Annotated in this window: 94 protein-coding genes and 5 pseudogenes (2 of these 99 running past the window's edge); 72 read left to right on the top strand and 27 right to left on the bottom strand. The window is 74.2% G+C overall.

What is annotated here, in order from left to right:
• The 3 genes from ACLFMI_RS01260 to ACLFMI_RS01270 form a co-directional block, all read left to right on the top strand.
• Positions 1 to 624, top strand: the 3' portion of a protein-coding gene (locus tag ACLFMI_RS01260; RefSeq protein WP_410945815.1) for an AzlC family ABC transporter permease. It extends 129 nt beyond the left edge of the window; the window shows 624 of its 753 coding nt (coding positions 130-753); its start codon lies beyond the left edge, outside the window; its stop codon occupies positions 622 to 624.
• Positions 621 to 929 (top strand): AzlD domain-containing protein, encoded by a 309-nt coding sequence (locus tag ACLFMI_RS01265; RefSeq protein WP_410945816.1) that lies wholly within the window; start codon positions 621 to 623, stop codon positions 927 to 929. Before ACLFMI_RS01260 ends, ACLFMI_RS01265 begins: the two co-directional genes overlap by 4 nt.
• An 81-nt stretch (positions 930 to 1,010) precedes the next feature.
• The gene (locus ACLFMI_RS01270; RefSeq protein WP_410945817.1) at positions 1,011 to 2,477 is read left to right on the top strand and encodes a DUF2867 domain-containing protein; all 1,467 of its coding nucleotides are present in this window, start codon (positions 1,011 to 1,013) and stop codon (positions 2,475 to 2,477) included.
• A gap of 4 nt (positions 2,478 to 2,481) precedes the next feature.
• Here the strand turns inward: ACLFMI_RS01270 and ACLFMI_RS01275 are convergent, their stop codons facing one another.
• The 4 genes from ACLFMI_RS01275 to ACLFMI_RS01290 form a co-directional block, all read right to left on the bottom strand.
• A complete protein-coding gene (locus ACLFMI_RS01275) occupies positions 2,482 to 3,717 on the bottom strand; it encodes an ABC transporter ATP-binding protein (RefSeq protein WP_410945818.1) in 1,236 nt (411 codons plus the stop codon).
• Between the two features lie 66 nt (positions 3,718 to 3,783).
• Complete coding sequence (locus tag ACLFMI_RS01280; protein WP_410945819.1) at positions 3,784 to 4,617, bottom strand: carbohydrate ABC transporter permease; 834 nt, start codon at positions 4,615 to 4,617, stop codon at positions 3,784 to 3,786.
• The gene (locus ACLFMI_RS01285; RefSeq protein WP_410945820.1) at positions 4,617 to 5,585 is read right to left on the bottom strand and encodes a carbohydrate ABC transporter permease; all 969 of its coding nucleotides are present in this window, start codon (positions 5,583 to 5,585) and stop codon (positions 4,617 to 4,619) included. Before ACLFMI_RS01285 ends, ACLFMI_RS01280 begins: the two co-directional genes overlap by 1 nt.
• On the bottom strand, positions 5,582 to 6,850 hold the full coding sequence (locus tag ACLFMI_RS01290; RefSeq protein WP_410945821.1) for an extracellular solute-binding protein: 1,269 nt from the start codon (positions 6,848 to 6,850) through the stop codon (positions 5,582 to 5,584). The genes ACLFMI_RS01285 and ACLFMI_RS01290 overlap by 4 nt, the downstream gene beginning before the upstream one ends.
• 271 nt (positions 6,851 to 7,121) lie before the next feature.
• On the opposite strand from ACLFMI_RS01290, the gene ACLFMI_RS01295 reads away from it, so the two are divergent.
• A complete protein-coding gene (locus tag ACLFMI_RS01295) occupies positions 7,122 to 8,156 on the top strand; it encodes a LacI family DNA-binding transcriptional regulator (protein ID WP_410945822.1) in 1,035 nt (344 codons plus the stop codon).
• A gap of 96 nt (positions 8,157 to 8,252) precedes the next feature.
• A complete protein-coding gene (locus ACLFMI_RS01300; RefSeq protein ID WP_410945823.1) occupies positions 8,253 to 9,518 on the top strand; it encodes a DUF4032 domain-containing protein in 1,266 nt (421 codons plus the stop codon).
• Between the two features lie 7 nt (positions 9,519 to 9,525).
• Here the strand turns inward: ACLFMI_RS01300 and ACLFMI_RS01305 are convergent, their stop codons facing one another.
• Entirely contained in the window at positions 9,526 to 11,559 is a 2,034-nt protein-coding gene (locus ACLFMI_RS01305) for an elongation factor G (protein ID WP_410945824.1), read from the bottom strand.
• 181 nt (positions 11,560 to 11,740) lie between these two features.
• Between ACLFMI_RS01305 and ACLFMI_RS01310 the strand changes: the two genes are divergently transcribed.
• The 9 genes from ACLFMI_RS01310 to ACLFMI_RS01350 all read left to right on the top strand — a co-directional run bounded on the left by ACLFMI_RS01310 (position 11,741) and on the right by ACLFMI_RS01350 (position 22,684).
• Complete coding sequence (locus ACLFMI_RS01310; RefSeq protein ID WP_410945825.1) at positions 11,741 to 13,147, top strand: NAD-dependent malic enzyme; 1,407 nt, start codon at positions 11,741 to 11,743, stop codon at positions 13,145 to 13,147.
• Between the two features lie 85 nt (positions 13,148 to 13,232).
• Positions 13,233 to 13,847: a pyridoxal 5'-phosphate synthase glutaminase subunit PdxT gene (pdxT, locus tag ACLFMI_RS01315; RefSeq protein WP_410945826.1), complete on the top strand. Its 615-nt coding sequence runs from the start codon at positions 13,233 to 13,235 to the stop codon at positions 13,845 to 13,847.
• Positions 13,848 to 13,937: 90 nt separating this feature from the next.
• Positions 13,938 to 14,261: a hypothetical protein gene (locus ACLFMI_RS01320; protein WP_410945827.1), complete on the top strand. Its 324-nt coding sequence runs from the start codon at positions 13,938 to 13,940 to the stop codon at positions 14,259 to 14,261.
• A 156-nt stretch (positions 14,262 to 14,417) separates the two neighbouring features.
• Positions 14,418 to 15,626, top strand: a complete 1,209-nt coding sequence (locus ACLFMI_RS01325; RefSeq protein ID WP_410945828.1) for a glycine cleavage T C-terminal barrel domain-containing protein — start codon at positions 14,418 to 14,420, stop codon at positions 15,624 to 15,626.
• A gap of 5 nt (positions 15,627 to 15,631) precedes the next feature.
• Complete coding sequence (locus ACLFMI_RS01330) at positions 15,632 to 16,504, top strand: methylenetetrahydrofolate reductase (RefSeq protein WP_410945829.1); 873 nt, start codon at positions 15,632 to 15,634, stop codon at positions 16,502 to 16,504.
• Positions 16,505 to 16,548: 44 nt separating this feature from the next.
• Positions 16,549 to 18,243: a formate--tetrahydrofolate ligase gene (locus ACLFMI_RS01335; RefSeq protein ID WP_410945830.1), complete on the top strand. Its 1,695-nt coding sequence runs from the start codon at positions 16,549 to 16,551 to the stop codon at positions 18,241 to 18,243.
• Between the two features lie 25 nt (positions 18,244 to 18,268).
• A complete protein-coding gene (locus ACLFMI_RS01340; protein WP_410945831.1) occupies positions 18,269 to 20,785 on the top strand; it encodes a GcvT family protein in 2,517 nt (838 codons plus the stop codon).
• A 7-nt stretch (positions 20,786 to 20,792) separates the two neighbouring features.
• Positions 20,793 to 21,608, top strand: coding sequence for an electron transfer flavoprotein subunit beta/FixA family protein (locus ACLFMI_RS01345; RefSeq protein WP_410945832.1), 816 nt, complete (start codon positions 20,793 to 20,795; stop codon positions 21,606 to 21,608).
• A 2-nt stretch (positions 21,609 to 21,610) separates the two neighbouring features.
• Positions 21,611 to 22,684 (top strand): electron transfer flavoprotein subunit alpha/FixB family protein, encoded by a 1,074-nt coding sequence (locus ACLFMI_RS01350; RefSeq protein WP_410945833.1) that lies wholly within the window; start codon positions 21,611 to 21,613, stop codon positions 22,682 to 22,684.
• A 231-nt stretch (positions 22,685 to 22,915) separates the two neighbouring features.
• On the opposite strand, the gene ACLFMI_RS01355 is transcribed toward ACLFMI_RS01350, so the two are convergent.
• Positions 22,916 to 24,967 (bottom strand): HNH endonuclease signature motif containing protein, encoded by a 2,052-nt coding sequence (locus tag ACLFMI_RS01355; protein ID WP_410945834.1) that lies wholly within the window; start codon positions 24,965 to 24,967, stop codon positions 22,916 to 22,918.
• 165 nt (positions 24,968 to 25,132) lie between these two features.
• The gene (locus ACLFMI_RS01360; RefSeq protein WP_410945835.1) at positions 25,133 to 26,275 is read right to left on the bottom strand and encodes a ribosomal eL19 family protein; all 1,143 of its coding nucleotides are present in this window, start codon (positions 26,273 to 26,275) and stop codon (positions 25,133 to 25,135) included.
• An 869-nt stretch (positions 26,276 to 27,144) separates the two neighbouring features.
• Between ACLFMI_RS01360 and ACLFMI_RS01365 the strand changes: the two genes are divergently transcribed.
• From ACLFMI_RS01365 to ACLFMI_RS01375, 3 genes are all read left to right on the top strand, one after another.
• Positions 27,145 to 28,476: a DUF1996 domain-containing protein gene (locus ACLFMI_RS01365; RefSeq protein ID WP_410945836.1), complete on the top strand. Its 1,332-nt coding sequence runs from the start codon at positions 27,145 to 27,147 to the stop codon at positions 28,474 to 28,476.
• A gap of 168 nt (positions 28,477 to 28,644) precedes the next feature.
• Positions 28,645 to 29,400 (top strand): carboxylesterase family protein, encoded by a 756-nt coding sequence (locus ACLFMI_RS01370; protein ID WP_410945837.1) that lies wholly within the window; start codon positions 28,645 to 28,647, stop codon positions 29,398 to 29,400.
• Positions 29,382 to 30,152, top strand: coding sequence for a carboxylesterase/lipase family protein (locus tag ACLFMI_RS01375; protein ID WP_410945838.1), 771 nt, complete (start codon positions 29,382 to 29,384; stop codon positions 30,150 to 30,152). The genes ACLFMI_RS01370 and ACLFMI_RS01375 overlap by 19 nt, the downstream gene beginning before the upstream one ends.
• A gap of 23 nt (positions 30,153 to 30,175) precedes the next feature.
• On the opposite strand, the gene ACLFMI_RS01380 is transcribed toward ACLFMI_RS01375, so the two are convergent.
• A complete protein-coding gene (locus ACLFMI_RS01380) occupies positions 30,176 to 30,709 on the bottom strand; it encodes a MarR family winged helix-turn-helix transcriptional regulator (RefSeq protein WP_410945839.1) in 534 nt (177 codons plus the stop codon).
• Between the two features lie 69 nt (positions 30,710 to 30,778).
• Here ACLFMI_RS01380 and ACLFMI_RS01385 point away from each other — a divergent pair, with 69 nt between their 5' ends.
• On the top strand, positions 30,779 to 31,297 hold the full coding sequence (locus ACLFMI_RS01385; RefSeq protein WP_410945840.1) for a nitroreductase family deazaflavin-dependent oxidoreductase: 519 nt from the start codon (positions 30,779 to 30,781) through the stop codon (positions 31,295 to 31,297).
• 110 nt (positions 31,298 to 31,407) lie between these two features.
• Entirely contained in the window at positions 31,408 to 31,743 is a 336-nt protein-coding gene (locus ACLFMI_RS01390) for a cupin domain-containing protein (protein ID WP_410945841.1), read from the top strand.
• Between the two features lie 61 nt (positions 31,744 to 31,804).
• Here ACLFMI_RS01390 and ACLFMI_RS01395 read toward each other — a convergent pair whose 3' ends face one another.
• A complete protein-coding gene (locus tag ACLFMI_RS01395; protein WP_410945842.1) occupies positions 31,805 to 32,032 on the bottom strand; it encodes a hypothetical protein in 228 nt (75 codons plus the stop codon).
• Positions 32,033 to 32,605: 573 nt separating this feature from the next.
• On the opposite strand from ACLFMI_RS01395, the gene ACLFMI_RS01400 reads away from it, so the two are divergent.
• The 3 genes from ACLFMI_RS01400 to ACLFMI_RS01410 all read left to right on the top strand — a co-directional run bounded on the left by ACLFMI_RS01400 (position 32,606) and on the right by ACLFMI_RS01410 (position 37,972).
• Positions 32,606 to 33,355 carry a YebC/PmpR family DNA-binding transcriptional regulator gene (locus ACLFMI_RS01400; RefSeq protein WP_410945843.1) on the top strand — a complete coding sequence of 250 codons (750 nt, stop codon included), beginning with the start codon at positions 32,606 to 32,608 and terminating at the stop codon, positions 33,353 to 33,355.
• Between the two features lie 203 nt (positions 33,356 to 33,558).
• The gene (gene polA / locus ACLFMI_RS01405) at positions 33,559 to 36,378 is read left to right on the top strand and encodes a DNA polymerase I (RefSeq protein WP_410945844.1); all 2,820 of its coding nucleotides are present in this window, start codon (positions 33,559 to 33,561) and stop codon (positions 36,376 to 36,378) included.
• A 124-nt stretch (positions 36,379 to 36,502) separates the two neighbouring features.
• Positions 36,503 to 37,972, top strand: a complete 1,470-nt coding sequence (locus ACLFMI_RS01410) for an Nramp family divalent metal transporter (RefSeq protein WP_410945845.1) — start codon at positions 36,503 to 36,505, stop codon at positions 37,970 to 37,972.
• Between the two features lie 185 nt (positions 37,973 to 38,157).
• Here the strand turns inward: ACLFMI_RS01410 and ACLFMI_RS01415 are convergent, their stop codons facing one another.
• Positions 38,158 to 38,292 (bottom strand): hypothetical protein, encoded by a 135-nt coding sequence (locus ACLFMI_RS01415; protein WP_410945846.1) that lies wholly within the window; start codon positions 38,290 to 38,292, stop codon positions 38,158 to 38,160.
• A 79-nt stretch (positions 38,293 to 38,371) separates the two neighbouring features.
• On the opposite strand from ACLFMI_RS01415, the pseudogene ruvC reads away from it, so the two are divergent.
• The 8 genes and pseudogenes from ruvC to ACLFMI_RS01455 form a co-directional block, all read left to right on the top strand.
• Positions 38,372 to 39,007: pseudogene (gene ruvC / locus ACLFMI_RS01420) on the top strand (crossover junction endodeoxyribonuclease RuvC); the annotation flags it as partial.
• Between the two features lie 143 nt (positions 39,008 to 39,150).
• Complete coding sequence (ruvA, locus tag ACLFMI_RS01425; RefSeq protein ID WP_410945847.1) at positions 39,151 to 39,768, top strand: Holliday junction branch migration protein RuvA; 618 nt, start codon at positions 39,151 to 39,153, stop codon at positions 39,766 to 39,768.
• An 86-nt stretch (positions 39,769 to 39,854) separates the two neighbouring features.
• Positions 39,855 to 40,877: a Holliday junction branch migration DNA helicase RuvB gene (ruvB, locus tag ACLFMI_RS01430; RefSeq protein WP_410945939.1), complete on the top strand. Its 1,023-nt coding sequence runs from the start codon at positions 39,855 to 39,857 to the stop codon at positions 40,875 to 40,877.
• A gap of 374 nt (positions 40,878 to 41,251) precedes the next feature.
• Entirely contained in the window at positions 41,252 to 41,665 is a 414-nt protein-coding gene (gene yajC, locus ACLFMI_RS01435) for a preprotein translocase subunit YajC (protein ID WP_410945848.1), read from the top strand.
• Positions 41,666 to 41,740: 75 nt separating this feature from the next.
• Positions 41,741 to 43,507: a protein translocase subunit SecD gene (gene secD / locus ACLFMI_RS01440; RefSeq protein WP_410945849.1), complete on the top strand. Its 1,767-nt coding sequence runs from the start codon at positions 41,741 to 41,743 to the stop codon at positions 43,505 to 43,507.
• Positions 43,504 to 44,682 carry a protein translocase subunit SecF gene (gene secF / locus ACLFMI_RS01445; protein ID WP_410945850.1) on the top strand — a complete coding sequence of 393 codons (1,179 nt, stop codon included), beginning with the start codon at positions 43,504 to 43,506 and terminating at the stop codon, positions 44,680 to 44,682. The genes secD and secF overlap by 4 nt, the downstream gene beginning before the upstream one ends.
• A gap of 11 nt (positions 44,683 to 44,693) precedes the next feature.
• On the top strand, positions 44,694 to 45,254 hold the full coding sequence (locus tag ACLFMI_RS01450) for an adenine phosphoribosyltransferase (protein WP_458788570.1): 561 nt from the start codon (positions 44,694 to 44,696) through the stop codon (positions 45,252 to 45,254).
• 203 nt (positions 45,255 to 45,457) lie between these two features.
• On the top strand, positions 45,458 to 47,746 hold the full coding sequence (locus tag ACLFMI_RS01455) for a RelA/SpoT family protein (RefSeq protein ID WP_410945941.1): 2,289 nt from the start codon (positions 45,458 to 45,460) through the stop codon (positions 47,744 to 47,746).
• A 19-nt stretch (positions 47,747 to 47,765) separates the two neighbouring features.
• Here ACLFMI_RS01455 and ACLFMI_RS01460 read toward each other — a convergent pair whose 3' ends face one another.
• A complete protein-coding gene (locus tag ACLFMI_RS01460; protein WP_410945851.1) occupies positions 47,766 to 48,023 on the bottom strand; it encodes a hypothetical protein in 258 nt (85 codons plus the stop codon).
• Between the two features lie 224 nt (positions 48,024 to 48,247).
• A complete protein-coding gene (locus ACLFMI_RS01465; protein WP_410945852.1) occupies positions 48,248 to 49,090 on the bottom strand; it encodes a peptidylprolyl isomerase in 843 nt (280 codons plus the stop codon).
• 125 nt (positions 49,091 to 49,215) lie between these two features.
• Here ACLFMI_RS01465 and hisS point away from each other — a divergent pair, with 125 nt between their 5' ends.
• Both hisS and ACLFMI_RS01475 read left to right on the top strand, forming a co-directional pair.
• On the top strand, positions 49,216 to 50,523 hold the full coding sequence (gene hisS / locus ACLFMI_RS01470; protein WP_410945853.1) for a histidine--tRNA ligase: 1,308 nt from the start codon (positions 49,216 to 49,218) through the stop codon (positions 50,521 to 50,523).
• Between the two features lie 5 nt (positions 50,524 to 50,528).
• Positions 50,529 to 51,068 (top strand): class I SAM-dependent methyltransferase, encoded by a 540-nt coding sequence (locus ACLFMI_RS01475; RefSeq protein WP_410945854.1) that lies wholly within the window; start codon positions 50,529 to 50,531, stop codon positions 51,066 to 51,068.
• Between the two features lie 18 nt (positions 51,069 to 51,086).
• On the opposite strand, the pseudogene ACLFMI_RS01480 reads toward ACLFMI_RS01475, so the two are convergent.
• Positions 51,087 to 51,521: pseudogene (locus tag ACLFMI_RS01480) on the bottom strand (amidohydrolase family protein); the annotation flags it as partial.
• Positions 51,522 to 51,700: 179 nt separating this feature from the next.
• Here ACLFMI_RS01480 and ACLFMI_RS01485 point away from each other — a divergent pair.
• Positions 51,701 to 52,033 carry a TfoX/Sxy family protein gene (locus ACLFMI_RS01485; RefSeq protein WP_410945855.1) on the top strand — a complete coding sequence of 111 codons (333 nt, stop codon included), beginning with the start codon at positions 51,701 to 51,703 and terminating at the stop codon, positions 52,031 to 52,033.
• Between the two features lie 9 nt (positions 52,034 to 52,042).
• Here ACLFMI_RS01485 and ACLFMI_RS01490 read toward each other — a convergent pair whose 3' ends face one another.
• A complete protein-coding gene (locus ACLFMI_RS01490) occupies positions 52,043 to 53,902 on the bottom strand; it encodes a YibE/F family protein (RefSeq protein ID WP_410945856.1) in 1,860 nt (619 codons plus the stop codon).
• A gap of 109 nt (positions 53,903 to 54,011) precedes the next feature.
• Between ACLFMI_RS01490 and ACLFMI_RS01495 the strand changes: the two genes are divergently transcribed.
• From ACLFMI_RS01495 to ACLFMI_RS01505, 3 genes are all read left to right on the top strand, one after another.
• Positions 54,012 to 56,024: an intein-containing Rv2578c family radical SAM protein gene (locus ACLFMI_RS01495; RefSeq protein ID WP_410945857.1), complete on the top strand. Its 2,013-nt coding sequence runs from the start codon at positions 54,012 to 54,014 to the stop codon at positions 56,022 to 56,024.
• Positions 56,025 to 56,091: 67 nt separating this feature from the next.
• Positions 56,092 to 57,936: an aspartate--tRNA ligase gene (aspS, locus tag ACLFMI_RS01500; RefSeq protein ID WP_410945858.1), complete on the top strand. Its 1,845-nt coding sequence runs from the start codon at positions 56,092 to 56,094 to the stop codon at positions 57,934 to 57,936.
• A 147-nt stretch (positions 57,937 to 58,083) separates the two neighbouring features.
• Entirely contained in the window at positions 58,084 to 59,265 is a 1,182-nt protein-coding gene (locus ACLFMI_RS01505) for a hypothetical protein (protein ID WP_410945859.1), read from the top strand.
• Between the two features lie 36 nt (positions 59,266 to 59,301).
• On the opposite strand, the gene ACLFMI_RS01510 is transcribed toward ACLFMI_RS01505, so the two are convergent.
• Together ACLFMI_RS01510 and ACLFMI_RS01515 are read right to left on the bottom strand one after the other, a co-directional pair.
• Positions 59,302 to 60,456 carry an aminotransferase class I/II-fold pyridoxal phosphate-dependent enzyme gene (locus tag ACLFMI_RS01510; RefSeq protein ID WP_410945860.1) on the bottom strand — a complete coding sequence of 385 codons (1,155 nt, stop codon included), beginning with the start codon at positions 60,454 to 60,456 and terminating at the stop codon, positions 59,302 to 59,304.
• A 10-nt stretch (positions 60,457 to 60,466) separates the two neighbouring features.
• Positions 60,467 to 60,982 carry an Lrp/AsnC family transcriptional regulator gene (locus ACLFMI_RS01515; protein WP_410945861.1) on the bottom strand — a complete coding sequence of 172 codons (516 nt, stop codon included), beginning with the start codon at positions 60,980 to 60,982 and terminating at the stop codon, positions 60,467 to 60,469.
• Between the two features lie 118 nt (positions 60,983 to 61,100).
• Here ACLFMI_RS01515 and ACLFMI_RS01520 point away from each other — a divergent pair, with 118 nt between their 5' ends.
• Positions 61,101 to 61,655 carry a DUF4282 domain-containing protein gene (locus ACLFMI_RS01520; protein WP_410945862.1) on the top strand — a complete coding sequence of 185 codons (555 nt, stop codon included), beginning with the start codon at positions 61,101 to 61,103 and terminating at the stop codon, positions 61,653 to 61,655.
• A gap of 70 nt (positions 61,656 to 61,725) precedes the next feature.
• Complete coding sequence (locus ACLFMI_RS01525) at positions 61,726 to 63,159, top strand: replication-associated recombination protein A (protein WP_410945863.1); 1,434 nt, start codon at positions 61,726 to 61,728, stop codon at positions 63,157 to 63,159.
• A gap of 27 nt (positions 63,160 to 63,186) precedes the next feature.
• Here ACLFMI_RS01525 and ACLFMI_RS01530 read toward each other — a convergent pair whose 3' ends face one another.
• The gene (locus tag ACLFMI_RS01530; RefSeq protein WP_410945864.1) at positions 63,187 to 64,380 is read right to left on the bottom strand and encodes a trypsin-like serine protease; all 1,194 of its coding nucleotides are present in this window, start codon (positions 64,378 to 64,380) and stop codon (positions 63,187 to 63,189) included.
• 481 nt (positions 64,381 to 64,861) lie between these two features.
• Here ACLFMI_RS01530 and shbA point away from each other — a divergent pair.
• The 5 genes and pseudogenes from shbA to ACLFMI_RS01555 all read left to right on the top strand — a co-directional run.
• A pseudogene (shbA, locus tag ACLFMI_RS01535) lies at positions 64,862 to 65,398 on the top strand (RNA polymerase sigma factor ShbA); the annotation flags it as partial.
• A 566-nt stretch (positions 65,399 to 65,964) separates the two neighbouring features.
• Positions 65,965 to 68,625 carry an alanine--tRNA ligase gene (alaS, locus tag ACLFMI_RS01540; protein ID WP_410945865.1) on the top strand — a complete coding sequence of 887 codons (2,661 nt, stop codon included), beginning with the start codon at positions 65,965 to 65,967 and terminating at the stop codon, positions 68,623 to 68,625.
• Positions 68,626 to 68,638: 13 nt separating this feature from the next.
• Positions 68,639 to 69,067 (top strand): Holliday junction resolvase RuvX, encoded by a 429-nt coding sequence (gene ruvX / locus ACLFMI_RS01545; RefSeq protein WP_410945866.1) that lies wholly within the window; start codon positions 68,639 to 68,641, stop codon positions 69,065 to 69,067.
• 222 nt (positions 69,068 to 69,289) lie between these two features.
• Positions 69,290 to 70,432, top strand: a complete 1,143-nt coding sequence (locus tag ACLFMI_RS01550) for an endolytic transglycosylase MltG (RefSeq protein WP_410945867.1) — start codon at positions 69,290 to 69,292, stop codon at positions 70,430 to 70,432.
• An 89-nt stretch (positions 70,433 to 70,521) separates the two neighbouring features.
• Positions 70,522 to 71,571: a 2,3-butanediol dehydrogenase gene (locus tag ACLFMI_RS01555; protein ID WP_410945868.1), complete on the top strand. Its 1,050-nt coding sequence runs from the start codon at positions 70,522 to 70,524 to the stop codon at positions 71,569 to 71,571.
• Between the two features lie 15 nt (positions 71,572 to 71,586).
• On the opposite strand, the gene ACLFMI_RS01560 is transcribed toward ACLFMI_RS01555, so the two are convergent.
• Positions 71,587 to 72,459 carry a spermidine synthase gene (locus tag ACLFMI_RS01560; RefSeq protein ID WP_410945869.1) on the bottom strand — a complete coding sequence of 291 codons (873 nt, stop codon included), beginning with the start codon at positions 72,457 to 72,459 and terminating at the stop codon, positions 71,587 to 71,589.
• Positions 72,460 to 72,653: 194 nt separating this feature from the next.
• Here ACLFMI_RS01560 and ACLFMI_RS01565 point away from each other — a divergent pair, with 194 nt between their 5' ends.
• The 5 genes from ACLFMI_RS01565 to ACLFMI_RS01585 are packed head-to-tail and all read left to right on the top strand — an operon-like array spanning position 72,654 to position 77,459.
• Positions 72,654 to 73,421 carry a prepilin peptidase gene (locus tag ACLFMI_RS01565; RefSeq protein ID WP_410945870.1) on the top strand — a complete coding sequence of 256 codons (768 nt, stop codon included), beginning with the start codon at positions 72,654 to 72,656 and terminating at the stop codon, positions 73,419 to 73,421.
• 37 nt (positions 73,422 to 73,458) lie between these two features.
• A complete protein-coding gene (gene aroC, locus ACLFMI_RS01570; RefSeq protein WP_410945942.1) occupies positions 73,459 to 74,664 on the top strand; it encodes a chorismate synthase in 1,206 nt (401 codons plus the stop codon).
• A complete protein-coding gene (locus tag ACLFMI_RS01575) occupies positions 74,661 to 75,362 on the top strand; it encodes a shikimate kinase (RefSeq protein WP_410945871.1) in 702 nt (233 codons plus the stop codon). Before aroC ends, ACLFMI_RS01575 begins: the two co-directional genes overlap by 4 nt.
• The gene (aroB, locus tag ACLFMI_RS01580) at positions 75,359 to 76,453 is read left to right on the top strand and encodes a 3-dehydroquinate synthase (RefSeq protein ID WP_410945872.1); all 1,095 of its coding nucleotides are present in this window, start codon (positions 75,359 to 75,361) and stop codon (positions 76,451 to 76,453) included. The genes ACLFMI_RS01575 and aroB overlap by 4 nt, the downstream gene beginning before the upstream one ends.
• A gap of 55 nt (positions 76,454 to 76,508) precedes the next feature.
• Positions 76,509 to 77,459, top strand: a complete 951-nt coding sequence (locus ACLFMI_RS01585; protein ID WP_410945873.1) for a YihY/virulence factor BrkB family protein — start codon at positions 76,509 to 76,511, stop codon at positions 77,457 to 77,459.
• Here ACLFMI_RS01585 and ACLFMI_RS01590 read toward each other — a convergent pair.
• Positions 77,414 to 78,127, bottom strand: coding sequence for an MBL fold metallo-hydrolase (locus tag ACLFMI_RS01590; RefSeq protein ID WP_410945874.1), 714 nt, complete (start codon positions 78,125 to 78,127; stop codon positions 77,414 to 77,416). The two genes, ACLFMI_RS01585 and ACLFMI_RS01590, sit on opposite strands and share 46 nt — an antisense overlap.
• 180 nt (positions 78,128 to 78,307) lie before the next feature.
• On the opposite strand from ACLFMI_RS01590, the gene ACLFMI_RS01595 reads away from it, so the two are divergent.
• From ACLFMI_RS01595 to ACLFMI_RS01620, 6 genes are all read left to right on the top strand, one after another.
• Positions 78,308 to 79,315, top strand: a complete 1,008-nt coding sequence (locus ACLFMI_RS01595) for a zinc-dependent alcohol dehydrogenase (protein WP_410945875.1) — start codon at positions 78,308 to 78,310, stop codon at positions 79,313 to 79,315.
• Positions 79,312 to 80,190, top strand: a complete 879-nt coding sequence (locus ACLFMI_RS01600) for an SMP-30/gluconolactonase/LRE family protein (RefSeq protein ID WP_410945876.1) — start codon at positions 79,312 to 79,314, stop codon at positions 80,188 to 80,190. Before ACLFMI_RS01595 ends, ACLFMI_RS01600 begins: the two co-directional genes overlap by 4 nt.
• Positions 80,191 to 80,227: 37 nt before the next feature.
• A complete protein-coding gene (locus ACLFMI_RS01605; protein ID WP_410945877.1) occupies positions 80,228 to 81,274 on the top strand; it encodes a LacI family DNA-binding transcriptional regulator in 1,047 nt (348 codons plus the stop codon).
• A gap of 143 nt (positions 81,275 to 81,417) precedes the next feature.
• Positions 81,418 to 83,085, top strand: coding sequence for a sodium:solute symporter family protein (locus ACLFMI_RS01610; protein ID WP_410945878.1), 1,668 nt, complete (start codon positions 81,418 to 81,420; stop codon positions 83,083 to 83,085).
• A gap of 27 nt (positions 83,086 to 83,112) precedes the next feature.
• Positions 83,113 to 83,400: a hypothetical protein gene (locus tag ACLFMI_RS01615; protein ID WP_410945879.1), complete on the top strand. Its 288-nt coding sequence runs from the start codon at positions 83,113 to 83,115 to the stop codon at positions 83,398 to 83,400.
• Between the two features lie 26 nt (positions 83,401 to 83,426).
• Positions 83,427 to 84,512: a M24 family metallopeptidase gene (locus ACLFMI_RS01620; protein ID WP_410945880.1), complete on the top strand. Its 1,086-nt coding sequence runs from the start codon at positions 83,427 to 83,429 to the stop codon at positions 84,510 to 84,512.
• Between the two features lie 57 nt (positions 84,513 to 84,569).
• Here ACLFMI_RS01620 and ACLFMI_RS01625 read toward each other — a convergent pair whose 3' ends face one another.
• From ACLFMI_RS01625 to ACLFMI_RS01645, 5 genes are all read right to left on the bottom strand, one after another.
• On the bottom strand, positions 84,570 to 85,760 hold the full coding sequence (locus ACLFMI_RS01625; protein WP_410945881.1) for an ABC transporter permease: 1,191 nt from the start codon (positions 85,758 to 85,760) through the stop codon (positions 84,570 to 84,572).
• On the bottom strand, positions 85,760 to 86,647 hold the full coding sequence (locus tag ACLFMI_RS01630) for an ABC transporter ATP-binding protein (protein WP_410945882.1): 888 nt from the start codon (positions 86,645 to 86,647) through the stop codon (positions 85,760 to 85,762). The genes ACLFMI_RS01625 and ACLFMI_RS01630 overlap by 1 nt, the downstream gene beginning before the upstream one ends.
• A gap of 17 nt (positions 86,648 to 86,664) precedes the next feature.
• Entirely contained in the window at positions 86,665 to 87,330 is a 666-nt protein-coding gene (locus ACLFMI_RS01635) for a CPBP family intramembrane glutamic endopeptidase (protein ID WP_410945883.1), read from the bottom strand.
• A gap of 166 nt (positions 87,331 to 87,496) precedes the next feature.
• On the bottom strand, positions 87,497 to 89,608 hold the full coding sequence (locus ACLFMI_RS01640) for an ATP-binding protein (RefSeq protein WP_410945884.1): 2,112 nt from the start codon (positions 89,606 to 89,608) through the stop codon (positions 87,497 to 87,499).
• On the bottom strand, positions 89,577 to 90,269 hold the full coding sequence (locus ACLFMI_RS01645; protein ID WP_410945885.1) for a response regulator: 693 nt from the start codon (positions 90,267 to 90,269) through the stop codon (positions 89,577 to 89,579). Before ACLFMI_RS01645 ends, ACLFMI_RS01640 begins: the two co-directional genes overlap by 32 nt.
• A 192-nt stretch (positions 90,270 to 90,461) precedes the next feature.
• Between ACLFMI_RS01645 and efp the strand changes: the two genes are divergently transcribed.
• Both efp and nusB read left to right on the top strand, forming a co-directional pair.
• A complete protein-coding gene (efp, locus tag ACLFMI_RS01650) occupies positions 90,462 to 91,022 on the top strand; it encodes an elongation factor P (RefSeq protein ID WP_410945886.1) in 561 nt (186 codons plus the stop codon).
• 1 nt (position 91,023) lies between these two features.
• Positions 91,024 to 91,443: a transcription antitermination factor NusB gene (gene nusB, locus ACLFMI_RS01655; RefSeq protein WP_410945887.1), complete on the top strand. Its 420-nt coding sequence runs from the start codon at positions 91,024 to 91,026 to the stop codon at positions 91,441 to 91,443.
• 17 nt (positions 91,444 to 91,460) lie between these two features.
• Here the strand turns inward: nusB and ACLFMI_RS01660 are convergent, their stop codons facing one another.
• The 3 genes from ACLFMI_RS01660 to bldD form a co-directional block, all read right to left on the bottom strand.
• Positions 91,461 to 92,498 carry a glucose 1-dehydrogenase gene (locus ACLFMI_RS01660; RefSeq protein WP_410945888.1) on the bottom strand — a complete coding sequence of 346 codons (1,038 nt, stop codon included), beginning with the start codon at positions 92,496 to 92,498 and terminating at the stop codon, positions 91,461 to 91,463.
• Positions 92,495 to 94,348, bottom strand: a complete 1,854-nt coding sequence (locus ACLFMI_RS01665) for a glycoside hydrolase family 15 protein (protein WP_410945889.1) — start codon at positions 94,346 to 94,348, stop codon at positions 92,495 to 92,497. Before ACLFMI_RS01665 ends, ACLFMI_RS01660 begins: the two co-directional genes overlap by 4 nt.
• A gap of 83 nt (positions 94,349 to 94,431) precedes the next feature.
• Entirely contained in the window at positions 94,432 to 94,923 is a 492-nt protein-coding gene (gene bldD, locus ACLFMI_RS01670) for a transcriptional regulator BldD (RefSeq protein WP_410945890.1), read from the bottom strand.
• Positions 94,924 to 95,501: 578 nt separating this feature from the next.
• On the opposite strand from bldD, the gene pyrR reads away from it, so the two are divergent.
• The 16 genes and pseudogenes from pyrR to ACLFMI_RS01750 all read left to right on the top strand — a co-directional run.
• Positions 95,502 to 96,119 (top strand): bifunctional pyr operon transcriptional regulator/uracil phosphoribosyltransferase PyrR, encoded by a 618-nt coding sequence (pyrR, locus tag ACLFMI_RS01675; RefSeq protein WP_410945891.1) that lies wholly within the window; start codon positions 95,502 to 95,504, stop codon positions 96,117 to 96,119.
• Positions 96,116 to 97,117, top strand: a complete 1,002-nt coding sequence (locus ACLFMI_RS01680) for an aspartate carbamoyltransferase catalytic subunit (RefSeq protein WP_410945892.1) — start codon at positions 96,116 to 96,118, stop codon at positions 97,115 to 97,117. The genes pyrR and ACLFMI_RS01680 overlap by 4 nt, the downstream gene beginning before the upstream one ends.
• Before the next feature lie 26 nt (positions 97,118 to 97,143).
• On the top strand, positions 97,144 to 98,436 hold the full coding sequence (locus ACLFMI_RS01685) for a dihydroorotase (RefSeq protein WP_410945893.1): 1,293 nt from the start codon (positions 97,144 to 97,146) through the stop codon (positions 98,434 to 98,436).
• An 8-nt stretch (positions 98,437 to 98,444) separates the two neighbouring features.
• A pseudogene (carA, locus tag ACLFMI_RS01690) lies at positions 98,445 to 99,539 on the top strand (glutamine-hydrolyzing carbamoyl-phosphate synthase small subunit); the annotation flags it as partial.
• A 704-nt stretch (positions 99,540 to 100,243) separates the two neighbouring features.
• Positions 100,244 to 103,627 (top strand): carbamoyl-phosphate synthase large subunit, encoded by a 3,384-nt coding sequence (gene carB, locus ACLFMI_RS01695; protein WP_410945894.1) that lies wholly within the window; start codon positions 100,244 to 100,246, stop codon positions 103,625 to 103,627.
• On the top strand, positions 103,624 to 104,457 hold the full coding sequence (gene pyrF / locus ACLFMI_RS01700; protein ID WP_410945895.1) for an orotidine-5'-phosphate decarboxylase: 834 nt from the start codon (positions 103,624 to 103,626) through the stop codon (positions 104,455 to 104,457). Before carB ends, pyrF begins: the two co-directional genes overlap by 4 nt.
• A 550-nt stretch (positions 104,458 to 105,007) precedes the next feature.
• Positions 105,008 to 105,322 (top strand): integration host factor, actinobacterial type, encoded by a 315-nt coding sequence (gene mihF / locus ACLFMI_RS01705; protein ID WP_410945896.1) that lies wholly within the window; start codon positions 105,008 to 105,010, stop codon positions 105,320 to 105,322.
• A 34-nt stretch (positions 105,323 to 105,356) separates the two neighbouring features.
• On the top strand, positions 105,357 to 105,950 hold the full coding sequence (gene gmk, locus ACLFMI_RS01710; protein ID WP_410945897.1) for a guanylate kinase: 594 nt from the start codon (positions 105,357 to 105,359) through the stop codon (positions 105,948 to 105,950).
• 36 nt (positions 105,951 to 105,986) lie between these two features.
• Positions 105,987 to 106,253, top strand: coding sequence for a DNA-directed RNA polymerase subunit omega (gene rpoZ, locus ACLFMI_RS01715; RefSeq protein ID WP_085913899.1), 267 nt, complete (start codon positions 105,987 to 105,989; stop codon positions 106,251 to 106,253).
• An 11-nt stretch (positions 106,254 to 106,264) separates the two neighbouring features.
• Positions 106,265 to 107,494, top strand: a complete 1,230-nt coding sequence (gene coaBC / locus ACLFMI_RS01720; RefSeq protein WP_410945898.1) for a bifunctional phosphopantothenoylcysteine decarboxylase/phosphopantothenate--cysteine ligase CoaBC — start codon at positions 106,265 to 106,267, stop codon at positions 107,492 to 107,494.
• Positions 107,495 to 107,590: 96 nt separating this feature from the next.
• Positions 107,591 to 107,884: a hypothetical protein gene (locus tag ACLFMI_RS01725; protein ID WP_410945899.1), complete on the top strand. Its 294-nt coding sequence runs from the start codon at positions 107,591 to 107,593 to the stop codon at positions 107,882 to 107,884.
• Positions 107,885 to 108,492: 608 nt separating this feature from the next.
• A complete protein-coding gene (metK, locus tag ACLFMI_RS01730) occupies positions 108,493 to 109,695 on the top strand; it encodes a methionine adenosyltransferase (protein ID WP_410945900.1) in 1,203 nt (400 codons plus the stop codon).
• 252 nt (positions 109,696 to 109,947) lie between these two features.
• Entirely contained in the window at positions 109,948 to 112,077 is a 2,130-nt protein-coding gene (locus ACLFMI_RS01735) for a primosomal protein N' (RefSeq protein ID WP_410945901.1), read from the top strand.
• A 128-nt stretch (positions 112,078 to 112,205) separates the two neighbouring features.
• Positions 112,206 to 112,754: a peptide deformylase gene (gene def, locus ACLFMI_RS01740; protein WP_410945902.1), complete on the top strand. Its 549-nt coding sequence runs from the start codon at positions 112,206 to 112,208 to the stop codon at positions 112,752 to 112,754.
• Positions 112,751 to 113,683: a methionyl-tRNA formyltransferase gene (locus ACLFMI_RS01745; RefSeq protein ID WP_410945903.1), complete on the top strand. Its 933-nt coding sequence runs from the start codon at positions 112,751 to 112,753 to the stop codon at positions 113,681 to 113,683. Before def ends, ACLFMI_RS01745 begins: the two co-directional genes overlap by 4 nt.
• Positions 113,684 to 114,164: 481 nt before the next feature.
• Positions 114,165 to 115,343 (top strand): annotated as a pseudogene (locus tag ACLFMI_RS01750) (RsmB/NOP family class I SAM-dependent RNA methyltransferase); its annotated part runs 273 nt beyond the window's last position; the annotation flags it as partial.

Here is a 115,343-nt window from a genome sequence, read left to right on the forward strand (position 1 = left end):
GTCACCGGCGTACTCGCGGCCGGTGGCGGGATCTGGGCCGCCGTCGCCGCCGGCCTCGTGCTGAACCTGCGGCACCTGCCGTTCGGCCTGGCTCTGGCCCGACACATCGGTGGTGGCTGGTCGCGGATCCCGGGGGCGCACGTGATCACCGACGAGTCGACGGCGTTCGTGCTGGCCCGCACCGAAGGGACGGAAGGTCGTGCGCGGCGGGCCTTCTGGAGCCTCGGATTGATCAAGTATGTCTGCTGGCAGCTCGGCACCGCCGGTGGCCTGCTGCTCGGCGCGGCCGTGCCGGACCCGTCGGCGTTCGGGCTCGACGCGGCGTTCCCCGCCGCGCTGCTGGCGATGCTGGTCCCGATGCTCAGCCGGGCCGATGCGCGCCGGGTCGGTGGGGGAGCGGCCGCGGTCTCGCTCGTCTGCGCCCCGTTCCTGCCGGCAGGCATCCCGGTGCTGGCCGGGCTGCTCGGCGTCGGTGCGGCCGTACGGCGGGGCCGGGCCGGCCGTGGCGATCCGGCTCCCGGTCCGGCTCTCGACGAAGGCGCGGACGGCTGTCGCGAGTCCGTGCGAGGCGCGCCGGACCCCGATGCGACCGGGTACGAACAGCGCGCGGGAGAGGCCTCGTGACGATCATCGCCCTCGTCGTGCTGGCTACGGGGACCTACCTGATGCGTCTCGTGCCGCTGCTGCTGCACGACAGGCTCGACCTCTCCGCGCGCACGATCCGCTTCGTCGAGCTCGGCGCGGTCGCCCTGCTCGTCGCGCTCGTCGCGACCGGGACCTGGTTCGAGGGCCAGGAGTTCGCCGGCTGGGCCCGTCCCGCCGGGGTGGCGGTCGCCGCCGTCGGGGTCTGGCGGCGGATGCCGTTCGTGTTGATCGTGGTACTCGCGGCGGTGACGACCGCGCTGCTGCGGCTGGCCGGCGTGCCCTGACACATGGCAGTGACGTGACGTCGGCCGGAATCCCCGCGCCCCACCGAGCGCGGTGACGGCCCGGCGGCGAGGATCGGTCGCATGCAGGTCCTCGTCGCCGGCGCCACCGGATACCTCGGATCGCGACTCGTTCCCCGCCTGCTGGGCGACGGGCACGACGTCCGCGTCCTGGTCCGCACGCCGTCCAAGGTCGTGGGGCAGCCGTGGACGGACGCGGTCGAGGTCGTCACCGGCGACGCCCGGGACGACGACGCGGTCGCGGCGGCGTGTGCCGGCGTCGACGCCGTCGCGTACCTGGTGCATGCCATGGACGGCCCCGGCTTCGCCGAGCGGGACCGGGACGCGGCACGTGCCCTGGCCGACGGTGCGGCCGCCGCGGGCGTGCGGCGGATCGTGTACCTGGGCGGCCTGCAGCCGGACGCCGAGGAGGGTCGGGTCTCGCCGCACCTGCGCTCCCGGCGCGAGGTCGGAGAGATCCTGCTCGAGGGGCCGGTTCCCACCGTCGTGCTGCGGGCCGGGATCGTCGTCGGCACCGGCTCGGCGAGCTTCGAGATGATCCGCCACCTCGCCGAGACGGCGATGGGAGGCCCGCCGGTGCTCCCGTTCCCGGACCGGGTGTGGAACCGGATCCAGCCGGTCGCGGTGGACGACGTCCTGCACGCCGTGGCCGGCTGCGTGGCGCTGGCGGACGGGGAGAACCGGGCGGTCGACATCGGCGGGCCCGAGGTGCTGACCTACCGCGGCCTGATGAACGGCTACGCCGAGGAGGCCGGGCTGCGACGCCCGTGGCCGGTGCCGGTGCCGGTGTCCGCGCCCCGCCTGACCGCCCGCGCGGTCGCCGCGCTCACCCCCGTCCGGCGAGACCTGGCCGAGCCGCTGGTCGAGTCGATGCGGCACGAGCTGGTGTGCGATCCGGACGACCTGGCCGAGCTCGACGCGCTCGTCGGCGCACCGCCCGGCGGGCGCACCCCGTACCGGACCGCCGTCCGACGGGCCCTCGACGGCGTCGGCGCGGCAGGGCCGGGGCCCTCCGACCCGCCCGGCACCGGGCCCGCCGAGTGGTCCACGACCGACGCCACCGGCGTCGACGCCCCGGCCCACGCGGTGTGGTCGGTGATCGAGACCCTGGGCGGGGAGCACGGCTGGTACACCGTCCCCGGGACGGCGACGATCACCGGGCTGGTCGACGTGCTGGCCGGAGGGCCGGGCGCGATCCCGACCTCCCGCACGCCCACGGCCCCGCCCCGGCTGATCGCCGGTGAGGAGCTGGACCGGTGGCGGATCGAGGCCGTCGAGCCGGGGGTCCGGCTGTTGCTGCGCGCGGAGTCGACGCTGCCCGGTGTGGCGCAACTGGAGCTGCGGGTCCGCCCGACCGGCCGCCTGACCAGCCTGTACTCCCAGACCCTGCGGTTCCGGCCGCGCGGGATGGCCGGCCGGCTGGCCTGGCTGGCCGCCTACCCGACCCAGCGCTTCGTGTTCGCGGTGATGGCGAGGACGCTCACCGGGGTGGCCGAGACCCGGTACCGGGCGCAGCTGCGCGGGGCGTGAGCGGCTACTCCCCGCGGGCCTGCGCGACCTGCTCGGCGCGGTCCTCGGAGGCCATCCGGGTCAGCTCGGCCCCGGCCTCGGCGTCCCGGGTGAGGTTGTCGCCGCTCTCCGGGTCGAACACGTGGATCTTCCTCGCGTCCAGCCAGAACTCCGCCTCGCGCCCCTCACGGATCCGGCTGGTCGAGTCGATCGACACGATCGCCTGGGTCCGCAGCTGGTCCGAGTCGAGCTCCCGGGACAGCTCCTTGAGCTGGGTGGCGACCTCCGGTGGGGCCTCGTAGGGGATGTAGGCGTACTGCGAGTCGCCCAGCCACTCGGTGACGTCGACCCTGGCGGTGAAGGTGGAGCCGACCGACTTCTTGGTTTCGTCCACCATGGACGCGTCCTCGAAGTACTCCGGGCGGATGCCGACCAGCACCAGCTCGCGATCCTTCACCTGCTCGGCGCGGGTCGCGTCGAGCTCGATCGGGCCGAACGGGGTGTTCAGGGTGGCGCCGGAGACGGACGCGGGCAGGAAGTTCATCGGCGGCGAGCCGATGAACCCGGCGACGAACAGGTTGACCGGCTGCTCGTAGAGCTCGCGCGGCGAGGCGACCTGCTGGATCACGCCCTTGCGGAGCACGCAGACCCGGTCGCCGAGGGTCATCGCCTCGGTCTGGTCGTGCGTGACGTAGACCGTGGTGATACCCAGCCGGCGCTGCAGCCGGGCGATCTCGGTGCGCATCTGCCCGCGGAGCTTGGCGTCGAGGTTGGACAGCGGCTCGTCGAAGAGGAACGCGTCGGCGTCCCGGACGATCGCGCGGCCCATCGCCACCCGCTGGCGCTGACCGCCGGAGAGGTTGGCCGGCTTGCGCTGCAGGTGCTCGTGCAGCTCCAGCACGCCCGCCGCGTCGTCCACCTTCTTCTGCACCTCGTCCTCGGGGGCCTTGGCCAGGCGCAGCGGGAACGCGATGTTCTCGTAGACCGACAGGTGCGGGTAGAGCGCGTAGTTCTGGAACACCATCGACAGGTTCCGGTCGCGCGGGGCCTTGTCGTTCATCCGGTTGCCGCCGATGACCATGTCGCCGGAGGTGATGTCCTCCAGACCGACGATCATCCGCAGCAGGGTGGACTTCCCGCAGCCGGACGGGCCGACGAGGATCATGAACTCGCCGTCGGCGATGTCCATGCTCACGTCGTTCACGGCCGGGAAGCCGTCCCCGTACCTCTTGACGATGTTGTGCATCTCGATCGACGCCATGGCCGGTCGCTTCCTTTCAGGTTCGGGCGGAGGGGGCTGTGCCGATGTTCGCTCCGCAAGCTCCGCTCAGCCCTTGACGGCGCCGTTGGTCAGGCCCGCGACGATGCGGCGCTGGAACAGCAGCACCAGCACGACGACGGGGATGGTCACGATCACCGCGGCGGCCGCGATCGGGCCGTTCGGGGACTCGAACTGGGACGCTCCGGAGAACAGGCCCAGCGCCGCCGGGACCGGCCGGGACGCTCCGGTCGAGGTCAGCGAGATGCCGTAGGCGAAGTCGTTCCAGGCGATGAAGAAGGCCAGGATCGCGGTGGTGAACACGCCTGGCGTGGCCAGCGGGACGATCACCTTGCGGAACGCCTGCCAGGTCGTCGCGCCGTCGACCTGGGCGGCCTGCTCCATCTCCCACGGGATCTCGCGGAAGAACGCCGAGAGCGTCCAGATCGACAGCGGCAGGGTCAGCGACAGGTAGGGGATGATCAGCCCGGGCCAGGTGTCGTAGAGCCCGATCTGGCGCCAGAGGTTGAACAGCGGCGTGACGATCGAGATCACCGGGAAGATCGCCACCGCCAGCGCCGTGGACAGGATCAGTTTCTTGCCCCAGAAGTCGAGCCGGGCGATCGCGTAGGCCGCGAACATCGCCAGTACGCAGGCGATGGCCGTCGCGATCAGCACGATGCCGAACGAGTTCCGCAACGCCGGCAGGAACAGCCCCGCGGCGTCACCGACCAGGATCGAGGAGTAGTTCTCCCAGGACAACGCGGTGGGCAGGAACTGCCCGTTGGCGATGTCCGACGACGACTTGAACGACAGCGACACGATCCAGCCGACCGGGAACAGCGCGTAGACGACGATCGCGACACCGGCGACGATCCAGAGGCCCTTCTCGCGGGTGCTCATCACTTCTCCCCTCGGGCCTGGGACAGGTCGACCCGGAAGCCCTTGATGAATCCGACGCTGATGATGACGACCGACAGGAACAGCAGCACCGACACCGCGGAGCCGAGGCCGATCTCGACCCGGGCGATGGTCTGCCGGTAGGCCAGGAACGACACCGTCTCGGTGTTGTTGGCCCCGGCCGTCATCACGAACACGCTGTCGAAGACCCGGAACGCGTCCAGCGTGCGGAAGAGCAGGGCCACCATGATCGCGGCCTTCATGTTCGGGATGGTGACCTTCCACATCCGCTGCCACCAGGTCGCGCCGTCGACCCGGGCGGCCTCTCCCAGCACGTCCGGCACCTGGGCCAGACCGGCGAGCAGCAGCAGCGAGATGAACGGCGTGGTCTTCCAGATCTCGGCCAGGCAGATCACGAACAGCGACGACCAGGTCCCGCCGAACCAGTCCGTGGTCGCCGTGATGCCGGGGAGCCAGTCGAACCAGGAGTTCACGAACCCGGAGTCCAGCGAGAACGCGAACTGCCAGGCGAACGCGGAGACGACCGTGATGACGGCGTAGGGGATCAGGATGACCGCCCGCAGGATCGGCCGGATCGCCTGGAGCGCGTTCATCATCACCAGTGCGAGCGCGAAGCCGAGCACCAGCTCGACGGCCACCGTGACGACGGTGATGAAGGTCGTGACACCGAACGAGGTCCACCAGATCTGGTCGGTGAGGATCACCAGGTAGTTGTTGAGTCCGACGAACTCGCGGTTGGCCGGGTCGGTCAGCCGGTAGTCGAACAGCGAGTAGTAGAACGCCTGGATGATCGGGTAGGCGGTGACCAGCAGCATCACCACGAACGCCGGACCGGCCAGCATCCAGCCCAGCCGCTGCTCGCCCCGTGCCCGGTCGCTGTGGCCCTCACCGCGGCCTGGCTCGGCGGTCGTCCCGCCGCCGGTGCCCGGCTGCACCGTCGTGGTACTCACAGCAGTTCCTCCTTGGCCATGACCGCGCGGATCAGCTCCGCGGTCGCCGGCCCGACGGTGCGCGGGTCGATGTCGCCGGGCGGGTGGTAGGTGCGCTGGACCGATTCGGAGACCTCGCTGTAGTACGGGGTCTGCGGGCGCGGCTTGGCCTGCTGCAGCGACTGCTCGATCACCGGCGCCATCGGGAACTCGCGTAGCACCTCGGGGTCGGAGAAGACCGCCTCCTTGGCCGCCGGGTTGCCGTTGGTGAGGAAGTACTGCTTCTGGTTCTCCTCGGAGACGATGCACTCGGTGGCCCGGTAGGCCAGCTCCGGGTTCGCGCTGAACGCGCCGACGCCGAGGTTGATCCCGCCGTAGGGCGGCGCGGACGGGCGGGCCGGGTCGGTCCGCGGGTAGAGCGCCCAGCCGTAGTCGGCCGGGGTGGAGGCGGGGACGGTGCCGTCCTCGACGGCGCTGTTGACCTTGCCCCAGATGAACGGCCAGATCGGCGAGAACATCGCCTCGCCGCTCTGGAAGGCCTCGGAGTTCTCGTCCTCGCTCGCGGTGGAGAACCCGGGCCCGGCGACGGCGGCGGTGGCCTTCAGGATCTCGGCCGCCTTCTCCGCGGCCGGGGTGTCCAGCCCGAGGCCGATCGCCTCCGGGGCGTCCGGCGACGGGTCGGTGACGATCTGGCCGCCACCCGACTCGATCAGCGCGTTCAGCCAGACGGTCAGCGACTCGGCCCGGATGCCCTGGGCGGCGATCTGCGCGTCCTTGGACTGCGCGGCGGCGATGATCTGGTCCCAGGTGACCGGCTTGGACAGGTCCAGCCCGGTGCCCTCGACCAGCGACTTGCGGTACCAGAGCAGCTGGGTGTTGGCCCAGAACGGCACCGTGACGAGCTCGCCACGCCAGCTGGCGCCCTCGAGGGCGGAGTTCACCACGCCGGCGGTGGTGCGGGCCGCGACGTCCTCGGGCACCGGCGCGAGGAAGCCCGCCTCGGCGAACTCCGGGATGTAGGGCGGGTCGATCGACATGATGTCGATCGAGGAGTCGCTCGCCGCGAGCCGGCGGATCAGCTGCTGGCGCTGCTCCGACGACTGGCGGGGGAGCTGGGACACCGCGATCTGGTACTCCCCGTTCGACGCCGCGGAGCAGGCCTCGGCGATCTCGGCCTGCCCGCCGTCGTCCGGGTTGATGTACCAGTTCAGGACGGGCGGGCCTGCGGGGGCGCCCCCGCAGCCGGCCAGGCCCAGGAACGCGGCTGCGGCCACGCCGGCCGCCACCGCCCTCCTCCACCGTGCGCGACGCATGCTGGTCACCTTCGAACTCCCCTGTTCGACGCTGCCGGTAGTGCGGGCCGCGGGACGGCGGGCCCATCTCCAGCCATCTGGAAGCGTTTGCAGCGGCGACTCTGGGTCCTGGACACGTTCGTGTCAAGGCTCACAGCGGCGCCGGCTGTGACGCCCGAGCATCACTGATCGTTCGGGGCGGGTCCAGCACGGGACGGCAACACAGGGGTTGCAATCGCTTGCAGAAGTACGGGATACATGTCGGGTGTCCGGACCGGTTAACCTGGCCGACGTGGCCCGGCGGGCCGGGGTCTCGCCGGCCACCGCCTCGCGCGCGCTCGGCGACCACCCGCATGTCGCCGTCCGCACCCGGGAGCGGGTCTGGCGGGCGGCGCGCGAGCTGGAGTACGTCGTCTCGCCGGAGGCCTCGGGACTGGCCCGCGGGACGACGGGACGGATCGCGGTCGTCGTCCCGCACCTGTCCCGCTGGTGGTTCGGTGCCGCGCTGGAGGGGCTGGCCGACGTGCTGCGCGCGGCCGGGATGGACCTGCTGGTCTACCGGCTGGGTGACCCCGCGGCCCGGCGGGCGTTCTTCGACGACCTGCCCGCCCGGCGGCGGGCGGACGCCGTCGTGCTGCTCGGGTTCGGGGTCGACGGGCACGAGCGACGGCGGCTGGAGCGGATTGGCGTCGGGATCGTCTCGGCCGGGGTGCGGACCGCGGCCTACCCGTCGGTCTGCATCGACGAGCGGGGCGCCGCCCGCCAGGCCGTCGACCACCTGCTGCACCTGGGACACCGGCGGATCGGGATGATCGTGACCCTGGATCCGGAGCTGGACCCCGAGCAGCCGGAGCAGCGTTCGGCCGCCTACACCGATGCGTTGCTCCGGGCCGGGTACGAGGTGGATCCGGCGCTGGTCGTCGAGGTGGCCTGGGGAGCCGATGGCGGCGCCGGCGCGATGGGCCAGCTGCTCGGCCTGGCCGACCCGCCGACGGCGGTGTTCGCGCACTCCGACGAGGTCGCCCTCGGCGCGGTCGGCACGCTGCGCCGGGCCGGGCTGCGGGTCCCCGGCGACGTCTCGGTGATCGGCATCGACGACCACCCGCTGGCGGCGCCGGCCGACCTCTCCACGGTCGCCCAGCAGGCGCACGAGCAGGGCGCGCTGGCCGGTCGCAGCGTCCTCGCCGAGCTGGCCGGGGACCCGGTGGAGCGGGTGGTCACGGTTCCCACCCGGCTGGTCATCCGGAGCAGCACAGCACCGCCGCGTGCCGGCCGCGCCGAACTCCCGGGGGCCGGATGATCCGCGGAAGCAGCGCCGGGTGAGGCCGGGGCGGGCGCGCCGGACGGCGCCGCGAGCACGGAACGGCGGGACGGGACCACGAAGACGGAGCGCAGCATGGCACTGCCGGAGCTGAGGCTGCGCGCCCCCTGCCCGGGGCTGCTGTCGCTGCCCTGGGAACGGCCGCTCGCCGAGTGGCAGGCCACCGAGGTCCCGCTGCGCGACGTGGCCGTCGGCCCGAGCCGGCACCTGGTCCGGTTCGTCGAGGCCGACGGGGAGCTGTGGGCGCTCAAGGACCTGCCCGAACGCATCGCCCGCCGCGAGTACGGCGTGCTGCGGCACTTGGAGGACGAGTGCCTGCCTGCGGTCCGCCCGGCCGGACTGGTGCTCCAGCCCGCGCACGACACGGCCGTGCTGGTGACCCGGTACCTGTCCGGCTCGTGGCAGTACCGCCGGCTGATCATGCGGCTGCCGCCGAACCAGCCGCGCCAGCGCGCCCGGCTGTTCGACGGGATGATCTCGCTGCTGGTCGAGCTGCACCGGCACGGGGTGTTCTGGGGGGACTGCTCGCTGGCCAACACGCTGTTCATGCGGGACGGTCAGGTGCTGCAGGCCTACCTGGTCGACGCCGAGACCTCCGAGATCCACGCGCAGCTCTCGGACGGCCAGCGCGAGCACGACCTGACCATCCTGGTGGAGAACGTGGCCGCCGGCATGATCGACCTGGCGACCCGCCTGGAGCGTCCGCCGGAGATCGTGCCGCAGCTGATCGACGAGGTCACCGCGCTGCCGGACCGCTACCGCGCGCTGTGGGACGCGCTGCACGCGACGCCGGTGTTCGCCTACGACGACCGGTACCGGGTCGAGGGGGCGGTCCGGGAGCTCAACGAGCTCGGCTTCGCCGTCGACGAGGTCGCGCTGCAGCCGGTCGATCGCGGTCGCGCCCGGCTGCAGGTGACGGTCGGGGACCGGAACTTCCACCGTGCCCGGCTCGCCCGGCTGACCGGGCTCGAAGTGGGGGAGGGGCAGGCGAAGATCCTGCTCGGGGACCTGCGGGCGCACCAGGAGTGGATGCGCCGGCGTACCGGCACCGAGGTCCCCGAGCGGGTCGCCGCCCGCAGCTGGGTCGACACCTGCCTGACCCCGGGCGCCGCGGCGGCGCACGAGGCGCTCGGCGGTGTCGGCTCGGAGATCCAGGCCTACTGCGACCTGCTGGAGGTGCGCTGGCTGCTGTCCGAGCGGGCCGGCGCGGACGTGGGCTCCGATGCCGCGCGGGCCGCCCTCGGCGGGCGGGCACCGACCGACTCGGCCGCGAAGACGGCCGTCGCCGACGCCCCCACGGGCGAGGGCGGCCCGGACGAGGACGCCGGCGACGAGGCGTGACCCGTGCTCAGCCCGCTCGCCCGGCCCAGCGGGCGAACGTCCGGGTGGCCAGCGCCGAGCCCGCGGTCAGCGACCGCAGGTCGACCGCGTGCCGCAGCAGCTCGGTCCGCGGCACCTCGGCCCGCACGTCGGTGTGTCCGGCCGTGTCCGGTTCGGTGGCCAGCACCTTCCCGCGGCGCGCGGACAGGTCGCCCAGGACCGCACCCAGGTGCTCGTCCCGGACCCGGATCAGCACCTCGTCCACCGGTTCGAGCAGGCGAAGCCCGCACACCTCCGCGGCCGCGCGCACGGCCAGCGCACCGGCGGTCTGGAACGCCGCGTCCGACGAGTCGACGCTGTGCGCCTTGCCGTCGACCAGCCGCGCGACGACGTCCACCACCGGATGGGCGTCGCCGTCCTCGACCGCGGGCAGGCCCCGGTCGAGCTGCGCGCGGATCCCCTTCTCGACGCTCGGCACGTACTGGGTGGGCACGGCACCGCCGACCACCCCGGAGCTGAAGGCCAGTCCGGACCCGGGCTCGCCCGGCGCGAACTCGACGTGGCAGACGGCGAACTGACCGTGCCCGCCGGACTGCTTCACGTGCCGGCCGGTGGCCCGGCCCGGACCGGCCAGGGTGAGCCGGAGCGGGACCCGGACCTCCTCCAGATCGACCTCGGCGCCGACGTCCCGGAGCCGGCCGAGCGCGACGTCGGCGTGTGCCTCGCCCGCGCACCACAACACGGTCTGCCGGGTCTCCGGGTCGCGCTCGAGCCGCAGCGCGGGATCGGTCGCGACCAGCCGGGCCAGTCCGCGCGCGACGGCGTCCTCGTCGGCCCGGTCGTGGGCGGCGACCGCGATCGGGAACAGCGGCTCGGGGTGGGACCAGGTGCTCAGGTGGACCGGATCCGCCGGGTCGGACAGGACGTCCCCGACGGCCGCCTCCAGCCGCGGCACGGCGCACAGGTCCCCGGCCACGCACTCGGTCGTCTCGCGCAGCACCGCGCCGAGCGGGGAGTGCAGGCGACCGATCTTCTCGTCGGTGTCGTGCACGTCCTCCACACTGGTGCGCGGTGCGGGTACCGGGCCACCGATGTGCACCCGGCTGTCCGGCCGCAACGTCCCGGAGTGCACCCGGAGCAGGCAGATCCGGCCGACGTAGGGGTCGGCGCCGGTGTGCACCACCTCGGCGACCAGCGGACCATCCGGGTCGGCGGACAGTAGCCCGCGGCCGGGATCGGACGGGGCAGGCGGCGTCCCGCCGGTCGGGGCGGGGAACGTCGTCGTGAGCAGCTCCAGCACCTCGTCCGCCCCGGGGCCGCCCGCGGTGCACACCGGGACCAGCGGGTGGAACGGACCACGGGCCAGCGCGGCCCGCATGCTCGCGGCCAGGGTCGCCGGGTCCAGCTCGTCGCCCGCGAGGTAGCGGTCCAGCAGCTCCGCGTCCTCGGACTGCTCGATGACCTGCTCGATCAGCGCCGACCGGGCGTCCGCGGCCTCCGGCGGTCCCGCGCCCGGGTCCCCGGCACGCAGGTCGTGCAGCCCGGTCAGGTCCCCGCCGCCGTCCCGGACCGGGAGGTGGATCGGCACGACACCGCGGCCGAACGCGTCCCGGCAGGCCGCCACCGTCGCCTCGACGTCGGCCTGCGCGCTGTCACAGCGGGTGAGCACGATCGCGCGCGGGATCCCGGCGCACTCCTCCCAGAGCGCCACCGTGGCCGCTTCCAGGGTGCCGGCTCGCCCCTCGGAGGACGGCAGCACGAACAGCACCGCGTCGGCCGCCCGGAGCCCGGCCAGCACGCCGCCCCGGAAGTCCCCGTAGCCGGGGGTGTCGAGCAGGTTGACGGTCATCTCGTTCCAGCGCAGCGGGGCGAGCGCGAGCCCGACCGACCGGTGCTGGCGGACCGCGGCCGGGTCGTGGTCGCAGACCGTGCTGCCCTCGGTGACCGACCCGGCCCGCGGGATCGTCCCGACGTGGGCCAGCAGCGCCTCGACCAGCGACGTCTTCCCGGCCCCTGACGGACCCACCAGGGCCACGTTGCGCACCAGGGCCGGGTCGGTCACCGCCGTGTGGGCAGGCGTCCCGGCACGTGCACGATCGGCCTTGACCGCCACGAGGACCACCTCCAGGGGTTGTGCCCCGGATCACACACCCGGTGCCGGTGAGATCACAACCCCGGCGTGACGGTCGTCGTCACACCGGCGACCCGGTGATGGCGGCGCGCCCGGCGGTACCCTCCTCGCCGTGTCCATTCCCGGTCCCGGCTATGCCATCACCGCCCGCGTCGACAGCCCAGCCCGCCCCAGCACCGCCGGTGACCTGACCGCCGCCGTCGGGCAGGTGGGCGGCGTCGTCACCGCATTCGACGTCGTCGAGTCGCGCCCCGAGTCCCTGGTCGTCGACATCTCGGTCAACGCCCGCAACACCGAGCACGTCGAGGAGATCAAGGCCTCGATCGAGGCCCTGGAGGGCTTCTCCGTCCGCAAGGTCTCGGACCGGACCTTCCTGCTGCACCTCGGCGGCAAGATCGAGGTGCACTCCAAGGTCAACCTGCGCACCCGTGACGACCTGTCCCGTGCCTACACCCCGGGCGTCGCGCGGGTGTCGATGGCGATCGCGGAGAACCCGTCCGACGCCCGCCGGTTGACCATCAAGCGGAATACCGTCGCGGTGGTCACCGACGGCTCCGCGGTGCTCGGGCTGGGCAACATCGGCGCGGCGGCGGCGATGCCGGTGATGGAGGGCAAGGCGGCGCTGTTCAAGCAGTTCGCCAATGTGGACGCCTGGCCTGTTTGTCTGGACACACAGGACACCGAGGAGATCATCCGGACCGTCCAGCTGATCGCCCCCGGCTACGGGGGCATCAACCTGGAGGACATCGCCGCGCCGCGGTGTTTCGAGATCGAGTCGCGGCTGCGCGAGCTGCTCGACATCCCGGTCTTCCACGACGACCAGCACGGCACCGCGGTCGTCGTGCTCGGGGCACTGCGCAACGCGCTCCGCGTGGTGGGCAAGAAGTTCTCCGACGCCCGGGTCGTGGTCTGCGGGGTCGGTGCGGCGGGCTCGGCGATCATCCGGTTGCTCGGCTCGGAGCAGACCGCCGACGTCGTCGCGGTGGACGTGGACGGGATCGTCCACCCCGGACGCGAGGGGCTCGACGACAACCTGCGCTCGATCGCGGCGCAGACCAACCGCGAGGGCCGGACCGGAACCCTGGCCGACGCCCTGGTCGGTGCGGACGTGTTCGTCGGGGTCAGCGCGCCGAACCTGTTCGGTGCCGAGGAGCTGGCCACCATGAGCTCGGACGCGATCGTCTTCGCGCTGGCCAACCCGGACCCCGAGATCGACCCGACGGTCGCCATGCAGCACGCCGCGGTGGTCGCCACCGGGCGCTCGGACTACCCGAACCAGATCAACAACGTGCTGGCGTTCCCGGGCGTGTTCCGCGGCCTGCTCGACGCCCAGGCGCACGACATCACCGACGGGATGATGCTGGCCGCGGCGGAGGCGATCGCGGACGTCGTCGCCGAGCCGAACCCGTCGTTCATCGTGCCCAGCGTGTTCGACCAGACCGTCGCCCCGGCCGTCGCCGAGGCGCTGCGGTCGGCCGCGGCCAAGCAGGCCCGCCAGGGCCAGGTCGAAGCCGGCTGAGCCGGCACCACGTCGCCCGCCGTGGTGCCGGGGCTCACTCGCGGACGTCCGGTTACCGCAGGTCGCGCGGGGTTACCCTCGACCCATGAGGTCCCCGACCGTCGGTGTGCTGGCCCTGCAGGGCAACGTCCGCGAGCACCTCGCCGCGCTGACCGCGTCCGGCGCGACCGCGGTGCCGGTGCGCCGCGCGGCGGAGCTGGCCGCGGTCGACGGCCTGGTGCTGCCCGGCGGTGAGTCGACCACCATGTCGAAGCTGCTCGACGCCTTCGAGCTGCTGGAGCCGTTGCGGGCCAGGCTGCGCGCCGGGATGCCCGCCTACGGCTCGTGCGCCGGGATGATCCTCCTGGCCGACGAGATCCTGGACGGCCGGCCGGACCAGCACCAGCTGGGCAGCCTGGACGTCGTCGTGCGGCGCAACGCCTTCGGCCGCCAGGTCGACTCGTTCGAGACCGACCTGGAGTTCGACGGGCTGGCCGGTGGGCCGGTGCACGCGGTGTTCATCCGGGCCCCGTGGGTGGAGAAGACCGGCGGCGACGTCGAGGTGCTCGCCTCGGTGCCCCATGTGGACGTCGCGGGGGAGGCCGCGGGCCGGCCGGTCGCGGTCCGGCAGGGGCCGGTGCTGGCGACGTCGTTCCACCCGGAGATGACCGGGGACCGCCGGGTGCACGGGCTGTTCGTGGACATGGTGCGCACCTCCTGATCCGGGTGGGGCCGGCCCGAGTGCCGGTCGGGGGCGTGCCGTCTGGGGCGGGCGGCTGCCCTGGTCCGGCTGGCCGGTCCGGTCCCGCCGGTGGCGGGCGAGCTCGCCACCCGCGGCGGGGTCTACCTCGTCCTGGCGGTACTGGTGGTGGCCCTGCGGTCCGGGCGGGACGCCGTCCGCTGGACCGTCGTCGGGGTGCTCGGTGTGATCGGGATGCTGTCGCTGGTGGTCGAACCGGTGCGCGCGCTGCTGGACGGTGCGACCGTGGCCGGGTTCCTGGCGGCCGCATCCGGTCCGGATCTGGTCATCGCCGCCCTGCGGACCCTGCACGTGGGCGCGGTCCTGATGGCGCTCGCGCTGCTGTTCCATCCGGTCGCGCACAGGTTCTTCCGCCCGGTGCGCCCCCGAACCTGATCCCGCTGTGGGGCGTGCCGCGCACCGCGGGTGGGCCGCGAATCTTCTCTTGACGCGTCTTCTGATGCCCGCGCACACTTGTTGCGTTGCGGCGGACTTCATTGCACGATACGCAACACTCTGATTCCCCTCTGACCGGATGACGAGGCGATCCGCATGACGGACGTACTTGATCCCCAGACTCCATCGCGCGAGGTCCGGACCGTCGACGCGCCGGGCATCCTGCTCTACAGCCGGCTGCGGACGTCGCCGTACTTCTGGAAGTCACGCGCCCACGGCGTCGCGATGTACAGCGTCTACAACCACACCTACCACCCGCGCCACTACGGTGATCCGGTCGCGGAGTACCACGCGTTGCTCGAGGCCGTCACCCTGTGGGACGTCGGCGTGGAGCGGCAGCTGGAGATCTCCGGTCCGGCGGCGTTCGACTTCACCAACCATCTGGTACCGCGCGACCTGAACAAGTGCGCAGTGGGCCAGTGCAAGTACGTCTTCCTCACCGCCCCGGACGGCGGGATCGTCAACGACCCGGTGCTGCTCCGCCTGGAGGACAACCGGTTCTGGCTGTCCCTTGCGGACAGTGACGCCCGATTGTGGGCGATGGGGCTGGCGCACGCCGGCGGCTGGGACGTCACCATCCGCGAGGTCGACGTCGCGCCGGTCCAGGTCCAGGGGCCGCTCGCGAAGCCGGTGATGACCGACCTGTTCGGCGACGACGTGCTGGAGATCCCCTACTACGGGATGCGCCGGTACACGGTGGACGGAATGGACGTGGTCGTCAGCCGCACCGGCTACACCGGCGAGATCGGCTACGAGATCTACCTGTACGACGCGACCCGGAACGCGGCCGCGTTGTGGGACCGGGTCTGGGAGGCCGGCCGGCCGCACGGCATGCGCACGATCGGTCCGTGCCACATCCGCCGGATCGAGGGCGGGATGCTCGCCTACGGCTGCGACATCACCCTCGACACCAACCCGCTGGAGGTCGGCTACGACTACCGGTGGATGGTCGACCTGGATCAGGAGGCCGACTTCGTCGGCAAGCAGGCCCTAACCAGGATCAGGGCCGAGGGGGTGTCCCGGCAGCTGGCCGGCGTCGAGATCGACGGTGCCCGCCTCGGGTCGTTCAACGACGGTTCCATGATCGAGCCGTTCCCGGTCGAGCAGGACGGCAGCGTGGTGGGTCGGGTGACCAGCGCCTGCTGGTCGCCCCGGCTGGACCGCAACATCGGGCTCGCGATGCTGCCGGTGGAGCTGGTCGGTCTCGGTACCGAGCTGGACGTGCGCCTGCCGGACGGTCCGCGGCGCGCCGTCGTCGCGCCGAAGCCGTTCGTGGACCCGTCCAAGGAGACCCCGAAGGGCTGAGTGGCATGGGTGGACCGATTCCGGGCCGCCGCCGCGGCTCGGCCCAGCGCCGGGACGCCGCCGCGCGCCTGCTCGCCCGGTCCCGCTTCGAGCTGCTGCCGCTGCCCGGGACGCTCGACCGGGCGGCGGGGCTGCCGCCGGGCTCGACGGTGACGGTCACGTCGTCGCCGCGACGCGGTGTCGACGCCACGATCGAGCTGGCCGAGGGACTGTCCCGCAACGGGTTCCGTGCGGTGCCGCACCTGGCCGCCCGGCAGTTCGCGGACCGTGCCCAGCTCGCCAGGACGCTCGACCGGCTGGACGGCGCCGGCGTGCGGGACGTGTTCGTGGTCGCCGGTGACGCCCCGGAGCCGGTGGGCGAGTTCCCGGACGGGCTCGCGCTGCTGCGCGCGATGGCAGGACTGGGGCACCGGATGACCGCCGTCGGGATTCCGTCCTATCCGGATGGTCATCCGTCGGTGGCCGATGACGTCCTGTGGGATCTGTTGCGGGACAAGCAGCAGCACGCCACCTACACGGTCACCCAGATGTGCTTCGACGCCGATGTGGTCTGTGCGTTCGCGGCGCGGGCCCGGTCGCGCGGGATCACGCTGCCGGTGGTCGCCGGGGTCCCGGGGGTGGTGGACATCGCGCGGCTGCTCCGGATGAGCCTGCGGGTGGGTGTCGGTGACTCCGTGCGGTTCCTGCGCTCGCACCGCTCCATCGCGGGCGCGTTGTTGCGCCCGAACGGCTACCGGCCGGACGGGCTGGTGCGCCGGCTCGGCGCGCACGTCGCGGCGGGCCGCTGCGCGCTGGACGGCCTGCACGTCTACACGTTCAACCAGGTCGACGCCACGCTGCGCTGGCTGCAGCAGGCGCAGCGCCGCGCGGCCGCCTGACGCGCGCGGCCCGAGACCACAGCGACACCACAAGGGGGTGGGTCATGTCGTCCGATCTCGAACTCTCCCGGAACGCCACACTGCGGCCGTTGCCGGAGATCGCGGCCGAGGTGGGGCTCGGCCCGCACCGGCTGGAGCCCTACGGGCACGCGGTCGCGAAGGTCTCCCCGGGCGCCGCCGACGACCTCGCGGACCGGCCACCGGGCCGTTACGTGGTGGTCTCCGCGGTCACCCCGACGCCACTCGGTGAGGGCAAGACCACCACCACGATCGGGCTCGGGCAGGCGTTCCGGCACATCGGGCGGCGCGGCGTGATCGCCGTCCGGCAGCCGTCCATGGGGCCGACGCTCGGCATCAAGGGCGGCGCGGCAGGCGGCGGCCACTCGCAGATCGTGCCGATGGAGACGGTGAACCTGCACCTCACCGGTGACCTGCACGCCGTCACCGCTGCGCACAACCTGCTCTCGGCGATGATGGACAACCATCTGCACAAGGGCGCCGCGTCCGGCCTGGACCCGTCGTCGATCACCTGGCGCCGGGTGCTGGACCTCTGTGACCGCGACCTGCGCCGGATCGTCACCGGCCTCGGCGGGCGAGCCGACGGCATCCCGCGCGAGACCGGGTTCGACATCACCGCCGCCAGCGAGGTGATGGCGGTGCTCGCGCTGTGCACCTCGCTGCCGGACCTGCGCGCCCGGCTCGGCCGGATCGTCGTCGGCACCGACCGCGACGGCGCCCCGGTCACCGCCGAGCAGCTGAAGGCGGCCGGGGCGATGGCCGTGCTGCTGCGCGAGGCGATCAAGCCGAACCTGATGCAGACGATGGAGCACACTCCCGCATTCGTGCACTGTGGACCGTTCGGAAACATCGCGCACGGCAACTCATCGGTGGTCGCGGACCTGATCGGCATCCGGTGCGGGGACTACCTGGTCACCGAGGCCGGGTTCGGTGCGGACATGGGTGCCGAGCGGTTCTTCAACATCAAGTGCCGGGCGTCCGGGCTGGTCCCGGACGCCGCCGTCGTGGTCGCCACGGTGCGCGCGCTCAAGGCGCACTCCGGCCGGTACCGGGTCGTCGCCGGGCGGCCGCTGCCCGTCGAGATGACGGACGAGAACCCGGAGGACGTGCTGGCCGGCGCGGCGAACCTGCGCAAGCAGATCGCCAACATCCGCGCGCACGGCGTGACCCCGGTGGTGGCGGTGAACGCGTTCCCGTCCGACTTCGACAGCGAGCGCCGGGCGATCCTGGACGTCGCGGCGGAGGAGGGCGTCCGGGCCGCGGTGACCCACCACGTCGCCAAGGGCGGGATCGGCGCCGCCGACCTCGCCACGGCCGTCGAGGAGGCGTGCGCCGACGGCGGGGCGGCGTTCCGCCCGCTCTACGCCGACGACCTTCCGCTGCTGGACAAGATCGACACGGTGGCCCGGGAGATGTACGGCGCCGACGGCGTCGACCTCGCCCCGCTCGCGCGTCGCCAGCTGGCGGCCTACGAGCGGAGCGGGTTCGGCCGGCTGCCGGTGTGCATCGCCAAGACCCACCTGTCGCTGAGCGCCGACCCGTCGCTGCCCGGGGCGCCCACCGGCTGGCGCCTGCCGGTCCGCGAGGTCCGGGTCTCGGCCGGTGCCGGGTTCGTCTACCCGATCTGCGGCGACATGCGCACCATGCCGGGCCTGTCGTCGTCCCCGGCCGCCGAGCACATCGACATCGGGCCGGACGGCGAGATCGTCGGCCTGTCCTGACCGGATGCGTCCAAGGAGGACCGCCATGACCGCACCACCGGACCGTGCCGACGTCGTGGTGATCGGCGCCGGCATCGTCGGCAACTCGCTGGCGCACCATCTCGCCGAGCGGGGGCGACGGGGGATCGTGTTGCTGGACAAGGGGCCGCTGCCCGACCCGGGCGGCTCCACCGGGCACGCGTCGAACTTCATCTTCCCGGTCGACCACTCGCAGGAGATCACCGCGCTGACGCTGGACTCGATGCGCCAGTACGAGAAGTTCGGCACGCTGACCACCTGCGGCGGCATCGAGGTCGCCCGGACGCCGGAGCGGGTGGAGGAGCTGAACCGGCGGATGTCCTCGGCGACGGCATGGGGGGTGGCCGCCGAGCTGATCTCGCCGGAGGAGGTCGTGCGGCGGGTGCCGTTCCTGGACCCCTCGCTGGTACTGCGCGGGTTCTGGACGCCGTCGGTGGCGGTGGTGGACCCGCTGCGGACCGGGGCGCTGATGCGCGAGCGGGCCCAGGAGATCGGCGCGTTGACGGTGTGCGCGAACACCGAGGTGCTCGGCATCGACACCGAGGGCGGGCAGGTGGTCCGGGTGCGAACCGACGCCGGCGACGTCGAGACCGGCACCGTCGTCGTCGCGTGCGGGGTGTGGAGCCCGCGGATCGCCCGGATGGCGGGTGCGCACATCCCGCTCACCCCCGCGGTGCACCAGATGATCGACGTCGGGCCGATCCCGGAGCTGGAGGCGACCGGCAGCGAGATCGGCTACCCGATCGTGCGGGACATGGACACGCTGATGTACGAGCGCCAGTCCGGCCCCGACCTGGAGATCGGGTCCTACGCACACCGGCCGATCCTGCACGAGCCCGACGACATCCCCGGGCTCGCGGCCGCGGCGCTGTCGCCGACCCAGCTGCCCTTCACCGAGGAGGACTTCGACCCGCAGCTGGAGCAGGCCCTCCAGCTCTTCCCGGACATCCTCTCCCGGCCCGGCGCCGGGATCCGGCACGCGATCAACGGGCTGCTCTCGCTCACCCCGGACGGCGCGCCGGTGCTCGGTCCGGTGCCCGAAGTGGACGGCCTGTGGTCGGCCGCCGCGGTGTGGATCAAGGAGGGACCCGGGGTGGGCCGGATGCTCGCCGAGTGGATGACCGACGGCGTCGCCGAGATCGACCTGCACGGCGCCGACGTCGCCCGGTTCGGCCCGCACCAGCGCACGCCCGCACACGTTCGGGCCCGCGCGTACGAGGGATTCAACAAGACCTACGGGATCGTGCACCCGCGCGAGCAGTGGAGCGCCGACCGGGACCGGCGACTGTCGCCGTTCCACGCCGCCGAGATCGACCTCGGCGCGGTGTTCTTCGAGGTCGGCGGCTGGGAACGTCCACAGTGGTACGAGTCGAACCGGCCGCTGCTCGACGAGTTCGCCGACCGGGTCGGGTACCGCCCGCACGAGTGGGACGCCCGCTGGTGGTCCCCGATCATCGACGCCGAGCACCTGGCGATGCGCGAGCGGGTCGCGATGATCGACCTGTCGGCGTTCACCCAGTTCGAGGTGACCGGCCCGGGTGCCTGCGCGTACCTGCAAGGCCTCGTGGTGGCGAACGTCGACCGGCCCGCGGGGCGGATGATCTACACACCGGTGCTGGCGCCGAACGGCGGGTTCCGCTCCGACCTGACGATCGTGCGGCTCGCCGCCGACCGGTACCGGGTGATCACCGGCGCGGCCGACGGGCCGCGCGACCTGGCCTGGTTCACCGCGCACCTGCCCACCGACGGCACGGGCGCGCTGATCGAGGTGACCTCGGCGGTGTGCACCGTGGGGGTGTGGGGCCCGCGGGCGCGCGACCTGCTCGCCGCCGTCACCAGCGACGACGTCTCGGCCGACGGCTTCCCGTTCGGCCACGCGAAGTGGGTCACGATCGACGGGATCCCGGTGCTGGCGTTGCGCGTGTCCTACGTCGGTGACCTGGGCTGGGAGTTGCACGCGCCGTTCGAGCAGGGACGCCGGCTTTGGGACGTGCTGTGGGCGGCGGGGGGGCCGCTCGGCGTCGTCCCGGCCGGAATCGGCGTGTACGGCACGACCGCGCGGCTGGAGAAGGGCTACCGGCTGATGGGTGCCGAGCTCGACTCCGAGCACGACCCGGTGGAGGCCGGCCTCGCCCTGCCTCGGGTGAAGGCGCACGACTTCGTCGGGCGGGACGCGTACCTGCGTGCCCGGGAGCAGGCGCCGGCCGCGACGCTGTGCACCCTCGCCGTCGACGACCACACCGGTGCGGACGGGACCCGGCGCGTCCCGCAGGGCGGCGAGCCGGTGCTCACGCCGGACGGGACGCGGATCGTCGATCGCAAGGGCCGGCCGTCGGTGGTGACGACGGCCGGCGCGGCCCCGTCGCTGGGCCGGCACCTGCTGATGGCCTACCTGCCGCCGGAGCGCGCCGTCGAGGGCACCCGGCTGGCCGTGCGCTACATGGGACACGACCATCCGGTCACGGTCGCGCGGGTCGGCCGCACCCCGCTGTTCGACTCGGACGACACCCGGATGCGGGGGTGAGCCGGCGATGAGCACGACCGACGACCCGGGCCGCCGCGACGTGCTGGTCTGCGTGAAGCGCACCCCGGCGGTCGGCACGCAGATCTCGCTCACCGACGACCGGCTGGCCATCGACACCCACCACCTCGGGTTCACGATCGGCCCGCACGAGGAGTGCGCCGTCGAGGAGGCCGTCCGCATCGCCGAACGCCACCGCGGCGCGGGCGGCACCGCATGGGTCACCGTCCTGACCGTCGGCCCGCCGGATGCGGCCGAGCAGCTCCGGTACGCGATCTCCATGGGCGCCGACGAGGGCGTCCTGGTCGAGGTGCCGACCGAGGACCTCGATCCGGAACCCACGGCGGCGTCGATCCTCGCGGGTGTGCGTGCGGCCACGGGCATCGCCTACGAGCTGCTGCTGTTCGGCACCGACTCCGCGGTCGCCGGGAACGCCCAGACCGGGATCCGGGTCGCCTGCGCGCTCGGGTTGCCGATGGTCACCGGGATCAAGAGCCTCGACGATGAGGCCGACGGGGCAGACGGGGCAGGGCTCGTGCTCCGCCGCGAGACCCCCGACGGCGTCGAGGTCTACCGGGTCCCGCTGCCCGCCGCGGTCGCGGTGAAGGACCGCATCAACCTGCCGCGGTACCCGACGATCAAGGGCCGGATGCGGGCCCGCAAGGCTGCCCTGCGCACCGTCCCCGGTGAGACTGCGCCCGGCGGCCTGCGCACAGTGGCGTTGCGGCGGCCGCGCGAGGACCGGCCGAAGACCGTCGTGCTCGGTACCGGGGCAGCGGCCGCGCCGGCCGTGGTCGAGGTGCTTACCGAGCTGGGGGTGGTGTGACGATGCTGCTGGTACTGATCGACACCGATGCCGACGGGACGCCCGGGCCGGGCACCGAGGACCTGCTCGCTGTCGCCCGCGGCACCGGGCTGCCGGTCGAGGCCGTGACGACCGGAGCGGTGCCCGGGGGCCTCGGCGTGGAGCGGGTGCACCGGATCCGGCACGACCTGCTCGCCGACCACGCGCCCGAGGCGCTCGGCGCGAGCCTGGCCCAGCTGGTCGCTGCCGTGCGGCCGGACGGGCTGCTGGCCGCGGCGACCGAGCGGGGTGACGAGGCGCTGGCCCAGACCGCGGCACGGGCCGGGCTGCCGCTGGCGACCCGCTGCCTGGAGGTGCGCCCCGGCGAGCCGTGGTCGCTGACCCGCGTTCGCAGCGGCGGTGTCCTCCTGGAGGACGCCCAGCTGGCCGCCCCGATCCTGCTGGCGACAGTGGCACCGGGTGCGGCGTCGGGGGCGCGGCCGCCACCGGCTGGCGGGGACCCGGAGATCGTCGAGTTCGTGCCCGAGCTGGATCCCGGTCTGGCCCGCACCCGGGTGGTCGCACGGGAATCGCGCACCGGGGGTGTCTCGCTGGCCACCGCCCCGGTCGTCGTCTCCGGCGGACGCGGGGTCGGCAGCGCCGAGGGCTACGACGTCCTGGAAGAGCTGGCCGGCCTGCTCGGTGGTGCGGTGGGCTGCTCGCGGGTGGCCACCAACAACGGCTGGCGCTCGCACAGCGACCAGGTCGGCCTGACCGGTACGCAGATCGCGCCCGACCTGTACATCGCGTGCGGCATCAGCGGCGCGACCCAGCACTGGGTCGGCTGCATGAACGCCCGCACCATCCTCGCGATCAACACCGACCCCGAGGCGCCGATGGTCACCCGCTCGACCTACGCGGTGATCGGTGACCTGCACGAGGTGCTGCCGGCGGTGATCGACGCGCTGCGGGCGCGTTCGTGCGCGGCTGCGCCGAACGAGTCGGTACCGGAGGTGGCGCCGGAAGCCGGCCATACACCGCCTGATGAAGGTGGCGGGGACGAGCACACGAGGGACGTGGTGGCGCCCGGTGCGCGGATGTCGGCCGGAAGCCCGTGATCCGCGGTGTCCCGCGCGTCCGGCGATGACCCACCGTATCCCGCGGTGATCCACTGTGACACGCGGTGACGCGGCGTGACGCGGCGTGACACGCGGGATGGCCGTCGGGGTTGCGCCTCCTGCGGGCGCGCCGGTACCGGGCACCCAGGCCCCCGGCGCCTTGTTCCGGTGCGGTGTGCCGGTCCTGGTTCCCGATGCACAGCGCCCCGTTCGATGCGCGGTTCGCGGTACTCAGAACGGCGGATCGTCGTCCGAACGCTCCGGTGGCGCACGCCCGGCGGTCGGGGCCCGGGGCGCGGACCGGGTCGCCGTCGCGGGTGCAGTGGGATCGAGAGGCTGGTCACCGAGTTCACGTTCGAGTCGGCTCAGGGGCGCGGGCGGCGGTTCGGGACACCACGGCCCGGCCAGTGACTCGGGGAGCGGCGGACAGACCGGCTCTCCGTGCGTGACATAGATCCGGTGCAGGGCGCTGCGCCATCGGAAGATCCCGGGCGCCGGCTGGTGCAGGCGCCAGAGCCCGACCGTCTTGATCCCGTGGTGCAGCACGCACAGCGGCCCCAGGTTGTCCTTCACACTCGTGCCGCCGTACTGATGATCGCGCGTGTGGTCCTGCTGGGTCTTGCGGGCCGGGCGGCGGCACCCTGGGAACACGCACGTGCGATCGCGGATCTCGACGTGACGGCGTAGCGCCGGGTGCGGGAAGCGGTCGAGCGGTCGCCGGTCGAGCGCGTTGCCGATCCGGTCCCGGTGGGCGTACTGGGCGACGAGGTCGGCGACCAGAGGTTCCCACCCGGACGGTGGGTGTGCGGCGAGTCGGTCGAGGAGCTCGGCGGGAACCTGGAGTTCGACGGTGCCGCCGTGCGCGTTCCGGATCAGCGGATGTGTGCTCTCGGCCGGTGATCCGGTCGGTCGCCGTCGGGTGATCCCGGCCAGGAGGAGGTAGCCGTCGGTGTCGGTGCTCGCGAAGCGCCATTCCGCGTGGCGTTGCCGGGCCACGGAGGCGCGGGCGATCGGCGCCAGCACCGGACCGAGGCCGGGGATCTCGCCGGGATGGTCGTCGTGGCCGATCAGGGTGGACAGCCGGACCCGGATCTCGATCCCGGACCGGGCCGGCTCCGAGCCACCTGCACCCGGGTCCGGGCCACCGGGAGCGGGGTCAGGATCGTTGGGCCCGTCGGGGTCATCGGGACCGTTGGGGTCGCCGGGACCGTTGGGGTCGTTGGGGTCGTCGGGGCTGTGCGAGTCGTCGGGGCCGCCCGGTCGGTCGCTCTCCGGGGCGCCACCCTCCGGGCGGCCATCGGGATCAGCGGGTCGGTCGGGATCCGCGGGGTCATCGGGATCCGCCTGGCCGGAGTCCGCTGCGTTCTGTATGCCCCCGCGGGGAGTCGGTGCAAGGTCGCCGTCGCCGTCGCCGTCGCCGTCGTCCCCGTCGTCGTCGCTACCGGTGGACCCGGTGGTGTCAGGGTCGGGTGCGGCGGCGCGGGCGAGCATGGTGGCCACGATCTGGTCGTGGCTCATGGCGTGCAGACTGCCGTCGAGCAGGGCAATGGCCACGTCCGCACGGATGCTCGGCAGCCGATCCGGGTGCCCGGCCGCGCGCACGGCTCGGGCCAGAGCGTCGACGCGCTCGCAGGCGGCCTGGGCCGCGCTCGGGTCCAAGCCGGTCGCGGAGATCGTGGCGGTTCCCTCGGCGTCGAGGTAGCAGATCACTCGCCGTTCGCGGAGCGCCCTGCGATAGCGGCGCTGGGCCGACTCCGGGTCGATCGCGATCACCATCCGCTGCAGGCGGGCCCGGAGCTGTCCCGTGGTCAGACCTGGCGCCTCGGGCACGAGCGCGGCACAGATGCGGGTGGCCTGAGCGTCGTCGAGGAACTCGAGCTGGTCGGCGAACACCGTCGCCTTGCCGCGGTCGATGTGCCCGCCGGCCAGGGCGGCGTGCACGGTCGGCAGCCGGTGCACCAGCATCTCGGCCAGTGCGTGCTCGCGCCACGCCGCCTGCTCGGTCAGGGTGAGCGCCGCGGCGATCTCCTGGCCGCATCCGGGATCCGGTCCCGCCAGTCGGGCCGACGCGCCCGGCGTGGCGTGCGGGTCGCAGCGACCGACTTCGGCCATCGCCGCCAGCTCGTGGGCATCGACATAGGAACGCAGCCGCCGCCACGCCTGCAGCAGCGCGACCGTGTCACCGTTGGCGACCAGGGCCGGGTCCAGTCCGGCCAGCAACGCGCACAGCCCCGGGCCCGGCGGGTCACCCGCCACGCCCTGGGGGAGCACCATCGGCTGCATGGGTCGAACATACATTCGAGCACCGACATTCAAGGGCCACCGGCGCCGAAGTGCGGGAACCAGTTCTCGGGCCACCCAGGGGAGCCGCGGTGCGAAACGTCCGAGCACCGTGGTCGGGGCCGGCCAACGTGGTTCCGGCTCGGTGTGAACCGTCTTGCGGCGAGATCACTCCGCCCCGTGCTGCACCGGCTGGACCGCCCGGCGCCCGCCGTGCGCGCGGCGCCCGGGTTCGGTCGACTCCAGTCGTCGCTGCCACTGCGCCCAGGTGTCGGGATCGAGGGTCTGCGCGCCGGGTGGCGTCGATGACGTGCGCTGCCGGGGGATGAGCGCGGAGTCGGGCACCGACGTGTCCGTGTCCGGCGGCCCTGTCGCCGCCGACATGGCTGCCGGCGACCTGGCCGGTGGAAGGGCCGGCGACCCGGCCGGTGTAGGGGCGGACGACGGGGCCGACGGGGCGGCCGGCGACGGGGCGGACCGGACGGAGGGCGACGCTGTCGGCGGGGCAGCCCACGAGGCGCCCGGCGCGCCGGCCGCCGAGGCGACCTGCGGAACGGCTGAGCCCGCGGCCTGCGGACCGTCCCGCGACGCGCCCGGCGGAACAGCCCGCGATCTCGTCGGCGAGCCGACGGTCGTACCCGCCGAAGCCCCGGTCCGAGCCGGTTGCGCGACCAGCAACGGTGACCACGGCCAGTGCACCAGCACGCCCTTCGACTGCCAGAACCCCAGCCCGAGGATCAGCCCGAAGATCAGATGACCGATCAGCGACAGCGTCACCGTGGTCGGGGTCAGCGGGAACATCAGATCTTCCCCGTCCGGCGCCAGCGCGACGGTGCCGATCAGTCCGGACCAGACCGGCGCCACCGCGAAACCGACCGCGGTGAGCACGACCACGGCGCGCGAGCGCTGGTGCAACCCGCACATCGACGCCACGACGAAGAACGTCATCCCGATCCCGCCGCCGTCACCGAGGTAGCGCCACAGGTAGCCCACCACGGCGCCGCCGACCAGGTCGTCGGGCCGGCCGGTGATCCACGTGCCCATCGTGGGGATGAAGTCGCCCCACAGGTCGAGGAGGTACACCGTGTCCAGCCGGAAGACGTCGTAGACCAGGCAGGCCACCACGCCCCAGGCCAGCCCGTGGGCGAGGACCCGGTCGCCCGGGTGCGGGTCGAACGCGGTGAGGACGACCAGCCCGGTCGCCAGCGGGATCACCAGCACCGCCGCCGAGGTCTGCATCGACAGCAGGCCGAACACGTGCGCGGAGATCGAGAGCAACGGCAGCCCGGCCAGCAGGACGTGCAGCCCCACCCGTGGCCACCCCTGCGCGTACCGGCCGACGGACATGGAGGGGGCCGCGCCGGTAGGGCGGGACGACGGTGCACCGGTACCCGGCGGAGCAGGGACCGGGAGGGCGCGGGGAGCGCGGGATCGCAGCACAGGTCGAAGTTGGAGCATCGGTCTTTTCCGTGTCGGGGGCCCCGGGGCGACCGCCACCAGTGGGGGGTGCGTCGCCGGATCAACGGGGGAGCGACCGCGACGCGACCGGGCACGACCCTAGGAAGCGGGCCGACAGCGGACGGTGTTCCTGGACGCCTCGGCCGCCGTCCGGGCCGGCCACCGCGACGAGTGGCGAGCGTTGTACTCCTTCCGGCGCAGTCGGTGCGGCCAGGCGGACAACCCGGCTCTCAGGGAGTCGGGGCCGAGGCGGGCCGACGGCGTCGATGACGCTGTCCTGCGAACCGCCGACCGGCGTGTGTCGATCCGGTCCGGACCGTGCCGACCGGCTGTGCGCCGGTCCGCGGACGGGGGACGGAACCGACTCGTCGTACGGCACCGGTCGCCGTCGTGGAGGCGGACGAGCGGTGCAGTCCTGAAGGTCGATGAGGGCGAATGGAGTAGCCGGTGCGCCGTGGCGGGGCAACCGCGGCATCGCTCGCCGCACGGTGCCGACCTCTCGTCGGTGCTCGGGCCCGAGCTTCTCAGGACCGTCCTCGTGCCTCCCGCAACTGCCTACCGTGGCAGCGCTGGACGGCGGCGGTGTCCCCCGCACCGCCGCCGGTCCACGGAACGACAGCGCTCCCCGCGCGCCCGCACGTCCCGATGGGACCGATGGTCCCCGTCGGTGCGGGCCCCACCCGGTCCACGACCGGGTCCCAGGACTACAAGGAGGTTCGCCCATGCCCCGACATGGACGGCACCACATCACCAGACCGGTCCGTCTGATGGCCGTCGTGGCCGCGGTGCTCGTGTGCGCCGCCGCCGTGGCCTTCGGCGGGACCGCCTCCGCCGGCAGCTCGGACGACGGCCGTGACTCCGGGACCGAGCAGAACTCGTCGAACCCAGACCCGGGCGACCTGTTCGGCCTGGGCGGTGCGGACGACGGCGGCGACGGCTCGGACGGGCAGGACGGCGGCGACAGCGGCGACGGCAAGGACGGCGACGGCCAGGGCGGCGGCCAGAACAAGGACGGCGGCCAGAACAAGGACGGCGGCCAGAACAAGGACGACGGCCAGAACAAGGACGACGGCCAGAACAAGGACAGTGGCCAAAACAAGGACGGCGGCCAGAAGGACGACGAGAACAAGGACGACGAGAACGCGGACAAGGGCGAGGACGAGGAGTTCCCCGGCCGCGACGAGGCCGCCCCGCCGGACGCCGGCGACTTCGTGAACATCACCGACGTCGAGCCCGGCAGCGGCCTGGACGGCAAGGGCGGGGAGTTCGCCGGCGGCACCTTCACCTCGGAGTGCGGCACCAGCGACCACCGCAACTCCGACAACTACCAGGCGGCTCCGGGCAAGGAGAACGGCGCGCAGCACGTGCACGACTACGTCGGCAACACCACGACCGACGCGTTCTCCGACGACGACAGCCTGCAGGCCGGTGGTACCTCCTGCACCAACGGCGACAAGTCGACGTTCTACTGGCCGGTCCTGCGCGACCTGAACGGCGTCGGTGACGACGCGAACGTCGACGGCGGCGGCAAGGACGGCAACGTCGGCTCGATCATGACTCCGACCTCGGCCAAGATGACCCAGCACGGCCACGTCGGGCAGAAGACCGAGCCGATGCCGCAGGGTCTCGAGATGATCACCGGTGACGCCAAGGCGAAGACGAACGGCGACGACAACGTCGTGTCGAAGTGGACCTGCAGCGGCTTCACCGACCGGACCACCGAGAAGTACCCGGTCTGCCCGGCCGGCAGCGACCTGATCCGCTTCCTGGACTTCCCGAGCTGCTGGGACGGCGAGAGCCTCCAGTCCAAGGCGGACAATGACGCCGTCGAGTTCCCGAAGTCCGACGGGAGCTGCGGGGAAGGCCGGAAGGCCATCCCGCAGCTACGGATGACGCTGACCTACGACCAGCCCGAGGGCCGCGCGTTCGCGCTGGACACGTTCCCCGAGCAGCAGCACAGCCCGAAGACCGATCACGGGAACTTCGAGAGCCTGCTCTCCGAGGACCAGGCCCGTACGGCGGCGGACTGCATCAACAGCGGACGGAACTGCTGATCCCGTCCACTCGCGACGATGACTGCGACGGCGCCACCCTGCAGGATCGCGCCGTCGCAGTGTCTCCCCGGGACGACCACCGGCAACGACCCCGCGCGTGTCGACATCGGAGGCCGGACCGGCGAGGATGATCGCGATCGCTCCGGGCGGGGCGTGGAGGAGGTTCCCGTGCCGCACAGCCACCCGCAGGTGCCGGGGCCGTCAGGGACGGTCCGCGGCCGGCACGGCGACGGGGTGGCGGTGTTCCGCGGGATCCCCTACGCCGCGCCGCCGGTCGGGCGGCTCCGGTTCGCCGCCCCGGAAACACCCGCGCCGTGGAGCGGGACGCTCGACGCGGGGGAGTTCGGCCCGGTCCCTCCGCAGTCGGCGCTCGGTCCGGCCGCCCCGCCGCGCCCGCCGGACGACGGCCGCGGCTGGCTGACCGTCAACGTCTGGACGCCGCGGCCGGACCCGGACGCCGGCCTGCCGGTCATGGTGTGGATCCACGGCGGCGCCTACCGGGCCGGCGACTCCGCCGAACCCGCCTACGACGGCGCCCGCCTGGCCCGGGCCGGTGTCGTCGTCGTCGTGACGTTCAACCACCGGGTCGGCATGGAGGGCTTCGCCGCGATCACCGGGGCACCGGCCAACCGCGGCCTGCTCGACGACGTCGCCGCGTTGCGCTGGGTCCGGGACTCGATCAGGGCGTTCGGCGGGGACCCGGACCGGGTCACCGTGTTCGGCGAGTCGGCCGGCGGCGGCGCGGTCGCCGCGCTCCTCGGGATGCCCCGCGCGGCCGGGCTGTTCCGGCGGGCGATCGCGCAGAGCGTCCGGGTACGTTCCTCTCCCCGGAGCTGGCCGCGGACTTCACCGCCGCCGTCGCCGCCGATCTCGGCCGGTCCCCGGACCGGGACGCACTCGCCGCGGTGGACCCGGAGGAACTGACCGCCGCGGCGGACGCCACCGGGACCCGGATGCGGAACTGGCTGGACCGGTGGGGACCGGTCGCGCACACCCCGACGCCGTACTCGCCGGTGGTGGACGGAGACGTACTGCCGGTCCCGCCCTGGCAGGCGCTGCGGGACGGGGCCGGGCGGGACGTGGAACTGATCGCCGGGCACAACCGAGACGAGTTCCGGTTGTTCGTCGCCATGGCCGGGATGATCGGCTCGGTACCCGGCGAGCTGGCCGACCTGACCCTACGGATCTTCGCCCCCGACCCGGACGCCTACCGCGCCGCGCATCCGGATGCCGGGGCGTCCGAACTGTTCGAGCGGGTCAAGTCGGACTGGCTGATGCGGATGCCCAGCCTCCGGCTGACCGAGGACCAGGTCCGTGGCGGCGGCCGGGCCCACCTCTACGAGCTCACCCTGCCGGCGCCCGGCCAGGACGGTGTGCTCGGTGCCTGCCACGGCCTGGACATCCCGCTGGTCTTCGGGAACCTCGACAGCGGCGGGATGATCGGCCAACTGCTCGGCGCCGACCCGCCCGGATCGGTGCGGGCGGTGTCGGCGGCGATGCAGCGCGCGTGGACGTCGTTCGCGCACACCGGGGACCCCGGTTGGCCGGCGTTCGACCTCGACGGCCGGGCCACCTGGGTGATCGACACCGAGCAGCTGGTGCTGCCCTACCCGGAGGAGACCTCGCGAGCGCTGTGGGCGGGGCACGAGTTCGGGGCGCTGCCGCTGCGCGGGTAGGACCGGTCGGTCGCCGCAGCACGTCACCCGGGTGGGCGTCCGGGATCGGCGGGCAGAGTGCCGGGATGCCGATCGGGAGCACCGCCGGGACGCGGCCGGTCCGCGGACCGGCCCGCGCCGGCCGTCGTACGCAACGTCGCGCGCAGGTCGCCGGACAGGCCAGCCGCGGCCAGGCCGTCCAGCCAGGACCGCTCGATCACCGCGATCTCGGCCAGGGCTACACGCACCAGCCGGCGGCCGTCGTCGGTGAGGACGACGAGCCGGGCCCGCCGGTCCGCCGGATCCGGCACCCGGGCGAGGAAGCCGCGTAGCACGAGGTCCGAGACGACCTCCCCGGCCGCCTGGTGGGTCATCCCGATCCGGGCCGCCACGCTGGTCAGCCGGGCGCCGCCGGGCGGCAGCGACTCGAACACCAGGTGCGCGGACAGCGTGATGCCCTCGTAGCCGGCCTCGGCCAGTCGGCTCAGCAGCTCACCGGCCATCTGCCGGGTGGCGTGCCGGAACAGCGAGAGCAGGGTGGGCACCGGCTCGTCCGCGGGCGGGGACTCGGCTTGCATTCGCGCAGCTTACCTGCGTAAATATGCGCAAGCTACCTGCGTATCCGGGTCGGCAGCGAGGAGGGTGTCATGGCAGCGGTACGGGAACGGGTGCGGTCGATCGTGGTGGACGTGGGGGAACGGGTGCTGCGAACCCCTGCCCTCGTGCGGTTGCCCAACCTCGCCTACCGGCACGGGTTCGGGATGGTGTTCGGATCGCGGATGCTGATGCTCGAACACACCGGCCGACGTTCCGGGCTCCGGCGCGAGGTGGTGCTCGAGGTCATCGGGCACCCGGAGGTCGATCGCTACGTCGTGGTCTCCGGGTTCGGGGAGCGGGCCCAGTGGTACCGCAACGTCGTCGCCGATCCGCGGGTGCGGGTGACGGTGGGGCGCCGGTCCGGGGTCCCCGGCACGGCCCGGGTGCTGGGCAGGGACGAGGCGGCCCGCACTCTGGCGGGCTACATCGAGCGGCACCGCCGGGCGTGGCGGTGGCTCGGGCCGGTCGTCGAGCGCACGCTCGGCCGGTCCCTCGACCCGGCCGAGCCACCGCCGCCCATGGTCGAGTTCCGGCTGGAGGGCACGGCCGGGCCGGGGGCGTCCGGGTAGCCGGTCGCGGACGGCGGGCCTGCCGCGTCCCGGGCGGTATACCGTTCCTGGCACGAGGACGGCCGGGCGACCCGTGCGCCTCGGCCGGCGACCACGTCCAGGAGGGCTCCATGCAGAAGGTCTCGCTCGACGCGATGGTGCGTACCCAGTTGCAGGCGGCGGCCGACAGCAGCAGCGGGCGGGCGGCCCGCACCGTGTTCGGCGGCCACGAGCACCATCTGCGCCAGACCCTGATCGCGCTCCGGGGTGGGCAGGCTCTGGCCGAGCACGAGAGCCCGGGGGAGGCCACGGTGCTGGTCCTGCACGGGCGGGTCCGGCTCGGCGCCGGTGACGACGCCTGGGACGGGCGGCGCGGGGACCTCCTGATCGTCCCGGACTCCGTGCACCGGCTCGATGCCCTCGAGGATGCGGCCGTCCTGCTCACCGTGGTCAAGAACCGCGACTGACGGGGGCCGTGGTCCGCTACCCGGCGTCGCTCCAGACCCGCCGCAGTCCCTCGGGCAGTTCTCAGCAGCCGAGCGGGGTGAGCTGCTCGTCGTCGACCGCCCCCAGCAGCCGCCACAGCTCGGTGACCATCACGAACCCGGCGGCGAGCACGCTCACGTCGTCCGGCTCGACGACACCCTCGGAGAGGTCCGACGTCGCGACGTAGCGAGCCAGGGTGTCCTCGTCGGCCGGGGCGCCGGGACCGCGCCGGGCCAGCTCGCCGACCGCGCACAGCCAGTCGGCGTGCATCAGGGCGTACCAGCCCCTCGGGCTCCCAGACGTGTAGGCCGATGATCGTCGTCGGCTCGCTCCCGGTGGCCTGCAGCCAGGTCTGCACCTCACCGACCGTGGCCCGGCCCGCCCCGATCCGGGCCAGCAGTGCTTCCGCCGAATCCCAGAACCCGGCGGAGAGCGGCAGGTTCCGCTCCATCAGCTCGCGGCGCAGCTGCGGGAGCGCCTCGGCCGCGGCGGGGGTGGTGACCAGGCACCGGGCCACGTCCCCCGGCCATGTCCTCCGGGCGCTTGCCCGCCAGGTCTGCGACACGGTCGAGAGCCGTCCGTCCACGCTACGACGAGCGGCGTCCGGCCGCGGAACGGCCGGACGGTGCGCGCCGCTCGAGACGTGACCGGGCGGGCCGGCGTCTCCCGCCCCTCGTGGACGCGCCGGGCCGGGCGGGGCGGAACGGCGTGCCGCCGGTAGCATCGAAGGGTTCCCGCAGGTCCGGGTGACCGCACGAGTGCGCGCGGCGCGCGGAGGCCTGCCCGGTCGCGTTCAGGCAGGCGCGGCCCGCAGCGAAGCACGAAAGGTGGGCAGACGAGCCGATGAGCGGTCACTCCAAGTGGGCGACGACCAAGCACAAGAAGGCCGTGATCGACGCCCGCCGCGGCAAGATGTTCGCGAAGCTGATCAAGAACATCGAGGTCGCGGCCCGTACCGGTGGTGGTGACCCGGACGCCAACCCCACGCTCTACGACGCGATCCAGAAGGCCAAGAAGACCTCGGTCCCGAACGACAACATCGAGCGCGCGGTCAAGCGCGGTTCGGGAGCCGACGCGAACGCCGCCGAGTACCAGGCGATCACCTACGAGGGGTACGGCCCGAACGGCGTCGCGGTGCTGATCGAGTGCCTGACCGACAACAAGAACCGCGCGGCGACCGAGGTCCGGACGGCGATGACCCGCAACGGCGGGACGATGGCCGACCCCAACTCGGTGGCCTACCTGTTCACCCGCAAGGGCGTCGTCCTGCTGCCCAAGGACGACCTGTCCGAGGACGACGTGCTGATGGCGGTGCTGGACGCCGGCGCGGAGGAGGTCCACGACCTCGGCGAGAGCTGGGAGGTCGTCTCCGAGGCGACCGACGTCGTCGCGGTGCGCAAGGCGCTGCAGGCGAACGGGATCGACTACGACTCGGCGGACCAGACCTTCATCCCGTCGATGAACGTCGAGCTCGACGTCGAGGGCGCGCGGAAGATCGTCCGGCTGATCGAGGCGCTCGAGGACTCCGACGACGTGCAGAACGTCTGGTCCAACTTCGAGGCATCCGACGAGGTCATGGCCGAGGTCGGCTGAGCGGAGCTTGCGGAGCGAACATCGGCGCTGAGCGGAGCTTGCGGAGCGAACATCGGCGCTGAGCGGAGCTTGCGGAGCGAACATCGGCGCTGAGCGGAGCTCGCGGAGCGAACATCTGCGCTGCGTGCTACATCCACCGCGGCCGCGTCCCATCGGGGCGCGGCCGCGTTAGTTGTCGGGGGTCGGTTCTAGACTCGCCGCCGATGAGCCCCGCCACCCAGACCGCCTCCTCGAAGTCCACCGGGAAGCAGCCCACCGGGAAGCAGCCCACCGGGAAGCAGGACGCGGCGACGAAGCCCGACCGTCCGCGGCTGCTGCTGCTCGACGGCCACTCGCTGGCCTACCGGGCGTTCTTCGCGCTGCCCGCGGAGAACTTCCGCACCGGAACCGGGCAGACCACGAACGCGGTCTACGGCTTCACCTCGATGCTGATCAATCTGCTGCGCGACGAGGAGCCGACGCATCTGGCGGTGGCCTTCGACGTCTCCCGCAAGACGTTCCGCTCGGAGCGGTTCGCCGAGTACAAGGCGAACCGCACCACCACGCCGGACGACTTCCGCGGCCAGATCGACCTGATCAAGGAGGTTCTCGGCGCGCTGAACATCCCGGTGTTCGCGGTCGAGGGTTACGAGGCGGACGACCTGATCGCCACGCTGGCCACCGAGGCCGAGGCCGAGGGCTACGGGGTGCTCATCACCACCGGCGACCGGGACGCGTTCCAGCTGGTCACCGACAACATCACGGTGCTCTACCCGAAGCGCGGCGTGTCCGACCTGGGCCGGATCGACCCGGCCGAGGTGGACAAGCGGTACGGGCTGAGCCCGACCCAGTACCCGGACTTCGCGGCTCTGCGCGGCGACCCGTCGGACAACCTGCCCTCGATCCCCGGCGTGGGGGAGAAGACCGCCGCCAAGTGGGTGCGCGAGTTCGGCTCGCTCGCGGACCTGTCCGACCGGGTGGACGAGGTGAAGGGCAAGGCCGGTGACGCGCTGCGCGCGAACCTGGCCAACGTGCTGCTGAACCGCCAGCTCACCGAGCTGGTGCGGGACGTCGACCTGGGCTCCGCGCCCGGACAGCTGGAGGTCCGGCCGTGGGACCGGGACGCGGTGCACCGGCTGTTCGACGAGCTGGAGTTCCGGGTGCTGCGCGAGCGGTTGTTCGCCACGCTGCAGAGCGCCGAGCCGGAGGCCGACTCGGGCTTCGAGGTCGCCGGCGCGGTGATCGAGCCCGGCGGGGTGCGTGCTTGGCTGGACGCGCACGCCACCGACGGCCGCCGGGTCGCGCTGAGCTTCGCCGGGGTCACCGGGCCGGTCGCGGCCCGGGACGTCACCGGCATCGCGCTCGCGGTCGGCGAGCCGACCGTGGAGCAGCGCGCGGCGGGCGCGGCCGCGGGGGTCCCGCAGGCCGGGTACCTGGCCCTGGCCGGTCTCAACCCGGACGACGAGGCGGCGCTGGGCGGCTGGCTGGCCGACCCGTCGGTGCCGAAGGCCGCGCACGACGTCAAGCCGGTGCTGCACGCGCTGCGCGCCCGCGGCTGGTCGCTGGACGGGCTGACCAGCGACACCGCGCTGGCGGCCTACCTGGCCCGGCCGGGGCAGCGGACGTTCGACCTGGCCGACCTGGCGCTGCGCTACCTGCGCCGGGAGCTCCGCACCGAGGAGCCGGCGGACGGCCAGCTGTCGCTGCTCGGGGGTGAGGACGAGGCCGACCAGCAGGCGGCGCAGCAGGAGATGCTGGCCGCGTCGGCGATCGCCGAGCTGGCCGAGGCGCTGGACACCGAGCTGGCCGAGCGCGGCGGCAGCGAGCTGCTGGCTGACCTGGAGCTGCCGCTGGCGTTCGTGCTGGCCGACTGCGAGGCGGCCGGGATCGGCGTGGACTCCGACACCCTGGCCGGGCTGGAGTCCGACTTCGGCGCGCAGGTCCGCCAGGCCGCGCAGGATGCCTACGCGGTGATCGACAAGGAGATCAACCTCGGGTCGCCGAAGCAGCTGCAGGTGGTGCTGTTCGACGAGCTGAACATGCCCAAGACCAAGCGCACCAAGACCGGTTACACCACCGACGCGGACGCGCTGCAGAGCTTGTTCGAGCAGACCGAGCACCCCTTCCTGCAGCACCTGCTGCTGCACCGGGACGCGACCCGGCTGAAGGTCACGGTCGACGGGTTGATCAAGTCCGTGGCCGACGACGGCCGGATCCACACCACCTACTCGCAGACGATCGCGGCCACCGGGCGGCTGTCCTCGACCGACCCGAACCTGCAGAACGTGCCGATCCGGACCGCGGCCGGGCGCCGGATCCGGGACGCCTTCGTGGTCGGGTCCGGGTACCGCGAGCTGCTCACCGCGGACTACAGCCAGATCGAGATGCGGATCATGGCGCACCTGTCCGAGGACGCGGCGCTGATCGAGGCGTTCCGTTCGCAGCACGACTTCCACGCCGAGACCGCCGCCCGGGTCTTCGGGGTGGACGCCGGGGAGGTGAGCGTGGAGCAGCGCGCCAAGATCAAGGCGATGAACTACGGGCTGGCCTACGGCCTCTCGGCGTACGGGCTGTCCGGCCAGCTGCGGATCTCCACCGACGAGGCCAAGGGCATGATGGACGACTACTTCGCCGGGTTCGGCGGGGTGCGCGACTACCTCGCCGGCGTCGTCGACCAGGCCCGCAAGGACGGCTACACGGCCACCATCCTCGGCCGCCGCCGCTACCTGCCCGACCTGACCAGCGACAACCGGCAGCGCCGGGAGATGGCCGAGCGGATGGCGCTGAACGCCCCGATCCAGGGCTCGGCCGCGGACATCATCAAGGTCGCGATGCTCGGCGTGCACCGGGCGCTGTACTCCGAGGGTCTGCGCAGCCGGATGCTGCTGCAGGTGCACGACGAGCTGGTGCTCGAGGTCGCCGACGGGGAGCGGGACGCGCTGGAGGCGCTGGTGCGCCGGGAGATGGCTGCCGCGGCGGAGCTGTCGGTGCCGCTGGAGGTGTCGGTCGGCTACGGCCGCAGCTGGGACGCCGCGGCCCACTGAGTCCCCCGCGTCGTCGCCCGGGCCCGTCCGGGCGACGACGCCCCGGAGATCGTCACCCGCTGTTACACTTCGCGCCACGTTTGCCGAGCAACGATGCCGAGCGACGACGCTGGGAGTGTGGCGGATGGCTGACGACGTCAGGCCGAGCAGCACCGAGATGGCCACCGAGCTCCCCAGCCGTCACCTCCCGGCGGTGCCCTACGCCGACCTTCCCGAGCCACGAGGACTGCGTCGCTATCTCGGGGCCAGCGTGATCCTCACCGCCACCGCGCTCGGTTCCGGCGAGCTGGTCCTGTGGCCCTACATCACGACCCAGGTCGGGGTGGGGATCGTCTGGCTCGCCGTCGTCGGCATCACGATGCAGTACTTCCTGAACATGGAGATCGAGCGCTACACGCTGGTCACCGGCGAGACCGCGGTGACCGGGTTCTCCCGGCTGTGGCTCCCGTGGGGCGTCATCTTCGTGCTGGGCGCCATCCTGCCGAACCTCTGGCCGGGGTGGGCCTCGAGCGGCGCCACCGTGTTCACGTTCATCTTCGACCTCGACGAGTCGACGGTCCCGATCATCGCCACGATCTTCCTCGTCTCGATCGGGTTGGCGATCACGGTGTCGCCGATCATCTACCAGACGCTGGAGAAGACCGAGGGCGTGATGGTCGGCCTGATCCTGGTCTTCGCCGTGGTGGCGATCGTGGTGGCCACCGAGGGCAGTGCCTGGGCGGGCGTCGTCACGGAGATCCCGCAGGGGGTGGCCGGCCTCCCCGGCATCGTCGGCCAGCTGGGTGCGGCGTCGCTGTTCGGCGCCATCGTCTTCGCGGGCGCCGGTGGGGCGAACAACCTGGTGCAGAGCAACTACGTCCGGGACAAGGGGATGGGGATGGGGATCAGGATCCCCAACATCGTCTCCCCGGTCACCGGACAGGAGGTGGCCGAACCGTCGCTGGGCTACATGGTCCGCCCGACCGAGGAGAACGAACGGCGCTGGCGGCAGTGGTGGAGCATCGCGAACCGGGAACAGCTCCTCACGTTCTGGTTCATCGGGGCGCTGCTGCTGGTCTCCTTCTCGGTGCTGGTCTACTCGACCGTGGGCGTCGACTCCGGACTGGACGACGGGCTGGCGTTCCTCCGGGCGGAGGGCCAGGCGCTGGGCGAGCTCATCGCCCCGTGGTTCACGACGGCCTTCTACCTCGCCGGGTTCCTCATGTTGCTGTCCACGAACATCGGCGTGGTGGACTACGTGAGCCGGCTCGCCGGGGACTCGCTGAAGGTGACGTTCCTGAAGCGGAGCACCTTCTGGAGCGAGAGCAAGATCTACATCAGCGTGGTGTGGATCATGATCGTCGTCGGTTCGGGGATCATCTGGACCGGGATCGAACCCGTCGTGCTGCTGGTCATCTCGGCGGCCGGCGGGGGCTTCGTGATGGCCTTCTACTCCGTGCTGCTCATCCTGCTCAACCGGAAGGTCCTGCCGGAGTTCGCCAAGCTCAAGGGCTGGCGGCTGCCGGTGATGATCGTGATCGCCCTGTTCTACATCGCCTTCTCGGTGTTCCTGATCTACCAGATGGTCAGCGCGGGGCCGGCATCGCTGGCGTAGCCGGCCGGGTGCGCCGTGACCCGCGGCGCTGGGGAGGTGAACGACGATGCCCGGAACGGTCCGCAGGCTCTGGCTCACCATGCTGCTCGGACTCTCGATCTTCGTCGTGCTGACCGCCGTCGCGTGGGCGGTCGGGTTGCTCGGGTGACCACGCGCGGGGGGCCGTTTGACCGGTGAGCGATACATCAGCGTCGTTCGATCGTCCAGGCGCCCACCAGCACGTTCAGCCGGACGGCCGTCCAGACGAGGGCGAGCACCCGCAGGAACCACGACGCGCGCGCACCCTGCCATCCGGGCCGCGCACGATCGGGGGCGTCCACCCGGCGCGCCCCGGCCGGGGCGCCGCGGGCCGCCCGGTACCGTGCCCGATCGAACAGGCGTGCGGGAGGGGTGACGCGGGTGCGGGTGCTCGGGGTCGACCCCGGACTGACCCGGTGCGGGATCGGGGTCGTCGAGTCGGGTGCCGGCCGGTCGGTCGGCTTCGTCGACGTCGGCGTGGTGCGCAGCGGTTCCGACGTGCCGCTGGAGCGCCGGTTGCTCGCGGTGGCCGACGAGGTGGAGCGCTGGGTCACGCGGCACCGGCCGGACGTGATCGCCGTCGAGCGGGTGTTCAGCCAGCACAACGTCCGCACCGTGATGGGCACCGCGCAGGCCAGCGGGGTGGTCGCGCTGGTGGCCGCGCGGGCCGGGCTGCCGGTCGCGTTCCACACCCCGAGCGAGGTCAAGGCCGCGGTGACCGGCCAGGGCCGGGCGGGCAAGGCCCAGGTGACGGCGATGGTGACCCGGGTGCTCGGGCTGGAGACCCCGCCGAAGCCCGCCGATGCCGCGGACGCGCTCGCGCTGGCGATCTGCCACTGCTGGCGCTCGCCGATGCTGGACCGGATGGCGGAGGCGCAGGCCCGTGCCGAGGAACTGGCCGCGGTGCATCGGGCCCGGCTCGCCGAGGCCCGTGCGGCCCAGGGCGGCGCGGTCCCCACGGCGGCGGAGCAGTGGGCGGCGGCCCGTGCCGCGCACGGCGCCGGTGGGGCGGACCGGGCGCCCGGGACCGCCGCGGAGTGGGCGGCGCGCGCCGGGCAGGGTGCCGTGCGGACCGCAGGCGGCACGCGGCCGCCGGGACCGTCGGGGGCGCCCGGTAGCGTCCCGCCTCGAACGAGCTCCTCCGGGAAGGGGGCCGGACAGTGATCCACTCGGTGCGCGGGCCGGTCCTGGAGATCGGGCTGGACCACGTGGTCGTCGAGGTCGGCGGGGTCGGGATGGCCGTGTACGCGACCCCGGCCACGCTGGGCGGGCTGCGCCGCGGCGAGGAGACCCGGCTCGCGACCACGCTGGTCGTGCGGGAGGAGTCGCTGACTCTGTTCGGCTTCGCCGACACCGAGGAACGCGAGCTGTTCCTGCTGCTGCAGACCGTCTCCGGGATCGGCCCGCGGCTGGCGCTGGCGACCATCGCGGTGCTGGAACCGGACACCCTGCGCCGGGCGCTCGCCGACGGTGACCTCGCGGTGCTGACCCGGATCCCGGGTGTGGGGCGCAAGAGTGCCGAGCGACTGGTCGTCGAGCTGCGGGACAAGGTGACGGCGCCGGCCGCGGTGCCTGCCGGTGCCCCGGCCGGCGCGGGCGGGGGAGCGCCGACCCCGGTGCTCGGGGTCCGGGACCAGGTCGTGGAGGCGCTGCTCGGGCTCGGGTTCACCCAGAAGCCGGCCGAGCAGGCCGTCGACGGCGTGCTGGCCGAGGCGCCGGACACCGACGCGCGGGTGCTGCTGCGCACCGCGCTGTCCGCGCTGGGCCGGTCCCGGTGAGCTCCGGCGCGGCCGGCGGCGGGTTCGACGGCGGAGCCGGCGGCGAGGTCGGCGGCGCGGCCGGTGGCGGGCTCGGGGACGGTGACCTGCGGGAGGTCGACGCCGTCGTGCACCCGGAGGACCTCGACTTCGAGGCCTCGCTGCGGCCCCGCTCGCTGCGCGAGTTCGTCGGCCAGCCCCGGGTCCGTGAGCAGCTCGACCTGGTGCTCGAGGGCGCCCGCCGGCGCGGTGACCCGCCGGACCACATTCTGCTCTCCGGCCCGCCCGGACTGGGCAAGACCAGCCTCGCCATGATCGTCGCCCAGGAGCTGGGTGCCGCGATCCGGCTGACCTCGGGACCCGCCCTCGAACGGGCCGGGGACCTGGCCGCGATGCTGTCCAACCTGGTCCCCGGCGACGTGCTGTTCATCGACGAGATCCACCGGACCGCGCGGCCCGCCGAGGAGATGCTCTACCTGGCGATGGAGGACTTCCGGGTGGACGTCGTCGTCGGCAAGGGGCCGGGCGCGACCTCGATCCCGCTCGACGTCGCGCCGTTCACCCTGGTCGGGGCGACCACCAGGGCGGGTTCGCTGACCGGCCCGCTGCGTGACCGGTTCGGGTTCACCGGGCACATGGAGTTCTACGAGCCGGCCGAGCTGGAGCAGGTGCTGCACCGGGCGGCCGGGATCCTCGGCATCGACCTGCGCCCGGACGGTGCGACGGAGATCGCCGGCCGCTGCCGGGGCACCCCGCGGGTGGCGAACCGGCTGCTGCGCCGGGTCCGGGACTTCGCCGAGGTGCGTGCGGACGGTGTGATCCATCGTGAGGTGGCCCGGGACGCGCTGGCCGTCTACGACGTCGACGAGCTCGGGCTGGACCGGCTCGACCGCGCCGTGCTGACCGCGCTGGTCCGCTCGTTCCACGGTGGCCCGGTCGGCATCTCCACGCTCGCCGTCGCGGTGGGGGAGGAGGCCGGGACCGTCGAGGAGGTCTGCGAGCCCTACCTGGTGCGGGCCGGGATGCTCGCCCGCACCCCGCGCGGGCGGGTCGCGACGCCGCTGGCCTGGACCCATCTGGGCCTCACCCCACCGACCGACGGCCCGGCCGGTCTGCCCTCACTGTTCTGATCAGGAGCGGACGGCGCTCGACGATCGGTCGATCGGTCGGCCGGCAGGCCCGGCGAGCCGGCTGCATGGGAGGATCCGGACAGACCGAATGGATCGGGCGGACTCGGGGCGCTCGGCGAGGCATCCTGGGGCCCGCACACCGCGCACAACGCGCCGGACGCCGCGCGATGTGTCGGTCGGCGGGTCGTGACATGCGCGGCCCCGCCGGAACGATCCGGGCATCCGTCTCGTTAACTCGCGGGTCGGGTTCCGGCCCGACCGTTCGGCCCGCTGTACTGCGACGAGCGGCCGGCCCGCCGGACGGGGGCCGCCGAGAGGTGTCGGTCCCGGCTGGCACACTCGACCACGACGAAACGAGACGGAGAAACCGCGAGATGGACACGATCCTTGCGCAGGAGGCCGGTGGATCCAGCCTGCTGTCCCTGCTGCCCTTCCTGATCATCCTGCTGCTGTTCGTGCCGCTGTTCCTGAACGGCCGCAAGCAGCGCAGGCAGATGAAGGAGACCCAGGAGATGCAGTCGGCGCTGGAGGACGGCGACGTCGTCGTCACCACGTCCGGCCTGCGCGGCACGATCGTCGACGCGTCGTACGAGGACACGATCGACCTGGAGATCGCGGAGGGCGTGGTCACGACCTGGCTGCGCGCCGCGGTCCGGGAGAAGGTCGCGCCGGAGGCCGGTGCGTCCGACGAGCAGGAGCAGTCCTCCGCGTCTGACGAGGCGGACTCGTCGTCGGCGAACTCCTCGTCGGAGAAGCCGTCGTCGGAGAGCAAGCCGACCATTCACTGAGGCACCCGGCGGTCGGCGGCCGGCATCTGAGGCCGGCCGCGACCGTCGCGCGAGCCGGATCGGGAGAACGAACACGTGGCAACGTCGTCGGGGCAGCAGCGCATCCGCCCCTGGCGCTACCTGACGGCCTTCCTCGGCATCTGCGTCATCCTGTACTCCCTGGTGTTGTTCACCGGGGGCGGGAACCTCGCGCCGAAGCTGGGGATCGACCTGCAGGGTGGCACCCGCGTCACGCTGACCGCCCGCACCACCGACGATCAGCCGCCGCCGCGTGACCAGCTGGTCCAGGCCGAGCAGATCATCGAACAGCGGGTGAACGGGCTCGGTGTCAGCGGCGCCGAGGTCCAGCTGGACGGCAGCAACATCGTGATCACGGTGCCCGGCGACGAGGGCGAGCAGGCCCGGTCGCTCGGGCAGACCGCGCAGCTGCGGTTCCGCGAGGTGATCCAGGGTCCGATCCCGGCCAACCAGGCCGCGGGCCAGCCTGCGCAGCCCGGCCAGCCCGCGCCGGCCCAGCCCGCGCCGCAACCGGGCACCGAGCCGCAGAGCCAGTCCCAGGGACAGCCGCGGGGGCTCGGCGACCCGGCCGGGCAGAGCCGCGCCGTCGCCCCGGTCGCGCAGACGACCCCGCTCGCGGACCCCGCGCAGGATCCGCCACCCCCACCGGCACCACCGCCCGGCGGGGGCGGCGCCGCCCCGTCGCCGTCCGACCCGCGGGTCGCCGCCGAGGTGAACCAGCTGCGCGAGCAGCGGCAGAGCGCCGACCCGGCCACCCAGGCGCAGGCGCTGCTGGCGCTGGACTGCTCCGGGCAGGACCCGCTGCAGGGCTACGACGACCCGACCCGTCCGCTGGTCACCTGCTCCGAGGATGGTTCGACCAAGTACGTGCTCGCCCCGTCGTTCATCGAGGGCACCGAGATCGACTCGGCGCAGGCCCAGCAGGACCCGAACGGTGGCGGCTGGGTGGTGAGCCTGACCTTCAAGTCGGCCGGTGCCGAGACCTGGGGCCAGTACACGTCGCAGAACATCGGCAAGAACGTCGCGTTCGTGCTGGACGGTGACGTCGTCTCCGCCCCGAGCATCAACCAGCCGATCTACGGGCAGACCCAGATCTCCGGGCAGTTCAATCAGGAACGCGCCCAGGACCTCGCCCAGACCCTGCGCTACGGCTCGCTACCGCTGGCGTTCGACTCGGGATCCGCGCAGACGGTGTCGGCGTCGCTGGGGCTGGCCTCGCTGGAGGCCGGACTGGTCGCCGGCGCGGTCGGACTGGCGCTGGTGTTCGCCTACTGCCTGTTCTACTACCGGTTGCTCGGCGTGCTGACGATCCTCTCGCTGGCCCTGTCGGCCCTGGTCGTCTACGCCGTGCTGATCCTGCTCGGACGGTGGATCGGGTTCACCCTGGACCTGGCAGGCGTCGCCGGGTTCATCATCGCCATCGGCATCACCGCCGACTCGTTCGTGATCTTCTTCGAACGGCTCAAGGACGAGATGCGGGAGGGCCGCACGTTCCGCTCGGCCGTCCCACGCAGCTGGGAACGGGCGAGACGCACGATCCTCACCGCGGACGCGGTCAGCTTCCTGGCCGCCGCCGTGCTCTACACCCTGGCCATCGGTGAGGTGCGCGGGTTCGCCTTCACCCTGGGCATGTCCACCGTGCTCGACCTGGTGGTGGTCTTCCTGGTCACGTTCCCGCTGGTCGTGTTGATCTCGCGGTCGAAACGGCTCGGGAGCCCCGGCCTGTCCGGCCTGGGCGCGGTCGACCGGATCGGGTCGCGGAACCGGCGGGCGGCCCCGGCCGTGGGTCGCAAGGCCACCAGCGGGAAGGGAGGCGGCGCATGAGCACCCCCGAGCGGATGTCCGGCTGGACCCGGCTGACCACCGGAACCGCCCAGGTCGACGTCGTCGGCCGGCGGAAGACCTGGTACATCGGGTTCGGCGTGGTGCTCCTGGTGTGCGTGCTGTCGCTGGTGCTCCGCGGGTTCAACCTGGGCATCGACTTCACCGGCGGGTCCCAGATCCAGATGCCGGCCACCGGCGTCAACGGCGCGATCACCACCCAGCAGGTCGAGGAGATCTACAACGGCGTGATCGGGACGGCGCCGGAGACCGTGCAGTCGGTCGGCACCGGCGACTCCGCGTCGATCCTGGTGCGCTCCGAGGCACTGGGCCCGGACCAGATCGTCCCGCTGCGCGACCAGCTGTTCACCCAGCTGCAACCGCTAGGGGCGGGCGGGGTCCCGAACCCGGCCGCCATCAGCGACTCGCTGGTCTCCGGGACGTGGGGTGGCGAGGTCACGACCCAGGCGCTGATCGCGCTCGCGGTGTTCCTCGTGCTGGTGACCCTGTTCCTCGCGCTCTACTTCGAGCGGGCGATGGCGCTGGCGTCGCTGGTCGCGCTGGTCAGCGACGTCGTCGTCACGGCCGGGGTGTACTCGATCATCGGCCTGGAGGTCACGCCGTCCACGGTGATCGGGCTTCTGACGATCCTCGGGTTCTCGCTGTACGACACCGTGGTGGTGTTCGACAAGGTCCGGGAGAACACCCGCGGCCTGCTGAAGCTGACCCGGCGCACCTACGCCGAGGCCGCGAACCTGGCGCTGAACCAGACGCTGATGCGGTCGCTGAACACCTCGGTGATCGCGATCCTGCCGGTGCTCGGCCTGCTGGTGATCGGCGTCGGGCTGCTCGGCGTCGGCACCCTGGCCGACCTGGCGATCGTGCAGCTCATCGGCATGCTCACCGGCGTCGTCTCCTCGCTGTTCCTGGCCACCCCGCTGCTGGTGGACATCAAGCTGCGGGACCGGCGGATCCGCGAGCAGGCCGATCGGGTCGCCGCCCGCCGGGCCCGGAGCGCCGCCGTCCGGAACGGGGAGGCCCCGGCCGAGGACGACACCGAGGACGACACCGCGGTCGGCGCCGCGGCCGCGGTACCCGCCACGCCGTCGCGGACCGCGCCGGCGCCGCCGCGCCCGGGCGTCCGGCCCACCGGCAAGACCGGGCGGCGTCGCCGGTGACCGTCGGTGAGGTGAACGGCATCCGGCCCGGCCCGGGCATCGCCGACGAGTCCGCCGAGGACCTGCTGCGGGTGGCCGAGCTGGTCCGGTCGGTCCCGGACTACCCGCAGCCCGGCGTGCTGTTCCGGGACGTCACGCCGGTGCTCGCAGACGGCGCCGCCTTCGCGACCGTGACCACCGAGCTGGCCGCAGCTGCCGGCGCGGCCGACCTGGTCGTCGGCGTCGAGGCCCGCGGGTTCCTGCTCGGCGCCGCGGTCGCGCTGGTCGTCGGCGTCGGCACCGCCCCGGTGCGCAAGGCCGGGAAGCTGCCCGCCGTCGCGGCCTCACGCACCTACGACCTCGAGTACGGCAGCGCCACGCTGGAGCTGCCGGCCGGGGTGGTCGAACCGGGAACCTCGGTCTACGTCGTCGACGACGTGCTGGCCACCGGCGGCACCGCCGCCGCGGCCTGCGCGCTGCTCGCCGATGCCGGTGCCGAGGTCGTCGGCTTCGGGACGCTGCTGGAGCTGACCGGGCTGGACGGCCGGTCGAAGCTGGGCGACCTGCGGGTGGACGCGCTGCTGAGGGCGTGAGAGAAGCTCGCGGAACGCGTATCGGGGCGCTGAGATCGGCCCCGCGCACCGGCCGCCCGGCCGGTGACGGGGCCGAGGACTATCCTCGCGGGTGAGAGATCCGCAGGCCGGCATGAGCAGGAGGTGCGGTGACCGAGGTCGACCGTACGGGCAGCGCTTCCACCAGCACGGCCCCGTCGAGCACGCACCCCGCCACGCGACCGATGACGCCGGGGGACGACGAGCCCGCCCGCCCGTCGGCCACCCGGCGGGTCCGGGCCCGGATCGCGCGCCGGATGACCCCGCAGCGGGTCGCGATCGTCAAGCCGGTCCTGGAGCCGCTCGCCGCGGTGCACCGCTCGTTGCACCCGAAGGCCGACCTGGTGCTGCTGCAACGGGCCTACGACGTGGCCGAGGACAAGCACGACGGCCAGGCCCGCAAGTCCGGTGACCCGTACATCACGCACCCGCTCGCCGTCTCCACGATCCTGGCCGAGCTGGGCATGGACACCACGACGCTGGTCGCGGCGCTGCTGCACGACACCGTCGAGGACACCGACTACTCGCTGGAACGGCTGCGCGCCGAGTTCGGCGATGAGGTCGCGCACCTGGTCGACGGCGTCACCAAGCTGGACAAGGTCGAGTTCGGCAACGCAGCGGAGGCCGAGACGATCCGCAAGATGGTCGTCGCGATGGCCCGCGACCCGCGGGTGCTGGTGATCAAGCTGTCGGACCGGCTGCACAACATGCGCACGATGCGCTTCCTGCGGCCGGAGAAGCAGGTCAAGAAGGCGAACGAGACCCTGGAGGTCTTCGCCCCGCTCGCGCACCGGCTCGGCATGGCCACGGTGAAGCTGGAGCTGGAGGACCTGTCGTTCGCGATCCTGCAGCCGAAGAAGTACCAGGAGATCGTCCGGCTGGTGGCCGATCGGGCTCCGTCCCGGGACACCTACCTGCGCCAGGTCATCGACGAGGTGAACCAGCAGCTGGAGTCGGCCCGGATCGCGGCGACCGTCGAGGGACGGCCGAAGCACTACTACTCGATCTACCGGAAGATGATCGTCAAGGGCCGCGACTTCGACGACATCCACGACCTGATCGGCGTCCGGGTGCTGGTCGACGAGGTGCGGGACTGCTATGCCGCGATCGGCATGGTGCACGCGTTGTGGCAGCCGATGCCCGGCCGGTTCAAGGACTACATCGCCCAGCCGCGGTTCGGGGTCTACCAGTCGCTGCACACGACGGTGATCGGGCCGGACGGCAAGCCGCTGGAGGTGCAGATCCGCACCCGGGCGATGCACCGCACGGCCGAGTACGGCATCGCCGCGCACTGGCGCTACAAGGAGGTCCGTGGCGGCGGGGGCCGGGAGGTCGAGGTCGAGGAGATGGCGTGGATGCGCCAGCTGCTCGACTGGCAGCGCGAGGCCGCCGACCCGGGCGAGTTCCTCGACTCGCTGCGGTTCGACCTGGCCGCCCGGGAGATCTTCGTCTTCACGCCGAAGGGTGACGTCGTCACCCTGCCGACCGGCTCCACCCCGATCGACCTGGCCTACGCGGTGCACACCGAGGTCGGGCACCGCTGCATCGGGTCGCGGGTCAACGGCAAGCTCGTCGCGCTGGAGCGCCAGCTGTCCTCCGGTGACGTCGTCGAGATCTTCACCTCCAAGGCCGAGGACGCCGGACCGAGCCGGGACTGGCTGTCCCTCGCGAAGTCCCCGCGGGCCAAGGCGAAGATCAAGCAGTGGTTCGCCAAGGAGCGCCGCGAGGAGGCCGTCGAGGAGGGCAAGGAGGCGATCACCCGGGAGGCCCGTCGCACCGGGATGCCGTTGCAGCGGCTGATCTCCGGGGACGCCATGTCCGCGATCGCCCGCGAGCTGCACTACTCCGACGTCTCGGCGCTCTACGCCGCGGTCGGCGAGCACCAGACCAGCGCCCAGCACGTCGTGCACCGGCTGGTGGCCTGGTTCGGCGGCGAGGAGGAGGCCGAGGAGGAGCTCGCCGAGCGGGGCACGCCGTCCACCGTCCGACACCGCAGGCCGTCCGGGGACGCCGGTGTCGTCGTGCAGGACATGGACGGCAACACGATGGGCGACCTCTACGTCAAGCTCGCGCGGTGCTGCACCCCGGTGCCCGGCGACGAGATCCTCGGCTTCGTCACCCGCGGCGGCGGGATCAGCGTGCACCGCACCGACTGCACCAACGCCGGTGACCTGACCACCCGCGAGGAGCGGCTGGTCGACGTCACCTGGTCGGTCTCGCCGGAGTCGGTGTTCCTGGTCGCGATCCAGGTCGAGGCCCTGGACCGGCACCGGCTGCTGTCCGACGTGACGAAGGTGCTGGCCGACGAGAAGGTCAACATCCTCTCGGCCTCCACGACGACGTCGCGGGACCGGGTGGCGGTCTCCCGGTTCTCGTTCGAGATGGGCGACCCGAAACACCTCGGGCACGTGCTGCAGGCGGTGCGCAACATCGAGGGCGTCTACGACGTCTACCGGGTCACCAGCGCCGCATAGCGCCGGCCCGCGCCGCGGGTCACGCGGCGAGCAGCGAGCGGCCCGTGTCGGTGAGGTGCGGCCGCAACGGCGCCGGGCCGGACGCCTCCACGAGCCCGGCGTCGGCCAGCCGCACGCCGGCGAACTGGTCGCAGAAGCACCGGCCGTCGATCGTCAGCGAGTGGCACGCGTCGTCGGTGACGGTGCAGCGGTCCGCGGCGATCGCCCGCAGCACCGCACGGTCCCGGTTGCTCAGCGGGGCGAGGACCCTTGGTGGTGCGAGAACCGAGGTGGTCATGATCGCTGCTCCTCTCCGTGCGTGTCTCCGAGCGTGCCGGTCGGTCGGACCGTTCAACGATGTTCCGGAGGAGCCGCCCGGACCAGCGAGCCGCCCCTACCGTGCCCCGGCTCAACCCGCCGGACACAGTAGGGACAGCCCCCGCAGCGCGTTCTCATCGGTGCCGGGCGCGCCGTTCGGGGGCGCGGTGCCCGCGTGACGGCCGGCAGGACCCCGGCACCGCGTCAGCCGGTGGCGACGCCCTGGATCTCGACCGGGGTGTTCGGGGTCCCGTCGCCGGACCCGGTGGACTCGCCCGCCCGCGCGACGGCGTCCAGGGTCTTCAGGCCCTCCGGCCCGATCGAGCCGAACACGGTGTAGTTCGGCGGCAGCTCGGCGTCGCCGTAGATCATGAAGAACTGGCTGCCGTTGGTGTCCGGACCGGCGTTGGCCATGGCGAGCAGCCCCCGGCCGTAGGTGAGCTCCGGGAACACCTCGTCGGCGAACGAGTAGCCGGGCCCGCCGCTGCCGCGGCCGGTCGGGTCCCCGCACTGCAGCACCTGCAGGCCCGGGCTGGTGGTCATCCGGTGGCACGAGGTGCCGTTGAAGTAGTCCTGCTGGATCAGGTTCGTGAAGCTGTTCACGGTGCACGGGGCGAGCGCGCGGTCCAGCGTCAGGTCGATCGGCCCGGCGCTGGTGGTGAGCGTGGCCGGCACCGTGCCCTCGGCGGGGACCGGGCCGTCGGCAGGCGGGTTCACCGGTGTGGACGCCTGCTCCGGCGACGCCGGGTAGCTGCAGTCCACCGACGCCGGCAGCGCGGTCGGGCGCTGCGGCAGCGGGACGGTGGGCAGGCCGGAGGTGTCCGGGCCGGCGGCGGCGCTGTCCCCGCCCGCCGCCGGGTCGTCGCTACCGCTCCAGGCGGCGGTGACCGCGTAGAACCCGGCCACCGCCAGGACGACCACGACGACCGTCCCGATCGCGGCGATCGTCGTGGTGCGCTTGCGCTTCGCCGCCCGCTCCGACCGGTGCTCCTGCTGCGCGGCCAGCTTGCGCTTGGCCGCCTCCCGGCGCTGCTCGTTCGTCGCCACCGTGTCTCTTCCCCTGTCGATCACCCGTACGCGTGGCGAGGGTAGCGGGGCCACCTGAGAGACATCCTGAGAGACACCGGTTCTACGCTGGAGGCACCGCACCGCCGAGAGGACGTGGATCAGCAGTGACCGCCACCGAGCAGCGGGCCGACGGCGACCGGGCCCGCGGGCCCGAACCGTTCGCCGCGCCGAAGGGCATCCCGGAGTACCTGCCGCCGGCCTCGGCGGGGTTCGTCCACGTCCGGGACACCCTGGCCGCGGCCGCCGCTCGCGCCGGTTACGGGCACATCGAGCTGCCGATCTTCGAGGAGACCGGGCTCTACGCGCGCGGGGTGGGGGAGTCCACCGACGTCGTCGCCAAGGAGATGTACAGCTTCGCCGACCGCGGCGAGCGGTCGGTGACGCTGCGCCCGGAGGGGACCGCCGGCGTCGTCCGATCGGTGATCGAGCACAACCTGGACAGGCAGGGCCTGCCGGTCAAGCTGCGCTACGCGGGGCCGTTCTTCCGCTACGAGCGTCCGCAGGCCGGCCGCTACCGGCAGCTGCAGCAGGTCGGCGTCGAGGCGATCGGGATCGACGACCCCGCGCTGGACGCCGAGGTCATCGCGATCGCCGACGAGGGCTTCAAGGCGCTGGGCCTCACCGGCTACCGGTTGGAGATCACCTCGCTGGGCGACGCCGAGTGTCGTCCGCAGTACCGCGCGCGGCTGCAGGAGTTCCTGGCCGGGCTGGACCTGGACGGCCCGACCCGGGAGCGGGCGGCGATCAACCCGCTGCGGGTGCTCGACGACAAGCGTCCCGAGGTCCGTGCCGCGATGGCGGACGCCCCGCTGCTGATGGACCACCTGTCCAGCGGGGCCGCCGAGCACCACGCCGCCGTCCTGGAACACCTGGACGACCTCGGCGTCGCGTACACGGCGAACCCGCGGATGGTGCGCGGCCTGGACTACTACACCAAGACCACCTTCGAGTTCGTGCACGACGGGCTCGGGTCCCAGTCCGGGATCGGTGGCGGCGGCCGCTATGACGGCCTGATGGCCACCCTCGGCGGGCCGGAGCTGACCGGCGTCGGGTTCGGGATCGGCGTCGACCGGACGCTGATGGCCTGCGAGGCCGAGGGCGTGCAGCCGTGGGCTGTGGCCCGGGCCGACGTGTTCGGGGTGCCGCTCGGCGACGCCGCGAAGCGCCGGCTGGTCGTCATCGCCGCCGCACTGCGCTCGCGCGGGGTGCGGGTCGACGTCTCCTACGGCGGGCGCGGCCTCAAGGGCGCGATGAAGTCGGCGGACCGCTCCGGTGCCCGGTACGCGATCGTCCTGGGGGACAGGGACATCGCGGGCGGCACTGCCGGGCTCAAGGACCTGGTCTCCGGCGAGCAGCGAGACGTCGGGCTGGACGCCGTGGTCGACGAGGTCGTCGCCGCGCTCGGGAGCTGAGCGGGGTGGCCGTCGGGGACCGGGATCGCTGGGACGCCACGCACCGCGCCCTCGGTGCCGGGGCCCCGGCACCGCCGGACGCGCTCCGGGGCCGACCCGAGCTGGTGCCCGGCCGCGGGCGCGCGCTGGACGTGGCGTGCGGGCGCGGGCCGGTCGCGGTGTGGCTGGCCGAACGGGGCCTCGACGTCGTCGCGGTGGACGTCTCGCCGGCCGGGTTGGCCGCGGGCGCGGCCCTGGCCGACGCCCGCGGGGTGCGGGTCCGCTGGGTGGAGGCCGACCTGGACGGCGGGTTCCCCGCCGACGACGGCACCTACGACCTGGTCGTCTGCCAGCGCTTCCGGGACCCGGCGCTCTACCCCGCGCTGCGGGCCGCGCTCGCACCCGGCGGGCTGCTCGTGCTGAGCGTGCTGTCGGAGGTCGGCGACGCCGGCGGCCGGTACCGCGCCGCGCCCGGTGAGCTGCTCGACGCCTTCGGGGATCTGGAGGTGCTCGGCCACCGCGAGGCCGGGGGAGAGGCACACCTGCTGGCGCGCGCCCCGGTGTGATCACCGGTGATCAGGGCCCACGACCTGCTCCGCCCGCAGCGCCGAGTGGGTGACCGTGTCCCCGCGGGCGTGTGCCTCCAGGTGCTCCCGGGATCGGTCCGCGCCCAGGGTGCTGCGCATCGCGGAGAACAGGTCGGCGCTCCACCACACCGAGGTGTCCATCGACAGCGACACCGGGATCCCGTGCTCGCGCAGCGCCCAGGTGGGCGGGTAGCCCTGCCCGGCGCTCTGCTCGCTCTCGGTGGACACCGACACCGTGCCGCCGGTCGCGGCGATCCGCTGGTAGGAGTCGGTGGACAGGGTGGCCGCGTGCACGAACACGGTCTCGGGCGTCATGAAGCCGCCCTCGTGCATGAGCCGTATGCCGTCGTCGTTGGTGGCGCCCCAGACATCCGCGTGCGTGCTCACCGGAACGCCGAGCTCGCGCGCGGCCTCGAACGCGGGCCGCTCCGGGTGCGGCGCGCGTTCGGCCACACGACACCGGACCGGACCGTGATCGCCACCGACTGCGGGATGAAGTACCTGCCGCGGGCGAGCGCGGCGGGCAAGATGGCGGCGATGGCCGGGGCGGCCGGGGTGCTGCGGGCCGAGCTCGGCTGAGTACCGGCCCACGACGACAGGGGACCACCACCATGACGCAGCAGCGGGCCGAGCTGGTCGAACGTCTCCGGAGCGCGCTCGCCGGCCGGGAGGCGGTCCGCGAGGTCGCGATGTTCGGCGGCCGCGCGTTCATGGTTGACGGCGCGATGGTCGTCAGCGCGCTGCGGTCCGGTGACCTGCTCGTCCGGGTCGACCCGGACCGCGGCGACGGGCTCGTCGCGCTCCCCGGCGCGACCCGCGCCGAGATGGGGGCCGGGCGCAGCATGGGGCCGGGGTGGGTGTCCGTGGCCGCGGACGCGATCGCCGACGAGGCCGGGCTCGGCTTCTGGCTCGGCGTCGCCCTGGACCGGCCCCGGGGCGGGTGACCGGCGCGGCTACCGGCGGGCGACGACGAGGGCCGCCAGGCCGGTCGTGACCGGGACCGAGGCGACCAGCCCGATGCTGCCGACCAGCGTCCGGACGATCTCGGTGGCGACGTCCTGGCTGGTCAGCACGTCGCCGAAGTTTCCCGACGACACCGTGAACAGCAGCATCAGCGGGAGCGCGGCGCCGGCGTAGGCGAGCACCAGCGTGTTGACCGCGGAGGCCACGTGGTCGCGGCCGATCCGCATCCCGGCCGCGAACAGGTCCCGGGCTCCGAGCGACGGGTTCGCCGAGCCCACCTCCCAGACGGCGGCGGCCTGGGTGACGGTGACGTCGTCGAGCACGCCCAGGGCGCCGATCACCAGGCCGGCGAGCAGCAGCCCGCGGGCGTCGATCGGGACGCCGCCGAGGGTGCCGATCAGGTTGGTGGTGGTGTCGTCCAGGCCGGTCAGCCGGGCGAAGCCGGAGAACCCGTAGCCCAGGACGCCGATCAGGACCAGCGACGCGAGGGTGCCCAGCACCGCGCACGACGTCCGCGCGGAGAACCCGTGGGTCAGGTACAGCACCGCGAACATGATCAACCCGGAGCCGGTGACGGCGACGGCGAGCGGTGGGTTCCCGGACAGGATCGAGGGCAGCACGAACCACAGCAGCACCGCGAAGCTCAGCACCAGGCCGGCCAGCGCGGCGACCCCGCGCCACCGTCCCAGGAGGACGACGGCCACCGCGAACGCCGCCGCCAGCCAGCCCAGCGCGGGGGCGCGCTGGAAGTCGGTGAGCTGGTAGGAGCCGGCGTCGTCCGGGTCGCCGCCGGACCAGGACAGCGTGACCGGGTCACCGAGGGCGAACCGCGGGCTGGACGGCTCGTTCGGCATCAGCTGCACGATGTCGCGCCCGGCGCGCGGGCCGTCCGTCATGGCGACCGTGACCCCGGTGCAGGCGCCGTCGCCGGAGCCGGGGGAGCAGTCGGCGACCTGCACCGCGCTGACGTCGCCGTGCACCGACTGGACCGGCGGGAGGGCGGGCGTCGGGGCGGCGCCGGGCCACAGCAGTGCGACGCCGGCCAGCGCCGCCAGCGCGCACGGCACCAGCAGCGCCACCAGCAGGTTCCGCACCCGGCGGCCGGCCGGGGTGGCGGGACCGTGGCCGTGGCCGTGGCCGTGTCCCGCTGCGTCCCCGTGTCCCGGCGTGGGGCCGAGGGGCGGGTCCGCCGGTGGGGCGGTGGGCCGTCCGCGAGCGCGTCGGCGGGTGCGGCGCCCGGTCGTGCGGGCGTCGTCGGCGGCGTCGACCCCGCCGGGCTCGTCGGCCGGGGGTGCGCCCGGGCAGTCGCCCCAGCCACCCGGGTGCCCCGGCTCGGCGGCCGGCGGACCGACCTGCCCCGGGGTGGAGTGCCCGACGACGTCCGCGCGGCCCGCCGCGGCCTCGGCCCGGCGGCGGGTGGCCCGGCGGCCGGTCGCGCCCGGCCCGTCCGGGGTGTCGGGCGGGCGTGGGGTGCCGCCGGTGGTCGTCGGGCGCGGCGGGTGCCCGGTGCCCCCGTGCTGCAGGGGAGCGCCTCCCGGGCTCCTACCGTCCGGGGAGCTGTCCGCCCGTGACCGGGAGGTGCCCGCCGGGGACGGTCCCGGCGTGACCGGACCGGTCCGCTCGATCGCTCCCCGGTCGGCGCCCGGCTGCTCCATACCGGTCCGCTCGGCATCCGGCCGCCCGGTGCTCGGCCGCGCCATGCCCGGCCGCTCGTCCCGGGGCGCGGCCGGGGCACGGTGCCCGCCGCCGTCGCGCTCGTCGGCCCGCCGTCGCCCGCCCGGCCGGGCCGGGACCCGGTGTGGAGCGGCACCGGGATCGGCCGGGGCGCGGGGGCGCTCGGGTGGCTGCACCCCGGCATCCTCGCAAGTGATCTCCGCCGCCCGGCGTCCGATCGCCCGGCAGCGACCGTCCGGCGACGACCGGTTGCCCGGCGTTCGAACCTGTGTTCGACTCATTCTCGTGCGATGGAACGGGCAGCAGGTCGGGGCGGACGGTATCGGTGGCGACGCGGCGCTGCCCGGGATGCGCGGGCTGCTGCGCACGGTGCGCACGCCGGAGTTCGCCGGGACGGTCTTCCACGAGGTGGAGGCACGGTCGGCGCTCAACCGGGTGGGGTCGTCGTCGCCGGTGCCCTTCGGCTGGACGGTCAACCCCTACCGGGGGTGTTCGCACGCGTGCACCTACTGCCTGGACGGCGCCACCCCGGTGCTCACCGCGGACGGGCGCTCCCGCCCGATCGCCGAGCTGCGTCCCGGTGACGAGGTGCTCGGGACCGTGCCGGACGGTCCGGGCGGGCGGCGCCGCTGGATCCGGACGCCGGTGCTGGCGCACTGGGCCACCCGCCGGCGCGCGCAGCGGGTCACCCTCGACGACGGCACGGTCCTGACCACGTCCGCCGAGCACCGCTTCCTCACCCCCGGCGGCTGGGCGCACGTCCGGCCCGGCCGCTGCCGGTCGTCCGTGCGGCGCCCGCACCTGCGTCCCGGGACGGCGCTGGTCGGGCCGGGCGCCGCCGCGCGTGAACGTCGCCGCCCGGAGGGCTGGGCCGACGGGTACCTGTGCGGGCTGGTCCGCGCCGACGCCGTCCGCGGCCGGGTCACCGCGGAGCGGTTCCCGTCCGCCTGGGTAGAGCTCGAGGCGCTGGCCCGGGCGCACCACCTGATCACCGCACGGCGATCGGTCCCGATCGGCGGCGGCACCGGGGAGCCGGTGCCGGCACCACCGACCCGGCTGCCGCCCCGGCCGGGGCCGGGGTGGTCGGCCGGGTTCCTCGGCGGGATCCTCGACGCCTGCGGCGAGGTCACCGCGGGCGTGCTGCGGATCGTGCCGGTCGACCCGGGCCTGACCCGGGCCACCGCGGACGCACTGCGCCGGCTCGGGTTCCGGGTCGCCGCGGAGCAGACCGCGCGGGCCGGTGTGCCGGGCGCGCGGGCGCTGCGGCTGCTGGGCGGGGCCCCCGAGCAGCAGCGCCTGGTGGCGACGGCCGATCCGGCCGTGGCCCGGGTCCGGGACGTCGCGGGCGCCCTGGTGGAGGAGCCGCCGGACGGTGCGCCGCGGGTGGTCGACGTGACCGACACCGGCGAGACCCGCCCGATGTACGACATCACCACCGGCACCGGCGACTTCGTCGCGGCCGGGGTGGTCAGCCACAACTGCTTCGCCCGCAACACCCACACCTATCTCGACCTCGACTCCGGGGCGGACTTCGACTCGCAGATCGTGGTGAAGGTGAATGTCGCCCGGGTCCTGGAACGGGAGCTCGCCGCGCCGCGCTGGCGCCGCGAGCACGTCGCGATGGGCACCAACACCGACCCGTACCAGCGGGCCGAGGGCCGGTACCGGCTGATGCCCGGCGTGATCTCGGCGCTGGCCCGCTCCGGGACGCCGTTCTCGATCCTCACCAAGGGCACCGTGCTCACCCGGGACCTGCCGGACCTGGCGGCCGCGAACGCCGACGTCCGGGTCGGGACCGGGGTGTCGATCGCGCTGCTGGACCGGGAGCTGCAGGCCGGGCTCGAGCCCGGGACACCGAGCCCGCGGGCCCGGCTGGAGATGGTCCGCAGGATCACCGATGCCGGGCTGCCCTGCGGGGTGATGGTCGCACCAGTGCTGCCCTGGCTGACCGACTCCGACGAGGCGATGGACGCGCTGCTCGGCGAGATCGCCGCGGCCGGGGCGAGCCGGGCCACCGTGCTGGCCCTGCACCTGCGACCCGGTGCCCGGGAGTGGTTCCTGCAATGGCTCGGCCGCAGCTACCCGGCGCTGGTGCCGCGGTACGAGCGCCTCTACCGGCGCGGTGCCGACGCCGACCGCGGGTACCGTGCGGCGCTGCGCCGCCGGGTCGCCCCGCTACTGGCCCGGCACGGGCTGGACCGGGCGGAACCGGATCCGCGCGACCCGGGGTGGACGCGACAGGACGTCCCGACCGCGGCGGCGCCGGACCCGCGGGAGGGCCAGCTGAGCCTTCTCTGATTACCCGGCGTACCGATGCCAAACCTGGTCGCGGGCGCCGGGGGGCGTGCGGATAGCCTTGTCCGCCGTGATGCGAACCCACCCCGTCGGCACCCTGCGTGCCGAGAACGCCGGCCAGACCGTGACCCTCGCCGGATGGGTGGCTCGCCGCCGCGATCACGGTGGCGTGATCTTCATCGACCTGCGGGACCGATCCGGATCCGCGCAGGTGGTGTTCCGCGAGGGCGAGATGGCCGAGCGTGCGCACCGGCTGCGGGCCGAGTTCTGCATCCAGGTCGTCGGTGAGGTCGTCCGGCGCCCCGAGGGCAACGAGAACCCGGAGCTGTCCACCGGGAGCATCGAGGTCACCGTCACCGGCCTGACCGTGCTCTCCGAGGCCGCGCCGCTACCGTTCCCGATCGACGAGCACTCCGGCGTCGGCGAGGAGATCCGGCTAACGCACCGCTACCTCGACCTGCGCCGGTCCGGCCCGGCCGCGGCGCTGACGCTGCGCAGCGACGTCAACAAGGCCGCCCGTGACGTGCTGGCCGGCGAGGACTTCATCGAGGTCGAGACCCCGACCCTGACCCGCTCCACCCCGGAGGGCGCCCGGGACTTCCTGGTCCCGGCCCGGCTTCGGCCCGGTTCCTGGTACGCACTGCCGCAGAGCCCGCAGCTGTTCAAGCAGCTCCTGATGGTCGGTGGCCTGGAGCGCTACTACCAGATCGCGCGCTGCTACCGGGACGAGGACTTCCGCGCCGACCGGCAGCCCGAGTTCACCCAGCTCGACATCGAGATGAGCTTCGTCGAGCAGGACGACGTCATCGCGCTGGCCGAGAAGGTGCTGGTCGCGCTGTGGCGGCTGATCGGCCACGAGATCGACACCCCGATCCCGCGGATGAGCTACGCCGAGGCGATGGCCCGGTACGGCTCGGACAAGCCGGACCTGCGGTTCGGCATCGAGCTGACCGAGCTCACCTCGTACTTCGCGAACACCGGGTTCCGGGTCTTCCAGAACCCCTACGTCGGCGCGGTCGTCATGCCGGGTGGGGCGTTCCAGGCGCGCAAGGCCCTCGACGGCTGGCAGGACTGGGCCAAGCAGCGCGGGGCGCGCGGGCTGGCCTACGTGCTGATCGGCGAGGACGGCACCGTCGACGAGCGAGGCCCGGTCGTCAAGAACCTGTCCGACGCCGAGCGGGCCGGCCTGGCCGAGGCCGTCGGCGCGAACCCGGGCGACTGCATCTTCTTCGCCGCCGGGAAGCCGTCCGAGGCCCGGGCCCTGCTCGGCGCCGCCCGCGGTGAGATCGCCCGCCGGATCGACGCGATCGACTCCTCCGCCTGGTCGTTCGTCTGGATCGTCGACGCGCCGCTGTTCGAGTCGTCCGCCGACACCGACGACGTCGCGGTCGGCGGCGGGGCCTGGACCGCACTGCACCACGCGTTCACCTCGCCGACGCCGGAGTGGATCGACTCGTTCGAGCAGGACCCGGGCGAGGCGCTGGCCTACGCCTACGACATCGTCTGCAACGGCAACGAGATCGGCGGGGGCTCGATCCGTATCCACGACCCCGAGGTGCAGAAGCGGGTCTTCGAGATCATGGGTCTGTCCGAGGCCGAGGCCAAGGAGAAGTTCGGCTTCCTGCTCGACGCGTTCTCCTACGGTCCACCGCCGCACGGCGGCATCGCCTTCGGCTGGGACCGGATCACCGCCCTGCTGGCCGGGACGGACTCGATCCGCGAGGTCATCGCGTTCCCGAAGACCGGCGGCGGGTTCGACCCGCTCACCCAGGCCCCGGCGCCGATCACGGCGGCCCAGCGCAAGGAGGCCGGCGTCGACGCGAAGCCGGCGACGCCCGCACCCGGCGGCTCGGCACCCGGGAAGCCGGGTGAGACCGGCGGCGGCGCCCCGGAGAAGCCCGGCCCCGCCGCGTAGGTGCCGGCCCACCGCACCGGAGCGGAGGCCCGGCGGTCGCCGACCCCGGCGCACCGCGGGGACGACCGCGGTTCCGCAGCGCGCACGGCCGCCCGCACGTCCTCGGGGCACCGACCGGGCCGGTCCCGAGAGGTAGGGTCGGCGGCGATGACGGATCCGGCGGCGACCCCGGGCGCAGTCGCGGCCGTGGCCGGCGCGGCGCGGCTGCTGTCGCGGCGGGCCGGATCGGACGTCGAGCTCTCCGCCCCCGAGGACCTCGGCGGCAGCGGCAGCTCGGTGGTCGCCCGCGCCCGGATGGGGCAGAACCCGTTCTCCGACCGGCGCAGCGTCGTCGTCAAGCACTACCGGGACGACCCCGGGGTCGCGGACCCGTTCCGCTACGAGGTCGCGTCCTGCCAGCTGTTCACCGCGCTGCCCAGCGACGTCCGGCCCAGCCCGGTGATCATCGCGCACGACCCGGACCAGCGGCTGCTGGTGCTGGAGGACCTCGGGCGCAGCTCCACGCTGGCGGACAAGCTGTTCGGCCCGGACGGCGACGCCGCCGGGCACTGCCTCCTCGGCTGGGCCCGCGGGCTCGGCCGGATGCAGGCCGCCACCGCGGGCCGGGAGGGCGACTTCGGGGCGCTGCTGCGCCGGCTGGGGGAGAAGGTCCGCCGCGACCCGATCGCCGACCAGGCCCGGGCCGCGCTCGCCGGGCTGCCCGACCTGCTCGGCGAGGCGCTCGGCGTCACGGTGCCCGAGATGGCGGTGCCGGAGGCCCACGCCGGGGTGCGGCTGCTCGGCGGCACCGGGTTCCGCGCGTTCAGCCCGTCCGACACCTGCCCGGACAACAACCTGGTCACCAGCCGCGGCGTGCGGTTCGTCGACTTCGAGTGGGGCGCGTTCCGCGACGTCGTGCTGGACGCGGCCTACGTCCGGGTCCCGTTCCCCGGGTGCGCGGCCAGCTTCGCGTTGCCGCCCGGGGCGGCCGACCAGATGCTCGACGCCTGGCGGACCGAGGTGACCCCGGTGTGGCCGGAGCTCGACGACCCGGATGTGCTGCGGTCCCGGCTGGCCGACGCGCAGCTGCTCTGGGTGTGGTGGTCGAGCTGGCAGCTGCTGCCCCGGCTGCTGCTCCGGGACGGCCCGATCGGCCCGGACGCCGGCCGCTCACCGCGGATCAGCACCGCGGTCCGGCACTACTGGCGCGGTCTCGCCGAGACCGCGCGCGCGACCGGACGGCCGGCGACCGCGGAGCTGGCCGCCGCCGTCGTCGGTGCGCTGGAGGAGCGGTTCCCGGACGCCCCGTCCGAGCTGCCGGTGTTCCCGGCCTTCCGCAGCGGCCACTGAACCCGAGCGGGCGGGCCGAGGTGGGCCCGCCCGCCGTCACAGCCGGCGCAGGAAGTTCCCGATCCGCTCGACGGCCTGCTCCAGCTGCGGCAGCGCGGTCGCGTACGAGCAGCGGAGGTGCCCCTCCCCGGACGGCCCGAACACGCTGCCCGGCACGACCGCCACCGACTCCTCGCGCAGCAGCCGCTCGGCGAAGGTCTCCGCGTCGAGCCCGGAGCCGCGGATCGAGGGGAAGGCGTAGAACGCGCCCTCCGGCTCGGGGCACTCCAGCCCGGCCTCCCGCAGGCCCTTGACGAACACCCGGCGGCGCCGGTCGTAGTCGGCGACCATCTCCGCGACGTCGCCGTTCGCGCTGGTCAGCGCCTCCACCGCGGCCGCCTGGGAGACGTGCGGGGCGCACAGCATCGTGTACTGGTGCACCCGCAGGCACAGCTCGGCGATCGGGCGCGGCGCGGCCAGCCAGCCGATCCGCCAGCCGGTCATCGCCTGCGCCTTGGAGAACCCGCCGAGCACCACCGTCCGCTCCCGGGCGCCGGGCACCGCACCCAGGCAGGTGTGCGTGCCGACGTAGGTGAGCCGGTCGTAGATCTCGTCGGAGAGCAGGTACAGGTCGTGCCGCTCGGCCAGGGCGACCAGCGCACGCAGCACCTCGGGCCTCTGCACCGCGCCGGTCGGGTTGGCCGGCGAGCCGATCAGGATCGCCTTGGTGCGCGGGGTGAGCGCGGCCTCGACGGCGTCGACGTCGATCGCGAACCCGTCCTCGGCCCGGGTCGGCACGCCGACCGGGGTGCCGCCCGCGAACTGCACGCACGGCTGGTAGGCGACGTAGCAGGGTTCTGGGACGATCACCTCCTCACCCGGGTCCAGCAACACCCGCAGCGCCAGATCGAGGCCCTCGGAGACGCCGGTGGTGATCAGGCACTCGACGGCCGGGTCGTAGTGCGCGTCGTACCGCGCGGCCAGGTCCGCACAGATCAGCTCGCGCAGCCGGGGCAGGCCCGCGTTGCCGGTGTAGGTGGTGTAGCCGTGCTCCAGGGCGTAGATCCCGGCCTCGCGGATCCGCCACGGGGTCACGAAGTCCGGTTCGCCGACGCCGAGCGAGATGACGTCGTCCATCTCGGCGGCGATGTCGAAGAACCGGCGGATCCCGGACGGCGGGACGGCGGTGATCGTCGAGTTGAGCGGCTTCACCAGGCCCTCCTCACGGCGTCACCGGCAGCCGGTGGTCCTGCTCCGGCTCGGCGAAGGTGTCGCCGTCGCGCTTGTAGGCGGTCAGCACGAAGAACGTGGCGGTGGAACGCACCCGGTCGATCGTGGACAGCTTGTGCGACACGAAGTCGCTGACCGCGCGGATGTCCGCGGCGACGACCGTGCAGCGCAGGTCGTGCCCGCCGGAGACGAGGAAGCAGTCCCGGACCTCCTCGAACCGGGAGATCCGGGCGGCGACGTCGTCGAACCCGACCCCGCGGGCCGGCGCGACCGCGACGTCGATGAAGGCCGTCACCTGGGCCCCGGAGCGGCCGGCACCGGGCACGCCCTGCGCCCCGTCCTCGTAGCGGGCCCAGTCGACGACCGCCTTGTGCCGGCGGACGACGCCGGACGCCTCCCACTCCGCGATCCGGGCGTCGACCTCGTCGACCGGCACGCCGAGCATGGTGGCGACGGTGTCGTGACTCAGCGACGCGTCGCGTTCGAGCAACTCGAGGATCTCACGCACGCGGCCGACCCTACGATGACGCCCCGGGGCCTGCCCGGTGCGCCACGAGCGGCGGCCGGGGACACGATCGCGTTGCGTATGCGCTGCGGTGACGCCTGCCGGCGTTATCGTCCGCCCCATGACGAATCAGCCGCCCTACGGCGGTTCCGGGGAGCGCCCGGACGACGACGACCAGACGAACCGGTACGGCGATCCGGGCCACGGTCAGCAGGGCCAGGGCGAGGGGCAGTACGGCCAGGGGCAGTACGGGCAGGGGCAGTACGGGCCGGGTGCATACGGCGCCGGCCAGGCCGGCTACCCGGGTGGCCCACCGGGTTCCTACCCGCCCGGTCCGCCACCGGGCGGCTACCCCGGCTATCCCGGATATCCCGGGGGCGCGAACCGGCCGCCTGCACCGCCGTCGAACCCGCTGGCCGCGTTGTTCGACTTCGGTTTCAACCAGTTCGTGACGCCCTACGTCGTCAAGTTCCTGTACATCCTGCTGACGGTGGTGCTGGGGCTCGGGTACCTGTTCGTGGTGGTGGCCGGGTTCTCGCAGAGCCTGTTGTTCGGACTCGTGGCGCTGGTCGGCGGCGCGGTCGGGTTCCTGATCTACCTGACCCTGGCGCGGGTGACGCTCGAGTTCTACTACGCCGTGGTGCGCATGTCCGAGGACATCCACCACCGCCGCTGACGGGTAGCCGACGGGACCGAGCGTCCCTGACGGTCCGGCCGGAACCGGCGTCCTGGCAGGCTGGTCGGTGATGAGCACCGACGGCCTGTTCGACATCGACCCCGGGCCAGCGGGGGACGGCAACGCGGGGCCGGACGACGGCGCCGACGGCCCGCGGCCGGGCGCGCCACTGGCCGCCCGGATGCGCCCCCGCACCCTCGACGAGGTCGTGGGCCAGGCCGAGCTGCTCGCTCCCGGCGCGCCGCTGCGCCGCCTGCTGGAGGGTGGGGCGGCGGCGTCGGTGCTGCTCTACGGCCCGCCCGGCACCGGCAAGACCACGCTGGCCCGGCTGATGGCGGGTACGGACCGGGGCAGTCTCGATTCCGGGGCCGCTCCCGGAGCCGATGCCGGGCCCCCGCCCGGCCGGCACTTCGTGGCGCTGTCGGCGCTGTCGGCCGGGGTGAAGGAGCTGCGCGCGGTCATCGAGGAGGCGCGGCAACGCCGGGACCGCTCCGGCCGGACGACGGTGCTGTTCATCGACGAGGTGCACCGCTTCTCCCGCACCCAGCAGGACGCGCTGCTCGGCGCCGTCGAGGACCGGCTGGTGCTGCTGGTCGGGGCGACCACCGAGAACCCGTCGTTCTCGGTGGTGTCACCGCTGCTGTCCCGCTCGCTGGTGCTGCAGCTGCAGTCCCTCGGCGAGGACGACGTCCGGGAGCTGCTGCGCCGGGCCGTGGTCTCCGAGCTGGGGCTGAACGGCGCCGTGTCGCTCGGCCCCGAGGGGGAGGACGCCCTCGTCCGGCTCTCCGCCGGGGACGGCCGCCGCGCGCTCACGGCGCTGGAGGCGGCCGCGGACGGCGTGCTGGGAGCGGGCGAGGACGAGCCGGTGATCGACGTGGACGCCGTGCAGCGGGCCGTCACCGAGGTCGCGGTCCGCTACGACCGGGCGGGTGACCAGCACTACGACGTGATCAGCGCGTTCATCAAGTCGATCCGCGGCTCGGATCCGGACGCGGCCCTGCACTACCTGGCGCGCATGATCGTCGCGGGGGAGGACGCCCGGTTCATCGCGCGGAGGCTGATGGTGCACGCCAGCGAGGACATCGGGCTGGCCGACCCGACCGCGCTGCCCGCCGCGACCGCGGCCGCCCAGGTGGTGCAGCTGGTCGGGATGCCGGAGGCCCGGATCGCGCTGGCCCAGGTCACCCTGCACCTGGCCACCGCGCCCAAGTCGAACGCGGTGATCACCGCGATCGACACCGCGATGGCCGACGTCCGGTCCGGCAAGGTCGGAAGCGTCCCGGCGCACCTGCGCGACGGGCACTACACCGGTGCGCAGAAGCTGGGCAACGCCGTCGGGTACCGCTACCCGCACGACGACCCGGACGGCGTGCTGCGCCAGCAGTACCCGCCGGACGACGTGGTCGGCGCCGACTACTACGCGCCCACCACCCGCGGCCACGAGCGCACCCTCGCCGAGCGTCTGCCGAAGCTGCGCCGGGCCGTGCGCGGCCGGAAGGAGTAGGCCGCCGGCGTCGGCCCGTGGTGGGCCTCAGCCCGTCGTCAGCGTCAGCCCGAGCGCGTCCGTCGCCGACCCGATCGGGGTGAAGTAGCTGGTGCAGCCGTCCGCGCCGCCGGCACCGGTGTGCACGCCCTGGGCCTGGCCGTCGGAGGTGAGGTACGGGGCGCCGGAGTCGCCCTCGCGGGCGCACGCCGACACCGAGGTGAGCCCGGACTGCTGCTGACCGTCGAAGTTCACCGTCATGCCGGTGCGCTCGACCGTCCCGCAGGAGCGTCCGCTGGTGGAGCCGTAGAGGCACACCGACGAGCCGACCGGCGCGGCCTGCGAGCCGGCGACCGGCGTGCCGGACACCGTCGGCGAGGCCGTGCCCTCCTCGACCGGGATCGCCCCGACGTCGATCCCCTCCGCCGCGGAGCGCGGCCCGGACCCGATGGTGCTCTCCTCCGACCCGGCGTACCAGGTCGAGGACTGCCGGGTGCAGTGCCCGGCGGTGATCAGCCAGGCGCCCTCGGCGTCGGAGGCCGCGAACCCGGCCGTGCAGCGCCGGGTGCCGTCGGTGATCGTGTCCCCACCGGCCACCGCGGCCTGGCGCAGCGGCGCCGACGGCACCGTCTCCACCCGCAGGGCGGCCGGGTCGAGCCCGGCGGACAGCGTGCGCGCCAGCTCCTGCGCCCCCGGCCCCTCCACGACGCTGAGCACGACCTGCTCGGTGCGCGGATCGGTGCCGTAGGCCGCAAGGCCGGCCGGCATCCCGGTGGCGGTGCGCTCGTCGAGGGCCTGGTGCACGGCGTCCGGGTCACGGCGGGGCCCGTCCCGGAGGACCGGGGTGGCGCCCAGCGCCGACAGCACCGGCGCCATCCCGGCGTCCCAGGTACCCACCATGAGCCGGCCACCGGGCGAAGCGGAGCGGGAGCCCGCATCGGCGCCGGGCGAAGCGGAGCGGGAGCCCGCATCGGCGCCGGGCGAAGCGGAGCGGGAGCCCGCATCGGCACCGTCGCCCGGCTCGTACCAGATCCCGGCCGGATCCCCGCCGACGGTGTCGGTCACCGCGGGCACCAGCGCCGCCGCGGCGGTCTCGGAGAGACCGGGCAGGCCGGGCAGCCCCGGCAGCGTGGACGGGGGGTTCGCCGGTCCGGCGAGGGCCGGGGCGGCGGCCCCGGTGCCGATCAGGAGCGCGCCGGCGAGGGCGGCGAGCAGCAGGCGGTGCGGGCGGCGCAGGGGCACAGGGATTCCTTCGAGCAGCGGTGCGGCCGGTGTCGTCCGGCTCAACGACACTGCTCCGTCCGGGTCACGCGGGCGGGCGTCATCGAACCGGTGACACCCGGCCGGCTCCGGACCGGCGTCGTTGCGCCACCGGAGGGAACGGCACTACCGGCTGTCGTCGTATACCGCAAATTGAGCATGTTGATTGACCCCGAACGGGTGTCTCGACAGGGTTCATTGCAGGCCGGGGGCGGGCCGGGTGGTCCAGTCGGAGCCTTCCCACCACCCGGCACCGGACAGCGAGCAGGCCACCGGCCGGACCACGACGGGCGGGCGCGCCGGTGCAGACGGGCAGATCGGGGTGCGGTCACGGCCGCACCGGAGGAGCGCTGGTCAGATGTATCAGGTTCGCGAGGCGGCCGACCCCGACGGCATCACCGAGACCGGGGAGCGCCCCGCCAGGGTTCCGGCCGAGGCCACGGACCACGCGCCGGTCGTCGACCTGCTGCCGCCGGAGCTGCTGGCGCAGGCCGTCGCCGGCGACCCGCACGCGGTCGCGCTGCTGCTGTCCAAGGTCCAGCCGCAGGTCGAGCGGTTCTGCCGGGCCCGGCTCGGCCGTCGGGAGACCACCCTCGGCTCTGCCGACGACGTCGCCCAGGACGTCTGCATGGCCGTCCTCTCGGTGCTGCCCGACTACCGGCTGTCCGGGATGTCGTTCCGGGCGTTCGTCTTCGGTATCGCCCGGCACAAGATCGCCGACGCGTTCCGTGCGATGTCGCGCAACCGCTGCGACGCCGTCGAGGAGCTGCCCGAGCGGATCAGCCGGGACGACGATCCCGAGCAGGTCGTGCTCGACGCCGAGCGCAGCGAGCGCCTCACTGACCTGCTGAACGTCTTGGGCCCGCGCCAGGTCGAGATCCTCACCCTGCGGGTGGCCGTCGGGCTGACCGCCGAGGAGACGGCCGCCGCCCTCGACTCCACCCCCGGCGCGGTCCGGGTCGCCCAGCACCGTGCGCTGCAGCGGCTGCGTCGCGAGCTCGACGAGCGTGCGGCCCGGCGTGCGGCCGCGAGCCCGTCCCCGCGGGTCGTGGCGGTGGCCCGCCGGTCCCGGGCCGCGGCCCCCGCCCCGCAGCCGGCCTCCGCCCCGCAGCCGGCCTCCGCCCCGCAGCCGGCCTCCGCCCCGCAGCCGGTTCTGCCCGCGCCCCGGCTCCCGGAGGAGGAACCGATCGCACTGCCCGTGGCGGTCTGACCCTCGCGGACAGACCGTCCCGGACAGCGGCCTGCCAGGTGCGGGAACCGGTCGACCCCCCGGTCCGGACCCGCACGGTGCGGGCCGCACGCGGCCGGTGGCCGGTGCACTCGGGCGCGCGCCGGCCACCGGCCGTCCCCCGTTCCGGGGGCGGTCCGTCACAGGCCCGGTGACCGGCGGAAACCGCCTCGCGCACGGGGAGTAACCTGGACGGCGATCTCCGCGGAGCCGGGGTGAGTGGACCGGGTGTCCCCGGATCCTCCCCGGCGCCCCGCGCCCGCCCGCCGTACGGTGTCCGGCGCCGGCGACCTCGTCGTCGCAGGCGCCGTCGCCGTACCCGTCACGAGAGACCCCCGGTGCAGACCCACGAGATCGTCCGCCGCTTCACCGCCCACTTCGAGAACGCCGGGCACACGCCCGTGCCGAGCGCGTCGCTGATCCTCGAGGATCCGCAGCTGCTGTTCGTCAACGCGGGCATGGTCCAGTTCAAGCCGTACTTCCTGGGCGACGTCCCGGCGCCGTACCCGCGCGCCACCTCGATCCAGAAGTGCGTGCGGACCCCGGACATCGACGAGGTCGGCAAGACCACCCGGCACACGACGTTCTTCCAGATGGCCGGGAACTTCTCGTTCGGCGACTACTTCAAGCGCGGCGCGATCGAGTTCGCCTGGACGCTGATCACGAACAGCCAGGACGCCGGCGGCTACGGCTTCGACCCGGAGCGGATCTGGGTCACCGTCTTCCACGACGACGACGAGGCCATCGGGCTGTGGAAGGAGATCGCCGGGCTTCCCGAGGGGCGGATCCAGCGCCGCGGCGGCGACGACAACTACTGGGACATGGGCGTGCCCGGTCCCGGCGGCCCCTGCTCGGAGATCTACTTCGACCGCGGCCCGGAGTTCGGCGCCGACGGCGGGCCGGAGGCCGACGAGGACCGCTACCTGGAGATCTGGAACCTCGTCTTCATGCAGGACGAGCGCGGCGAGCTGTCCCCGAAGAAGGGGCATCCGCCGGTCGGGACCCTGCCGCACAAGAACATCGACACCGGCATGGGTGTGGAGCGGGTCGCCTTCCTGCTGCAGGACGTCCACAACATCTACGAGACCGACCTGGTCCGCCCGGTGATCGCCAAGGCAGAGGAGCTCTCCGGCAAGCGCTACGGGGTGGACGCCGAGGACGACGTCCGGTTCCGCGTCATCGCCGACCACGCCCGGTCCTCGGTCATGATCGTCGGAGACGGCGTCACCCCCGGCAACGAGGGCCGCGGCTACGTGCTGCGCCGGCTGCTGCGCCGGATCGTGCGGTCGGCCCGGCTGCTCGGCGTCACAGGGCCGTGCCTGGCCGAGTTCGCGGCGGTCGTCCGGGACGCCATGTCGCCCACCTACCCGGAGCTGGCCTCCGACTTCGAGCGGATCGCGGCCGTCATCCAGGCCGAGGAGGACACCTTCCGGGCCACCCTGACGGCCGGCGAGAAGATCTTCGCCGGGGCCGTCACCGAGGCCCGCGAGCAGGGCCGGACGACGCTGCCCGGCGACCAGGCGTTCCAACTGCACGACACCTACGGCTTCCCGATCGACCTCACCCTGGAGATGGCCGCGGAGGCCGGGCTGGCCGTCGACCGGGAGCGGTTCACCGCCCTGATGGACTCCCAGCGCGCCCGCGCCAAGGCCGACGCCGCCGGGCGCAAGGTCGGCTTCGTCGACGCCTCGGTCTACCGGGCCGTGCTGGACACCCACGGGGCCACCGACTTCCTCGGCTACCAGTCACTGAGTTCGGAGGCCCGGGTCGTCGGGCTGCTGCGCGACGGGGCCACCGTCCCCGCCGCCGAGCAGGGCGAGCAGATCGAGGTGCTGCTCGACCGGACCCCGTTCTACGCCGAGGCCGGTGGCCAGCAGGCCGACACCGGCGTGCTGCGGGGCGGGTCGTTCGAGGTCCGGGTGGACGACGTCCAGTCCCCGGTGGCCGGGCTGCGGGTGCACCGCGGCGTGGTCACCGCCGGGACCGTCACCCTGGACGCCGAGATCGTCGCCGAGGTCGACCCGGCCCGCCGGGCCGCGGTCTCGCGCGCGCACACCGCCACCCACCTGGTGCACGCAGGCGTCCGCGGGGCGCTGGGCAGCTCCGCCGCGCAGGCCGGGTCGCTGAACGCCCCGGGCCGGCTGCGGTTCGACTTCACCTCGCCCACCGGCGCCGTCGACCCGGCCGCCCTGGTCGAGATCGAGGAGGAGGTCAACTCGGTCCTGCAGTCCGACCGGGAGATCCAGACCTACGAGACGAGCATGGACGAGGCGCGCAAGCTCGGCGCCATGATGCTGTTCGGCGAGAAGTACGGCGACCGGGTCCGGGTGGTCGACATGGGCGACTACTCGCGGGAGCTGTGCGGCGGCACGCACGTGCGCCGCACCGGCGAGCTCGGCATGGTCCGGGTGCTGTCCGAGGCCTCCATCGGCTCCGGCGTCCGCCGGGTCGAGGCCCTCGTCGGACTGGACGCCTTCCAGCACGCCACCACCGAGCACCTGCTGGTCAACCAGCTCGCCGACCAGCTCAAGGCGCGCCCGGAGGACCTGCCCGACCGGATCGGCGGCCTGGTGGAGCGGCTGCGCACCGCCGAGCGGGACCTGGAGAAGCACCGGGCCGAGGCCGTGCTGGCCTCCGCGGGCTCGCTGGCCGGGCAGGCCGAGGACCTGGACGGTACGGCGCTGGTCGCGGTCACCGCCCCGGACGGGGTGTCCGGCAACGACCTGCGGACCCTGGCGGCCGACGTCCGCGGCAAGCTCGGGAACCGGCCGGGCGTGGTCGCGCTGTTCGCCGTCGCGGACGGGAAGGTGTCGTTCGTCGTCGCCACCACCGCCGCGGCCCGGGACAACGGCCTGGCCGCCGGGAAGCTGATCCCCGAGTTCGCGCCGGCCGTCGGCGGGCGCGGCGGCGGCAAGCCGGACCTCGCCCAGGGCGGCGGCACCGACCCGTCCGGGGTCGACGCCGCGATCCAGAAGCTGCGCACCGCGATCCGTGCCTGAGCCCGCCCACCCCGTGACCTGGACCCGGGGGCGGCGGCTCGGGATCGACGTGGGCGCCGTCCGGGTCGGGGTCGCGATGTGCGACCCGGACGGGATCCTCGCCACCCCGGTGGAGACGGTCCCGCGGGATGCCGCGAACGGCGCCGACGTGCGGCGGATCGCGGAGCTGGTGGCCGAGCACGACGTCGTCGGCGTGGTGCTCGGCCTGCCGCGGAACCTGCGCGGCGAGGACGGCCCGGCGGCCGTCTCCGCGCGGGAGTTCGCCGAGGCGCTGCGGGCCGGGCTGGAGGTCCCGGTGCAGCTCACCGACGAGCGGATGACGACCGTCGTCGCCACCCGGCAGCTGTCCGGCAGGGGTGTGAAGGGACGCCGACAACGCGCTGTCGTCGACCAGCAGGCGGCGGTGGCGATCCTGCAGGGCTGGCTCGACACCGCCCGCTGAGCGGCGCAGACAGCACCGCCCGCTGAGCGGCGCAGACAGCACCGCCGTGGAGTCCGAGCGTCGGCCGCCCGGCCCGTGCCGGAGCGCCCATACCGCACGCAACGGCATGATCGGCCGGGGCCCCGGCGTCCCGCGCGCGCGTCGCACGGCCGTTACCCTCGACCGCGTGACCGGCGCCGGCGAGTTCGTGACGACCCGACGGTCCCGGAACCGGGACCGGACGTGAGTGCACCGGTGACCGCCCTGCCCGTCCGCACCCGCCCGCCGTCCGACCGGCACCGGCGACGCCGGTTGGTCCTGCTCGGCACGGCGTTGCTGGCCGGGGCCATGCTCGTGGCGGCCGCGGTGCTGCTGCTCGGCCCGGAGGACTTCCCCGGCGACGGCACCGGTTCGGTCGTGATCCGGGTGCAGCAGGGCGACTCGACCAGCGCGATCGCCCAGACCCTGGTCGACAGCGGCGTCGTCGCGTCCCGGGGGGCGTTCGTGAACGCCGCCGCCGACGAGGACGGCATCTCCCGGGTGCAGCCGGGCTTCTACGAGCTGCGGGAAGGGATGTCCGGCGCGTCGGCCGCCGAGGCGATGGTGGACCCGGACCGCCGGGTCGGGTTCATGGACGTCCGCGGCGGGGTGCAGCTCGACGACACCCGGGCTCCGGACGGCTCGGTCGCACCCGGCGTGCTCAGCCAGATCTCCGAGGCCACCTGCCTGGGCCGGGACACCGGCGAGCTGCGCTGCACCGGCGTCGACGAGCTGCGTTCGACGATGGCCGGCGCCGACCCCGCCGAGATCGGGGTGCCGGAGTGGGCGCACGAGGGTTTCCGGGCCGCCGCCCCGGAACGGCGGCTGGAGGGCCTGGTCGCCCCCGGCCCGTACGACATCGACCCGAACGGTTCCGCGACCGAGGTCCTGCGCGACGTGCTGGAGACGTCGTCGGAGCGGCTGGCGGCCGCCGGGCTCTCCGGCGACGGCGCCTACCGGACGCTGGTCCTCGCGTCGCTGGTGGAGAAGGAGGCCGTCCCGCAGGACATGCCACGGGTGGCCCGGGTGATCGAGAACCGGCTGCAGCAGGACCAGCGCCTGGAACTCGACTCGACCGTCAACTACCCGCTGGACGTGCAGGCGTTGCGGACGACCGCGGAGGCCCGCCGGGCCCCCGGGCCGTACAACACCTACCTGAACACCGGGCTGCCGCCGACGCCGGTCAGCTCGGTGTCGAACGGGGCGCTGGCCGCCGCCGAGGCCCCGGAGCCCGGGCCGTGGCTGTTCTTCGTCCGCTGCACCACCGAGGGTGCGTCGTGTTTCGCGGTCACCTACCCCGAGCATCAGGGCAACGTCGCCCGGGCGCAGGCCGCCGGCGCCTTCTGAGGCCCCGCAATCCTGCGCCGACCCTCCCGCTCGGTCCCGCGGGTTGGTACACCGGAACCCTCGTCATCGTCCACGCGAGGGAGCGGACCATGCGAGCGGTCGTCTACCGGGGGCGCGAGGACCTGGCCATCACCGACGTCCCGGAACCACCGGTCGGGCACGGGGAGGTCCGGCTGCGGGTCGGGGTCAACGGCATCTGCGGCACCGACCTGCACGAGTACTTCGCCGGACCGATCTTCATCCCGAACGGCGAGAAGCACCCGCTGACCGGCCGAGAGCTGCCGGTGACGCTGGGGCACGAGTTCTCCGGCACGATCGTCGAGATCGGGCCGGGCGTGGACGGGCACGTGGTGGGCGACCGGGTCGCCGTGATGCCGCTGTACTACTGCGGGACGTGCTCGCGCTGCACCGAGGGCCGCTACAACGTGTGCGCGCAGATCGGCTTCCACGGCCTGATGTCCGACGGCGGCATGGCCGAGACCACCGTCGTTCCGCAGCGCATGCTGCACACGCTTCCGGACGACGTGTCGCTGGAGCTGGGCGCGCTGGTGGAGCCGATGTCGGTGGCCTACCACGCGGCGAAGCTCGGGGCGGTCACGCCGGACTCGACGGCGGTGGTGTTCGGCGCCGGACCGATCGGGATCGGACTGTGGTTCGCGCTGCGGGGGTTGGGGCTGGAGCAGGTGCGGGTGGTCGAGCCGTCCGCGACCCGGCGGGCCGCCGTCGAGCGGCTCGGTGCCGCCACCCTCGACCCGGGGGCGGTGGACGTCCCGGCGGCCGTCGCCGACCTCACCGACGGGCGCGGTGCCGACGCCGTCTACGACGCGGCCGGGGTGCGGCCCGCCGTGCAGACGGCGCTGGCGAGCGTCGGCTCCGGAAAGCCGATGGTCAGCGTCGCGATCTACGAGACCCCGATCGAGACGCCGCTGATCAACCTGGTGATGGGGGAGTCCCGGATCCAGGGCTCGCTCTGCTACACGCACGAGGACTACGCCGCGGTGATCGCGATGATGGCGCGGGGGCACTACGACACCACCGGCTGGACGGAGAGGATCGCGCTGGGTGACGTCGTTGCGGAGGGGTTCGAGGCGCTGTACGCGGGCCGGAAGATGAAGGTGCTGGTCGACCCGACGGCCTGACCGCAGGCGCCGCCGTCACTGCCCCCAGAAGCCGGCCGGGGGCCTCGGTGACGGGACCGCGGACCCGTCCGTGACGACGGCGGCGCCGTCTGCGAGCGCGCGGGTGGCGTCGTCGTCGAGCACCCGGGCCGGGAACGGGTCGGCCGCGGCCCGGCGGACCAGTTCGGGGACCGGCAGCCCGGCGTCCGAGCCGGCCAGCACGAGGTTGCCGAACCGGCGCCCGCGCAGCACCTCCGGCGAGGCGATCAGCGCCAGCCCGGTGAACGCGGCGCCGAGCGTGGCGACCTGGCCGGGCAGGAACGGCCACGGCGCGCCGTCGCCGAGGTTCGCCACGTAGGTCCCGCCGGGGGCGAGCACCCGGCGCACCGCGGCGACGAACTCGGCCGTGGTCACCTGCGCCGGGGTCCGGGCGCCGGCGAACACGTCCAGCACCACCAGGTCGAAGCCGCCGCCGGGGAACCGCTCCAGGCTCGCGCGGGCCTCCGCGACGACCAGCGCCACCCCGTCGCCCCCGTCCGGTCCGGGCAGCCGGTGCGCGACCAGCTCGGCCAGCGCCGCGTCCAGCTCGACGACCGTCTGTGCCGACCCGGGGCGGGTCGCCGCCAGGTAGCGGGCCAGCGTCCACGCCCCGCCGCCCAGGTGCAGCACCCGCAGCGGTGCCGCCGGCGCCGCGATCCGGTCCGCGACGTGCGCGATCCGCCGCACGTACTCGAACTCCAGGTGCTCGGGATCGGCCAGGTCGACGTGCGACTGGGCGGTCCCGTCGAGCAGCAGCGTCCAGGACTGCGGCCGGTCCGGGTCGGCGACCAGCTCCGCGAACCCGTGGTCGACCTGTGCCCGGACGACCGCCGGCGCCTGCCGCTCTCCGCGCGGGGCACCGGTTCCCATGCGCCCCATCCTGCCCGGGTCCCGAGGCCCCGCTGCAGCGCCTGCCCGGGCTTGATCGCGGTCCGGGTACCGATCGGTGCCGTCACCGGCACCGATCGGTACCGGAACGGTGATCACCGAACGCCGGTGCCCGAGTTGTCCACAGGCCGGCAGCTCGTGGGTGCAACCGGGCGGATCCGGGTCAGGCTGGTTCCGTGACGACGATCCTGCTCGCGACGGCCGCCGGTGGCGCGGCCGGTGCCCTCGCCGGGGTGCCGACCCGGTGGCTGCTCACCCGGCTGCGCCGGGGTGCCGCGGTCGGCCCGCCCTGGTGTGAGCTGGCGCTGGGGCTGCTGTGGGGCGCCGGGGCCGCGGCGAGCGCGGTGGGGGTGCTCCCGGTCCGGGCGGTGCCGCTGCTCGGGGTGCTGTCCTGGCTGGCGGTGGCCGGGTCGGTCACCGACCTGCTCCGGCGCCGGCTGCCGGACGCGCTCACCCTGCCCGCGCTCCCCATGGTGTTGCTCGCGCTGGCTCCGGCCGGCGGCGCGGCGGTGCTGCGCGGCGCCGGGGGCGCGCTGCTGCTCGCCGGGGCGTACGCGACGGTGCACCTGGTCACGCCACGCGGGCTCGGCGCCGGGGACGTCAAGCTGGCGCTGCCGGTCGGGGCCGCGCTGGCCGGCGCGGGGTGGCCGGTGTTGCTCCTCGGCGTGGGGGCCGCGACGGTGCTGGGTGCCGGGGTGGCGGGACTGGTGGTCGGGGCCGGGTGGACCGGGTGGGGTGCCCGGCTACCGCACGGCCCGGTCCTCTTGGCGGCCGCGCTGCTCGCCGTGTCCGTGACGGTGGCCGGAGCCGGAGCCGGAGCCGGAGCCGGAGCCGGAGCCGGAGCCGGAGCCGGGGCCGGGGCCGTGCCGGAGACCGCGACCGGGACCGCGGGACCGGCGGGGCACGTCGGACCGGTCGGACCAGCCGCCACGGCCGCGGGCTGAGCGGGACCGCGGAGATGCAGGTGAGAGGATGGACGCCGTGCTGCGATGGATCACCGCCGGGGAGTCCCACGGCCCGGCCCTGGTGGGTGTGCTGGAGGGCATGGTCGCCGGAGTCGGGATCACCACGAAGGAGCTGCAGGCCGAGCTGGCCCGCCGCAAGCTCGGCTACGGCCGCAGCCCGCGGATGGCGTTCGAGGCCGACGAGCTCGAGGTGATCGGCGGCGTCCGGCACGGGGTCACCCAGGGCGGGCCGGTGGCCGTGCGGATCGGCAACACCGAGTGGCCCAAGTGGGAGACGGTGATGGCCGCCGACCCGGTGGACCCGGAGCTGATCGCGAACCGCGCTCGCAACGCCCCGCTGACCCGGCCCCGTCCCGGGCACGCCGACCTGGCCGGGATGACCAAGTACGGGTTCGACGAGGCCCGCCCGGTGCTGGAGCGGGCCAGCGCCCGCGAGACCGCGGCCCGGGTGGTCCTGGGCACCGTGGCCAAGGCGTTCCTGGAACAGGCGCTCGGGGTGACGGTGGTGTCGCACGTCGTCGGGATCGGCGCCGTCGACGCCCCGGACGACGAGCCGCTGCCCGGACCCGGCGACCTGGAGCGGATCGACGCGAACCCGGTGCGCGCGTTCACCGAGAGGACCGGCGCCCGGATGGCCGCCGAGATCGACGCCGCACACGAGGCGGGCGACACCCTGGGCGGGGTGCTCGAGGTGATCGCCTACGGGATGCCGGTCGGCGTCGGGTCCTACGTGCAGGCCGACCGCCGCCTCGACGCCCGGCTGGCGTCGGCGCTGATGGGGATCCAGGCCATGAAGGGTGTCGAGATCGGTGACGGGTTCCGCACCGCGCACCGCCGCGGCAGCGTCGCGCACGACGAGATGGTCCCGGCCGGCGGCCCGCACGAGGGCCCGGCCGGCACCGTGCCGGTGACCCGGCTGTCCAACCGGGCCGGTGGCGTCGAGGGCGGCATGACCAACGGCGAGCCGGTGCGGGTGCGGGTCGCGATGAAGCCGATCTCGACCGTGCCGCGGGCGCTGCGCACGATCGACACCGGCACCGGCGAGGAGGCCACCGCGATCCACCAGCGCTCGGACGCGTGCGCGGTGCCGCGGGCCGGCGTCGTCGTGGAGACGATGGTCGCGCTGGTGCTCGCCCAGGCCGCGCTGGAGAAGTTGGGCGGGGACTCGGTCGCCGAGACCCGGCGCAACGTCGCGGGCTACCTGGCCGGGGGCGAGCGGTGAGCGCCCCGGAGAACCCCGGCCCGGACCAGGACGGCCGTCCGTACCTGGTGCTGGTCGGCCCGCCCGGCTCCGGGAAGACGACGATCGGCACCCTGCTCGCGAACCGGCTGGGCCTGGCCTTCGCCGACACCGACGCCATGATCGTCGAGCGGATCGGCAAGCCGATCTCCGAGATGTTCGTGCAGGAGGGCGAGGCCGCGTTCCGGGCCCTGGAACGGCAGGTCGTGGCCGAACAGCTGCACGCCGGGCACGGCGTGCTCGCGCTGGGCGGCGGCGCGGTGCTGGCCGCCGAGACCCGGGAGCTGCTGGGCGAGCACCGGGTGATCGCGCTCGACGTCGACCTGGCCGACGGGATGCGGCGCACCGGGATGTCGACCGCCCGCCCGCTGCTGGCCGGGGTGAACCCGCGGGCGACGTTCCGGGCGCTGCTCGCGGACCGGGCCCCGCTCTACGCCGAGGTCGCGTCGGTGCAGGTCACGACCGCGCGCCGGAGCCCGAACCAGGTCGTCGCGCAGGTGCTGGCCGCGCTCGGTCTCGGGCCGGACGAGGTCCCGGACGCCGCGGCCGACGCCGACGACCCGCACGACCGGCCGACCACCCGGTCCGACGCGGCGCTGCCGGCCCCCGGCTTCGGCGCCCCCGCCGGTGCCGAGGGGAACGACCCCCAGCCGTCCGAACACGAGGTGGAGGCCCGGTGACGGGGCACGGGGCGACCGGTACGACGGTCGAGGTCGCCGCCGAGCGGCCGTACCCGGTGCTGGTCGGTCCCGGTGTCGCGGCCCGGCTCGCGGAGACCGTCGCCGGCATCGGTGCCGGGCGGGTCCTGCTGCTGCACCCGCCGACGCTGGCCGAGCGGGCCGACGCCGCCCGCGCCGAGCTCGCGGCCGCCGGCCTGAGCGCGTTCACACACCAGGTCCCGGACGCCGAGGGCGGCAAGTCGCTCGGGTCGCTCGCCGAGTGCTGGCAGGCCTGCGCCGACGCCGGCCTGACCCGCGCCGACGCCGTCGTCGGGCTGGGCGGGGGCGCGGTCACCGATCTCGCCGGGTTCGTCGCGGCGACCTGGATGCGCGGGATCGCCGCGGTGCACGTGCCGACCACGCTGCTGGCGATGGTCGACGCCGCGGTCGGGGGCAAGGCCGGGATCAACACCGCGGCAGGGAAGAACCTGGTCGGGGCGTTCCACGAGCCGTCCGCGGTGCTGGTGGACCTGGACACGCTGCGGACGCTGCCGCGGGAGGAACTGCGCGCCGGCTCGGCGGAGGTCTGGAAGGCCGGGTTCATCGCCGACCCGGTGATCCTGGACCGGGTACGGGCCGACCCCGACGCCGCGCTGGACCCGGCCGGTCCGGTGCTCGCCGAGCTGGTGGAGCGCGCGATCCGGGTGAAGGCCGACGTCGTCGGGGCGGACCTGCGCGAGTCGCACCTGCGCGAGATCCTCAACTACGGGCACACGCTCGGCCACGCGATCGAGCGCCGCGAGGACTACCGCTGGCGGCACGGCAATGCCGTCTCGGTCGGCCTGGTGTTCGCCGCCGAGCTGGCGCGCGCCGCCGGCCGGCTCGACGACGCGACCGCCGACCTGCACCGCGAGGTGCTGGGGCTGGTGGGGCTGCCGACGTCGTACGAGCCGGGCGTCCTCGACGAGCTCACCGCGACCATGCGCGGGGACAAGAAGTCCCGCGCCGGGACACTGCGGTTCGTCGTGCTGGACGGCCTGGCGAAGCCCGGCCGCCTGGAGGGGCCCGCCCCGGACCTGTTGCGGGCCGCCTACGCCGCGATCACCTGCTGAGCCGCGGCGGGGCACCGCAGCGCCTCCCGCCGGCTCGTCGGGAAGGATGGCCGACGTGGGTGACGAGATCCGGGACCCTGCCGCGGGCGGCGTCGCCGGGATGGTGGGGCGGCTGCGTCGGCTGCCCGACGACCGGCCCCGGCTCGCGCGCATCCGCCGGGCGGCCGAGCGTTACCGGCTGGAGCGGGGCAACCACCTGTCGGCGGCGGTCGCGTTCTACACCGTGATCGCGGCGGTACCGCTGCTGATGGCGATCTTCGCCGGGCTCGGGCTCCTGGTGTTCTGGCGCCCCACCTCGGAGGACGACCTGGCCCTCGCCGTCGCGGCGGTGCTGCCGACCGGTCTCAAGGCGGTCGTCGCGCCGGTGGTGGAGACGGCGGCCGAGCAGGGTGGCTCGCTGATCGGGATCGGGGCGGTCGGCGTGCTCTGGGCCGGCGCCACCTGGACCGCCTACCTGCGCGAGGCGTTGTCCGCGCAGTTCCGGCTCGCACCGCAGAAGATGACCTCGCCGCGGCGCTTCCTCCGGGATCTGTGGGCGCTCGGCGTGCTGGGTGCGGCCGTGCTGGGGTCCCTGGCGGTGACCGTCGCGGCTACCGGGCTCGCCGGTGTCAGCCTGGAACTGCTCGGCCTGCGCGACGCGCTCGGTGGCCGGATCGCGCTGCGTGTCCTGGGCGCCGTCGTGGTGGTACTGGTCGACTGGTTGGTGCTGTGCTTCGTGCTGTCCCGGCTACCCCGCACCCCGGTGCCGCTGCGCCGGGTGCTGCGCCCGGCCGCCGCCGGAGCGATCGCGCTGGAGCTGCTGAAGGTGGGCACCGCGCTGACCGTCGGCGCGGTGTCGGACACCGCGGGTGGTGCGGCCTTCGGCACCGTCCTCGCGACGCTGTTCTTCCTGTTCGTGGTGTCGCGCATCATCATCGTGCTGGCGGCGTGGATCGCCACCGACGGGACCGACGGGCCGGATCAGCCGAACGCGGCGACGAACTGCTCGGCCGAGGTGGCCCGGTAGACCATGTTCGTCTTCTGCACCTCGGCCAGCGGGGCGCTGGGGGCGTCCGAGTAGCGGTGCCCCGGGTAGACCGTCGGGTCGCCCTTGAGCGAGGCCAGCTGCTGCAGCGAGTGGTACATCTGCGCCGAGTCGCCACCCGGGAAGTCGGTGCGCCCACAGCCCTGCAGGAACAGCGTGTCCCCGGCGACCAGCTTGTCGCCGTCCGGGTCCTGGAGCAGGAAGCACTGGCTGCCGGGGGTGTGGCCCGGGGTGTGCAGCAGCCGGATCCGCAGCGACCCGACCTCCACGACGTCGTCGTGGTCGTGCGGGGTGAGGTCGGTCGCCGACAGCCCGGTCACCTTCGTGACGTACTCGGCCTCGGTCCGCTGCACGTGCACCGGCACCGGGTGCTTCCCGAGCAGGTCGGCCAGCCCGACCAGGTCGAAGCCCATCATCGAGCCGCCGACGTGGTCCGGGTGGTGGTGGGTGGCGAGCACGCCGGTCAGCCGCATGCCGTCGGCGTCGAGCGCGGCCAGCAGCTCGTCGGGGGAGTAGGCCGGGTCGACGACGACCGCCTCCCCGGTCCCCGAGTCCCCGATCAGGTACGAGAAGTTGACCATCTGGGTGGCCACGGGGTCTCCGGTGGCGTAGTCCTGCCCGGAGAGCATCTGACGGAAGTACAGGCCCATGCGTCGATCCTAGGGCCCCGCGTGCACACCGTGCGCAGGCCGGGCTTGACAGCGTATTGTGAGCGCTCACAATGCAGTGAACGACCGCCCCTCTCCGGCGGTGCACCCGGTGTCGACGACGAGATGGTGGAGCGTGCTGGATCCGAGCGGCCTCCGGGACGTCCGCGAGTGTTCGAGCCCGTGAACGAATCCAGGTCGCTGCTCGTCGAGCGCCCGGGCGAGATCCGGATCGTCACCGGTGCGCCGTTCGGCGCACCGGGACACGACGAGGCGCTGGTCCGGGTCGCCTACGCCGGGATCTGCGGGTCCGATCGCGAGCTGGTGGCCGGGACCCGTGCCCCGGGTTATGTCCGGTACCCGGTCGTCCCGGGCCACGAGTGGTCCGGCACAGTCGTCGACCTCGGGCCGGAGGCCGACCCGCGGCTGCTCGGTCGCAAGGTGGTCGGTGAGGGCTTCCGGTACTGCGGGCGATGCACCGCCTGCCGGCGCGGCGACACCAACCTCTGCCTGTCCGGCTACGACGAGACCGGCTTCACCCGCCCGGGCGCCTGCGCCGACCTGCTGCGCCTGCCCGCCCGGCTGCTGCACCCGCTGCCCGACGACGCCGACCTGCGAGCCGCGGCACTCGTCGAGCCGGCCGCCTGTGTCGCCGATGCGGTGCGCGTGGCCAGGCTGTCGCCCGGCGAGCGGGTCGCGGTCGTCGGCGGCGGCACCCTCGGGCTGCTGGCCGTGCAGCTGGCGGCGGCCCACACACCGTCCGAGCTGCTCGTCGTCGATCCGCGACCGCGGCCGGTCGCTGCGGCCTGCGGCGCGAGCGGGGTGCTGAGTCCCGACCAGGCCGACCGGTACCGCGGCACGTTCGACGCGGTGATCGAGTGCGCCGGCACCTACGGCACCGGGCGGGCGGCGATCTCGCTCCTGCGCCGGGGCGGTCGCGTCGTGCTGACCGGGCTCAACGGCGGAGCGGACGTCGCACTGTCGCCGGCCGAGCTGGTCGCCCGTGCGGTGACGGTGCGAACCGTCTTCGGGGCCCCCTCCCGGGCCTGGTCCGACGCGGTGGCCGCGCTCGGCGACGGCCGGCTGCGCCCGGAACCCCTGATCAGCGACGAGCTTCTACTCGACGACGCCGGCACGGCGCTCGCGCCGGACGCGGCCGTCCCCGACGGCAAGGTGTTGCTTCGCCCGTGACCCGTAACCTTCGCGCGGCGCCGGTGACCGGCCCGGCCGCCACGCACGGCGAGGGGCCGGTCTGGCACCCGTCCTTCGCCGGTGTCCGGTGGGTCGACATGCTCGCCGGTGACATGCTGGAGCTCCCCCCGGACGGGACGACCGTGCGCCGCCACGTCGCGGACGTCGCGGCCGCCTTCCGCCCGCGGCGCGACGGCGGGCTGGTGCTCGCGACCGAGCGCGGGTTCGCCCTGCTCGACGTGGACGGGCACCTGCAGCGTGACCTCGGCCCGCTATGGCAGGACCCGGACGTCCGGATGAACGACGGCGGCTGCGACCCTTCCGGTGCGTTTTGGTGCGGCTCGATGGCCTACGACGAGCGCCCCGGCGCGGGCACCCTGTACCGGCTCGGCACCGACCTCGTCGCTCGGCCGGCGCTGCGCGGCGTCACGATCTCCAACGGGTTCGCGTTCTGCCCGGACGGCACCCGGGTGTACTACGTGGACACCCCGACCGGCCGGGTCGACGTGTTCGACCACGACTCCGCCGCGGGTGCGGACGGCCTGCACCGCCGCCGCCCCGTGATCGAGATTCCGCCGTCGGCGGGGGCGCCGGACGGCATCACCGTGGACCAGGACGGTGGCATATGGGTGGCCCTGTGGGGCGGCGGGGCGGTGCGCCGCTATCGTCCCGACGGCATGTTGGACGCCGTCGTGGAGCTTCCGGTGTCGCAGGTGACGGCGTGCACGTTCGGCGGGCCGGACCTCGGCACGCTGTACGTGACGACGTCGATGCAGGGGCCGGCGGGTGCGGACCGGCCGCCGGCCGGGGCCCTGTTCGCCGTGCGCCCGGGCACCCGGGGGCTGCCGGTGGCGGAGTTCGCGGGCCGGCCCTGACCGGACGTTCGGGCGGGTGACGACGGGGGGATCGCGCATGGTGGGCAGGACGGCCCGGGGCCCCTCCATGTTCGACGTCGCAAGGCTCGCCGGTGTCTCGCATCAGACCGTCTCGCGGGTGCTCAACGACCACCCGAACGTCCGCGCGGCCACCCGCAGCCGCGTCCGGTCGGCGGTCGACGAGCTCGGCTACCGGCCGAACCGGGCCGCCCGCACCCTGGTCACCGGCCGGGACCGGGTGATCGGGATCGTCGCCCCGCAGTCGACGCTGTTCGGTCCGGTGTCGCTGCTCGCCGCGTTCGAGGAGCAGGCGGTCGCGGCGGGGTTCGGCGTGAGCGTCGTCCGGGTGCGTGATCTCGACGGTCCCTCGGTCGGCGCGGCGGTCGGCCGGCTGCTCGACGCCCAAGTCTCCGGCATCGTCGTGATCGCCCCGGTCGTCGGGGTGGCCGAGGCGCTCGACGCGATGCCCGGCGACGTCCCGCTGGTGACCGTAGACGGCGACCCGGCCCGCCCGTGTCCTCTGGCGACGGTGGACCAGCTCGAGGGCGGGCGGCTGGCGACCGAGCACCTGCTCGAGGCCGGGCACCCGACGGTGTGGCACGTGGCCGGCCCAGAGCACTGGTTCGATGCCGCCGGACGCGCCGAGGGTTGGCGGGCCGCCCTGCGCGCCGCGGGCGCCGACGTCCCCCCGGTCGTCCCGGCCGACTGGAGCCCGGATGCCGGGTACCGGGCCGGGCAGTTCCTCGGCCGCATGCCCGAGGTGACAGCCGTGTTCACCGCCAACGACGCGCTCGCGACCGGCCTGCTGCACGCCCTGCACGACCTGGGACGCCGGGTGCCGGAGGAGATCAGCCTCGTCGGGTTCGACGACATCCCGACCTCGGCGCACCTCGTGCCGCCGCTGACCACCGTGCGTCCCGACTTCGAGGCAGTGGCCTGCGAGGCGCTCGACCTGCTCGTGCGCGACGTCGGTGACGGCGCCGGCGAGGGCCGCGCAGTCCCGACGGAGGGACCCGGCGCACACCGCCGGGTCTCGCCGGTGCTGGTGCCGCGGGACAGCGTCGCCCCGCGGCCCGCCCGCTGAGCCGCCCCGCCCCGCGCGCCCGGTCGTGCCCGCAGGACTGCTGTCATCGATCCCAGCGCTCCCGGACGGCGCGGGACTGTCGCCCTCCCAGCCAGATGCGTTAGCGTTAACATCGCGTTGCTGCCACCCGATCGGGAGGACACATGGACGTGTCGGACGACGGTCTGCGGCTGTCGCTGAACTGGCTGGACGGGTCGATCCTGGCGATCTACTTCGTGGTCGTGGTCGGGATCGCGGTGGCCGCCCGCCGGAGCGTGCGGACCAGCCTGGACTTCTTTCTGTCCGGGCGGTCGCTGCCGGCGTGGGTGACGGGCCTGGCCTTCGTCTCGGCGAACCTGGGCGCGATCGAGATCCTCGGCATGGCGGCCAACGGCGCGCAGTACGGCGCCTACACGGTGCACTGGTACCTGATCGGCGCGATCCCGGCCATGGTCTTCCTCGGCCTGGTGATGATGCCCTTCTACTACAACTCGAAGGTGCGCAGCGTCCCGGAGTTCCTGCTGCGGCGGTTCGGGCCGTCGTCGCACCTGCTGAGCGCGCTGCTGTTCTCGATCGCCTCGATCCTCATCGCCGGGGTGAACCTGTTCGCGTTGGCGATCGTGCTGCGCGCGCTGATCGGCTGGCCGCTGCCGCTGTCGATCGTGCTGGCCGGGGCGTTCGTGCTGGTCTACATCGTGATCGGCGGGCTGACCTCGGCCATCTACAACGAGGTGCTGCAGTTCTTCGTGATCATCGCCGCGCTCGTGCCGCTGACCGTGCTCGGCCTGGTCCGGGTCGGTGGCATCGACGGGCTGACTGCGCGGGTCACCGAGACGCTCGGGCCCGACTTCCTCACCGCCTGGAACGGCACCGGGATCGGGAGTGAGAACCCGCTCGGCGCGAACTGGCTGACGATCGTGCTCGGCCTGGGCTTCGCGGTGTCGTTCGGCTACTGGACGACGAACTTCGCCGAGGTGCAGCGGTCGCTGTCGGCGAAGAACCTGTCCGCGGCCAAGCGGACGCCGCTGATCGCGGCGTTCCCGAAGATGGTGATCCCGGCGATCGTCGTGCTGCCCGGGATCATCGCGGTGGTCATCGAGCCCGGGATGGGCGGCGAGGGCGCCGCCTACACCTACAACGACGCGATCCCGCTGCTCATGCGCGACCTCTTGCCCAACGGGGTGCTCGGCCTGGCCGTCACCGGCCTGATGGCGTCGTTCATGGCCGGCATGGCGGCCAACGTCTCCAGCTTCAACACGGTCTTCACCAACGACGTCTGGCAGGCCTACCTCAAGCCGAACATGCCGGACGCGCACTACCTGCGCACGGGGCGCGTCGTCACCGTCGTCGGCGTCGTCGCGGGGATGGGGACGGCGTTCATCGCCGCCGGGTTCAGCAACATCATGAACTACCTGCAGACGCTGTTCTCATTCTTCAACGTGCCGCTGTTCGCGGTGTTCATCCTGGCGCTGTTCTGGAAGCGGATGACCGCACCCGCCGGGTTCTGGGGCCTGCTCGCCGGCACGGTCGCCCCGGTGCTGTTCTACCTGTCCTACCGCGCCGGGTGGATCGACCCGGGTTCCGATCAGGGCACCAACATGATCGCTGCGATCATCGCGTTCGTGGTGGGGACCGGGGTCGCGGCCCCCGTCTCGCTGGCCACCCGGCCCAAGACCGACGCCGAGCTCGACGGGCTGGTCTACACCCGCGCCGCCGTCGCCGACCGCGGGGAGGTCGCCGCAGGCGACGACGCCTGGTATCGGCGCCCCGCGCTGCTGGGCTGGTCGGCAATCGTGCTCGCGGTCGTCTGCTACCTGCCCTTCACCGTCTGACCGGCCCCGCGTCCGAGGAGGAGACCCGTGAGCGACATCGACCGGACCACCCCCGCCCACGGCACCGACCCCGCCACCGCCGGCGGTCGCCGGAGCCGCGTGTTCGACATCCGGGCCGTGATCGCCGCGGTGTTCACCGCGTACGGGATACTCGTGGGCGCGGCCGGGATCTCGCCCAACCCGGCCGGGCTGGTGAAGTCGCAGGGCATCAACATCAATCTCTGGACCGGTGCCGGGATGCTGGTGGTCGCCGCGCTGTTCTGGCTGTGGCTGTGGCTGCGGCCGTTGACCACGGCCGGTGACCCCGCGCCCTAGGGCCGCCGCCGACTACGGTCACGCGCATGTCCTGCCCGCACGCCCGGCGCCGCGACGCCCTGCGCGCCCTGCTGACCACCGCCGGTCTGGACGCGGTACTGGTCACCGACCTGCTCGACGTCCGCTACCTGACCGGCTTCATGGGCTCGAACGCCGCCGCCGTGGTCGCCGCCGACCCCGGCGACGACCTGCTGTGCACCGACGGGCGGTACCGGATCCAGGCCGCGCGGGAGTGCCCCGGCCTGCGCGTCGTGGTCGACCGGCCGAGCGCGCCGGCCGCGGCCGTGACCGTCGCCGCCGGCCGGACGCTGGGCTACGACTCCGCGACGCTCACCGTGGACGGCCTGGCCGCGGTCCGCGACGCCGTCCCCGGGCGGCGGCTGCGCCGGGCCCCCGGCCTGGTCGGGCAGCTGCGGGCGATCAAGGACGATGCCGAGGTGGCGGTCCTGCGCGCCGCCTGCGAGCTCGCCGACACCGCCCTGACCGGCCTGCTCGACGCCGGCGGGCTGGCGCCCGGGCGCACCGAGCGGGAGGTGGCCGCGGACCTGGAGGACCGGATGCGCCGGCTCGGCGCGGCAGGGCCGGCGTTCGAGACGATCGTCGCGGCCGGTCCGCACTCGGCCGTCCCGCATCACCGGCCGACCGGCACCGAGCTGCGCCCCGGCGACCTCGTGAAGATCGACTTCGGGGCGGAGCTGGACGGTTACCACTCGGACACCACCCGGACGTTCTGCCTGGGCCGGGCCGCGGACTGGCAGCGGGAGCTGCACGCGCTGGTCGACCGGGCCGCCGCGGCGGGCCGGGCCGCGCTGGCCGACGGCGCGACCGTGGCCTGCGTCGACGCCGCGGCCCGGGACGTGATCGCCGCCGCCGGGCACGCCGAGGAGTTCCCGCACGGTCTCGGGCACGGCGTCGGGCTGGCGGTGCACGAGCCGCCGTGGCTGTCGAGGTCGGGCACCGGGTCGATCGCCGCCGGTCAGGTGGTGACGGTCGAGCCCGGCGTCTACCTGGAGGGCCGCGGCGGCGTCCGGATCGAGGACACCCTGCACGTCGTCCCCGGCGCCCCCGCGATCCCCCTCACCTCCCTCCCGCGCACCCTGGTCGAACTCTGACCCACCCCCGCGTCGTGGAGCCCTGATGCGGAGGCGTGGCGTGGGAGCGGGAGTGGATCAGTGCCGGCCCAGGGCCTCGCGCCAGGGGACGGCCGAGCCGAGCCGCAGCACCGAGCGGTGGTAGATCCGCGCGCTCACCCAGGCCAGGGCGACCACGGCGAGCAGCATGAACAGCACCGTCGCGACGATCTGGAGCACGGTCGCCGAACCGTCGGCGATCCGCAGCGGCATCAGGATCGCCGAGAACGGCGGGATCCAGGACAGCACGGTCGCCGGCGGCGCGTCCGGCGACCCGACGTAGTAGAAGGCGGCGCCGTAGAGCAGGAACAGGCTCAGCATCAGCGGTCCGGTGGTGGAGTTGATGTCCTCCTGCCGGGAGACCATCGAACCCGCCGCCGCGTACAACACGGCGTAGAACAGGAAGCCGAGCACGAACCAGCCGAGCACGCTCGCGAACACCCCGACGGCGGTGCCGGTGAGGGTCAGGACCCCGGTCCCGATGCCCGCCGCGAGCCCGACGACGCCGTAGAGGGTCAGCTGCAGCAACCCGACCGCGCCGATGCCCAGAACCTTGCCCCACAGCAGGTGCAGAGGCCGGATCGTGGACAGCAGCAGCTCGACGACCCGGCTGGACTTCTCCTCGACGACCCCCATGGCGACGTAGGTGCCGAACCCGAGGATCTGACCGAACAGCAGGAACAGCGCGACGAGGCTCAGCGCCGTCCGCTGCCCGGCCTCCGGGTCGGGCGGGTCCAGCGCGTCGACGGTGAGGACGGCGGGCGCGGTGCTGCGGTCCAGGGTGTCCGGGGCGACGCCGAGCCCGGTCAGCGCGGTGTCACGGGCCTGCCGTTCCAGGGCGGCGTCGAGGACCGTGCGGACCTCGGCCGGCACCTCCTCGTCGACGATCGCGACGGCGCCGTCGGCCGCCGGGAGCACGGCGACGTCCAGGTCTCCGGCCGCCACGCCATCCCGGCCGGCGTCGGCCGAGTCGATCGGCCGGACCTCGACCGGCAGGCCGAGCCGGTCCCCGGCCCCGGTGACCGCGGCCGCGAGCGGCGGGTCACCGGCCACGCCGACGGACGGGCGGTCGTCGGCACCGGCGCCGCCGAAGACCGAGAACGCCACGATCCCGCCGGCGATCACCAGCAGCACGATCGCATTGCTGATCACGAAGCTCTTCTTGACGACCTGGGCGCGGAACTCGCGCCGGGCGACGAGCGCGACGGCCCGCGGGGCGGGGAGCGCCATCAGGAGACCACCTCGCGGTAGAGATCGGTGAGGGACGGGGTGCGCCGGGTGAACCCGTGCACCGGACCGGTCGCGAGGGCGGCGGCGAGCACGTCCTGGTCGTCGGTGCGGTCCTCGAGCAGCAGGGTCGTGCGGCCCCCACCGGCCTCGACGACCCGCACGCCGGGCAACCCGTCGGCCCAGCCGGGCGGGGCGGCGGGGGCGTGCACCTCGAGCCGGACGCCGCCGGTGCCGCGGACCTCGCCGACCGTCCCGACGGTCCGCATCCGGCCGGCCACGATGATCCCGACCCGGTCGCACAGCCGCTGGACGAGGTCGAGCTGGTGGCTGGAGAACAGCACCGGCACGCCGGCCCGGGCCTTCTCCCGCAGGACCTCGCTCATCACGTCGACCGCGACCGGGTCGAGCCCGGAGAACGGCTCGTCGAGCACGAGCACGGCCGGGTCGTGGACCAGCGCGGCCGCCAGCTGGACCCGCTGCTGGTTGCCCAGGCTCAGGGCGTCGACCGTGCTCGCGAGCCGGGACCCGATACCGAGGCGTTCGGCCCAGCGGGCGGCGGCGCAGCGGGCGTCCGCCCGCCTGACGCCGTGCAGCTCGGCCAGGTAGCTCAGCTGCTCGCCGATCTTCATCTTCGGGTAGAGCCCGCGTTCCTCGGGCATGTAGCCGATCGTGGCGCGGACGTCCAGGTCGACCGGACGGCCGCCGAGCCGGACCTCGCCGGCGTCGGCGGCCAGCACGCCGAGTGCGATCCGCATGGTGGTGGTCTTGCCGGCGCCGTTGGAGCCGACGAAGCCGAAGATCTCGCCGGGCCGGACGTCGAAGGAGACGTCGTGCAGCGCCACGGCCGTGCCGTACCGCTTGGCCAGCGAGTCGATCTCGAGTGTCATGGTTGGGCCCGACTCGCTCAGAGGAACAGGGTGGCGATCAGGAAGCCGGAAGCGTTGAACACCGCGTGCGCGACGACCGCGGGCCAGATCGAGCGGGAGCGCTCGTAGAGCAGCGCGCAGACCACGCCGAGCAGGAACGCGATCACCAGCACGACGTTGATCCCGTGCGCGAGCGCGAAGATCGCCGAGCTGGCCGGGACCGCGACCCACACCCCGTAGCGGCGCAGCGCGCCGTATCCGATCCCGCGGAACAGCAGCTCCTCGGCGACCGGCACGAGGACCGCGCCGGTCAGCATCACCCCGGACAGGACCAGCAGCGAGCCACCGGTGAGTGCCTCGCCGAGGAACGCCTGCGGGTTCGAGAAGTCCCCGGTGACCTGCTGGTAGCCCCAGCCGAGCCCGGACGCCAGCGCCCGGCAGAGGAGCCCGGCGGCGACGCCGGCCAGCAGCAGGCCCGGCGTCGTCCGGCGCAGGCCGATCGCGGGCAGCCACCGGACCCGCAGCGCGAGCACCCCGAGGACCGTGGCCAGGGTGGCCGCACCGGTCACCGCGAGCACCGGCGTGGCAGGCGGGAACCCGCCCGGCCCGTCGAGACCGCCGGTGCCGAGGAACAGCAGGATGCCGAGCCCGACGCTCAGGCCCAGGTAGAGCGGGACGGCGACGAGCAGCTCGGTCCAGCCCACCGACGGACCGCGCGGACGCCCGGCGCCCACCCGCGGTGCGGGCGGGACCGCACCCCCCGATGCCGTCCCGCCCGCCACCGTTCCCCCGTGGTCGGTCCCGGTGCGATCGGTCCCGGTGTGATCGATCATCGTGTGCCCCCGCCCCTCCTCGCCGGTGATGCCGAGGTTAGGGCTGCGGGCGCCTGTCGTGGATCGGCGCGGAGGACGAGATCGGGGCCGGGACCGCCTCGTCCGCGCGGACGAGCGGGGCCCGGGGCAGCACCGCGCGGACCGTCCAGCCGGGGCCGCCGTCTGGGCCCGCGTGCAGGCCGCCGCCGAGCAGCGCGACCCGCTCGTGCATGCCGACCAGACCCAGCCCGGAGCCGTGCCCGTCCGGCCGGTGACCGGGGGCCGGGCCGTCGTCGACGATCTCGACCGACACCTCCGACGGCCGGTGCTCGACCCGGACCCGGGTGGGTGCGGGGCCGGCGTGCCGGAGCACGTTGGTCAGCGCCTCGGTGAGGATTCGCTGGGCGAACAGCTCGGCGTCGCCGGGTGGCTCGGCCGGTGTCCCGACGACGTCCACGGTGACCGGCAGCCCGGCCGTCCGCGACCCGGCGAGGAGGCGGCCGACCCCGGCGTCGTCGAGCACCACCCCGTCCGGTTCGGGGGTGAGCCCCGCCAGCTCCGGCAGCGCGGCGGCGACCCGGCGGCCGGAGTCGTCGATGTGCGCGAGCGCCGCGGCCCGGTCGTCCGGGTCGGTCGCCATCCGCGCCGCCCCGGCCTGCACCGCGATCGCCGAGACGTGATGGGCGACGACGTCGTGCAGGTCGCGGGCGATCCGCAGCCGTTCCCGCGCCACGGCGTCCCGGTTGCCGGCCTCGGCCAGGTCCCGGTGCCGTCGCTCGTCGTCCCGCCGGTGCCGGCGGAGCAGGATCCCGGCGATCCAGAGCGGCAGCGCCCCGAGGCAGGCCAGGGCGAGGAAGCCCGCGCCGCCGACCGTGTTCTGCGGGTAGCCGAACACGAGGGCGCCCGCCAGCCAGGTCAGCGTGGAGACGCTGATCGCGGGGCCGGACCACCGGGGCCGGGCCTGCGTCGAGGCCCCCCACACCAGCAGCAACCAGGACCCGTCGGCGATCGCGTTGGTGGCACCCAGCGCGGCGGCGAGCACGGTGCCGACCCCGGCGAGCAGCACGGCGGGCACCGGCGCCGTCCGCCACCAGGCGACCAGCGCGAACTGACACGCGACCACGAGGAGCCCGGGCGCGGACCCGAGCGGCAGGTCGAAGGTGTCGAAGACCCGATCGACCGCCGGATCGCCGACCGTCGGGTACGGCAGCGCGGCGAGCGGCAGCGCGACGACGAGGAGCGCCGCCGTCGCGACCAGACCGGCCCGGTCCGGCAGCGGCAGGGCGAACCTGCGCCGGTCGCCGGCCGGATCCGGCGGAGCGGTGGCCCTCGGCGGGGCGTCCGGGTCGTCGGGGGTGCGGAGGACCCCGAGCACCCGGCGCATCGCGGCCAGCACCGAGCGGGCCTGCTCGCGCAGTTCACGCAGCTCGGTCTCGGACGGCGGGGTGCGGTGCGACGCGTCCTCGGGCGCGGCCGGGCCGTAGCACCGGGTCCGGTCCACCAGCCGGTGCAGACCGGTCAGCACCCCGCGGCCGATCTCCTCGGCGATCCGGGCCCGCTCGGTGCGCAGCGCCGCCGACCGGCGGACCCGCTCGGCCTCCCGGCGTTCCCGCTCGGCCTGCCGGGCGGTGGCCCGGGTGTAGCGCCCGGCGACCCCGCCGGCCAGCACGAACACCCCGAGCACGGCTCCGCCGCCGACCGCGGCACCGGCGGCGGTGCCCGGGTCCCCGATCGTCTGCAGCCCGACCAGCGCGTACCCGGCGAGCGAGCCGAGCCAGGGCACCAGCAGCCACCCGGCCGCCCGTCCCGGCGCGCGACCGACCGCGTGCGCGAGCACCGCCCAGACGTAGGTCCCGGGGACGCCGACGGCCGCGTACTGGCCGACCGCGACCACCGCCAGCAGCGCGAACGCCCGGCGCGGGCGCCGGCGGCGCAGCAGCACCAGCGCCGCCTGGGCGGTGGCGAGCAGCGTCCCGACCACCGCGCCGGCCGGGCCGGGGAGCAGGCTCGGGACGGTGGCGACCCCGTCGCCGCGGGCGGCGATGACCTCCATCAGGGCGGCCAGCAGCACCGTCACCGCGAGCGCCGCGTCCACGGCCGGCGACCCGGGCAGCGGGCCGGGCCGGGGGACGCGCGGCTCAGCCGCCGGCGGCGTCGGCGGCGCGTCCATCGGGGTTCCCGACCAGTCCGTGCTCGTAGGCGAACACCACCAGCTGGACCCGGTCCCGCAGGTCGAGCTTGGTGAGCAGGTTCGAGACGTGCGTCTTCACCGTCGTCGGGCCGAGCACCAGCCGGTCGGCGATCTCGGCGTTGGACAGGCCGGCCGCGACGAGCCCGAGCACCTCGCGCTCCCGCTCGGTCAGCGCGCCGGCCGGCCCGTGGTCCGGAGCCGGGTCGGCGGGCACGAAGGAGCCGACCAGCCTGCGGGTCACCGAGGGCGCGAAGAGCTCGTGGCCCGCGTGCACGGTGCGCACGGCGACCTGCAGGTCCTCCGGCTCGACGTCCTTCAGCACGAACCCGGAGGCTCCGGCGCGCAGCGCGTCGTAGACGTGCCGGTCCAGGTCGAACGTGGTCACCACCAGCACCCGGATCGCCGGGTCGCGCACGGCCCGGATCCGCCGGGTGCCCTCGATCCCGTCGGTGCCCGGCATCCGCACGTCCATCAGCACGACGTCCGGGCGCAGCGACTCGGCCAGCTCGGCGGCCGCGCCGCCGTCCGCGGCCTCGCCGACGACGTCGATGTCCGGCGCGGCCGCCAGCACCGTCCGCAGACCCGCCCGCACCACCGCCTGATCGTCGGCCAGCACCACCCGCACGCTCACGTCCGCCATCCTGGCACGCGGGCGGCCCCGGCCCGGACCGCTGGTACCCGCCCGGTACGCTGAGCCGGACCTGCGCACCGCCCTGCGCGGCGGGTGCGCACCCGCACCGGAGTGCCCGTCCGCGCCGCCCGTCCTCCCGGGGCCGGGCCCACGGGCCCGGCGGGGGACCGGCGACATCGACCCGATCAGGAGAGCGCGCACGTGGCGACCACGAACGACCTGAAGAACGGCCTGGTCCTGAACATCGAGGGCCAGCTGTGGTCCGTGACGTCGTTCCAGCACGTCAAGCCGGGCAAGGGTGGTGCGTTCGTACGCACCACCCTGAAGAACGTCATGTCCGGCAAGGTCGTCGACAAGACGTTCAACGCCGGCACCAAGGTGGAGACGGCGACCGTCGACCGGCGGGACATGACCTACCTGTACCGCGACGGCACCGACTTCGTGTTCATGGACGGCGACACCTTCGACCAGCTGTCGATCTCGGAGAAGGCCGTCGGCGACGCGGCGAAGTACCTGCTGGAGAACTCCATCGCGCAGGTGTCGCTGCACGAGGGGGAGCCGCTGTTCGTCGAGCTGCCGACCTCGGTCGAGCTGGTCATCTCCCAGACCGACCCGGGCGTGCAGGGCGATCGCTCCACCGGCGGCACCAAGCCGGCCACCCTGGAGACCGGTGCCGAGATCCAGGTCCCGCTGTTCCTGGAGTCCGGCACCAAGGTCAAGGTCGACACCCGGGACGGCCGGTACCTCGGCCGTACGAGCTGACGTGCGCGCACGCACCAAGGCCCGCAAGCGGGCCCTGGACATCCTCTTCGAGTCGGAGGCGCGCGGCGAGGCACCGCTGGAGGTGCTGACCGCGCGCCGCGAGACCGACGACGCGCCGCCGGTGCAGGACTACGCCGGCCGGCTGGTGGAGGGCGTGGCAACCCACCGGGAGCGGATCGACCAGCTGCTCTCCGAGCACGCCGAGGGCTGGGCCGTGGACCGGATGCCGGCCGTGGACCGCGGGCTGCTGCGGATCGGTGTCTACGAGCTGCTCTGGGTGGACGACGTGGACGACCCGGTGGCGATCACCGAGGCGGTCGAGCTGGCCCGGACGCTGTCCACGGACGACTCCCCGCGCTACGTCAACGGCGTGCTCGGCCAGATCTCCGACATCGCCGAGCACCTGCGCGCCACCCTGTAGCTACCCGAGCCCTGCCGCTACCTCAGGTCGACGACCACCTTCACGTCGTCGTCGACCGGGGTGAGTGCCTCGGTCCAGCGCTCCAGCGGCACCCGCCGGGTGATCATCCGGGCCAGCCAGGACGGGTCGGCGGCGGCCAGCGCGTCCGCCGCGGCGCGGTAGTGCCGCAGGTTCGCGTTCACGCTGCCGACCACCACGTCGTTGTCCAGCACCAGCTCGTCGTTGAACGCCCCGGGCGACAGTGACACCGTGCGGTGCGAGCCGGACAGCCCGGTGAGCACCGTGACCGCGTTCGGCCCGGTGCGGCCCAGCACGTCGAAGATCAGCGCGCCGGCCCCGGTGCACTCGAGCACGACGTCCGGAGCGAGGTCGTCGGGCAGCGAGCTGTGGTAGGTCGCGCCCAGGTCACGGACCAGACCGGGTTTCGGTCCGCTGGTGACCCGGTCGAGCACGTGCACCTCCAGCCCACGCTGCACCCCGAGCAGCGCCGCGAGCAGCCCGACCGGCCCGGCACCGGTCACCAGCACGGTGCGCGGGTCGAACACGGCGCGGGAGCCGACCCGCTCGGCCTGCTCCCAGGCCTTGGCCAGCACCGACGCCGGTTCGGTCAGCACGGCGAGGTCGCCCAGCCGGTCGTCCGCGCGGACCGCGAACGCGGCGGGCACCGTCCAGCGCTGCGCCCCGTACCCGTCGAGGCCCTTGATGCCCCGCTCGGTGAACCGTCCGTTGCGGCAGAAGTCCCACTCGCCCGCCGCGCACGGCGGGCACGGCACCGGGTCCGGCCTGCGGACCACCCCGACGACCAGGTCGCCGGGGGAGAGGTCACCGCCCTCCGGCGCGTCCAGCACCCGGCCCAGGGACTCGTGGAAGCCGACCATCTCCTGGGCCCCCGGCGGCAGCTCACCGTGCCCGCCGTGCACGACCTCCCGGTCGGTGCCGCACACCCCGACGAGCAGCCCCTCGACGAGCAGCTCCCCGTCGCCGGGGACCGGGTCGTCGCGGTCGGACACCCGGGAGTGCCCGGGCGCGCCGGGAACCAGCGTCGCCGCCTTCACGACGCCACCTCCGAGCGGGTCTCCCGGTGCCGCTGGTGCCGCCCGCGCCCGGCCCCGGACCGGCTGCCCCACAGCAGCGCGGCACTGTTGGCCAGCCCGAGATGGGAGAACGCCTGCGGGAAGTTGCCCAGGAACCGCTCGCCGTCGTGCTCCTCGGCCAGCAGGCCCACGTCGTTGACCAGTCCGGCCAGCCGTCCGAACATCGCCTCGGCCTCCTCCCGGCGCCCGGCCAGGGTCAGCGCGTCGACGTACCAGAACGAGCAGATCAGGAACGCTCCCTCCCGGCCGGACAACCCGTCCACCGACGACGGGCCCTCCCCGGTGGTGTAGCGCTCCACCAGATCGTCGCGCTTCAACGCCCGGCTCACCGCGTCGAGCGTGCCGAGGACGCGCGGGTCGTCACCGGGCAGGAACCCGACCGACGGGATCAGCAACGTGGCCGCGTCGAGCTCGGTCCCGCCGTAGTACTGGGTGAAGGAGCCCAGCTCCTCGTCGAAGCCCTGGTCGAGGACCTCGGCGTGCACCTCGTCGCGCAGCTGCTCCCACCGGTCGGCCGGGCCGTCCAGCCCGTAGTCGCGCACGGCGCGGACCGCCCGGTCGAAGGCGACCCAGACCATCACCCGGGAGTGGGTGAAGAACCGGTCCGGCCCGCGGACCTCCCACAGCCCCTTGTCCGGCTGCTGCCAGATCTGCTCCAGGTGGGTCACCATGCTGCGCTGCAGCGCCCACGCCTCGGCGTCGGGTTCCAGGCCGCGTTCCCGTGCCAGGTGCAGCGCGTCCATCACCTCGCCGTAGACGTCGAGCTGGCGCTGCCGGTGGGCACCGTTCCCGATCCGGACGGGGCGGGCGCCGTGGTAGCCGGGCAGCCAGTCGGCCTCCCACTCGTGCAGGTGCCGCTCGCCGCCGACGCCGTACATGATCTGCACGTCGGCGGGGTCGCCGGCCACCGAGCGCAGCAGCCAGTGCCGCCAGGCCGCCGCCTCCTCCCGGGCGCCGAAGTCGTCCAGCGCGAGCAGGGCGAACGTGGCGTCGCGCAGCCAGCAGTACCGGTAGTCCCAGTTGCGCTGCCCGCCGGGTACCTCCGGCAGGGACGTGGTGGGCGCGGCGACGATGCCGCCGGTCGGGTCGTAGGTCAGGGCCTTGAGCGTGACCAGGGAGCGGCGCACCAGCTCGGCGTGCGGGCCGTCGTAGTCCACCCGGGAGATCCACCCGGCCCAGTACCGCTCGGTGGCGTCGATCGTGGCGTACGGGTCGACCGGCGCCGGTGGGTGGTCGACCGACCCGGCCCACTCCAGCACCCACGCGTAGCGCTCGCCCGCGCGCACCACGACGGTGGTCTCGTGGGCGCGCTCGCCGGGGACCTTGGCCGGCAGCGGGTCGCCGCGCAGGCTCACCGCGTGCGGGCCCGCCACGGCGGTGACGGCGCCGTTCCGGGTGCGGACCCACGGTGTCGCCTCGCCGTAGGCGAACCGCACGACCCAGCGCACCCGCACCTCGACCGTGCCGGACACACCCTCGACGACGCGCACCAGCTCGGGGCTGTCGTCGTCGTCGTGCGGGTGCGGGGTCATCGAGTCGACCAGCCGGACCGTGCCGTCGGCCGTGTCGAACTCGGTCTCGAGCACCAGCGAGCTGGCGCGGTAGCGCCGCCGTACCCGCGTGATCTCGGCGGTGGGGGCGATGCGCCAGTACCCGGCGTGCTCGTCGCCGAGCAGCCGTCCGAGGCAGGACGGGCTGTCGAACCGCGGCAGGCAGAGCCAGTCCACCGAGCCGTCGCGGCCGACCAGCGCGGCGGTGCGCAGGTCGGAGAGCAGCGCGTAGTCCTCGATGCGGCCGGGCGGGGATCCCATCGCGGCGACGCTACCGCGCAACCGGGCTCGGCACCGGGCGCGTCACCCTTCCCCTGGGACGCGTCCGGTGCGTCGCCCGCGCCTCACCCGACCCCGTGGCCGGGCCGCGCCTCGGGCGGGAGCACCCCCCACTCGATGAGCTGGTCGGTCAGCTCACCCGGGGACATGTCGTAGATGATCGCGAGCGAGCGCAGGTCCTCGGCGCGGATGGAGAGCACCTTGCCGTTGTAGTCGCCGCGCTGGCTCTGGATGGCCGCGGCGTAGCGGGCCAGCGGGCCCACCTTGTCCGCGGGGAGCTGCTGCAGCCGCTCCAGGTTGATCACGATCTTGGTCGCGGGCTCGCTGCCGGACGGGATGCGCCCCTCGGGGAGGAGCTCCGCCACCGGGACCCCGTAGAAGTCGGCCAGCTCGGCCAGCTTCTGCACGGTCACGGCACGGTCCCCACGCTCGTACGAGCCGACGACGACGGCCTTCCAGCGGCCCCCGGACTTCTGCTCGACCCCGTGCAGCGACAACCCCTGCTGCTGCCTGATCGCCCGGAGCTTCCCCCCGAGCGCCTTGGCGTAGTCGCCCATCGATCCCCTCGTTCCTGACGGTCCGTGCCGGCCCGGTCGCCGGCGGCCACCTGCTCACCGGTGGTCCGGGTCGTCGCCCCTGTGGGTGGTCCCCGGCCGGGGCACCGGTTCCGGTCCGGGCGACGCCGTCCGGTCCGTCCGGTCCGTCCGGCCGACGCTGTGCGTCACCGCACACCTGCACGTTCCCTGATTGATACGGAGAGTAATCCTCCGGGTCCGGTCCGGCGCGGTCAAGTTCGACCCCCTGCTCGGGGGGTTGACGCGCGCTTTCCCACACGAACGGGGCAGCGCTCATCCCTCGTCAGCGGTAGCGCTGGGTACCCGGGGACCGGCCGGGGCACTCGCCCCTGTGGGTACGGTGGGCAGAAGCGGGTATCGCAAGCAGTCGGGCGCTGCGACCGGCCCGACTGCGCATCGTGACCGTAACGTGATCTCCTGTGAGGGATCGCGGTGTGGTCCGGGTCGCTGTGTGACCCGGCGCGGCCGGGCCATCGCCGGGCCGCCGTGGTTGCTAGGTTGGGAACCGCTCGACCGTCCTTTAAGACCCGTCCGGTGAGGCGGGGAAGGAGTACATCCTCGTGGCGCAGAATCGCCGCGGGGACGTCGGTGCCCAGCACTCCGGGCGGGAGCAGCATCCCGGCCGGGAACTGCTCTCCGCCGCCGACGTCACCCGCACCATCGCGCGCATCGCGCACCAGATCATCGAGAAGACCGCGTTCGGTGCCGACAACCCGGACGAGCTCGTCCTGCTCGGCGTCCCCACCCGCGGCGTCCATCTCGCCCACCGGCTGGGCGCCGCGATCACCGACTTCGCCGGTGTCGCACCGGCCGTCGGGTCGGTGGACGCCACGCTCTACCGCGACGACCTGCGCCGCGGCCCGGCCCGCGCGCTGGAGTCCACCGCGATGCCCGAGGGCGGGGTGGACGACAAGCTGGTCGTGCTCGTCGACGACGTGCTGATGTCCGGCCGGACCACCCGCGCCGCGCTGGACGCGCTGCGCGACGAGGGCCGCCCGCGGATCGTGCAGCTGGCCGTGCTCGTCGACCGCGGGCACCGGGAGCTGCCGATCCGTGCCGACTACGTGGGCAAGAACGTCCCCACCTCGCGCACCGAGCAGATCCTGCTGTCGCTGTCCGAGATCGACGGCAGCGACGGCGTGTGGATCACCCAGGAGACCGGGGAGGACGAGGCGTGAGGCACCTGCTCACGGTCGCCGACCTCGACGCGAGCGCCGCCACCGCCCTGCTCGACACCTCCGACCGGCTGCGCCAGGCACTGCTCGGCCGGGAGGTCCGCAAGCTGCCCACGCTGCGTGGCCGCACCGTGATCACGATGTTCTACGAGAACTCCACCCGGACCCGGGTGTCGTTCGAGATCGCCGGCAAGTGGATGAGCGCGGACACCGTGAACGTGTCCGCCTCCGGCTCGTCGGTGTCCAAGGGCGAGTCGCTGCGCGACACCGCGCTGACGCTGTCCGCGATGGGCGCCGACTGCGTGATCGTCCGGCACCCCGCGTCCGGTGCGGCGCACCGGCTGGCGCACTGGGTGGACGCCCAGCGCTCGACCGACACCGCGACCGGCCCCGACACCGCGACCGGCTCCGCTTCCGGCTCGGACCCGGCGCTCGGTCCCGGCACCGCCGTCGTCAACGCGGGGGACGGGACGCACGAGCACCCCACCCAGGCGCTGCTCGACGCGGCCACCCTGCGGGACCGGCTGGGCGGGATCGCCGGGCGCCGGGTCGCGATCGTCGGCGACGTCCTGCACAGCCGGGTCGCGCGCTCGAACGTGCTGCTGCTGGCCACCCTGGGCGCCGAGGTGGTGCTCGTCGCGCCGCCGACGCTGCTGCCCGCCGGGGTGGAGCAGTGGCCGTGCCGGGTCTCGCACGCCCTGGACGCCGAGCTGCCCGCCGCCGACGCGGTGATGATGCTGCGCGTGCAGGCCGAGCGGATGCACGGCGGCTTCTTCCCGTCCGCACGCGAGTACGCGATCGGCTACGGGCTGTCCGAGGACCGCGCGAAGCTGCTGCCCGGGCACGCCACCGTGCTGCACCCCGGTCCGATGATCCGCGGCATGGAGATCGCCCCGGCGGTCGCCGACGCCCCCAACTCCGCAGTGCTGGCCCAGGTGCGCAACGGCGTGCACGTCCGGATGGCCGTCCTCTACCACCTGCTCGCCGGAGCCGCCGAATGAGTCGGGACAGCGTGAATCGAGACAGCATGACCGATCTGCTCATCACCGACGTCCGGCCTTACGGCGAGGACCCGGTCGACGTCCTGGTCACCGACGGGGTCGTCGAGACCATCGGGACCGGGCTCACCGCCCCCGCGGGCGCCGAGGTGCTCGACGCCCGGGGCGCCGTGCTGCTGCCCGGCTTCGTCGACCTGCACGTGCACCTGCGCGAGCCCGGTGGCGAGGAGTCCGAGACGATCGAGACCGGGTCGCGGGCCGCCGCGCTGGGCGGGTTCACCGCGGTCTTCGCGATGCCGAACACCGACCCGGTGGCCGACTCGGACGTCGTCGTCGAGCACGTCTGGCGGCGTGGGGCCGAGCTCGGCCTGGTCGACGTGCACCCGGTCGGCGCCGTGACCGTCGGCCTCGGCGGGGAGCGGCTGGCCGAGCTGGGCATGATGGCCGGCTCCCGGGCCGCGGTCCGGATGTTCTCCGACGACGGCCGCTGCGTGCACGACCCGCTGCTCATGCGCCGGTCCCTGGAGTACGCCTCGACGCTGGACGCGGTGATCGCCCAGCACGCCGAGGACCACCGGCTCACCGGCGGCGCGCAGGCGCACGAGGGCGCGGTCGCGTCCCGGCTCGGGCTGGCCGGCTGGCCCGCCACCGCCGAGGAGACGATCGTCGCCCGGGACTGCGCGCTGGCCCGCGAGGCGCGCGCGAAGCTGCACGTCTGCCACATCTCCACCGCCCGCACGATCGAGGTCCTGCGGACCGCGAAGGCCCAGGGCGTGCGGGTCTCCGCCGAGGTCACCCCGCACCACCTGCTGCTCACCGACGGCCGGCTGACCACCTACGACCCGGTGAACAAGGTCAACCCGCCGCTGCGCACCGCGGACGACACCCGCGCGATGCGCGAGGCGCTGGCCGAGGGTGTGATCGACGTCGTCGCGACCGACCACGCCCCGCACGCCGCGCAGTACAAGGACACCGAGTGGCAGGCCGCGAAGCCTGGGATGCTGGGCCTGCAGACCGCGCTGTCGGTGCTGGTCGAGACGATGGTCGAACCGGGCCTGCTGGACTGGCACGGCGTCGCGCGGGTGCTCGCCGAGCGCCCGGCCGAGATCGGGAACCTGCCGGATCAGGGCCGCCCGATCGCGGAGGGCGAACCGGCGACGTTCGCGCTGGTGGACCCGGACGACGTCTGGACGGTCCGCGGCGCGAACCTGGCGAGCAAGGCGGCGAACACGCCGTACGAGGGAATGCGACTGCCCGGAACGGTGGTCGCCACGGTGCTGCGTGGGCGCATCACCGCGCGGGACGGGAAGGTACTGGGATGAGCACGACCATGACCGCGGTGCTGGTACTCGAGGACGGGCGGATCTTCCGCGGCGAGGCGTACGGAGCCGTCGGGCAGACCCTGGGCGAGGCCGTGTTCACCACCGGCATGACCGGCTACCAGGAGACGCTGACCGACCCCTCGTACCACCGCCAGATCGTGCTGGCGACCGCGCCGCAGATCGGCAACACCGGCTGGAACGGCGAGGACGACGAGTCCGGCGGGATCCAGGTCGCAGGCTACGTGGTGCGCGACCCGGCGCGGCGCGCGTCGAACTGGCGCTCGACCGGATCGCTGGAGGACGCGCTGCGCGGCCAAGGCGTCGTCGGCGTCGCCGGGATCGACACCCGGGCAGCGGTCCGGCACCTGCGGGAGCGCGGCGCGATGCGCGCCGGGATCTTCTCCGGCGAGGCGCTCGCCGCCGACGAGGCGCTGGTCGAGCGGGTCCGGCAGAGCCCGCCGATGGAGGGCGCCGACCTCTACGGAGCCGTCACCACCGCGGAGCCCTACGTGGTGCCGGCCGTGGGGGAGCGCCGGTTCGTGGTCGCCGCGCTGGACGTAGGGATCAAGTTCAACACCCCGCGGATGATGGCCGCACGCGGCATCGAGGTCCACGTGCTGCCGGCGTCGAGCACGATCTCCGACATCGACGCGCTGCGCCCGGACGGGTTCTTCCTGGCCAACGGCCCCGGCGACCCGGCCACCGCGGACGGTCCGGTCGCGCTCACCCGGCAGGTGCTGGAGCGGCGGATCCCGCTGTTCGGGATCTGTTTCGGCAACCAGATCCTCGGGCGCGCGCTGGGCCGGTCCACCTACAAGCTCCGCTACGGGCACCGGGGCATCAACATCCCGGTCGTCGAGCACGCCACCGGACGGGTCGCGATCACCTCGCAGAACCACGGTTTCGCCGTCGCAGGCGAGCCGGGCGAGGAGTTCGGCACCCCCTACGGCCGCGCGCGGATCACCCACACCTGCCCGAACGACGGCTGCGTCGAGGGCATGGCCGGGATCGATTTCCCGGCGTTCAGCGTGCAGTACCACCCGGAGGCCGCCGCGGGCCCGCACGACGCCGCGGACCTGTTCGACCGGTTCGTGACGCTCATGACCGACAACCCGGTCGGCTACGGCGGCGTCGCCGGGCAGCGTCCGGAGGGCGCGGCCCCGGTGCCCTACCCGCAGCCGGAGGACCTGCCGGACGGCGACCCCGCCGCACCGTCGGCGACCCCGGCCACCCCGACCCCGGTGACCCCGGCGGAGCCGGTCGCCCCGGGGGGTCTCCCGGCGGCCGCGTCCGCGCCGGCGATGACCGAGCAGCCCTCGGGGACCGCGCCGCCGTCGTCGACGGCGGTCCCGTCGGTCGACCTGCACCCGGAGGCGCCCTCGCCGTCCTCCGGAGGCGCGGCGCCGATCGTGCCGCACAGCCCCGAGGAGCCGCTGCCGGCCGACACGGGTGACGCCACGACCCGGCTCCCGGTCACCCCGCCCGGCGGCAGCCCGGCCGCCGTGGCGGCCGAGCCACCGACCGGGCGGATGGCCGCCGTCGGGCGTCCGGGCACGCCGGACCCGCTGACCGCGCCGTTCTCCGACATCGAGAACGCGTTGCGCCGGGACAGCGGGCTGCCCGCGCACCCGGCCCCCGCCGGCGACGGCGACCCGGACGTGGCGGACGACGCCGCCGCACCCGAGGCGGACCCGGTGACCGGCCGCGCCGGGCCGGTCGACGACCGGCCCTGGCCACCGGCCCCACCGCGGGACCCGTCCCGGAACCCGTCCGACGAGCAGGCCCGGACCGGGCAGGAGGACCACTGATGCCGCGCCGCGACGACATCGGCCACGTGATGGTGATCGGCTCCGGGCCGATCGTCATCGGCCAGGCCTGCGAGTTCGACTACTCCGGCACCCAGGCCTGCCGGGTCCTGCAGGCCGAGGGCATCCGGGTCTCGCTGGTCAACTCCAACCCGGCGACGATCATGACCGACCCGGAGTACGCCGACGCGACCTACGTCGAGCCGATCACCCCGGAGTTCGTCGAGAAGGTCATCGCGGCCGAGCGTCCGGACGCGATCCTGGCGACGCTGGGCGGTCAGACCGCGCTGAACACCGCGATCGCGCTGCACGAGAACGGGGTCCTGGAACGCTACGGCGTCGAGCTGATCGGGGCCGACGTCGAGGCCATCGAGCGCGGCGAGGACCGGCTCAAGTTCAAGGACATCGTGACCGGCGTGGGCGGCGACGTCCCGCGCTCGCGGGTCTGCCACTCGATGGACGAGGTCCGCGCGGCCACCGGCGAGCTGGGCCTGCCGGTCGTCATCCGGCCCTCGTTCACCATGGGCGGGCTCGGCTCTGGCATGGCGCACTCCGACGACGAGCTGGAGCGCCTGGCCGGCGCGGGCCTGGCCGCGTCCCCGGTCACCGAGGTGCTGATCGAGGAGTCGGTGCTCGGGTGGAAGGAGTACGAGCTCGAGCTGATGCGCGACCACCACGACAACGTGGTCGTCGTCTGCTCGATCGAGAACCTCGACCCGATGGGCGTGCACACCGGTGACTCGATCACCGTCGCGCCCGCGATGACGCTGACCGACCGCGAGTACCAGCACATGCGTGACGTCGGCGTCGCGGTGCTGCGCGCGGTCGGGGTGGACACCGGCGGCTGCAACATCCAGTTCGCGGTCCACCCGGAGACCGGGCGGCTGGTCGTGATCGAGATGAACCCGCGTGTCTCGCGGTCGAGCGCGCTGGCGTCGAAGGCCACCGGGTTCCCGATCGCGAAGATCGCGGCCCGGCTGGCGGTCGGCTACACCCTCGACGAGATCCGCAACGACATCACCGGCGAGACCCTCGCGGCGTTCGAGCCGACGCTGGACTACATCGCCGTCAAGATCCCGCGGTTCGCGTTCGAGAAGTTCCCCGGCGCCGACCCCGAGCTGACGACGACCATGAAGTCGGTCGGCGAGGCGATGGCGCTGGGCCGGTCGTTCCCGGAGGCGCTCGGCAAGGCGCTGCGATCGATGGAACGGGCCCGGGCCGGGTTCTGGACCGCCCCCGACCCGGAGGGCGAGCCCGAGTACACCGTCCCGGTCGACGGTCGCATCTACGAGGTCGAGCGGGCGCTGCGCTGCGGCCAGTCGGTCGACGACGTCGCCAAGGCCTCCGGCATCGACCCGTGGTTCGTCGACCAGATCGCGCTGCTCGGCGAGCTCCGCGCGGAGATCGAGGCCGCGCCGGTGCTCGACGCCGGCCTGCTGCAGCGGGCGAAGCGGTACGGGCTGTCGGACCGGCAGCTCGCCGTCATCCGGCCGGAGTTCGCCGGCGAGGACGGGGTCCGCACGCTGCGCCACCGGCTCGGGATCCGGCCGGTCTACAAGACGGTCGACACCTGCGCCGCCGAGTTCGCGGCGAAGACGCCGTACCACTACTCGGCCTACGAGACCGACCCGTCGGCCGAGTCCGAGATCGCACCGCAGACCGAGAAGCCGAAGGTGCTCATCCTCGGATCCGGGCCGAACCGGATCGGGCAGGGCATCGAGTTCGACTACTCCTGCGTGCACGCGGTGCTGGCGCTGCGCTCTGCTCCCGACGACTCCGCCCCGGACAGCGACACTGCCGGCTTCGAGACCGTCATGGTCAACTGCAACCCGGAGACGGTGTCCACCGACTACGACACCGCGGACCGGCTCTACTTCGAGCCGCTGACCTTCGAGGACGTCCTCGAGGTGGTGCACGCGGAGCAGGAGTCCGGCACGGTCGCCGGGGTCATCGTGCAGCTCGGGGGGCAGACGCCGCTCGGGCTGGCGCAGCGGCTCACCGAGGCCGGGGTGCCGGTCGTCGGGACCTCAGCGGCGGCGATCGACCTGGCCGAGGACCGCGGCGCGTTCGGCGAGGTGCTCCGCAAGGCCGGGCTGCCCGCGCCGGACTTCGGCATGGCCACCAGCTTCGACGGGGCCCGGGAGATCGCGTCCCGGATCGGCTACCCGGTGCTGGTGCGGCCGTCCTACGTGCTCGGCGGGCGCGGCATGGAGATCGTCTACGACGAGGCGACGTTGGCCGGCTACATCGCCCGCGCGACGACCGTCTCGCCGGACCGCCCGGTGCTGGTCGACAAGTTCCTCGACGACGCCATCGAGATCGACGTCGACGCGCTGTGCGACGGCGAGGAGGTCTTCCTCGGCGGCGTGATGGAGCACATCGAGGAGGCCGGGGTGCACTCCGGCGACTCGTCGTGTGCGCTGCCGCCGATCACCCTGGGCCGCTCGGTGCTCGACAAGGTCCGGGAGGCCACCGCCGGGATCGCGCACGGCGTCGGGGTCCGCGGGCTGCTGAACGTGCAGTACGCGCTGCACGGCGACGTGCTCTACGTGCTGGAGGCCAACCCGCGGGCGTCCCGGACGGTGCCGTTCGTGTCCAAGGCGACGTCGGTCCCGCTGGCCAAGGCCGCCGCCCGGATCATGCTCGGCGCCTCGATCGCGGACCTGCGGAGCGAGGGCCTGCTGCCGGAGAGCGGGGACGGCGGCACACCGCCGGTGGACGCGCCGGTGGCGGTCAAGGAGGCGGTGCTGCCGTTCAACCGGTTCCGCAACGCCGCCGGTCAGGGCGTCGACCCGCTGCTCGGCCCTGAGATGAAGTCCACCGGCGAGGTGATGGGTTTCGACGCCGCGTTCGGCCCGGCGTTCGCGAAGTCGCAGGCCGCCGCGTACGGATCGCTGCCGACGGCGGGCAAGGTGTTCGTCTCGATCGCCGACCGGGACAAGCGGGCGATGGTGTTCCCGGTGCGCCGGCTCGCCGACATCGGGTTCGAGGTGCTGGCCACCGAGGGCACGGCGGAGATGCTGCGCCGCAACGGGATCCCCGCGACGATCGTGCGCAAGCACAGCGAGGGCTCGTCCAAGGAGACCCCGACGATCGTGGACACGATCCTGGCCGGCGACGTCGACCTGATCGTCAACACGCCGGTCGGGCAGGCCGGCCCGCGGGTGGACGGCTACGAGATCCGGGCCGCCGCGGTCTCCCGCGGGGTGCCGTGCATCACCACGGTGCAGGGCGCCGCGGCCGCCGTGCAGGGCATCGAGGCGCTGGCCTCGGGCGGGCTCGGCGTCCGGTCGCTGCAGCAGGCGCACGCGGCCCTGCGGTCGGAGACCGCCCCGGCGGTACCGCGGTCGGAGACCGCCCCGGCGGCACCGCGGTCCGGGTCGTGACCGGGTTCGGGGTCCGGCTGCTCGGCGCGGTGCGGGAGTCGGGCCCGCTCTGCGCCGGCGTCGACCCGCATCCGGCGCTGCTCGCGAAGTGGGGCCTGACCGACGACGCCGACGGCCTGGCCCGGTTCGCCGATGCCTGCCTGACCGGGTTCGCCGGTTCGGTGGCGGTCGTGAAGCCGCAGTCGGCCTTCTTCGAGCGGCACGGCGCGGCCGGGATCGCGGTGCTGGAACGGTTGCTGGCCGGGTTCGCGCAGTCCTCGACGCTGACCCTGCTGGACGCCAAGCGCGGCGACATCGGCTCGACCATGGACGGCTACGCGGACGCCTACCTGCGGGTCGGTGCGCCGCTCGGGGCGGATGCGCTGACCCTGTCGCCGTACCTGGGCTTCGGCGCGCTGGAGCCGGCGTTCAGTGCCGCCCGGGAGGCCGGGCGCGGGGTGTTCGTGCTGGCCCGCACGTCCAATCCGGAGGGTGCCCCGGTCCAGCTGGCCGAGTCCGGCGGGGTGTCCGTGGCGCAGGCGATGGTCGATGCCGCGGCAGCCCGCAACGCCGGGACGCCGGACTGCGGGGACGTCGGCGTCGTCGTCGGCGGGACGCACGAACACGGTCTGGACCTGTCCACGCTGCACGGGCCGGTCCTGGTGCCCGGGCTGGGCGCGCAGGGCGCCACGCCGGCCGACGTCGTCGCCCGGTTCGCCGGCACCACGGGCCCGGTGCTACCGGTCGCGGCGCGTTCGGTGCTCGCAGCCGGGCCGGACCCGGTCGCGCTGCGGGACGCCGCCCGTACCCTCGCCGACGCCCTCGCCTCGGCCCACGCCGGCTCGCGCTGACCCCGGCCGCCCGGCCCCTCTCGGGCTCGGCTCCCGGCCCCCGGGCCCGCCCAGCGGCTCCGAGGGGCAACTTGGGGCCCCGGTAGAGGCGAGGGTGCCCCTCGGGACACCGGCGGCGCCGTGGGCACGGCGGTGTCGGGGCCCGGGGCATCTGCGCGCGCCGGGGCGCCGGTGCTTCGCTGCGGGGCGCCGGGGGAGGGTCGGCGCGCGCCGTGCGGTCGCCCCGCCGGGCCGGCGACCCCGGGCGCAGCGGGACCGCCGCCGGGCGCGTACCGGACGGGTGCGCAACGCCCGCCGGGTCGGGTCCTGCGCCGACCTCACATCGTGGTGCGCCCGGTGGCACCCGACGCGCCGTGTCCCGGCGTGCCCATGATCACCTTCCGGGCGACGAATCCGGTGGTGGGACCCCCATTGGCGCGCCCGTGCAGGTCGTGGGTACGTTCGTCGCGAAGCCGGGGGTGGTCCCCCGGACGGGTCGGTGCGACCCACCCACCCGACCGCCGCCACCGATCCGGTGGCGGGGACGACACGGAGAGTACGGAGGAACACCGTGGCCCTTCCCCAGCTGACCGAGGAACAGCGCGCCGCAGCGTTGGAGAAGGCCGCGGCCGCGCGCCGGGCCCGGGCCGAGCTGAAGGACCGACTCAAGCGCGGAGGCACCACCCTCGAGGAGGTGCTCAAGCAGGCGGAGACCGACGAGGTGCTCGGCAAGATGAAGGTCTCGGCGCTGCTCGAGGCGCTGCCGAACGTCGGCAAGGTCCGCGCCCAGCAGATCATGGAGGAGCTGGAGATCGCGTCCAGCCGCCGGCTGCGCGGTCTCGGCGAGCGTCAGCGCAAGGCGCTCCTCGAGCGCTACCCGAGCTGATCCGGCGGCCCCTGTGACCGGATCTTCCACCGCTGTGCCCACCGACGGGACCGGACGCCCGGCCCGCGGCCGCCTGCTGGTCCTGGCCGGGCCGTCCGGGGTGGGGAAGAGCAGCGTGGTCGCGGGGCTGCGCGCGGCGTTGCCGGAGCTGCGGTTCAGCGTGTCGGCCACCACCCGGCCCGCCCGGCCGGGTGAGGTCGACGGCCGGGACTACCACTTCGTCGACCGGGCCGGGTTCGACGCGCTGATCGAGCGCGGCGAGCTGCTGGAGTGGGCCGAGGTGCACGCCGGGCTGCAGCGCTCCGGCACCCCCCGTGCCCCCGTGGAGGAGGCCCTCGACGCGGGCCGACCGGTCCTGGTGGAGGTCGATCTGCAGGGCGCCCGCTCGGTGAAGCGGGTGCTGCCGGAGGCGGTCACCGTGTTCGTCGCACCGCCGTCGATGGAGGAGCTGGCCCGCCGGCTCACCGATCGCGGCACCGACACCCCGGAGCAGCGGCAGCGCCGGCTGCGCACCGCCATCGAGGAGATGGGCGCGCAGCAGGAGTTCGACGTGGTCGTCGTCAACGACGACCTGCAGGCCGTGATCGGCCGGTTGGTAGCATTGGCGGTCGACCGCAACGCCGTCTGATGGCCCCGGTCCCCCTTCCGCTTCAGGAGTGAGTACGTGAGCACACCGACCGGCACCACCGCCCCCGAGGGCATCACCTACCCCCCGATCGACGACCTGCTCAGCCAGGTCAGCTCGAAGTACGCGCTGGTCATCTACGCGGCCAAGCGCGCCCGCCAGATCAACGACTACTACTCCCAGCTCGGCGAGGGCCTCCTGGAGTACGTGGGGCCGCTGGTCGAGCCGGGCCCGCGCGAGAAGCCGCTGTCGATCGCCATGCGCGAGATCCAGTCCGGCATGCTCGAGCACACCGAGGGCGAGTAGCACCGGCACCGATGCCCGACCCCAGCACGCTCCCCGAGGTCCTGCTCGGCGTCTCCGGCGGGATCGCGGCCTACAAGAGCGCGGAGCTGCTGCGGCGGCTGACCGAGTCCGGGCACGCCGTGCGGGTGCTGCCCACCGAGTCCGCGCTGAAGTTCGTCGGCGCCGCCACCTTCGAGGCACTGTCCGGCCGGCCGGTGGCCACCGGGGTGTTCGACGACGTGCCGCACGTGCCGCACGTCGCGCTCGGTCAGCGGGCCGACCTGGTCGTCGTGGCGCCGGCCACCGCGGACCTGATGGCGCGGATGGCGCACGGCCGCTCCGACGACCTGCTCACCGCCGCGCTGCTCACCGCCCGCTGCCCGGTGCTGCTGGCCCCGGCGATGCACACCGAGATGTGGGAGCACCCCGCCACCCGGGACAACGTGGCGCTGCTGCGCTCCCGCGGCACCGTCGTCCTGGAGCCCGCGTCCGGCCGGCTCACCGGCTCGGACACCGGCAAGGGGCGGCTGTCGGACCCGGCCGAGATCTTCGACCTCTCCCGGCTGCTGCTGGAACGCCCGGACGCGCTGCCCCGTGACCTGGCGGGACGGCACGTCGTCGTCAGCGCCGGCGGGACCCGCGAGCCGCTGGACCCGGTCCGGTTCCTGGGCAACCGCTCGTCCGGGCGGCAGGGCTGGGCGCTGGCCCGGGTGGCCGCGCAGCGCGGCGCGCGGGTGACCCTGGTCGCCGGGAGCACCGCCGACCTGGGCGTCCCGGCCGGCGTGGAGATGGTCTCCGCCGGCACCGCGACCGGGATGCAGACCGCCGTCCGCGCGGCCGCCGCGACCGCCGACGCCGTCGTGATGGCCGCCGCCGTCGCCGACTTCCGGCCGGTGGAGCAGGTCGCCGACAAGATCAAGCGTGGGGACGACGAGCCCGCACCGCTGCGGCTCGCCCAGAACCCGGACATCCTGGCCGGCTTGGTCCGCGACCGCGCCCGGCCCGACCAGGTCGTCGTCGGGTTCGCCGCCGAGACCGGTGACGCCGACGGTGACGTGCTGCACCACGGCCGTGCCAAGCTCGCCCGCAAGGGCTGTGACCTGCTGATCGTCAACGCCGTCGGGGACGGCAAGGCGTTCGAGGTCGGCGACAACGCCGGCTGGCTGCTCGGTGCCGACGGCGGTGAGGAAGAACTCCCGAACGGCTCCAAGGCACTGCTCGCGTCCCGGGTGTGGGACGCGGTGGCCGCCCGCCTGTCCTGAGCCCCTGCTCCAGGCGAACGGCGCCCGTCCCGGGATCGGGGCGGGCGCCGCCGTCGTCGTCGGAATCAGCCCTCGTCGGAGAAGAAGTCCTCCGTCGTGCTGCGCTCGGCCGACGAGCTCGGTGCCGTCGAGCTGCCGGACCGCTCGGCGCTCTCCTCGCCGGACGGCGAGGAGGACGGGTCCGAGCCGGTGCCCTCGTCGTCGGCGCTCGGGGACGGGGTCGACGACGGCTCCGAGCTGCTGGGGGACGAGCTGCTGGGGGACGAGCTGCTGGGAGACGAGCTGCTGGGAGACGAGGTGCTCGGGGCGGAGCTGCTGGGGGAGAGCTCGTCGTCGGACTCGGTGCCGTCGGTCGTGTTCGACGGCGCGCTCGACGAGGTGGAGACGTAGTCCGCGACGGCCCAGCCGCCGAACTCGGGGAGCTCCACGAACTCGCCGTCGGTCGAGCCGACCGAGGTGGACTCGCCGCGCTCGCAGACGCCGACGATCGGGGCGGTCTCGCTGGGCTCCGAGCGGACGTTGACGCTCGAGGTGCAGGTGCCGGTTCCGGCCGCCGATGCAGTGCCGGCAATCACACCGGTGGCGGTGACGCCCGCGATCGCCAGGGCGCCGAGGATGGCGGTGATCCGCCGGGGGTTCGGCTTCATGGTGGGCAACCTCCGTGCCGGGGTGGCAGCCGGGGAAGCCGCCGCGTTCGTACTGGTCCGTGGCCCCCGGCCCGGACGGGCGGGGGTTCCTGCACCGCCCAACGAGTGGCGGCGCGACCGATTCGTGACCGGCGCGTCAATCACCCCATCCAGCGACGCTCGGTAGCCGAGATTCGGGGCGAAATGACGCTGTGTGTGCGAGTTTCGTCATGTGCCGTCCCGTACGGGGCCCCGATCTGGACTAGGGTGGCCAGCCAGAGGTCGAACCGATTCTCGGATCGGCCCGCACGAGCGCGGTCGCAGCAATGCCCGCGCGGAGCCAGTGACGTCAACCGGATGGAGATTCAGCGCGTGTCGAACACGAGCCGACGCCTGTTCACGAGCGAGTCGGTGACCGAGGGTCATCCCGACAAGATCTGCGACGCGATCAGCGACTCGATCCTCGACGCGATGCTCGAGCAGGATCCGAGCAGCCGCGTCGCGGTCGAGACGCTGGTGACGACCGGCCAGGTGCACGTCGCCGGTGAGGTCACGACCAACGCCTACGTGGAGATCCCGAAGATCGTCCGCGAGCGGATCCTGGAGATCGGGTACGACTCGTCGGCGAAGGGCTTCGACGGGGCGTCCTGTGGCGTCAACGTCGCCATCGGTGCGCAGTCCCCGGACATCGCCCAGGGCGTCGACACCGCGTACGAGAAGCGCGTCGAGTCCGCCGAGGACGAGATCGCCAAGCAGGGTGCAGGCGACCAGGGCATGATGTTCGGGTACGCCTGCGAGGACACCCCGGAGCTCATGCCGCTGCCGATCGCGCTCGCGCACCGGCTGTCGCGCCGGCTGACCGAGGTCCGCAAGAACGGCACGCTGCCCTACCTGCGCGCCGACGGGAAGACCCAGGTCACCATCGACTACGAGGGCGACAAGCCGGCCCGTCTCGACACGGTCGTGCTGTCCTCGCAGCACGCCGCCGACGTCGATCTCGACGGGATGCTCACCCCGGACATCCTCAAGCACGTCGTCACCCCCGAGGTGGAGGCGCTCGGCTGGGACCCGGCGCAGCCGAAGCTGCTGGTGAACCCGACCGGCCGGTTCGTGCTGGGCGGGCCGATGGGTGACGCCGGCCTCACCGGCCGGAAGATCATCGTCGACACCTACGGCGGCATGGGCCGGCACGGCGGCGGCGCCTTCTCCGGCAAGGACCCGTCGAAGGTGGACCGCTCCGCGGCGTATGCCATGCGCTGGGTGGCGAAGAACGTCGTCGCCGCCGGCCTGGCCGGCCGGGCCGAGGTCCAGGTCGCCTACGCGATCGGCAAGGCAGCCCCGGTCGGGCTGTTCGTCGAGACCTTCGGCACCGAGAACGTGGACCCGGCCAAGATCCAGTCGGCGATCAACGAGGTCTTCGACCTCCGCCCGGCCGCGATCGTCCGCGACCTGAAGCTGCTGCGGCCGATCTACGCGCCGACCGCGGCCTACGGTCACTTCGGCCGGACCGACGTCGACCTGCCGTGGGAGGACACCTCCCGGGCGGACGCGCTGAAGTCCCTCGCCGCGAACTGACCCCTCGCTGCAGCCCTGTGGCCGGGTCCGTCCCGCGACGGACCCGGCCACAGGTGTCTCCGGCCCCGGCCCCGTGGCTCGTCCTCCCGGGCCGCCCCCGTGGCTCCGGTCCTCCCGGCCTCGGGCCTCCCCGCTTGGTCCCCTCGCTGCGAGGGGCACCCTCGGGGCTCCGGCGGAGACCGGGTCGCCCCTCGGGACACCGGACGGGCCGTCGCATCGGGGTACGTCGGTGGCGTCTGATAGACCCTGGGCGTGAGCACCCCGGCCCCCCGCACCGCGCCCCGTGCCCGGCGTGCCCCGCGGGACCGCGGCGAGTGGAAGCCGGCCGCGGTGCTGCCGGTGGCGCGGGTCGTCGTCGACGTGCCGCTGCCGCACCTGGACCGGCCCTTCGACTACCGGGTGCCCACCCACCTCGACGAGGCCGCCGTGCCCGGCGTGCGGATCCGTGTCCGGTTCGCCGGGCGGATGGTCGACGGCTTCCTGCTGGAGCGCGCCGAGGACTCCGCGCACGGCGGGAAGCTCGCCTGGGTGGACAAGGTCGTCTCCGCCGAGCCGGTGCTGACCGCGGAGGTGGCCGGGCTGGCCCGCGCGGTCGCGGACCGCTACGGCGGCGTGCTCGCCGACGTCCTGCGGCTCGCGGTCCCGGCGCGGCACGCCCGGGTCGAGTCGGAGAAGCCCCGGGACCGCGCGGACGAGGACGTGTCCGCGCCGGACCGGAGCGGCTGGGCGGCCTACCCGCGGGGCGCCGCCCTGCTGGACGCGCTCGCCGGCGGCCGCGCCGCGCACGCCGTGTGGCAGGCGCTGCCCGGCGAGGACTGGCCGGTCCGGCTCGCCGAGGCCGCCGCGGCGACCCGGACCGCCGGCCGGTCGGCGCTGGTGGTGGTGCCCGACCAGCGCGACGTCGACCGGTTGCACACCGCGTGCGCCGCGCTGCTCGGCGACGACGCCGTCGTCGCGCTGACCGCCGAGCTCGGCCCGGCCGAGCGCTACCGGCGCTGGCTGGCGGTGCGCCGGGGCGGTGTCCGGGTCGTGGTCGGGACACGGTCGGCGGCGTTCGCACCGCTCGGTGAGCTCGGGCTGCTGGCCGTCTGGGACGACGGTGACGACTCGCACGTCGAGCCCCGCGCCCCGTACCCGCAGGTCCGTGACGTGCTGGTGCTGCGGGCGCACCGGGAGGGCGCGGCGGTGCTGGTGGCCGGGTTCGCCCGGACCGCCGAGGCGCAGATGCTGGTCGACGCCCGCTGGGCCAGCCCGGTCGTCGCGGACCGGGCCACCGTGCGGGAGCGCGCGCCACGGGTCACCGCCATCGGCGAGTCGGACACCCAGCTGGTGCGCGACCCGGCGGCGCGCGCGGCCCGGATCCCGGGGGTGGCGTTCGAGGCGGCCCGGGCGGCCGTCGCGGCAGACCGGCCGGTGCTGGTGCAGGTGCCCCGCTCGGGCTACCTGCCGTTCCTGGCCTGCGCGACCTGCCGGGACGCGGCCCGCTGCCGGCACTGCGCGGGCCCGCTCGGGCTGCCCCGGCCGGGCTCGGCCGCGTCCCGCACCGGTGCTGGGCCCTCCGGCGCGCGCGGGGGTGGGCCGGACGACGCCGCCGCGGGCCTGCCCGCCTGCCGCTGGTGCGGCCGGGCCGAGCCCGGGTTCCGCTGCGGGCAGTGCGGGTCCCGGCGGTTGCGGGCCGGGGTGATCGGGGCCGGGCGCACCGCGGAGGAGCTGGGCCGCGCGTTCCCCGGGGTTCCGGTGCGCACCTCCGGTGGTGGTGCGCCGGTCCTCGACGAGGCGGGGGAGGGGCCCGCGCTGGTCGTCGCCACGCCCGGCGCGGAACCGGTGGCGGCCGGCGGCTACGGCGCCGCGCTGCTGCTCGACGGCTGGGCGATGCTGGCCCGGCCGGACCTGCGGGTCGCCGAGGAGACACTGCGCCGCTGGTTCGCCGCCGCGGCCGGGGTGGTCCCGCACGCCGAGGGCGGCCGGGTCGTCGTCGTCGCGGACTCGGCGATCCCGACGGTGCAGGCGCTGGTCCGGTGGGACCCGGCCGGGCACGCCGAGTCCGAGCTGGCCGCGCGTGCCGAGGTCGGGTTCCCGCCGGCCGTGCGGATGGCGGCCGTGGAAGGTCCGCCGGACGCGGTCGCCGAGCTGTGCGACGCCGTGCTCGACCCGGACCGCTACCCGCCGGACGGTGTCGAGCTGCTCGGACCGGTGGAGATCGACCCACCGGAGCGGCCCGGTGCCGCCGACCCCGGGATCCGGGAACGGGCGCTGCTGCGGGTGCCGCGCCCGGCCGGGCGGCGGCTTGCCGCGGCGCTGCACGACGCGCAGGCGTTGCGGACCGCGCGCAAGGCCACGGAGACCGTGCGGGTGCGGCTGGACCCGCAGGAGATCGACTGACGCCGGACCGGGCCGCGGGACACGCGCGTCGCCGCTCGCCGGGGGCCGGTCCGGGCCGGTGGCGCGGTGGCACAATGGTGCGCCCCGCCCCGACCGGGGTTCGGCGAACGTCATCTGCGAGGAGACCCGTGCCCATCCAGCCCGTCCGGCTGTTCGGCGACCCCGTGCTCCGCACCCGCGCCACCGAGGTGACCGACTTCGACGCGGAGCTGCGCAAGCTGGTCGCCGATCTCACCGACACCATGCACGACGAGGGCGGTGCCGGCCTGGCCGCGCCGCAGATCGGCGTCGGGGCACGGGTGTTCGTCTACGACTGCGACGGCTTCTCCGGGCACCTGGTCAACCCGGCCTGGGAGGCCGTGGGAGAGGAGGACCAGGTCGGGCCGGAGGGCTGCCTGTCCATCCCCGGGCTCGGCTGGGACTGCCGGCGCAAGCTGCGGGTGGTCGCCCGCGGCTGGGACTCCCACGGCGAGCCGGTCACCGTGGAGGGCTCGGACCTGCTGGCCCGGGCGATCCAGCACGAGACCGACCACCTCGACGGCGTGCTGTTCGTCGACCGGCTGGACGCCGAGACCCGCAAGCAGGCGATGCGCGAGATCCGCGAGGCCGCCTGGTTCGGGGAGCCGGAGCCGGTGGTCAAGGTCAGCCCGCACCCGCTGTTCGGCAAGGCCCGATGAGGCTGCTGTTCGCCGGCACCCCGGATCCGGCGGTGCCGTCGCTGCGCGCGTTGCTGGACTCGCCGCGGCACGAGGTCGTCGCGGTCCTGACCCGGCCGGACGCGCCGTCCGGCCGCGGTCGCCGGCTCACCCGTTCCCCGGTCGGGGCGCTCGCCGACGAGGCCGGCGTGCCGGTGCTGACGCCCGCGAAGCCCTCCGAGCCCGACTTCCTGGCCGCGCTGCACGAGCTCGCGCCGGACTGCGCCCCGGTCGTCGCGTACGGGGCGCTGCTGCCCCGGCCGGTGCTCGACGTGCCCGCGCACGGCTGGGTCAACCTGCACTTCTCGTTGCTGCCCGCGTGGCGCGGTGCGGCCCCCGTGCAGGCCGCGATCCGGCACGGCGACGACGTCACCGGCGCCACCACCTTCCGGCTCGAGGAGGGCATGGACACCGGCCCGACCTACGGCGTCGTGACCGAGTCGATCGGGGCCTGCGACACCGCGGGCGCGTTGCTCGCCCGGCTCGCGGACTCCGGGGCCGCGCTGCTCTCCGCGACCCTGGACGGCATCGAGGACGGCACCGTGCAGGCCGTGCCGCAGCCCGCCGAAGGGGTGTCGACGGCACCGAAGGTCACCCCGGCCGACGCCCGGGTGGACCCCGGCACGCCGGCTGCGGCGCTGGACCGGCTGGTTCGGTCGGTGACCCCGGAGCCCGGGGCGTGGTGCGAGTTCCGTGCGGAACGGCTCGGGCTGGGGCCGGTCCGGCCGCTGCGTACCGGCGAGGTCGAGCTGGCCGCCGGCGAGCTGCGAGTGGAACGTCGCCGGGTGCTGCTCGGCACGGCGACGGTCCCGGTCGAGCTGGGCGAGGTGAAGCCGGTCGGCAAGCGTCTGATTCCGGCGCCGGACTGGGCCCGCGGCGCCCGGATCGAGGCCGGGGAGTACCTGACGTGACCCGGATCGGCGAGCCGGTCGGGCCGGACGACGAGGCGAGCGAAGGCGGCCGGGAGCTACCGGGCCGTGGCGGGTGGACCGCCGAGGAGACGACGTGAGTGAGCAGAACCCCCGCCCGGACGACGAGCGGCGCGGCGCGGGCCGGGACCGCGACGGCGGCTCCGGAGGTCGTCCGCGGGACGGCCGGCACGCCGGTGGCCGCGGGCGCCGGGACGACCGGCCGCGCCGCGACGACCGCTCGGACCACGGCGACCGGCCCAGCCACTCCCGCTCCGGCGGTGACGTCGCCCGCCCGGAGCGCCGCGGCGGTCCGGGTGAGCGCGGTCCCCGCCGCGGCGGCGGGTGGAACGACCGTGCGGACCGTGGCCGGGACGACGAGCGCCCCCGCCGGGACCGCGAGCCGCGCCGGGACGGCGGCCACCGCGACCGGCCACGGGACGGCGACCGGCACGACCGCGGCCCCCGGGGCGGCGACCGCTCCCGGGACCGGCACGCGTCCGCGGGCCCGCGCAACGCCGGCCCGCCGCGCGGCCGGGTCGGCCCTGGCCGGCCCCCGGCGGCCGATCCGCCCCGGCAGGCCGCCTACGACCTGCTGACCGCGGTCCGCGAGCGGGACGCCTACGCCAACCTCGCGCTGCCCGGCATCCTGCGCCGGCACGGGTTGCGGGACCGTGACGCGGCACTGGCGACCGAGCTCGGTTACGGCACGCTGCGCGCCCAGGGTCTGCTCGACGCCGTCATCGACGCCTGCACCGACCGACCGCTCAGCAAGATCGAACACCCGCTGCTGGACGCGCTGCGGCTGGGCGCCTACCAGCTGCTGCGGACCCGCGTCCCGGACCACGCGGCCGTCTCGACCTGCGTCGAGCTCGTCCGGGGCGACCACGGGTCGCAGTCGGCCGGGTTCGTCAACGCCGTGCTGCGCCGGATCGGCGAGCACGACGAGGCGCAGTGGCTGGACCGGCTCGCCCCGGACCCGGCGGAGGACCCGGTCGGCAGCGCCGCGCTGCGGCACGCCCACCCGCGGTGGATCGCGCAGGCGTTCGCCGACGCCCTCGGCGAGACCGGGGACGAGCTGGTCGCCGCGCTGGCGGCCGACGACACCCGCCCGCAGGTGCACCTGCTCGCCCGCCCCGGCGAGATCTCGGCCGAGGAGCTGGCGCTGGCCACTGGCGGCGAGGAGGCACCGTGGTCGCCCTACGGCGTGCACCTGGAGCCGGGCGGCGGCGACGTCGGCGAGCTCGACGCGGTCGCGGAGGGACTCGCCGTCGTGCAGGACGAGGGCAGCCAGCTGGTCGCCACCGCGCTGGCCCGGGCCGAGCTGCTCGGCGAGGACACCGGCCGCTGGCTGGACCTGTGCGCCGGACCGGGCGGCAAGGCGTCGCTGCTGGGCGGGCTGGTCGCGATCGAGGGCGGCACCCTGGACGCCGTCGAGTCCAGCGAGCACCGCGCCGATCTGGTGCGCCGCGCCACCGGCGAGCTCCCGGTGACCGTGCACGTCGCGGACGGCCGGGAGGCCCCGCTGCCCGAGGGCGGGTTCGACCGGGTTCTGGTCGACGCGCCGTGCACCGGACTGGGTGCGCTGCGCCGCAGGCCGGAGGCGCGCTGGCGCCGGCGCCCGGAGGACACCGCTGCGCTGACCCGGCTGCAGCGGGAGCTG

Origin of the sequence: Pseudonocardia nantongensis (assembly GCF_046546495.1) — a bacterium.
GTDB classification, from domain to species: Bacteria; Actinomycetota; Actinomycetes; order Mycobacteriales; family Pseudonocardiaceae; genus Pseudonocardia; species Pseudonocardia nantongensis.

Coding starts and splice junctions, on each gene's coding strand:
- ACLFMI_RS01270 (WP_410945817.1), top strand. CDS start 1,011: ATGCAGGTCCTCGTCGCCGGCGCCACCGGATACCTCGGATCGCGACTC.
- ACLFMI_RS01275 (WP_410945818.1), bottom strand. CDS start 3,717: ATGGCGTCGATCGAGATGCACAACATCGTCAAGAGGTACGGGGACGGC.
- ACLFMI_RS01280 (WP_410945819.1), bottom strand. CDS start 4,617: ATGAGCACCCGCGAGAAGGGCCTCTGGATCGTCGCCGGTGTCGCGATC.
- ACLFMI_RS01300 (WP_410945823.1), top strand. CDS start 8,253: ATGGCACTGCCGGAGCTGAGGCTGCGCGCCCCCTGCCCGGGGCTGCTG.
- pdxT (WP_410945826.1), top strand. CDS start 13,233: ATGAGGTCCCCGACCGTCGGTGTGCTGGCCCTGCAGGGCAACGTCCGC.
- ACLFMI_RS01325 (WP_410945828.1), top strand. CDS start 14,418: ATGACGGACGTACTTGATCCCCAGACTCCATCGCGCGAGGTCCGGACC.
- ACLFMI_RS01330 (WP_410945829.1), top strand. CDS start 15,632: ATGGGTGGACCGATTCCGGGCCGCCGCCGCGGCTCGGCCCAGCGCCGG.
- ACLFMI_RS01335 (WP_410945830.1), top strand. CDS start 16,549: ATGTCGTCCGATCTCGAACTCTCCCGGAACGCCACACTGCGGCCGTTG.
- ACLFMI_RS01340 (WP_410945831.1), top strand. CDS start 18,269: ATGACCGCACCACCGGACCGTGCCGACGTCGTGGTGATCGGCGCCGGC.
- ACLFMI_RS01345 (WP_410945832.1), top strand. CDS start 20,793: ATGAGCACGACCGACGACCCGGGCCGCCGCGACGTGCTGGTCTGCGTG.
- ACLFMI_RS01350 (WP_410945833.1), top strand. CDS start 21,611: ATGCTGCTGGTACTGATCGACACCGATGCCGACGGGACGCCCGGGCCG.
- ACLFMI_RS01355 (WP_410945834.1), bottom strand. CDS start 24,967: ATGCAGCCGATGGTGCTCCCCCAGGGCGTGGCGGGTGACCCGCCGGGC.
- ACLFMI_RS01365 (WP_410945836.1), top strand. CDS start 27,145: ATGCCCCGACATGGACGGCACCACATCACCAGACCGGTCCGTCTGATG.
- ACLFMI_RS01380 (WP_410945839.1), bottom strand. CDS start 30,709: ATGCAAGCCGAGTCCCCGCCCGCGGACGAGCCGGTGCCCACCCTGCTC.
- ACLFMI_RS01385 (WP_410945840.1), top strand. CDS start 30,779: ATGGCAGCGGTACGGGAACGGGTGCGGTCGATCGTGGTGGACGTGGGG.
- ACLFMI_RS01390 (WP_410945841.1), top strand. CDS start 31,408: ATGCAGAAGGTCTCGCTCGACGCGATGGTGCGTACCCAGTTGCAGGCG.
- ACLFMI_RS01395 (WP_410945842.1), bottom strand. CDS start 32,032: ATGCACGCCGACTGGCTGTGCGCGGTCGGCGAGCTGGCCCGGCGCGGT.
- ACLFMI_RS01400 (WP_410945843.1), top strand. CDS start 32,606: ATGAGCGGTCACTCCAAGTGGGCGACGACCAAGCACAAGAAGGCCGTG.
- polA (WP_410945844.1), top strand. CDS start 33,559: ATGAGCCCCGCCACCCAGACCGCCTCCTCGAAGTCCACCGGGAAGCAG.
- ACLFMI_RS01410 (WP_410945845.1), top strand. CDS start 36,503: ATGGCTGACGACGTCAGGCCGAGCAGCACCGAGATGGCCACCGAGCTC.
- yajC (WP_410945848.1), top strand. CDS start 41,252: ATGGACACGATCCTTGCGCAGGAGGCCGGTGGATCCAGCCTGCTGTCC.
- secF (WP_410945850.1), top strand. CDS start 43,504: ATGAGCACCCCCGAGCGGATGTCCGGCTGGACCCGGCTGACCACCGGA.
- ACLFMI_RS01455 (WP_410945941.1), top strand. CDS start 45,458: ATGACGCCGGGGGACGACGAGCCCGCCCGCCCGTCGGCCACCCGGCGG.
- ACLFMI_RS01460 (WP_410945851.1), bottom strand. CDS start 48,023: ATGACCACCTCGGTTCTCGCACCACCAAGGGTCCTCGCCCCGCTGAGC.
- ACLFMI_RS01485 (WP_410945855.1), top strand. CDS start 51,701: ATGACGCAGCAGCGGGCCGAGCTGGTCGAACGTCTCCGGAGCGCGCTC.
- ACLFMI_RS01505 (WP_410945859.1), top strand. CDS start 58,084: ATGACGGATCCGGCGGCGACCCCGGGCGCAGTCGCGGCCGTGGCCGGC.
- ACLFMI_RS01520 (WP_410945862.1), top strand. CDS start 61,101: ATGACGAATCAGCCGCCCTACGGCGGTTCCGGGGAGCGCCCGGACGAC.
- ACLFMI_RS01525 (WP_410945863.1), top strand. CDS start 61,726: ATGAGCACCGACGGCCTGTTCGACATCGACCCCGGGCCAGCGGGGGAC.
- ACLFMI_RS01555 (WP_410945868.1), top strand. CDS start 70,522: ATGCGAGCGGTCGTCTACCGGGGGCGCGAGGACCTGGCCATCACCGAC.
- ACLFMI_RS01560 (WP_410945869.1), bottom strand. CDS start 72,459: ATGGGAACCGGTGCCCCGCGCGGAGAGCGGCAGGCGCCGGCGGTCGTC.
- ACLFMI_RS01590 (WP_410945874.1), bottom strand. CDS start 78,127: ATGGGCCTGTACTTCCGTCAGATGCTCTCCGGGCAGGACTACGCCACC.
- ACLFMI_RS01605 (WP_410945877.1), top strand. CDS start 80,228: ATGGTGGGCAGGACGGCCCGGGGCCCCTCCATGTTCGACGTCGCAAGG.
- ACLFMI_RS01610 (WP_410945878.1), top strand. CDS start 81,418: ATGGACGTGTCGGACGACGGTCTGCGGCTGTCGCTGAACTGGCTGGAC.
- ACLFMI_RS01620 (WP_410945880.1), top strand. CDS start 83,427: ATGTCCTGCCCGCACGCCCGGCGCCGCGACGCCCTGCGCGCCCTGCTG.
- ACLFMI_RS01625 (WP_410945881.1), bottom strand. CDS start 85,760: ATGGCGCTCCCCGCCCCGCGGGCCGTCGCGCTCGTCGCCCGGCGCGAG.
- ACLFMI_RS01630 (WP_410945882.1), bottom strand. CDS start 86,647: ATGACACTCGAGATCGACTCGCTGGCCAAGCGGTACGGCACGGCCGTG.
- ACLFMI_RS01640 (WP_410945884.1), bottom strand. CDS start 89,608: ATGGACGCGCCGCCGACGCCGCCGGCGGCTGAGCCGCGCGTCCCCCGG.
- ACLFMI_RS01645 (WP_410945885.1), bottom strand. CDS start 90,269: ATGGCGGACGTGAGCGTGCGGGTGGTGCTGGCCGACGATCAGGCGGTG.
- ACLFMI_RS01665 (WP_410945889.1), bottom strand. CDS start 94,348: ATGGGATCCCCGCCCGGCCGCATCGAGGACTACGCGCTGCTCTCCGAC.
- bldD (WP_410945890.1), bottom strand. CDS start 94,923: ATGGGCGACTACGCCAAGGCGCTCGGGGGGAAGCTCCGGGCGATCAGG.
- ACLFMI_RS01685 (WP_410945893.1), top strand. CDS start 97,144: ATGACCGATCTGCTCATCACCGACGTCCGGCCTTACGGCGAGGACCCG.
- carB (WP_410945894.1), top strand. CDS start 100,244: ATGCCGCGCCGCGACGACATCGGCCACGTGATGGTGATCGGCTCCGGG.
- coaBC (WP_410945898.1), top strand. CDS start 106,265: ATGCCCGACCCCAGCACGCTCCCCGAGGTCCTGCTCGGCGTCTCCGGC.
- ACLFMI_RS01745 (WP_410945903.1), top strand. CDS start 112,751: ATGAGGCTGCTGTTCGCCGGCACCCCGGATCCGGCGGTGCCGTCGCTG.